Annotated in this window: 101 protein-coding genes, 2 tRNA genes and 1 pseudogene (2 of these 104 running past the window's edge); 68 read left to right on the top strand and 36 right to left on the bottom strand. The window is 71.4% G+C overall.

Annotated elements, in window-relative coordinates; all coding sequences use genetic code 11:
• From aroB to B0B15_RS09335, 36 genes are all read left to right on the top strand, one after another.
• Positions 1 to 168 carry the end of a 3-dehydroquinate synthase gene (gene aroB / locus B0B15_RS09510; RefSeq protein ID WP_076675526.1) on the top strand. It extends 909 nt beyond the left edge of the window, so only the last 168 of its 1,077 coding nucleotides appear in the window; the start codon falls outside the window, past its left edge; it ends in the stop codon at positions 166 to 168.
• Positions 165 to 701 (top strand): GNAT family N-acetyltransferase, encoded by a 537-nt coding sequence (locus B0B15_RS09505; RefSeq protein ID WP_076675525.1) that lies wholly within the window; start codon positions 165 to 167, stop codon positions 699 to 701. Before aroB ends, B0B15_RS09505 begins: the two co-directional genes overlap by 4 nt.
• A gap of 100 nt (positions 702 to 801) precedes the next feature.
• Positions 802 to 1,260, top strand: a complete 459-nt coding sequence (locus tag B0B15_RS09500; protein WP_076675523.1) for a type II 3-dehydroquinate dehydratase — start codon at positions 802 to 804, stop codon at positions 1,258 to 1,260.
• A gap of 72 nt (positions 1,261 to 1,332) precedes the next feature.
• The gene (efp, locus tag B0B15_RS09495) at positions 1,333 to 1,893 is read left to right on the top strand and encodes an elongation factor P (RefSeq protein ID WP_076675522.1); all 561 of its coding nucleotides are present in this window, start codon (positions 1,333 to 1,335) and stop codon (positions 1,891 to 1,893) included.
• A gap of 18 nt (positions 1,894 to 1,911) precedes the next feature.
• Positions 1,912 to 2,322 carry a transcription antitermination factor NusB gene (nusB, locus tag B0B15_RS09490; protein WP_076675520.1) on the top strand — a complete coding sequence of 137 codons (411 nt, stop codon included), beginning with the start codon at positions 1,912 to 1,914 and terminating at the stop codon, positions 2,320 to 2,322.
• 253 nt (positions 2,323 to 2,575) lie between these two features.
• Positions 2,576 to 5,572, top strand: coding sequence for a DEAD/DEAH box helicase (locus B0B15_RS09485; protein ID WP_076675519.1), 2,997 nt, complete (start codon positions 2,576 to 2,578; stop codon positions 5,570 to 5,572).
• A gap of 179 nt (positions 5,573 to 5,751) precedes the next feature.
• Positions 5,752 to 7,350, top strand: coding sequence for an MBL fold metallo-hydrolase (locus B0B15_RS09480; RefSeq protein ID WP_076675517.1), 1,599 nt, complete (start codon positions 5,752 to 5,754; stop codon positions 7,348 to 7,350).
• Positions 7,351 to 7,640: 290 nt separating this feature from the next.
• Positions 7,641 to 8,171, top strand: a complete 531-nt coding sequence (pyrR, locus tag B0B15_RS09475) for a bifunctional pyr operon transcriptional regulator/uracil phosphoribosyltransferase PyrR (protein ID WP_076675516.1) — start codon at positions 7,641 to 7,643, stop codon at positions 8,169 to 8,171.
• Positions 8,168 to 9,136: an aspartate carbamoyltransferase catalytic subunit gene (locus B0B15_RS09470; protein ID WP_076675514.1), complete on the top strand. Its 969-nt coding sequence runs from the start codon at positions 8,168 to 8,170 to the stop codon at positions 9,134 to 9,136. The genes pyrR and B0B15_RS09470 overlap by 4 nt, the downstream gene beginning before the upstream one ends.
• Positions 9,133 to 10,455, top strand: coding sequence for a dihydroorotase (locus B0B15_RS09465; protein ID WP_076675512.1), 1,323 nt, complete (start codon positions 9,133 to 9,135; stop codon positions 10,453 to 10,455). The genes B0B15_RS09470 and B0B15_RS09465 overlap by 4 nt, the downstream gene beginning before the upstream one ends.
• Entirely contained in the window at positions 10,452 to 10,952 is a 501-nt protein-coding gene (locus B0B15_RS09460; protein WP_076675511.1) for a PH-like domain-containing protein, read from the top strand. Before B0B15_RS09465 ends, B0B15_RS09460 begins: the two co-directional genes overlap by 4 nt.
• Complete coding sequence (gene carA / locus B0B15_RS09455; protein WP_076675509.1) at positions 10,949 to 12,121, top strand: glutamine-hydrolyzing carbamoyl-phosphate synthase small subunit; 1,173 nt, start codon at positions 10,949 to 10,951, stop codon at positions 12,119 to 12,121. The genes B0B15_RS09460 and carA overlap by 4 nt, the downstream gene beginning before the upstream one ends.
• Positions 12,114 to 15,401: a carbamoyl-phosphate synthase large subunit gene (gene carB, locus B0B15_RS09450; RefSeq protein ID WP_076675507.1), complete on the top strand. Its 3,288-nt coding sequence runs from the start codon at positions 12,114 to 12,116 to the stop codon at positions 15,399 to 15,401. The genes carA and carB overlap by 8 nt, the downstream gene beginning before the upstream one ends.
• Positions 15,398 to 16,258, top strand: coding sequence for an orotidine-5'-phosphate decarboxylase (pyrF, locus tag B0B15_RS09445; protein WP_076675506.1), 861 nt, complete (start codon positions 15,398 to 15,400; stop codon positions 16,256 to 16,258). The genes carB and pyrF overlap by 4 nt, the downstream gene beginning before the upstream one ends.
• Positions 16,251 to 17,156 (top strand): guanylate kinase, encoded by a 906-nt coding sequence (gene gmk, locus B0B15_RS09440; RefSeq protein WP_076675504.1) that lies wholly within the window; start codon positions 16,251 to 16,253, stop codon positions 17,154 to 17,156. Before pyrF ends, gmk begins: the two co-directional genes overlap by 8 nt.
• A gap of 229 nt (positions 17,157 to 17,385) precedes the next feature.
• Positions 17,386 to 17,640, top strand: coding sequence for a DNA-directed RNA polymerase subunit omega (rpoZ, locus tag B0B15_RS09435; RefSeq protein WP_055837405.1), 255 nt, complete (start codon positions 17,386 to 17,388; stop codon positions 17,638 to 17,640).
• Positions 17,641 to 17,733: 93 nt separating this feature from the next.
• Entirely contained in the window at positions 17,734 to 18,927 is a 1,194-nt protein-coding gene (gene metK / locus B0B15_RS09430; RefSeq protein WP_076675503.1) for a methionine adenosyltransferase, read from the top strand.
• Positions 18,928 to 19,033: 106 nt separating this feature from the next.
• The gene (locus B0B15_RS09425; RefSeq protein WP_076675501.1) at positions 19,034 to 21,016 is read left to right on the top strand and encodes a primosomal protein N' family DNA-binding protein; all 1,983 of its coding nucleotides are present in this window, start codon (positions 19,034 to 19,036) and stop codon (positions 21,014 to 21,016) included.
• Positions 21,017 to 21,062: 46 nt separating this feature from the next.
• The gene (gene fmt, locus B0B15_RS09420) at positions 21,063 to 21,980 is read left to right on the top strand and encodes a methionyl-tRNA formyltransferase (protein WP_076675499.1); all 918 of its coding nucleotides are present in this window, start codon (positions 21,063 to 21,065) and stop codon (positions 21,978 to 21,980) included.
• Positions 21,977 to 23,347 (top strand): RsmB/NOP family class I SAM-dependent RNA methyltransferase, encoded by a 1,371-nt coding sequence (locus B0B15_RS09415; protein ID WP_076675498.1) that lies wholly within the window; start codon positions 21,977 to 21,979, stop codon positions 23,345 to 23,347. Before fmt ends, B0B15_RS09415 begins: the two co-directional genes overlap by 4 nt.
• A gap of 189 nt (positions 23,348 to 23,536) precedes the next feature.
• Complete coding sequence (gene rpe, locus B0B15_RS09410; RefSeq protein ID WP_076675496.1) at positions 23,537 to 24,208, top strand: ribulose-phosphate 3-epimerase; 672 nt, start codon at positions 23,537 to 23,539, stop codon at positions 24,206 to 24,208.
• 177 nt (positions 24,209 to 24,385) lie between these two features.
• Positions 24,386 to 24,649, top strand: a complete 264-nt coding sequence (locus tag B0B15_RS09405; RefSeq protein ID WP_076675494.1) for a phosphoribosyl-ATP diphosphatase — start codon at positions 24,386 to 24,388, stop codon at positions 24,647 to 24,649.
• 46 nt (positions 24,650 to 24,695) lie between these two features.
• Positions 24,696 to 25,538, top strand: coding sequence for an ATP phosphoribosyltransferase (hisG, locus tag B0B15_RS09400; protein ID WP_076675493.1), 843 nt, complete (start codon positions 24,696 to 24,698; stop codon positions 25,536 to 25,538).
• Positions 25,538 to 26,302: an imidazole glycerol phosphate synthase subunit HisF gene (gene hisF, locus B0B15_RS09395; RefSeq protein WP_076675491.1), complete on the top strand. Its 765-nt coding sequence runs from the start codon at positions 25,538 to 25,540 to the stop codon at positions 26,300 to 26,302. Before hisG ends, hisF begins: the two co-directional genes overlap by 1 nt.
• Positions 26,299 to 26,637, top strand: a complete 339-nt coding sequence (hisI, locus tag B0B15_RS09390; RefSeq protein ID WP_076675490.1) for a phosphoribosyl-AMP cyclohydrolase — start codon at positions 26,299 to 26,301, stop codon at positions 26,635 to 26,637. The genes hisF and hisI overlap by 4 nt, the downstream gene beginning before the upstream one ends.
• Positions 26,637 to 27,224 carry a Trp biosynthesis-associated membrane protein gene (locus tag B0B15_RS09385; protein ID WP_076675488.1) on the top strand — a complete coding sequence of 196 codons (588 nt, stop codon included), beginning with the start codon at positions 26,637 to 26,639 and terminating at the stop codon, positions 27,222 to 27,224. The genes hisI and B0B15_RS09385 overlap by 1 nt, the downstream gene beginning before the upstream one ends.
• 479 nt (positions 27,225 to 27,703) lie before the next feature.
• Positions 27,704 to 27,934, top strand: coding sequence for a DUF6704 family protein (locus B0B15_RS09380; protein WP_076675487.1), 231 nt, complete (start codon positions 27,704 to 27,706; stop codon positions 27,932 to 27,934).
• Positions 27,935 to 27,936: 2 nt separating this feature from the next.
• Positions 27,937 to 28,713 (top strand): indole-3-glycerol phosphate synthase TrpC, encoded by a 777-nt coding sequence (trpC, locus tag B0B15_RS09375; protein ID WP_076675485.1) that lies wholly within the window; start codon positions 27,937 to 27,939, stop codon positions 28,711 to 28,713.
• Positions 28,710 to 30,053 (top strand): tryptophan synthase subunit beta, encoded by a 1,344-nt coding sequence (gene trpB, locus B0B15_RS09370; protein ID WP_076675484.1) that lies wholly within the window; start codon positions 28,710 to 28,712, stop codon positions 30,051 to 30,053. The genes trpC and trpB overlap by 4 nt, the downstream gene beginning before the upstream one ends.
• Positions 30,050 to 30,841, top strand: coding sequence for a tryptophan synthase subunit alpha (gene trpA, locus B0B15_RS09365; RefSeq protein ID WP_076675482.1), 792 nt, complete (start codon positions 30,050 to 30,052; stop codon positions 30,839 to 30,841). Before trpB ends, trpA begins: the two co-directional genes overlap by 4 nt.
• Before the next feature lie 10 nt (positions 30,842 to 30,851).
• Positions 30,852 to 31,856, top strand: a complete 1,005-nt coding sequence (lgt, locus tag B0B15_RS09360) for a prolipoprotein diacylglyceryl transferase (protein WP_076675481.1) — start codon at positions 30,852 to 30,854, stop codon at positions 31,854 to 31,856.
• Between the two features lie 52 nt (positions 31,857 to 31,908).
• The gene (gene gltB / locus B0B15_RS09355; RefSeq protein WP_076675479.1) at positions 31,909 to 36,486 is read left to right on the top strand and encodes a glutamate synthase large subunit; all 4,578 of its coding nucleotides are present in this window, start codon (positions 31,909 to 31,911) and stop codon (positions 36,484 to 36,486) included.
• Positions 36,479 to 37,945: a glutamate synthase subunit beta gene (locus tag B0B15_RS09350; protein WP_076675477.1), complete on the top strand. Its 1,467-nt coding sequence runs from the start codon at positions 36,479 to 36,481 to the stop codon at positions 37,943 to 37,945. The genes gltB and B0B15_RS09350 overlap by 8 nt, the downstream gene beginning before the upstream one ends.
• Before the next feature lie 55 nt (positions 37,946 to 38,000).
• The gene (gene pyk, locus B0B15_RS09345; protein ID WP_076675475.1) at positions 38,001 to 39,446 is read left to right on the top strand and encodes a pyruvate kinase; all 1,446 of its coding nucleotides are present in this window, start codon (positions 38,001 to 38,003) and stop codon (positions 39,444 to 39,446) included.
• A 77-nt stretch (positions 39,447 to 39,523) separates the two neighbouring features.
• Positions 39,524 to 39,604: transfer RNA gene (locus B0B15_RS09340), tRNA-Leu, on the top strand.
• Positions 39,605 to 39,664: 60 nt separating this feature from the next.
• Entirely contained in the window at positions 39,665 to 40,285 is a 621-nt protein-coding gene (locus B0B15_RS09335) for an ANTAR domain-containing response regulator (protein WP_076675473.1), read from the top strand.
• 271 nt (positions 40,286 to 40,556) lie between these two features.
• Here the strand turns inward: B0B15_RS09335 and B0B15_RS09330 are convergent, their stop codons facing one another.
• Complete coding sequence (locus tag B0B15_RS09330) at positions 40,557 to 40,991, bottom strand: hotdog fold thioesterase (protein ID WP_076675471.1); 435 nt, start codon at positions 40,989 to 40,991, stop codon at positions 40,557 to 40,559.
• A gap of 83 nt (positions 40,992 to 41,074) precedes the next feature.
• On the opposite strand from B0B15_RS09330, the gene polA reads away from it, so the two are divergent.
• The 6 genes from polA (at position 41,075) to B0B15_RS09300 (ending at position 49,856) form a co-directional block, all read left to right on the top strand.
• Positions 41,075 to 43,711, top strand: a complete 2,637-nt coding sequence (polA, locus tag B0B15_RS09325) for a DNA polymerase I (protein WP_076675469.1) — start codon at positions 41,075 to 41,077, stop codon at positions 43,709 to 43,711.
• A 192-nt stretch (positions 43,712 to 43,903) separates the two neighbouring features.
• Positions 43,904 to 45,580: a DUF885 domain-containing protein gene (locus B0B15_RS09320; protein ID WP_076675467.1), complete on the top strand. Its 1,677-nt coding sequence runs from the start codon at positions 43,904 to 43,906 to the stop codon at positions 45,578 to 45,580.
• Positions 45,581 to 45,729: 149 nt separating this feature from the next.
• On the top strand, positions 45,730 to 46,782 hold the full coding sequence (locus B0B15_RS09315) for an LLM class flavin-dependent oxidoreductase (protein WP_076675465.1): 1,053 nt from the start codon (positions 45,730 to 45,732) through the stop codon (positions 46,780 to 46,782).
• A complete protein-coding gene (locus tag B0B15_RS09310; protein ID WP_076675463.1) occupies positions 46,779 to 48,113 on the top strand; it encodes an MFS transporter in 1,335 nt (444 codons plus the stop codon). The genes B0B15_RS09315 and B0B15_RS09310 overlap by 4 nt, the downstream gene beginning before the upstream one ends.
• Positions 48,114 to 48,249: 136 nt before the next feature.
• Positions 48,250 to 49,014 (top strand): SGNH/GDSL hydrolase family protein, encoded by a 765-nt coding sequence (locus tag B0B15_RS09305; protein WP_176776612.1) that lies wholly within the window; start codon positions 48,250 to 48,252, stop codon positions 49,012 to 49,014.
• A 38-nt stretch (positions 49,015 to 49,052) separates the two neighbouring features.
• Entirely contained in the window at positions 49,053 to 49,856 is an 804-nt protein-coding gene (locus B0B15_RS09300) for an SDR family NAD(P)-dependent oxidoreductase (protein WP_076675461.1), read from the top strand.
• A 302-nt stretch (positions 49,857 to 50,158) separates the two neighbouring features.
• Here B0B15_RS09300 and B0B15_RS09295 read toward each other — a convergent pair whose 3' ends face one another.
• Positions 50,159 to 50,488 (bottom strand): winged helix-turn-helix transcriptional regulator, encoded by a 330-nt coding sequence (locus B0B15_RS09295; RefSeq protein WP_076675459.1) that lies wholly within the window; start codon positions 50,486 to 50,488, stop codon positions 50,159 to 50,161.
• A 72-nt stretch (positions 50,489 to 50,560) separates the two neighbouring features.
• On the opposite strand from B0B15_RS09295, the gene B0B15_RS09290 reads away from it, so the two are divergent.
• The gene (locus B0B15_RS09290; protein WP_076675457.1) at positions 50,561 to 51,208 is read left to right on the top strand and encodes an FMN-dependent NADH-azoreductase; all 648 of its coding nucleotides are present in this window, start codon (positions 50,561 to 50,563) and stop codon (positions 51,206 to 51,208) included.
• Between the two features lie 250 nt (positions 51,209 to 51,458).
• On the opposite strand, the gene B0B15_RS09285 is transcribed toward B0B15_RS09290, so the two are convergent.
• Positions 51,459 to 52,283 carry a dienelactone hydrolase family protein gene (locus tag B0B15_RS09285; protein WP_256714471.1) on the bottom strand — a complete coding sequence of 275 codons (825 nt, stop codon included), beginning with the start codon at positions 52,281 to 52,283 and terminating at the stop codon, positions 51,459 to 51,461.
• A 228-nt stretch (positions 52,284 to 52,511) separates the two neighbouring features.
• Between B0B15_RS09285 and B0B15_RS09280 the strand changes: the two genes are divergently transcribed.
• Together B0B15_RS09280 and B0B15_RS09275 are read left to right on the top strand one after the other, a co-directional pair.
• A complete protein-coding gene (locus tag B0B15_RS09280; RefSeq protein WP_076675454.1) occupies positions 52,512 to 53,441 on the top strand; it encodes an AEC family transporter in 930 nt (309 codons plus the stop codon).
• Between the two features lie 85 nt (positions 53,442 to 53,526).
• Positions 53,527 to 54,078, top strand: coding sequence for an HdeD family acid-resistance protein (locus B0B15_RS09275; protein ID WP_076675452.1), 552 nt, complete (start codon positions 53,527 to 53,529; stop codon positions 54,076 to 54,078).
• A gap of 56 nt (positions 54,079 to 54,134) precedes the next feature.
• On the opposite strand, the gene B0B15_RS09270 is transcribed toward B0B15_RS09275, so the two are convergent.
• Entirely contained in the window at positions 54,135 to 56,105 is a 1,971-nt protein-coding gene (locus B0B15_RS09270) for a S9 family peptidase (protein ID WP_076675450.1), read from the bottom strand.
• 2 nt (positions 56,106 to 56,107) lie between these two features.
• Entirely contained in the window at positions 56,108 to 56,872 is a 765-nt protein-coding gene (locus B0B15_RS09265; protein ID WP_076675448.1) for an SDR family oxidoreductase, read from the bottom strand.
• Positions 56,873 to 57,035: 163 nt separating this feature from the next.
• Here B0B15_RS09265 and B0B15_RS09260 point away from each other — a divergent pair, with 163 nt between their 5' ends.
• Positions 57,036 to 57,848, top strand: coding sequence for a glycerophosphodiester phosphodiesterase family protein (locus B0B15_RS09260; protein WP_076676430.1), 813 nt, complete (start codon positions 57,036 to 57,038; stop codon positions 57,846 to 57,848).
• Positions 57,849 to 57,941: 93 nt separating this feature from the next.
• The gene (locus B0B15_RS09255; protein WP_076675446.1) at positions 57,942 to 58,313 is read left to right on the top strand and encodes an RNA polymerase-binding protein RbpA; all 372 of its coding nucleotides are present in this window, start codon (positions 57,942 to 57,944) and stop codon (positions 58,311 to 58,313) included.
• Between the two features lie 26 nt (positions 58,314 to 58,339).
• On the opposite strand, the gene lnt is transcribed toward B0B15_RS09255, so the two are convergent.
• The 9 genes from lnt to B0B15_RS09210 form a co-directional block, all read right to left on the bottom strand.
• Positions 58,340 to 59,908 carry an apolipoprotein N-acyltransferase gene (gene lnt / locus B0B15_RS09250; protein ID WP_076675444.1) on the bottom strand — a complete coding sequence of 523 codons (1,569 nt, stop codon included), beginning with the start codon at positions 59,906 to 59,908 and terminating at the stop codon, positions 58,340 to 58,342.
• Entirely contained in the window at positions 59,905 to 62,388 is a 2,484-nt protein-coding gene (locus B0B15_RS09245) for a DEAD/DEAH box helicase (RefSeq protein ID WP_076675442.1), read from the bottom strand. Before B0B15_RS09245 ends, lnt begins: the two co-directional genes overlap by 4 nt.
• Positions 62,385 to 63,146 carry a twin-arginine translocase subunit TatC gene (gene tatC / locus B0B15_RS09240; protein ID WP_076676428.1) on the bottom strand — a complete coding sequence of 254 codons (762 nt, stop codon included), beginning with the start codon at positions 63,144 to 63,146 and terminating at the stop codon, positions 62,385 to 62,387. Before tatC ends, B0B15_RS09245 begins: the two co-directional genes overlap by 4 nt.
• 63 nt (positions 63,147 to 63,209) lie before the next feature.
• Positions 63,210 to 63,470 carry a Sec-independent protein translocase subunit TatA gene (gene tatA, locus B0B15_RS09235; RefSeq protein ID WP_076675440.1) on the bottom strand — a complete coding sequence of 87 codons (261 nt, stop codon included), beginning with the start codon at positions 63,468 to 63,470 and terminating at the stop codon, positions 63,210 to 63,212.
• 82 nt (positions 63,471 to 63,552) lie between these two features.
• Entirely contained in the window at positions 63,553 to 64,527 is a 975-nt protein-coding gene (locus tag B0B15_RS09230) for a helix-turn-helix transcriptional regulator (protein ID WP_076675439.1), read from the bottom strand.
• Positions 64,524 to 65,465, bottom strand: coding sequence for a helix-turn-helix transcriptional regulator (locus tag B0B15_RS09225; RefSeq protein WP_083708999.1), 942 nt, complete (start codon positions 65,463 to 65,465; stop codon positions 64,524 to 64,526). Before B0B15_RS09225 ends, B0B15_RS09230 begins: the two co-directional genes overlap by 4 nt.
• A 153-nt stretch (positions 65,466 to 65,618) precedes the next feature.
• The gene (locus tag B0B15_RS09220) at positions 65,619 to 66,566 is read right to left on the bottom strand and encodes an FKBP-type peptidyl-prolyl cis-trans isomerase (protein ID WP_076675435.1); all 948 of its coding nucleotides are present in this window, start codon (positions 66,564 to 66,566) and stop codon (positions 65,619 to 65,621) included.
• 156 nt (positions 66,567 to 66,722) lie between these two features.
• The gene (locus B0B15_RS09215; protein ID WP_076675433.1) at positions 66,723 to 67,754 is read right to left on the bottom strand and encodes a tRNA (adenine-N1)-methyltransferase; all 1,032 of its coding nucleotides are present in this window, start codon (positions 67,752 to 67,754) and stop codon (positions 66,723 to 66,725) included.
• Positions 67,751 to 68,449, bottom strand: coding sequence for an HAD family hydrolase (locus B0B15_RS09210; RefSeq protein WP_076675431.1), 699 nt, complete (start codon positions 68,447 to 68,449; stop codon positions 67,751 to 67,753). Before B0B15_RS09210 ends, B0B15_RS09215 begins: the two co-directional genes overlap by 4 nt.
• A 192-nt stretch (positions 68,450 to 68,641) precedes the next feature.
• On the opposite strand from B0B15_RS09210, the gene B0B15_RS09205 reads away from it, so the two are divergent.
• Positions 68,642 to 69,508 (top strand): PAC2 family protein, encoded by an 867-nt coding sequence (locus B0B15_RS09205; protein ID WP_076675429.1) that lies wholly within the window; start codon positions 68,642 to 68,644, stop codon positions 69,506 to 69,508.
• 281 nt (positions 69,509 to 69,789) lie between these two features.
• Here B0B15_RS09205 and B0B15_RS09200 read toward each other — a convergent pair whose 3' ends face one another.
• Positions 69,790 to 70,638 carry an undecaprenyl-diphosphate phosphatase gene (locus tag B0B15_RS09200; RefSeq protein ID WP_076675428.1) on the bottom strand — a complete coding sequence of 283 codons (849 nt, stop codon included), beginning with the start codon at positions 70,636 to 70,638 and terminating at the stop codon, positions 69,790 to 69,792.
• A gap of 8 nt (positions 70,639 to 70,646) precedes the next feature.
• Positions 70,647 to 71,948, bottom strand: coding sequence for a M20/M25/M40 family metallo-hydrolase (locus tag B0B15_RS09195; protein WP_076675426.1), 1,302 nt, complete (start codon positions 71,946 to 71,948; stop codon positions 70,647 to 70,649).
• 173 nt (positions 71,949 to 72,121) lie between these two features.
• On the opposite strand from B0B15_RS09195, the gene B0B15_RS09190 reads away from it, so the two are divergent.
• A tRNA-Leu gene (locus B0B15_RS09190) sits at positions 72,122 to 72,207 on the top strand.
• A 239-nt stretch (positions 72,208 to 72,446) separates the two neighbouring features.
• A complete protein-coding gene (locus B0B15_RS09185; protein ID WP_076675425.1) occupies positions 72,447 to 73,493 on the top strand; it encodes an isopenicillin N synthase family dioxygenase in 1,047 nt (348 codons plus the stop codon).
• A gap of 138 nt (positions 73,494 to 73,631) precedes the next feature.
• Here B0B15_RS09185 and B0B15_RS09180 read toward each other — a convergent pair whose 3' ends face one another.
• Together B0B15_RS09180 and B0B15_RS09175 are read right to left on the bottom strand one after the other, a co-directional pair.
• Positions 73,632 to 74,711 carry a VIT1/CCC1 transporter family protein gene (locus tag B0B15_RS09180; protein WP_076675423.1) on the bottom strand — a complete coding sequence of 360 codons (1,080 nt, stop codon included), beginning with the start codon at positions 74,709 to 74,711 and terminating at the stop codon, positions 73,632 to 73,634.
• Positions 74,712 to 74,913: 202 nt separating this feature from the next.
• Complete coding sequence (locus B0B15_RS09175) at positions 74,914 to 76,704, bottom strand: DEAD/DEAH box helicase (protein WP_076676426.1); 1,791 nt, start codon at positions 76,702 to 76,704, stop codon at positions 74,914 to 74,916.
• Between the two features lie 713 nt (positions 76,705 to 77,417).
• Between B0B15_RS09175 and B0B15_RS09165 the strand changes: the two genes are divergently transcribed.
• Both B0B15_RS09165 and B0B15_RS09160 read left to right on the top strand, forming a co-directional pair.
• Positions 77,418 to 78,278, top strand: a complete 861-nt coding sequence (locus tag B0B15_RS09165; RefSeq protein ID WP_076675422.1) for an SGNH/GDSL hydrolase family protein — start codon at positions 77,418 to 77,420, stop codon at positions 78,276 to 78,278.
• A gap of 5 nt (positions 78,279 to 78,283) precedes the next feature.
• On the top strand, positions 78,284 to 78,952 hold the full coding sequence (locus tag B0B15_RS09160; protein WP_091366446.1) for a hypothetical protein: 669 nt from the start codon (positions 78,284 to 78,286) through the stop codon (positions 78,950 to 78,952).
• A gap of 178 nt (positions 78,953 to 79,130) precedes the next feature.
• Here the strand turns inward: B0B15_RS09160 and B0B15_RS09155 are convergent, their stop codons facing one another.
• A complete protein-coding gene (locus tag B0B15_RS09155; protein WP_076675419.1) occupies positions 79,131 to 79,937 on the bottom strand; it encodes a TrmH family RNA methyltransferase in 807 nt (268 codons plus the stop codon).
• 171 nt (positions 79,938 to 80,108) lie between these two features.
• Positions 80,109 to 81,311 carry an amidohydrolase family protein gene (locus B0B15_RS09150; RefSeq protein WP_076675417.1) on the bottom strand — a complete coding sequence of 401 codons (1,203 nt, stop codon included), beginning with the start codon at positions 81,309 to 81,311 and terminating at the stop codon, positions 80,109 to 80,111.
• Positions 81,312 to 81,498: 187 nt separating this feature from the next.
• On the opposite strand from B0B15_RS09150, the gene B0B15_RS09145 reads away from it, so the two are divergent.
• Complete coding sequence (locus B0B15_RS09145; RefSeq protein WP_076675416.1) at positions 81,499 to 82,347, top strand: Sir2 family NAD-dependent protein deacetylase; 849 nt, start codon at positions 81,499 to 81,501, stop codon at positions 82,345 to 82,347.
• Between the two features lie 80 nt (positions 82,348 to 82,427).
• On the top strand, positions 82,428 to 83,015 hold the full coding sequence (locus B0B15_RS09140) for a histidine phosphatase family protein (protein ID WP_076675414.1): 588 nt from the start codon (positions 82,428 to 82,430) through the stop codon (positions 83,013 to 83,015).
• 128 nt (positions 83,016 to 83,143) lie between these two features.
• Here the strand turns inward: B0B15_RS09140 and B0B15_RS09135 are convergent, their stop codons facing one another.
• The 5 genes from B0B15_RS09135 to B0B15_RS09115 are packed head-to-tail and all read right to left on the bottom strand — an operon-like array spanning position 83,144 to position 89,373.
• Positions 83,144 to 83,962 carry an HpcH/HpaI aldolase/citrate lyase family protein gene (locus tag B0B15_RS09135; RefSeq protein WP_076676424.1) on the bottom strand — a complete coding sequence of 273 codons (819 nt, stop codon included), beginning with the start codon at positions 83,960 to 83,962 and terminating at the stop codon, positions 83,144 to 83,146.
• The gene (locus B0B15_RS09130) at positions 83,959 to 84,426 is read right to left on the bottom strand and encodes a MaoC family dehydratase (RefSeq protein ID WP_076675413.1); all 468 of its coding nucleotides are present in this window, start codon (positions 84,424 to 84,426) and stop codon (positions 83,959 to 83,961) included. Before B0B15_RS09130 ends, B0B15_RS09135 begins: the two co-directional genes overlap by 4 nt.
• Positions 84,423 to 85,601: an acyl-CoA dehydrogenase family protein gene (locus B0B15_RS09125; protein ID WP_076675411.1), complete on the bottom strand. Its 1,179-nt coding sequence runs from the start codon at positions 85,599 to 85,601 to the stop codon at positions 84,423 to 84,425. The genes B0B15_RS09130 and B0B15_RS09125 overlap by 4 nt, the downstream gene beginning before the upstream one ends.
• Entirely contained in the window at positions 85,598 to 87,643 is a 2,046-nt protein-coding gene (locus B0B15_RS09120; RefSeq protein WP_076675410.1) for an acetyl/propionyl/methylcrotonyl-CoA carboxylase subunit alpha, read from the bottom strand. Before B0B15_RS09120 ends, B0B15_RS09125 begins: the two co-directional genes overlap by 4 nt.
• Positions 87,640 to 89,373 carry a carboxyl transferase domain-containing protein gene (locus tag B0B15_RS09115; RefSeq protein WP_083708969.1) on the bottom strand — a complete coding sequence of 578 codons (1,734 nt, stop codon included), beginning with the start codon at positions 89,371 to 89,373 and terminating at the stop codon, positions 87,640 to 87,642. Before B0B15_RS09115 ends, B0B15_RS09120 begins: the two co-directional genes overlap by 4 nt.
• A 97-nt stretch (positions 89,374 to 89,470) precedes the next feature.
• On the opposite strand from B0B15_RS09115, the gene B0B15_RS09110 reads away from it, so the two are divergent.
• On the top strand, positions 89,471 to 90,298 hold the full coding sequence (locus tag B0B15_RS09110; protein ID WP_083708968.1) for a TetR/AcrR family transcriptional regulator: 828 nt from the start codon (positions 89,471 to 89,473) through the stop codon (positions 90,296 to 90,298).
• 122 nt (positions 90,299 to 90,420) lie between these two features.
• Here the strand turns inward: B0B15_RS09110 and B0B15_RS09105 are convergent, their stop codons facing one another.
• From B0B15_RS09105 to pdhA, 3 genes are all read right to left on the bottom strand, one after another.
• Positions 90,421 to 91,902, bottom strand: a complete 1,482-nt coding sequence (locus B0B15_RS09105) for a dihydrolipoamide acetyltransferase family protein (RefSeq protein ID WP_076675408.1) — start codon at positions 91,900 to 91,902, stop codon at positions 90,421 to 90,423.
• Positions 91,903 to 91,999: 97 nt separating this feature from the next.
• Positions 92,000 to 93,001: an alpha-ketoacid dehydrogenase subunit beta gene (locus B0B15_RS09100; protein ID WP_076675406.1), complete on the bottom strand. Its 1,002-nt coding sequence runs from the start codon at positions 92,999 to 93,001 to the stop codon at positions 92,000 to 92,002.
• A 76-nt stretch (positions 93,002 to 93,077) separates the two neighbouring features.
• Positions 93,078 to 94,226, bottom strand: coding sequence for a pyruvate dehydrogenase (acetyl-transferring) E1 component subunit alpha (gene pdhA, locus B0B15_RS09095; protein ID WP_083708997.1), 1,149 nt, complete (start codon positions 94,224 to 94,226; stop codon positions 93,078 to 93,080).
• Positions 94,227 to 94,403: 177 nt separating this feature from the next.
• On the opposite strand from pdhA, the gene B0B15_RS09090 reads away from it, so the two are divergent.
• Positions 94,404 to 94,877, top strand: a complete 474-nt coding sequence (locus B0B15_RS09090) for an Lrp/AsnC family transcriptional regulator (RefSeq protein ID WP_076675403.1) — start codon at positions 94,404 to 94,406, stop codon at positions 94,875 to 94,877.
• Positions 94,878 to 94,889: 12 nt separating this feature from the next.
• Here the strand turns inward: B0B15_RS09090 and B0B15_RS09085 are convergent, their stop codons facing one another.
• Positions 94,890 to 95,882, bottom strand: a complete 993-nt coding sequence (locus B0B15_RS09085; RefSeq protein WP_076675402.1) for an EamA family transporter — start codon at positions 95,880 to 95,882, stop codon at positions 94,890 to 94,892.
• Positions 95,883 to 95,953: 71 nt separating this feature from the next.
• Here B0B15_RS09085 and B0B15_RS09080 point away from each other — a divergent pair, with 71 nt between their 5' ends.
• Positions 95,954 to 96,514: a CGNR zinc finger domain-containing protein gene (locus B0B15_RS09080; protein WP_076675400.1), complete on the top strand. Its 561-nt coding sequence runs from the start codon at positions 95,954 to 95,956 to the stop codon at positions 96,512 to 96,514.
• A 36-nt stretch (positions 96,515 to 96,550) separates the two neighbouring features.
• Here B0B15_RS09080 and B0B15_RS09075 read toward each other — a convergent pair whose 3' ends face one another.
• Positions 96,551 to 97,423, bottom strand: coding sequence for an alpha/beta fold hydrolase (locus tag B0B15_RS09075; RefSeq protein WP_076675399.1), 873 nt, complete (start codon positions 97,421 to 97,423; stop codon positions 96,551 to 96,553).
• Positions 97,424 to 97,769: 346 nt separating this feature from the next.
• Here B0B15_RS09075 and B0B15_RS09070 point away from each other — a divergent pair, with 346 nt between their 5' ends.
• The 3 genes and pseudogenes from B0B15_RS09070 to B0B15_RS16010 all read left to right on the top strand — a co-directional run bounded on the left by B0B15_RS09070 (position 97,770) and on the right by B0B15_RS16010 (position 101,723).
• Positions 97,770 to 98,504, top strand: coding sequence for an exonuclease domain-containing protein (locus B0B15_RS09070; RefSeq protein WP_176776611.1), 735 nt, complete (start codon positions 97,770 to 97,772; stop codon positions 98,502 to 98,504).
• A 406-nt stretch (positions 98,505 to 98,910) separates the two neighbouring features.
• Positions 98,911 to 100,605, top strand: a complete 1,695-nt coding sequence (locus B0B15_RS09065; RefSeq protein ID WP_076675397.1) for an HNH endonuclease signature motif containing protein — start codon at positions 98,911 to 98,913, stop codon at positions 100,603 to 100,605.
• Positions 100,518 to 101,723, top strand: a pseudogene (locus tag B0B15_RS16010) (carbon-nitrogen hydrolase family protein). Before B0B15_RS09065 ends, B0B15_RS16010 begins: the two are co-directional and overlap by 88 nt.
• Before the next feature lie 345 nt (positions 101,724 to 102,068).
• Here B0B15_RS16010 and B0B15_RS09050 read toward each other — a convergent pair.
• The 3 genes from B0B15_RS09050 to glgA all read right to left on the bottom strand — a co-directional run bounded on the left by B0B15_RS09050 (position 102,069) and on the right by glgA (position 104,642).
• On the bottom strand, positions 102,069 to 102,320 hold the full coding sequence (locus tag B0B15_RS09050; RefSeq protein ID WP_055837630.1) for a type B 50S ribosomal protein L31: 252 nt from the start codon (positions 102,318 to 102,320) through the stop codon (positions 102,069 to 102,071).
• Between the two features lie 217 nt (positions 102,321 to 102,537).
• Complete coding sequence (locus tag B0B15_RS09045; protein ID WP_076675393.1) at positions 102,538 to 103,320, bottom strand: ABC transporter ATP-binding protein; 783 nt, start codon at positions 103,318 to 103,320, stop codon at positions 102,538 to 102,540.
• Between the two features lie 125 nt (positions 103,321 to 103,445).
• Positions 103,446 to 104,642 (bottom strand): glycogen synthase, encoded by a 1,197-nt coding sequence (gene glgA, locus B0B15_RS09040; protein ID WP_076675391.1) that lies wholly within the window; start codon positions 104,640 to 104,642, stop codon positions 103,446 to 103,448.
• Positions 104,643 to 104,718: 76 nt separating this feature from the next.
• Here glgA and glgC point away from each other — a divergent pair, with 76 nt between their 5' ends.
• On the top strand, positions 104,719 to 105,963 hold the full coding sequence (gene glgC, locus B0B15_RS09035) for a glucose-1-phosphate adenylyltransferase (protein ID WP_076675390.1): 1,245 nt from the start codon (positions 104,719 to 104,721) through the stop codon (positions 105,961 to 105,963).
• Positions 105,964 to 106,098: 135 nt separating this feature from the next.
• Here the strand turns inward: glgC and B0B15_RS09030 are convergent, their stop codons facing one another.
• A complete protein-coding gene (locus B0B15_RS09030; protein ID WP_076675388.1) occupies positions 106,099 to 106,572 on the bottom strand; it encodes an S-ribosylhomocysteine lyase in 474 nt (157 codons plus the stop codon).
• A 186-nt stretch (positions 106,573 to 106,758) separates the two neighbouring features.
• On the opposite strand from B0B15_RS09030, the gene serB reads away from it, so the two are divergent.
• Together serB and B0B15_RS09020 are read left to right on the top strand one after the other, a co-directional pair.
• Complete coding sequence (gene serB / locus B0B15_RS09025) at positions 106,759 to 107,400, top strand: phosphoserine phosphatase SerB (protein ID WP_076675386.1); 642 nt, start codon at positions 106,759 to 106,761, stop codon at positions 107,398 to 107,400.
• A 92-nt stretch (positions 107,401 to 107,492) separates the two neighbouring features.
• Positions 107,493 to 108,170 carry an alpha/beta fold hydrolase gene (locus B0B15_RS09020; RefSeq protein WP_076675384.1) on the top strand — a complete coding sequence of 226 codons (678 nt, stop codon included), beginning with the start codon at positions 107,493 to 107,495 and terminating at the stop codon, positions 108,168 to 108,170.
• Between the two features lie 44 nt (positions 108,171 to 108,214).
• On the opposite strand, the gene fabG is transcribed toward B0B15_RS09020, so the two are convergent.
• Positions 108,215 to 108,925: a 3-oxoacyl-ACP reductase FabG gene (gene fabG / locus B0B15_RS09015; RefSeq protein WP_076675383.1), complete on the bottom strand. Its 711-nt coding sequence runs from the start codon at positions 108,923 to 108,925 to the stop codon at positions 108,215 to 108,217.
• 402 nt (positions 108,926 to 109,327) lie between these two features.
• Here fabG and B0B15_RS09010 point away from each other — a divergent pair, with 402 nt between their 5' ends.
• The 4 genes from B0B15_RS09010 to B0B15_RS08995 all read left to right on the top strand — a co-directional run bounded on the left by B0B15_RS09010 (position 109,328) and on the right by B0B15_RS08995 (position 111,829).
• Positions 109,328 to 110,110 carry a DUF4190 domain-containing protein gene (locus tag B0B15_RS09010; protein WP_083708966.1) on the top strand — a complete coding sequence of 261 codons (783 nt, stop codon included), beginning with the start codon at positions 109,328 to 109,330 and terminating at the stop codon, positions 110,108 to 110,110.
• Positions 110,111 to 110,229: 119 nt separating this feature from the next.
• Positions 110,230 to 110,604 carry a DUF3099 domain-containing protein gene (locus tag B0B15_RS09005; RefSeq protein ID WP_076675381.1) on the top strand — a complete coding sequence of 125 codons (375 nt, stop codon included), beginning with the start codon at positions 110,230 to 110,232 and terminating at the stop codon, positions 110,602 to 110,604.
• Complete coding sequence (locus tag B0B15_RS09000; protein WP_256334269.1) at positions 110,601 to 110,837, top strand: hypothetical protein; 237 nt, start codon at positions 110,601 to 110,603, stop codon at positions 110,835 to 110,837. The genes B0B15_RS09005 and B0B15_RS09000 overlap by 4 nt, the downstream gene beginning before the upstream one ends.
• Before the next feature lie 101 nt (positions 110,838 to 110,938).
• Positions 110,939 to 111,829 (top strand): SURF1 family cytochrome oxidase biogenesis protein, encoded by an 891-nt coding sequence (locus B0B15_RS08995; RefSeq protein WP_076675379.1) that lies wholly within the window; start codon positions 110,939 to 110,941, stop codon positions 111,827 to 111,829.
• 70 nt (positions 111,830 to 111,899) lie between these two features.
• On the opposite strand, the gene B0B15_RS08990 is transcribed toward B0B15_RS08995, so the two are convergent.
• Positions 111,900 to 113,498, bottom strand: a complete 1,599-nt coding sequence (locus B0B15_RS08990) for an ABC-F family ATP-binding cassette domain-containing protein (protein ID WP_076675378.1) — start codon at positions 113,496 to 113,498, stop codon at positions 111,900 to 111,902.
• Between the two features lie 291 nt (positions 113,499 to 113,789).
• On the opposite strand from B0B15_RS08990, the gene B0B15_RS08985 reads away from it, so the two are divergent.
• Positions 113,790 to 114,513, top strand: the 5' portion of a protein-coding gene (locus B0B15_RS08985; protein ID WP_076675376.1) for an iron-siderophore ABC transporter substrate-binding protein. Its footprint extends 308 nt past the window's final position; 724 of the gene's 1,032 nt are visible here — the first part of the coding sequence; its start codon is at positions 113,790 to 113,792; the stop codon falls past the right edge of the window.

Genomic DNA, 114,513 nt, shown 5'->3' with positions numbered 1-114,513 from the left:
TACCGCGCCGGGGCGTTCCAGACCCTCAAGGCGACGATGCAGCGCGACAAGAAGAGCCGCGGCAGCATGCTGCGCTTCATCGTGCTCGACGATCTCGCGCGTCCCACCGTGCTGCAGGCGCCCGACGAGTCGCTGCTGTTCGCGGCATACCAGGAGGTCGGTGCATGACCCTCGCCGTGCGCCGGGTGCGCGCGGGGGAGGGTGAGCGCGTTCGTGAGCTGCGCCTGCGAGCGGTGAGCGATCCGGGGGCATCCATCGCCTTCCTCACCACGTATGAGCAGGAAGTCTCGCGCGACCAGGCGTTCTGGGACGACCGCGCGGCGGGCGGCGCCGACGGGGACTCCGCAGCGATGTTCGTCGCCGAGAGCGATGCCGCGTGGATCGGCACCTGCACGGTGCTCGTGCGTCGCACCGGCGACGTCGACCACACCGGCCGACGGCTGACCTCCGGCCGCGCGGACGTCGTCGGAGTCTACGTCGACCCCCCGCACCGAGGGACCGGCGCCATCGACGCCCTCCTCGACACGGCGGCGCGCTGGACCGCCGCCGTGGGCTTCGAGACGCTTTCGCTCGACGTGCACGTCGACAATGCGCGTGCGCAGGCCGTGTATCGTCGCGCCGGTTTCGTGCCGACGGGGGAGACCTTCACCGGGCCCATCGGCGCCGAGCTCGCGATGAGTCGGTCGCTGCGCACACTCTGACGCGGTCCCGGTCGGCAGGTCCCACCCCACCCCGCCCGGTCGAGCCTGGCGGCCGTGCCTTCCTCGAGCGCGCAGGGGCGGCGCTGATAGCGTGCGGGACATGACCACGCCCCGCCGACTCCTGCTCGTCAACGGCCCGAACCTCAACCTCCTCGGCACCCGCCAGCCCGAGATCTATGGGCGCGACACGCTCGCCGACGTCGAGCGCGTCACGGCCCAGGCGGCGGGCCGGCACGGCATCGAGGTCCGGGCGATCCAGAGCAATCACGAGGGCGTCCTCATCGACGCGATCCACGCCGCCCGTCTCGACTGCGCCGGGATCGTGATCAACGCCGGGGGACTCACGCACACCTCCGTCGCGCTGCGGGACGCCCTGGCATCCGTCGACCTCCCCGTGGCCGAGGTGCACATCTCGAACATCACGGAGCGCGAAACGTTCCGTCACTTCTCGTACATCGAAGACGTCGCGGTCGTGCACGTGATCGGCGAGGGCGTACCCGGGTACGCGCGAGCCGTCGACCTGCTCGTCGAGGTCGTCTCCGGCCGCGCCGACGGCTGACGGCGGGGATCGCGTAGACTCAGACGTCGGGCTCTCGCCCACTTCGACTCACGAAACGGAATATCGGCACTCATGGCATCCACCGCAGACATCAAGAACGGCGTCGTCCTGAACATCGACGGTCAGCTCTGGAGCGTCGTTGAGTTCCAGCACGTCAAGCCCGGAAAGGGCGGCGCGTTCGTCCGCACGAAGCTCAAGAACGTGATGAGCGGCAAGGTCGTCGACCGCACGTTCAACGCCGGCGCCAAGGTGGACCTCGAGAACGTCGACCGTCGCGACTTCACCTACCTCTACAACGACGGCGAGGGCTTCGTCTTCATGGACGTCGCCGACTACGACCAGATCACCGTCGGCGCCGCGACCGTCGGCGACGCGGCGAACTTCCTGCTCGAGAACCAGCAGGTGCAGATCGCGCTGAACAACGGCAACCCGCTCTACATCGAGCTCCCGCCGTCGGTCATCCTCGAGGTCACCTACACCGAGCCGGGCCTGCAGGGCGACCGCTCGTCGGCCGGCACCAAGCCCGCCACCGTCGAGACCGGCTACGAGATGCAGGTTCCGCTGTTCCTCGAGACCGGCACCAAGATCAAGGTCGACACTCGCACGGGCGAGTACCTCGGCCGCATCAGCTGACGTCTCGTTCCCGACAGAATGAGCGCTCGTACCAAGGCGCGTAAGCGCGCCCTCGACATCCTGTTCCAGGCCGACGTCCGCGGTGAGGACCTGCCCGTCATGCTCGCCACCGAAGCCAAGCGTGCGGCCTCCGAGCCCGACCGTCAGGCCTCGTGGCTGTACGCCCGCGACATCGTCGACGGCGTGATCGACAACCGTGACGCGATCGACGAGCAGATCACCACGTTCTCGAAGGACTGGTCGATGCAGCGCATGCCCGCGGTCGACCGCGCCCTGCTGCGCATCGGCACGTGGGAGATCCTCTTCAACGACGACGTGCCCACGGCCGTCGCGATCGACGAGGCCGTCGAACTGGCGAAGGAGTTCTCCACCGACGACTCCGGTTCGTTCGTGCACGGCGTGCTGGCCCGCATCGCCCGCTCGTCCTGAACGCCCCGAACCTGCGCGACGTGCGCCGACGCGGTCCCGACGTGATGTCGGCGGCCGCGTCGCGGCGTTTCCGGGCGGCGCGTCCGTCGGGGGAGCGGGCGGTGAGCTCGACGGTCGGTTCGCGGCCTCGCGGCGCGGGCCTCGGTGCGCGCGACGTGGCGCGCGGGAACGGGCCGCGAGGCGACGCGGAACACCGGCGCGGACGCTCGCTTCGAAAGACCGCGATGTCGGAGTTTCGGGGCAGGGTGGGGGCATGACCTCCTGGCGTGACCTGCTTCCCGGCGCTCCGCCGCGGGCGTACGACGCCCTCGCCCTGGGCATCGAGCTGCGCCAGCGCGAGGCGTACGACCCGGCGCGCTGGGAGGCCCGGGCCGTCGTCGCGGTCACGCCCCGCCTGCTCGCCCGCCGGCAGGATGACCTGCAGCTCGTCGCCCGCCCCCTCGTGCGCGGGGCGCGCGAGACGTGGATCCGGGCGGATGCCACGTGGGACGCGGTCCGTCGTTCCTCCGGCCGCTTCGATCCGGCGCACGTGCGGTGGTTCGCCGAATTGCACGCCCTCGCTCAGGCGATGCGGACCACGGGCCCCTTCGCCGCCCCCGGCGACACGGTCGCGCTCGACGCCGTCGACTCCCCGCTGCTCTGGCCGCACCTGGCCGCGGCGGCCGGGCTCGGCATCCCCCTGGTCGCGGTGCACGCGCAGCAGAGCGTGCGACTGGCCGACGCCGCCGAGGCGCGCGTGGCGGTCGACGCCGTGGACGGGGGAGGGCTGCGGCTGTCGGCCGACGTGCGCATCGACGCGACCCCCGTGCCCGCCCTGCACGCCCGGCCCATCGGCGGTTCGGGCCTGTTCGCCTTCGCGCTCGACCGCGACCCCGTTCCGATCGTGCTCGCGCCCGTGACGCTTCCCGCGCCGCTGCCCGCCCTCCTCGGCACCGACGGCGTCGAGATCCCGCGTGCGGAAGCGGAGGAATTCCTCGCCGACGCCTACCCGCGCCTCGCGCGCCGCGCACCCCTGTCGCTGGGCGCCGGCGTGCCGCCGCCGCCCGCTCCCCGCCCGACGCTCGAGGTGACGGTCGTCCACGCCGACGACGAGGTCTCCTATCGCCTCGAGTGGGTGTACCCCGGGTCCCTGCGCTTCGCGTACGACAGCGAGGGACCGGATGCCGAGCCGGGGTCCGATGCACCGGGTGACGCCTTCCCGGCGACCGCCGCCGAGCGCGATGCGCGCGCCGAGGCGCAGATCGGCGAGCGTTTCGAGACGACGTGGATGGCGGCATCCGATCTGGCCATCGTCGGGCGCGCGCGCCTGAACGGTGCCGATGCCGCCGCGTTCACCACGCGCGTGCTGCCGGCCGTCGACGTGGTCGACGAGGTGCGCGTGCGCACGAGCGGCACCGTGCCGACGTTCCGCGAGCTGCGCGGCGACCCCACGCTGCGCATCACCGCCGTCGAATCGGTCGATCGAGACTGGTTCGACCTCGGCATCGTGGTCACCATCGACGGACGCACGATTCCGTTCGGCATGCTGTTCTCGGCGCTATCGCGCGGCCGCGCCCGCATAAAGCTGTCCGACGGGGCGTGGTTCTCCCTCGCCCACCCGTCACTGCAGCGCCTGCGCGACCTGCTCGAGGAGGCCGCGGCCCTCGATGAGTGGGAGACCGGCCCGCGGCTGCCGCGCACGCACCTCGCGCTGTGGGCGGAGTTCGAAGACCTCGCCGACCAGTCCGAGGCCGCGGTCGAGTGGCGCGCCCTCGCCCGGGCGCTCCGCGAGGTGGGCGAGGTGCCCCCGGTGCCGACGCCGCCGGGCTTCTCCGCCGACCTGCGCCCCTACCAGCGCGAGGGGCTGTCGTGGCTCGCGCTCCTGCACGGGCACAGGCTGGGCGGCATCCTTGCCGACGACATGGGACTCGGCAAGACGCTGCAGCTCCTCGCCCTCGTCGCCCACACCCGTGCAAACCGCGACGAGCGCCCGTGGCTGGTGGTCGCGCCGACGTCGGTGCTGCCCACGTGGCGCGACGAGGCGGCCCGCTTCGCCCCCGGGCTCCGGGTGCGCGTGGTCGAGGCCACGGCCGTGCGCCGCGCGCACAGCATCGCGGGGATCGCCGCCGAGGTCGATGTCGTGGTCGCGTCCTACGGCGTCGTCCGGGCGGATGCCGCCGAGTTCTCCGTTCCGCACTGGTCGGGCGTCGTGCTCGACGAGGCGCAGTTCGTGAAGAACCCCGCGACCCGCATCCACCGGGCGATTGCGGGCCTGTCGACCGACGCCGTCTTCGCCGCGACGGGGACGCCCCTCGAGAACGGCCTGGACGACCTCTGGGCGCTGCTGTCGCTGACCGCGCCCGGGCTGTTCCCGTCCATCCGGCAGTTCCGCGAGGACTACACCCGGGCGATCGAACAGCTGCCGACGGACCAGCCCACGGCTCTTTCCGCCGCCGCGGCGAGCGCGCACCGCGAGAAGACGCTCGAGCGTCTGCGGCGCCGCGTGCGCCCGTTCCTGCTGCGCCGCACCAAGGACGTCGTGGCATCCGATCTCCCTCCCAAGCAGGAGCAGGAGATCGTGGTGCCCCTCTCCCCGGCGCACCAGGAGGTGTACGACCGGGTGTTGCAGCGGGAGCGGCAGAAGGTGCTGGGGCTTCTCGACGACCTCGATCGTCAGCGGTTCATCGTGTTCCGCTCGTTGACGTTGCTGCGCATGCTCGCCCTCGCCCCGGGCCTGGTCGACGATCGCGACGCGCACCTGGGCTCAGCGAAGCTCGACGTGCTGCTGGAGCGTCTGGTCGAAGTGGCCGCCGAGGGGCACCGCGCTCTCGTGTTCAGTCAGTTCACGTCGTTCCTCGACCTCGCGGCGGAGCGCTTGGATGCCGCGGGCCTCGCATACGCGCACCTCGACGGCAGCACCGCGCGGCGTGGCGACGTGGTCGAGGGGTTCCGGGAGGGCGACGCGCCCGTGTTCCTCATCAGCCTCAAGGCCGGCGGGTTCGGGCTGACCCTCGTCGAGGCGGAGTACGTGTTCCTGCTCGACCCGTGGTGGAACCCCGCGGCCGAGAACCAGGCGATCGACCGGGCCCACCGCATCGGGCAGACGAAGAGCGTGTTCGTCTACCGACTCCTCGCGGCCGGCACCGTGGAGGAGAAGGTGCGCGCCCTTCAGCACCGCAAGGCGGCCCTGTTCGATGCGGTCATCGACGACGACGACGCCTTCGCGGGCTCCCTCGACGCCGACGACATCCGCTCGCTGCTCGGGCCGTGAGCCCGGCGACGCTCGGTTCCGCTTCGCTCAGACGTGGGCAGCCCCGCGGCGCCTCGGCCGCACGCTGCCGCCGGCCCATGTGGCAGCGGGCATCCAGACCCCGACACCCTCACCGCTCTCAGGCCTCTTGCCGGAGCCCCGCGTAGACTCGTCGGGTTCGCCAACGACACAGGAGCGGCATGAAGATCACCGGCCTCGGCCACGCGGGAATGTTCATCGAGACGCGCGGCGGCAGCATCATCTGCGACCCCGTCCTCGGTCCGAGCTTCTTCGGCTCGTGGTTCCCGTTCCCCGACAACCGCGCCCTCGACTGGGAGCGTTTCGGCAAGGCCGACTTCCTGTACATCTCGCACCGCCACCGCGACCATTTCGACCCGGCGCTGCTCGAGCGATACGTCCCGAAAGACATCAAGGTGCTCCTGCCCGAGTACCCCACCGACGACCTCGAGCAGGACCTCCTCGCCCTCGGCTACACGAACCTCGTGCGCACCGAGGCGGGCGTGCCCCTGCAGTTCGGCGACCTGAAGCTCATGGTCACGCCACTGCGCGCCCCCTCCGACGGCCCGATCGGCGACTCATCGCTCTCGCTCGACGACGGCACGGGATCCGTCCTGAACCAGAACGACTCGCACCCGCTCGACCTGGAGAAGCTGTTCGACTTCGGCAAGCCCGACGCGTACTTCACCCAGGTGTCGGGGGCGATCTGGTGGCCGATGGTCTACGACCTGCCCCAGGATGCCAAGCAGAACTTCGCCCAGCTCAAGCGCGACGCGCAGAACAAGCGCGCGATGTACTACATCGACAAGGTCGACGCCGAGCACGTCTTCCCGATGGCGGGTCCGCCCATGTTCCTGCGCGAGGAACTGTTCCGCTACAACGGCACGGGCCTCGAGAACGACTCGATCTTCACCGACCAGCGGGAGTTCCTCGCGCACATGAAGGATCAGCGCCCCGAGCAGAAGGGCTATCTGTTCCTCCCGGGCACCGAGGTCGAGGTGCAGGGCTCCGACGTCACCGTCACGCAGACGCTCTACACCGACGCCGAGATCGAGCGCGTCTTCGGCGACAAGTGGAACTACCTCGCTGAACAGCGCGACAGCCGCCAGGACGAGATCCGCGCCGAAGAGGCCACTCGCGCCGAGGTCATCCCGCCTGCCGAGATGCTCGCCGCGCTGAAGGAATGGTGGGAGCCGCTGCTGCGTCGCGCCCGGACCATCCGCAACGGCGTCGGGGGAGCGGTGCGCTTCCGCATCGGCGAGCTCGACATGGTCGTGGACTTCCCCAAGGCGAAGCTGCGCGAGTACGCGGGCGAGGAGTGCATCTACTGGTACACGATCCCCGCCGACCTGGTGTCGACGAACATCCGGGACCACGAGATCGACTGGTCGAACTCGATCTTCTTGTCGATGCAGTTCGAGGTCGGCCGCTCCGGCAAGTTCAACGAGTTCCTCACGACGTTCCTGAAGTGCCTGTCGCGCGACCGCATCGAGTACGTCGAGAACTGGTACGCCGAGCAGTCGGATCAGACCGAGGATGCCGAGATCGACGGGTGGACGGTGCAGCGTCGCTGCCCGCACCTGCGCGCCGACCTGACCAAGACCGGCAAGATCGAGGACGGCGTGCTGACCTGCTCGCTGCACGACTGGAAGTGGGACCTGGAGACGGGTCGCTGCCTGACGACGACGGGGCATCCGATCCGTTCGACTCCGGTCATCACCACCCCGAGCGGGGAGCGTGCGGCGGCCGAGCGGGCGTCCGCGGAGGTCGCCGCGGGCTGATTCGCGCGCGCCGGGGCACAGCCGTCGTCATCCGCCCCGCGGCCGCGCTCCGTCGGCATCCGCCCCAGCCCGATGCCCGTCGATCGATAAACGCTCGGAGCACCGAGAAACGCCAGCCGATGCGTTTCCCGGTGCAGCGAGCGTTTATAGCGTCGAGATCCTGCGTCCTCGCCGCAGCGGCCGGCGGCCCCCTGCGGCGCCCGGGAAACGGCCCGCCGCACCCGCTAGACTGGCTCCCGAACCACAGCAACCTTTAACCCCGTCCCGTGAGGCGGAGAAGGGAGCGGCGGATGAATACGCGCACCGTCATGCACGATGCCGATATCGCCCGCGCTTTGACGCGCATCTCGCACGAGATCCTCGAGTCCAACAAGGGACCGGAGGGACTCGTCCTCCTCGGCATCCCGACCCGCGGCGTCACGCTCGCGAACAGGATCGGCCCCCTCGTCAGCGAGTTCGGCGGCGCCTCCGTCCCGGTCGGCTCTCTCGACGTGACGATGTACCGCGACGATCTGCACCGCAATCCCACGCGGGCCCCGCGCAAGACCGAGATCCCCGCCGGCGGCATCGACGGCAAGACCGTCGTGCTCATCGACGACGTGCTGTTCTCGGGCCGGAGCATCCGCGCCGCGCTCGACGCCCTGCAGGACATCGGACGCCCCGCCGCCGTGCGCCTCGCGACGCTGATCGACCGCGGCCACCGGGAGCTCCCGATCCGCCCCGATTTCGTGGGCAAGAACCTCCCCAGCGCCCGCGACGAGCGCGTGAACGTGCGCCTCGCCGAGATCGACGGCATCGAGGAGGTGACGATCGAGTCATGAGGCACCTCCTCGACACCCAGCATCTCTCGCGCGCCGACGCCCTCGAGATCCTCGACGTCGCCGAAGACATGGCCGACACCCAGCGCCGCGAGGTGAAGAAGCTCCCGACGCTGCGCGGCAAGACCGTGGTCAACCTCTTCTTCGAGGATTCCACGCGCACCCGCATCTCGTTCGAGGCCGCCGCGAAGCGCCTGTCCGCCGACGTCATCAACTTCTCGGCGAAGGGCTCGAGCGTCAGCAAGGGCGAATCACTGCAGGACACCGCGCAGACGCTCCAGGCGATGGGGGCGGATGCCGTCGTCATCCGTCACGGAGCCTCCGGCGCCCCGCGCACCCTCGCAACGTCGGGCTGGATCAGCGCGGGCGTGGTCAACGCCGGCGACGGCACGCACGAGCACCCCACGCAGGCCCTGCTCGACTCCTTCACCATCCGCAAGCGCCTGCACGGCGACGCCAGCCGCGGCCGCGACCTCGACGGCATCCGGGTCACGATCGTCGGCGACGTGCTGCACTCGCGCGTGGCGCGCTCGAACGTGTGGCTGCTGCACACCCTCGGTGCGCACGTCACACTGGTCGCGCCGCCGACGCTCGTACCGCAGGACGTCAGCGGATGGCCGGTCGAGGTGGACTACGACCTCGACCACGCGATCGCGGCCGGTCCCGACGCGCTCATGATGCTCCGCATCCAGCTCGAGCGCATGTCGGCCGCGTATTTCCCGACTGAACGGGAGTATTCCCGGCGCTACGGTCTCGACGCGCGGCGCTTGCAGGCCCTCCCGGGCGGTAGCATCGTTCTACACCCCGGTCCGATGAACCGGGGCCTGGAGATCTCCGCCGAAGCCGCCGATTCCCCGCGCTCGACGGTGCTCGAGCAGGTCACGAACGGTGTCTCCGTGCGGATGGCCGTGCTGTACCTGCTGCTGGCGGGCGAGCGGCCCGACAGCGAGAGAGAGGACCTCCGATGAGCCACGCCACCCCCCAGACCCTTCTGGTGCGCGGCGCGCGCGTCGAAGGTCAGGATGCCACCGACCTCCTCGTGCGCGACGGCGTCATCGCCGAGACCGGCTCCGGTCTGTCGCACGTCGGCGCCACGGTCGTCGACGCCGACGGGCTCATCGCCCTTCCGGGTCTCGTCGATCTGCACGTGCACCTGCGCGAACCCGGCTACGAGGCGTCCGAGACGATCCTCACCGGCTCGCGCGCGGCCGCGGCGGGCGGGTTCACCACCGTCTTCGCGATGCCGAACACCTCTCCCGTCGCCGACACCGCCGGCGTCGTCGAGCAGGAGCTCGCCCTGGGCGAGGCGGCCGGGTACGTGCACGTGCAGCCGATCGGCGCCGTCACCGTCGGGCAGAAGGGCGAGCGCCTCGCCGAGCTCGGCGCGATGGCGGACTCCCGCGCCCGCGTCCGCGTCTTCAGCGACGACGGCTTCTGCGTGTTCGACCCGCTCATCATGCGCCGGGCGCTGGAGTACGTGAAGGCATTCGACGGCGTGATCGCGCAGCACGCGCAGGATCCGCGCCTGACCGAGGGCGCGCAGATGAACGAGGGCGCCGTCTCGGCCGAGCTCGGTCTCACCGGCTGGCCGGCCGTGGCCGAGGAGTCGATCATCGCGCGCGACGTCCTGCTGGCCGAGCACGTCGGCTCCCGCCTGCACGTGTGCCACCTGAGCACCGCGGGTTCGGTCGACATCATCCGCTGGGCCAAGAAGCGCGGCGTGAACGTGACCGCCGAGGTCACCCCGCACCACCTGCTGCTGACCGATGAGCTCGTGCGCGACTACGACGCGCGGTTCAAGGTCAACCCGCCGCTGCGCCGCGAGGAGGACGTGATGGCCGTGCGCGAGGGCCTCGCCGACGGCACGATCGACATCGTCGCGACCGACCACGCCCCGCACCCGACCGAAGCGAAGGCGTGCGAGTGGGCCGCCGCGGCCAACGGCATGGTGGGCCTCGAGAGCGCGCTGCGCGTCGTGCACCACGCCATGGTCGACACCGGCCTGCTCGACTGGACCGACGTCGCCCGCGTGATGTCGAGGACCCCGGCGCGCATCGGCCGCCTCGACGGCCACGGCACCCCGGTCGCGGCCGGGCAGCCGGCGACCTTCACGCTCTACGACCCGCGCCCGCAGCGCACCTTCGGCCTCGACGACCTGCGCGGACGCAGCACCAACTCGCCCTACCTCGGCCGTGAGCTGCCGGGCGAGGTGCGCTGGACCGTGCGCGCCGGCATCCCGACCGTCGTCGACGGCGCCGTGCTCGAGGCGCCCGGGATGCTCTCGTGACGCGCGAGGGCGCCCTGCTCGTCATGGTCGGCGTCGCCGTCGTGCTTCTCGCGGTCCTCGCGTACGCGTGGTGGCGACGAACGCGGCGCGATGCGCGCTACTCCGCCCCGGTGGGGGAGCTGCCCGCGGACGCCGTCGAGACGGCGGTGTTCTCCGGGCTGTACGTCGCCACGACCCGACACGACGAGCCGCTCGAGCGTCTCGCGATCTCGGGTCTCGGTTTCCGCTCCCGCGTCGACGTCACGGTCACCTCGGCCGGCGTCGCCCTCGACCTGCCGGGCCAGCCCCGCATCGCGCTCACCCGCGACCGCCTCGTGGATGCCGCTCAGGCCACCGTCGCGATCGACCGCGTGGTCGAGCGCGACGGCCTCGCGCGCATCAGCTGGCGCATCGACGACGACACGATCGTCGACACCTACCTCCGCCCTCAGGAGGCCTCGGCCAAAGCACTGGCCGACGCCATCCGCCCCCTCACCTCGACAGGAAGCGACGCATGACCTCCCTGATCCCTTCCTCGCTCACCACGCGAGAACCCGCCGTCCTCGTGCTCGAAGACGGCACCCGTTACACCGGCCGCGCGTACGGCGCACGCGGCGAGACCCTCGGCGAGGTCGTCTTCGCCACCGGCATGACCGGCTACCAGGAGACGATCACCGACCCCTCGTACGCCGGCCAGATCGTGCTGCAGACCGCCCCCCACATCGGCAACACCGGCGTGAACGACGAAGACCCCGAGTCTCGGCGCATCTGGGTCGCCGGCTACGTCGTACGCGACCCCTCGCGCACGGTGTCGAACTGGCGCGCGAACCGCTCACTCGACGACGCGCTCGTCGAGGACGGCATCGTGGGCATCTCCGGCATCGACACCCGCGCCGTGACCCGCCGCATCCGCTCCTCGGGCAGCATGCGCGGCGGCGTCTTCTCGGGCGAGGCCGCCGGCCTGGATGCCGACGAGCAGCTGCGCCGCGTGCGCGAAGCACCCGGCATGGCGGGTCGCAACCTCTCCGCCGAGGTCTCGGTGACCGAGGTCGAGGTCACCCGCGCCACGACCGAGCGCATCGGCAACCTCGCCGTGCTCGACCTGGGCGTGAAGAAGTCGACGATCGACAACCTCGCCGCCCGCGGCTTCGACGTGCACGTCTTCCCGCAGTCGGCCACGATCGACGAGATCCGCGCCATCGAGCCGGTCGCGGCGTTCTACTCCAACGGCCCCGGCGACCCCGCGGCATCCGACCAGCACGTCGAGCTGCTGCGCGAAGTGCTGAGCGACGGCCTGCCGTTCTTCGGCATCTGCTTCGGCAACCAGCTGCTCGGCCGCGCCCTCGGCTTCGGCACGTACAAGCTGCCGTTCGGCCACCGCGGCATCAACCAGCCCGTGCTCGACAAGACCACCGGCCGCGTCGAGATCACCTCGCAGAACCACGGCTTCGCCGTCGACGCCCCCCTCGACCAGGTCGTCGACAGCCCGAACGGCTTCGGCCGCGTCGAGGTGAGCCACATCGGCCTGAACGACAACGTCGTGGAGGGCCTGCGCGCCCTCGACATCCCCGCGTTCAGCGTGCAGTACCACCCCGAGGCCGCCTCGGGCCCGCACGACGCCAACTACCTGTTCGACCGCTTCCGCGACATGGTGATCGCGAACCAGGAGACCAAGACCAATGCCTAAGCGCGACGACATCACTTCCGTCCTCGTCATCGGCTCCGGCCCGATCGTCATCGGCCAGGCCTGCGAGTTCGACTACTCCGGCACCCAGGCGTGCCGCGTGCTGCGCGAAGAGGGCGTGCGCGTCATCCTCGTCAACTCCAACCCGGCGACGATCATGACCGACCCCGACTTCGCCGACGCGACCTACATCGAGCCGATCACCCCCGAGGTGATCGAGTCGATCATCGCGAAGGAGAAGCCGGACGCCGTGCTCCCCACGCTCGGCGGACAGACGGCCCTGAACGCGGCGATCCAGCTGCACAAGCGCGGCATCCTGGAGAAGTACGACGTCGAGCTCATCGGCGCCGACTTCGACGCGATCAACCGCGGCGAGGACCGCCAGATCTTCAAGGAGCTCGTCATCGAGGCGGGCGCCGACGTGGCGGCATCCGTCATCTGCCATTCGATGGACGAGCTGCTCGCCGGCGCCGAGAAGCTCGGCTACCCGCTGGTCGTCCGCCCCTCGTTCACGATGGGGGGTCTCGGGTCGGGCTTCGCGTACGACGAGGCCGACCTCCGCCGCATCGGCGGCGCGGGTCTGCACGACTCGCCCACCAACGAGGTGCTGCTCGAGGAGTCGATCCTCGGGTGGAAGGAGTACGAGCTCGAGCTCATGCGCGACACCGCCGACAACACGGTGGTCGTCTGCTCGATCGAGAACGTCGACCCGGTCGGTGTGCACACGGGCGACTCGATCACCGTGGCGCCCGCGCTCACCCTGACCGACCGCGAGTACCAGCGCCTGCGCGACATCGGCATCGACATCATCCGCGCGGTGGGCGTCGACACCGGTGGCTGCAACATCCAGTTCGCCGTGGACCCGGCGACCGGCCGCATCATCGTCATCGAGATGAACCCGCGCGTGTCGCGGTCGAGCGCGCTCGCGTCGAAGGCCACGGGCTTCCCGATCGCCAAGATCGCCGCGAAGCTCGCGATCGGCTACCGCCTCGACGAGATCCCGAACGACATCACCAAGGTCACCCCGGCGAGCTTCGAGCCCACGCTCGACTACGTCGTGGTGAAGGTGCCGCGCTTCAACTTCGAGAAGTTCCCGGCCGCCGACACCACCCTCACCACCACCATGAAGTCGGTGGGCGAGGCCATGGCGATCGGTCGCAACTACACCACCGCTCTGCAGAAGGCGCTGCGGTCCCTGGAGAAGCGCGGCTCGAGCTTCCACTGGGGCGAGGAGTCGCGCTCGGTGGAGGAGCTGCTCGAGATCGCGAAGACCCCGACCGACGGCCGCATCGTCGTGCTGCAGCAGGCGCTGCGCAAGGGGGCGACGCCCGAGCAGGCGTTCGAGGCGACGGCGATCGACCCGTGGTTCATCGACCAGATGGTGCTCATCAACGAGGTCGCCACCTTCATCGGCGAGGCCGCGGAACTGGATGCCGACACCCTCCGCGTCGCGAAGGAGCACGGCTTCAGCGACGCCCAGATCGCCGAGATCCGCGGCCTCGACGAGGCCGCCGTTCGCGAGGCCCGGTACGCGCTCGACGTGCGCCCGGTCTACAAGACCGTCGACACGTGCGCGGGGGAGTTCCCGGCCCTCACGCCGTACCACTACTCCTCGTACGACGCCGAGACCGAGGTCAGCCCCTCCGAGCGCACCAAGGTCGTCATCATCGGCTCGGGCCCTAACCGCATCGGTCAGGGCGTCGAGTTCGATTACTCGTGCGTGCACGCCTCCTTCGCCCTCTCGGATGCCGGCTACGAGACCGTCATGGTCAACTGCAACCCCGAGACCGTGTCGACCGACTACGACACCTCCGACCGCCTGTACTTCGAGCCGCTGACGCTCGAGGACGTGCTCGAGGTGCTGCACGCCGAGAGCCAGTCGGGCACCATCCTCGGCGTGGTCTGCCAGCTCGGCGGCCAGACGCCGCTGGGCCTGGCGAAGGGCATCGAGGCCGCGGGCTACACGATCCTCGGCACGAGCCCCGAGGCGATCGACCTCGCCGAGGAGCGCGAGCTGTTCTCGCGCCTGCTCGATGACGCCGGTCTCATCGCGCCGCGCAACGGCACTGCGATCGATGTCGAGGGCGCGGTCACCGTGGCCGAAGAGATCGGCTACCCCGTGCTCGTGCGTCCGAGCTTCGTGCTCGGCGGCCGCGGCATGGAGATCGTCTACTCGACCGAGGCGCTGCGCGACTACTTCGTGCGCGTGGCCGACCAGGCGATCATCGGCCCGGGCCTGCCGCTGCTCGTCGACCGCTTCCTCGATGACGCGATCGAGCTCGACGTCGACGCGCTCTACGACGGCACCGACCTGTACATCGGCGGCGTGATGGAGCACCTCGAGGAGGCCGGCATCCACTCCGGAGACTCCTCCTGCACCCTGCCCCCGGTGAGCCTCGGCCGCACCGAGGTCGACCGCGTGCGCGAGGCCACCCTCGCGATCGCGAAGGGCGTGGGCGTCCGCGGCCTGCTCAACGTGCAGTTCGCGATCTCGGCAGGCGTCCTCTACGTCATCGAGGCGAACCCGCGCGCCAGTCGCACGGTCCCCTTCGTGTCGAAGGCGCTCGGCATCCCGCTCGCGAAGGCCGCCAGCCGCATCATGGCCGGCAGCACGATCGCGGAGCTGATCACCGAGGGGCTGCTGCCCGCGCAGGACGGCTCCCGGGTGCCGCTCGACGCCCCCGTCGCCGTGAAGGAGGCCGTGCTGCCGTTCAAGCGGTTCCGCACCGCCGACGGCCACACCGTCGACAGCGTCCTCGGACCCGAGATGCGCTCCACCGGCGAGGTCATGGGCCTCGACCGCGACTTCCCGACCGCGTTCGCGAAGTCGCAGGAGGCCGCGTACGGCGGCATGCCGACCTCGGGCACCGTGTTCATCTCGGTCGCCGACGCCGACAAGCGCGCCGTGATCCTGCCGGCCCACCGCCTGCAGGAGCTCGGCTTCTCTCTGCTCGCGACCGAGGGCACCGCCGAGATCCTCGCGCGCAATGGCATCCGGGTGAAGGTCGTCGAGAAGTACTCCGAGACGCAGGGCTCCGGCCAGCAGAACGTGGTCGACCTGATCAACGCCGGCGAGATCGACATGATCGTCAACACGCCCTCCGGCGGCACCGCGCGCGCCGACGGCTACGAGATCCGCGCCGCGGCCGTGGCCGCCGACAAGGCGCTGTTCACCACGATGGCCGTCCTCGGCGCCGCGGTGAGCGCCCTCGGCGCCATGAAGGACGGCTTCGCGGTCCGCAGCCTCCAGGAGCACGCCACCGACCGCGCGGGACGCCTGTGAGCGACACGTTCGGTCAGCGACTCCACGCCGCCCTGGACCTGCACGGCGCCCTGTGCGTCGGCATCGACCCCCACGCCGCACTCCTGTCGGCGTGGGGGCTGGATGCCACGGCCGAGGGCGCGCGGGAGTTCGGCCTGCGCACGGTCGAGGCGGCCCAGGGGCGGGTCGGCGTGGTCAAGCCGCAGGTGGCGTTCTACGAGCGCTACGGCTCGCGCGGCTTCGCCGCCCTGGAGGACGTGATGGCCGCCGCACGCGACGCGGGGCTCCTCGTGATCGCCGACGCCAAGCGCGGCGACATCGGCACGACCATGGAGGGGTACGCCCACGCCTGGCTCGAGCCCGGTTCGCCCCTCGAAGCGGATGCCGTGACCCTGTCGCCGTACATGGGCGCCGACTCTCTGCGCGACACGCTGTCGCTCGCGGTGCGCCACGGCAAGGGGGCGTTCGTCCTCACCGCGACGAGCAACCCGGAGGCGCGTGCGCTCCAGAGCGCGATCGTCGACGACGCCCTCGCCATCGGCGACCACGAGCACGTGGCGGCGCGCGTCGCTCGCGACGTCAACGAGGCCAACGTCGGCGCCCCGGGTGCTCTCGGCCCCGTCGGCGTCGTCGTGGGGGCCACCGTCGACCGCGCGGCCTTCGGTCTCGGCGACATGGCCCTCGCGGGCATGCCGATCCTCGCGCCGGGGTTCGGTGCGCAGGGTGCTGCGCCGTCCGACCTCGCCCGCCTCTTCGGGTACGTGGCCTCGGCCGTCGTCGCGAACGAGAGCCGGAGCATCCTCGCGGTCGGGCCCGAGCGCCTGGCCGCCCGTATCGACGAGCGCGCCGCGCTCTACCGGGAGTCCCTGCATGGCTGAAACCCGTCGTCCGCCCGAGGTCGACCGTGCCGCCGCCTCGCGCCGCGCCGTCGAGGCCCGGCGCGAGCGCGCCGCGCTCAAGCGCGACGTCTCCACGCGCGTGATCTCGCCGCAGGAGCTGCTGCGCCGGGGGCTCGCCGACCCGCTGTCGCCGGCGGGCGCGATGCGCGTCACGGAGTTCCTCACCGCGATTCCGGCGATCGGCGAGAGCAAGCGCGACCGCATCCTGGCATCCCTCGGCATCTCGCCGGTGAAGCGCCTCGGGGGCCTCGGCACCCGCCAGCGCGATGCTCTGCGGGCCTTCCTCGACGCGCGCTGGCCCGAGCCGGGGCCGCGCGACGGGCGCAGCCGCCTCATCGTGCTGGCCGGGCCCACGGCCGTCGGCAAGGGCACGGTCGCCGCGCACATCAAGGAGAACTACCCCGAGATCCACCTGTCGGTGTCGGCGACCACGCGCGCTCCGCGCCCGGGTGAGGTCGAGGGCGAGCACTACTACTTCGTCGACGACGCCGAGTTCGACCGCCTGGTCGCGTCGGGGGAGCTGCTGGAGTGGGCCGTCGTGCACAACAAGCACCGCTACGGCACCCCGCGCGGTCCCATCGAGCGCGTCCTCGCGGACGGCGGCACGGCCCTGCTCGAGATCGACCTGCAAGGTGCACGTCAGGTCCGCGCGGCCGACCCCTCGGCCACGCTCGTGTTCCTCCTGCCACCCAGCTGGGACGAGCTCGTCCAGCGCCTCGTGGGACGCGGGACCGAGGATGCCGAGGAGCGCGCCCGACGCCTGCGCACCGCCCGCGTCGAGCTCGCGGCGCAGAACGAGTTCGACTACCGCGTGGTCAACGACGAGGTGGCGCACGCCGCCGCCCAGGTCGTGGCCCTGGCGTCCGCTCAGCACTGACCCGCGAGTGTCCGGCGCCTCGTGGCGCGCCGCCGACGGGTTCGGGGCGCGATTTTCGGTGTGGGGCGCGTGATCTCGCGCCCCGAACGGAAGAACGCGCCCCGAACCCGGCTGAGCCGAACCACCCGACACCCCTCGGCACAGGCCGCGCGGGCGTCGGCTAGAATAGGAGGATGCTTCGGCGCTCCAGCGCCGCATCCACCCCATCCGCCGAACCAGGAGGTTCCCCATGGCCGGACGTGACAAGGGCATCATCGACCCGCCCATCGACGCTCTGCTCGACAAGGTCGACTCGAAGTACCAGCTCGTCATCTACGCGTCCAAGCGTGCGCGTCAGATCAACGACTACTACTCCGACCTGCACGAGGGCAACCTCTTCGACAACGTCGGCCCGCTCGTCGACTCCACCGTCGAGGACAAGCCGCTGACCATCGCTCTGCACGAGATCCACGAGGACAAGCTGCGCCTTCGCGCCGCCGAGTGATCTGTTCACAGATGTGACGTTGCCCCGGGCGGCCTGGCGCCACCCGGGGCATACTTGTGCCCGTTCCCCGCTCGCAACCACCCCGGAGTCGTCTTGACCGACCTGCGCCTGTTCACGTCCGAGTCCGTCACCGAAGGACACCCCGACAAGATCTGCGACCAGATCTCCGACAGCATCCTCGATGCGATCCTCACCGACGACCCCACCGGGCGCGTGGCCGTCGAGACCCTCGTCACCACGGGCCTCGTCCACGTCGCGGGCGAGGTGTCGACCAGCGCCTACGTCGAGATCCCCGCGATCGTGCGCGACGTGGTCAACCGCATCGGCTACACCTCGAGCGACACCGGCTTCGACGGCGAGTCGTGCGGCGTGAGCGTGTCGATCGGCGCGCAGTCGTCCGACATCGCCGCCGGCGTCAACAAGGCCTTCGAGCAGCGCGAGCGCGGCTCCGTCGACCCGCGCGACCTGCAGGGCGCGGGCGACCAGGGCATCATGTTCGGCTTCGCGACGAACGAGACCCCCCAGCTCATGCCGATGGCCGCGTGGACCGCCCACCGCGTCGCCGAGCGTCTGGCATCCGTCCGCAAAGACGGCTCGCTGCCGTTCCTGCGCCCCGACGGCAAGACACAGGTGACCCTCGGGTACGACGGCTTCACCCCCCGCACCGTCGACTCGGTCGTGCTCTCGACGCAGCATCACCCCGACATCTCGCAGGAAGACCTGCGCGCCGAGGTGCAGGCCGCGGTCATCGATCCGGTGCTGGCCGAGACGGGCCTCGCGCTGCCCGACGTGAAGTACTACATCAACCCCGCGGGCCCCTTCGTCATCGGCGGGCCCAAGGGCGATGCCGGGCTCACCGGACGCAAGATCATCATCGACACCTACGGTGGCGCTTCGCGCCATGGCGGTGGCGCCTTCAGCGGCAAAGACCCGTCCAAGGTCGACCGCTCGGCCGCCTACGCGATGCGCTGGGTCGCCAAGAACGCCGTGGCGGCGGGCCTCGCCGACCGCCTCGAGGTGCAGGTCGCGTACGCGATCGGCAAGGCGAACCCCGTCGGTCTGTACGTGGAGTCCTTCGGCACGGCGCACGTCGCCGACGACGTCATCGTGCGGGCGATCCGCGAAGTGTTCGATCTGCGTCCGGCGGCGATCGTCGAGCAGCTCGACCTCCTTCGCCCGATCTACGCGCAGACCGCGACGTACGGCCACTTCGGCCGCGAGCTGCCCGGCTTCACGTGGGAGCGCACCGACCGCGTCGACGAGCTGCGCGCGGCCGCCGGTCTCTGACGGTGGGTGGGGGAGTGCGCCCCGCCCGCGTCGGGGGTGCCTGCGGGAGGCGCTCGCGCGGCGACGACCTCCCGGCTGAGGGTGTCGGCCGCGAGGACGCGCACTCGTGAGCGAGCGCCGCGTCGCGCGCGTGCAACTCGAATCCCCCGTACCGCAGCTCGACCGCCTGTTCGACTACGCCATCCCGCATCCCCTGGTCGCCGACGTGGCGCCGGGGGTGCGGGTCAAGGTGCCCCTCCGGTCGGCCGGACGCATGATGGAGGCCTTCGTCGTCGAGGTCACGGCCGACGACGGCACCGAACGACCACTGTCGTCCGTCGAGGCGGTGGTGTCGACGACCCCCGTGCTGCCGGCGCGGCTGTACACGCTCGCTCGACGCGTCGCCGATCGCGCGGCGGGTTCGGTCAGCGACATCCTGCGCTTGGCCGTCCCGAAGCGCATGGTGCGCGCCGAGAAGGCCTGGGCCGCGGCCCCCGCTCCCGAGACGCCCGACGTCGTGCCGGCGGCTCGTGACCACGCCGACGCGGTCCTCGGCGCCTACCCCGGCCTCGGCGCCGCCCTCGACGCGGGAGAGCGTCTGGCGGTCGACGCCCCACCGCACCCGCATGCCGAGCTGCCCCGTGGTGCCTGGGCCGACCTCCTCGCCGCCGCGGCCACCCGCACGTTGGCGCGCGGCCGGAGCGCCGTGCTGGTCGTGCCCGATTACCGTGATCAGGCGCAGCTGCTGGCGGCCCTGACCGAGCTCGTGCCGGCGGAGGCGATCGTGCGCGACGACGCCGACCAGTCCGGCCCCGCCCGCTACGGGCAGTACCTGCGCACCCTGGCCCCCGTCCCCTGCATCGTCGTCGGGCGCCGCTCGGCGGTGTACGCGCCCGCGCACGACACGGGACTGGTCGCGCTGTGGGACGACGGCGACTCGCTCCTCGCCGAACCGCTCTCGCCGGGCGTGCACGCGCGCGACGCCGCTCTCGTGCGGCAGGAGCTGGAGCACTCGGCGCTCGTCTTCGCCGGGCACACGCGCACGACCGACGTACAGCGGCTCGTCGACGTCGGCTATGTGCGCGAGGTGCCGCAGGCGCGGCGGCCCAGCCCGCGCGTCGTGCTCAGCGCGACGCGCGAGGGCGAGCAGCGCCAGTCGCGCGTGCCGTCGTCGGCCTTCGCCGCCGCGAGGGAGGCTTTGCAGCACGGTCCGGTGCTCGTGCAGGTCGCGCGCCCGGGCTACGCGCCGTCGCTCGTGTGCGCGGACTGCCGCCGCCCGGCGCGGTGTCAGCACTGCGCGGGTCCCCTCCGGGCCGCCCGCCCGGGGGCCGTGCCCGTGTGCGCCTGGTGCGGCCGCAGCGCCCACGCGTGGTCGTGCGGTCACTGCGCCTCGGCGAAGCTGCGGATGGCCTCCTCGGGCAGCGAGCGCACGGCCGACGAGCTCGGCCGCGCCTTCCCGAACACGCGCGTCATCGTCGCCGACGGTGCGCACCCGGTCGCCGAGGTGGACGCCGCCCCGGCCCTGGTCATCGCCACGCGCGGCGCCGAGCCGCTCGCGCGCGGCGGCTACCGCGCCGTGATTCTGCTCGACGGCGACCGCATGCTGCAGAACGAGGCGCTGCGCATCGGCGAGCACTGTCTTCGCTGGTGGTCGAACGCCGCGGCGCTGGCCGCCCCCGGAGCGCCCGTCCACCTCGTCGGCGTGGCCGGTCCGGTCGCGCGGGCGCTCGCGACCTGGACGCAGCCCGCCTACGCCCGCGCCGAGTTGGCCGACCGTGCACCGCTCCGGATGCCGCCGGCGGTCCGCGTCGCGAGCGTCGACGGACACGCCCGGAGCGTCGACACGCTCCTGACCTCCCTGCGCGAGACGGTGCCGGATCTCGACGCCCTCGCCATCCTCGGTCCGGTCGACACCTCGACCGACCCCGACACCGCGACGGCCCGGGCCCTGGTGCGCTTCGACTACGCCCGCGGGCGCGCGGTCGCGGAGGCGCTGCGCGCCGGGGTCATCGCCGATGCCCTGCGCGCGCGAAAGTCCCGCAAGGATCGCGGCCCCCGCCCGCGCAGTACGCTCAGAGTCCGCCTCGACATCCCCGAGCCCGACCTCTGAGCGCGCCGTCACCCGCCCGCCCGCTTCCGAGAGTCTGAGGAGAACCATGCGCCTCGTCTTCGCCGGCACCCCCGCCGTCGCCGTCCCGTCGCTCCGCGCCCTGGCATCCGGTCCGCACGAGATCGCCGCCGTCGTCACGCGCGGCGACGCCCCGCTCGGGCGCAAGCGCGTGCTCACCCCGTCGCCGGTGGCCCAAACCGCCGAAAAGCTCGGCCTGCCCGTCATCAAGGCCGACCGCCTCGACGCCGATGCCACGGCCCGCATCGCCACGCTCCAGCCGCAGCTCGGCGTGATCGTCGCCTACGGCGGTCTGGTGCGCGAACCCCTGCTCTCGCTGCCCGACCGCGGCTGGATCAACCTGCACTTCTCGCTGCTCCCGCGCTGGCGCGGTGCCGCGCCCGTGCAGCGCGCGCTCATCGCGGGCGATGCCGTAACGGGAGCGAGCGTGTTCCAGCTCGTCGCCGCGCTCGACGCCGGCGACGTCTTCGCCGAGGAGCGCTACGAGATCCCGACGGGGTCGACGTCCGCCGACGTGCTGGACGCCCTCGCCGAGATCGGCGCCCCTCTGCTCGCGCGAATCGTCGACGCGATCGCCGACGGCACCGCCGTCGCCGTCCCGCAGGAGGGCGAGCCCACCCTCGCCCCGAAGCTCACCCTCGAGGACGGCGCCCTCGACCTCACCCGCGACGCGGTTTCGCTCCTGCACCAGATCGCGGGCGCCACCCCCGAACCCGGTGCCCACACGACGTTCGACGGCGCGCGGTTCAAGGTGCTGCGTGCCTCGGCGTCGGAGGCGCCGCCCCTCCCGCCCGGCCGGGTCGCGGCATCCGGCAAGGAGGTCCTCGTCGGCACGGGCACCTCGCCGCTGCGGCTCGAGACCGTGCAGCCGGCGGGCAAGGGCGCGATGAACGCGAGCGACTGGTTCCGGGGCCTGCGCACCGACCAGCCGGTGCTCGGCGCATGAGCGTGCAGGGAGCGCGCGCCGCGGCCTACGAGGTGCTGCGCGCCGTCTCGGGCGACGAGGCCTACGCCAACCTCCTGCTGCCGCACGCCATCGCCCGGCAGGGGCTGGATGCCAAGGACGCGGGCCTCGCGACCGAATTGACCTACGGCACGCTCCGCCGTCGCGGCACGTACGACGCGATCATCGCGATCGCCGCCGACCGCACGGTCGACCGCATCGACCCCGCGGTGCTCGATGCGCTGCGGCTCGGCGTGCACCAGCTGCTGTCCACACGCGTCGCATCGCACGCGGCGGTCAATGAATCGGTCGAGCTCGCCCGACGCCACGGCGGCGGACGCGGGGCGGCCGGGTTCGCCAACGCCGTGCTGCGCCGCGTGTCGCGCGACAACCCGGGGCACTGGATGGAGCGCGTCGCCGCGGGGGCGCGCAGCGACGACGAGCGCATCGGTCTGACGACCTCGCACCCGGTGTGGATCGTGCGGGCGCTGCGGCGCGCCCTCACCGCGGAAGGCCGCGCCGACGAGCTTCCCGGCCTGCTCGAGGCCGACAACGTCGCTCCGCGCGTAGCGATGATCGCTCTTCCAGGACTCGCCGAGGTCCCCGACGACGCGACTCCCGCGCGCTTCGCGCCGACCGCGTTCACCACGCGCGGGGGCGATCCCGAGCACCTCATCCGCGAGACGGACGGCCGCGTGCGCGTGCAGGACGAGGGCTCGCAGCTGGCCGCCCTGGCGCTCAGCCGGGCGCTTCCGGTGCGCGAGGGGGAGCGGTGGCTGGACCTCTGCGCCGGCCCCGGCGGCAAGACCGCGCTGCTGGCCGCGGAGGCCCTCGCCCACGGCGCCCGGCTGGATGCCAACGAGATCGCGCCGGCGCGAGCGGGACTCGTGCGGCAGGCCGTGGCATCCGTCCCCCTCGAGGTCGAGGTGAGCGAGGAGGACGGGCGCGAGCGCGCGGCCCGCGCCGCGGGGGAGTACGACCGCATCCTCGTCGACGCCCCCTGCACCGGGATCGGGGCCCTGCGACGCCGGCCCGAGGCGCGCTGGCGCAAGACGCCGGCCGACGTGCCCGACCTCACCGACCTGCAGCGCGAGCTCGTGCTCGCGGCCTTCGAGGCGCTGAAGCCGGGCGGCGTGCTGGCCTACGTCACGTGCTCCCCGCACCTGGCCGAGACCTCCGGCGTGCTGGCCGAGGTCGCGCGGGCGCTCGGCGACGCGGTGGAGGAGCTCGACGCCCGCGCCGTCGTGCGCGAGGTCGCGGTCGACGACATCGACCTCCCCGCGCAGGCCGACGGCTCGCTCCGCGCGCAGCTGTGGCCGCACCGCCACGGAACGGATGCCATGTCGATCGCCCTGCTCCGAAAGCGCTGACGGGCCAGCTCGTCCGCGCCCGGCCCGCGCGTCGGCCGTAGGCATCCATGAACGCCATCCGTGCGCGTAAACGGCCCCTCAGCGCGTTTCTGCGCACGGATCGCGTTTCTGCAGAAGATCTCCGCCCGAGCGTCGCAGCACGTCGCCACCGCAACCGGCGCGTCCGCTCCGCGCGCACATAATGGTCGGGTGCCTACCGACGCCCCGCGCATCAACCCGAGCATCCTGGCCGCCGACTTCGTGAACATGGAGGCCGAGCTCGCCCGCATCGCGGGAGCCGACTTCGTGCACGTCGACGTCATGGACAACCACTTCGTGCCGAACCTGACGTTCGGGCCGCAGATGGTCGGCCGCATCCAGGAGACGAGCCCCGTGCCGCTGGACGTGCACCTGATGATCGACGATCCGGATCGCTGGGCGCCGGCCTACGCCGAGCTCGGCGCGGCATCCGTCACCTTCCACCTCGAGGCCGCGGCGTCCCCGGTCGCCCTGGCCCGTCAACTCCGCGCGATCGGGGCGCGTGCGGGTGTCGCGGTCAAGCCGGGCACGCCCGTGGAGAACCTCTTCGACTCGCTCAACGAGTTCGATCAGATCCTCGTCATGACCGTCGAGCCGGGCTTCGGCGGACAGTCGTTCATGCCCGAGACGATGCCCAAGCTCCGCGCCCTCGCCGAGGAGGCGAAGCGCCGCGGATCGAGCGTCTGGCTGCAGGTCGACGGCGGCATCGGCGAGTCCACCATCGCCCAGGCCGCCGAGGCCGGGGCCGACACGTTCGTCGCGGGGTCCGCCGTGTTCGGAGCCGACGACCCCGACCGCGCGATCCAATCGCTGCGCGCCTCCGCCGCCCGCCACCGCCACTGACGCACCGCTGCCACGCCCGCGGCGTCCCCACGCCGCCGACCTCTCCGCGATAAACGCCCTTTCCGCCGAGAAACGCCGTCTCGCCGCGTGTCTCGCACGGAACGGCGTATCGAAGCCGGGCACGGTCGGCTGCGCCCGGCGACAACCCCACCCCCTGCGACCCGATACCCTGGAAGCGTGAAGACCTTCGACGACCTGTTCGCGGAACTCAGCGCCAAGGCCGTCGAGCGACCCGAGGGCTCCGGCACCGTGGCTCAGTTGGATGCCGGGGTGCACGCGATCGGCAAGAAGATCGTCGAAGAGGCCGCCGAGGTGTGGATGGCCGCCGAGTACGAGTCCGACGAGGCCGCGGCCGAGGAGATCTCGCAGCTGCTCTACCACCTCCAGACGCTCATGCTCGCGAAGGGCCTGTCGCTCCAGGACGTCTACCGACATCTCTGAGCAGCGCTCTCCCTTCCCGACCCCACGACCCACGAAAGCCCCCGTCATGCTGCGAATCGCCGTGCCGAACAAGGGGTCGCTCGCCGAGACCGCCGCCGAGATGCTCTCGGAGGCCGGATACACCGGACGACGCGACTCGAAAGACCTCTACACCGTCGACCCCGTCAACGAGGTCGAGTTCTTCTACCTCCGCCCCCGTGACATCGCCACCTACGTCGGCTCGGGTGCGCTCGACGTCGGCATCACCGGCCGCGACCTGCTGCTGGACGCCCGCATGCCGGGCGCGCGCGAGGTCGAGTCGCTCGGCTTCGCCGGCTCCACGTTCCGCTTCGCCGGCCGCCCCGGTCGTTTCACCGACGTGCAGGACCTCCAGGGCCTCCGCGTCGCCACCGCCTACCCGGGCCTGGTCGACGCCTTCCTCGACGAGCGCGGCATCGCCGTCGACATCGTGCCCCTCGACGGCGCGGTCGAATCGGCCGTGCAGCTCGGAGTGGCGGATGCCGTAGCCGACGTCGTCTCGACCGGCACCACGCTGCGTCAGGCGGGGCTCGAGATCTTCGGCCCGGTCCTGCTCGAGAGCGATGCCGTCCTCATCGCCGGCCCGCAGGAGGCCGACGGCACGGAGACGCTGCTGCGTCGCCTGCGCGGCGTCCTCGCCGCGCGGAAGTACGTCCTCATCGACTACGACCTCCCCGCAGCCCTCGTGGAGCAGGCCGTCGCCGTGGCCCCGGGCCTGGAGTCGCCCACCATCTCGCCGCTGCGCGATCCCGAGTGGGTCGCCGTGCGGGTGATGAGCCCGCGCCGCGACGTCAACCAGGTCATGGACGCGCTCTACGCGATCGGCGCGCGCGCGATCCTCGTCACCGAGATCCTCGCCGCGAGGCTCTGATGACCCTCGCGCGTCGCGTCATCCCCTGCCTCGACGTCGCCGCGGGCCGCGTCGTGAAGGGCGTCAACTTCCTCGACCTGCGCGACATGGGCGACCCGGTCGAGCTCGCGAAGCTCTACTTCGACCAGGGCGCCGATGAGGTCACCTTCCTCGACGTCACGGCGACCGTCGACGAGCGCTCCACCACCTACGACGTCGTGCGCCGCACGGCCGAGCAGGTCTTCATCCCGCTGACCGTCGGCGGGGGAGTGCGCTCGAGCGACGACGTCGCCCGGCTCCTCGCGGTCGGCGCCGACAAGATCGGCGTCAATTCGGCCGCGATCGCCCGCCCCGCACTCATCGACGAGATCGCCGATCGCTTCGGCGCCCAGGTGATCGTGCTCTCGCTCGACGTCAAGCGGGCGGCATCCACTCCCTCCGGCTTCGTCGTGACCACCCACGGCGGCCGCACCGAGACGACCCTCGACGCGCTCGAATGGGCGCGCGAGGCCGTCGAGCGCGGCGCCGGCGAGCTACTGGTCAACTCGATCGACGCCGACGGTACGAAGCAGGGCTTCGATCTGGAGCTCGTCCGTCTCATGCGCCAGGTTGCGGCGGTGCCGGTCATCGCCTCGGGCGGCGCGGGAGCCCTCGAGCACTTCGCCCCCGCGATCCAGGCCGGCGCCGACGCCGTGCTCGCGGCATCCGTGTTTCACTCGGGTCAGCTGACCGTCGGACAGGTGAAAGACGCCATGGCCGCCGAAGGGCTCGAGGTGCGCCGATGAGCGTCGACCGGGTGAAGTACGACGCCGACGGCCTGGTGGCCGCGGTGATCCAGCAGTTCGACTCGCGCGAGGTGCTCATGGTCGGGTGGATGGATGCCGAGGCCCTGAACCGCACGCTCACAACCGGCCGCGTCACGTTCTGGTCTCGCTCGCGTCAGGAGTACTGGCGCAAGGGCGACACCTCCGGGCACATCCAGATCGTCAAGGGCGCGCGCCTCGACTGCGACGGCGACACCCTGCTGATCGAGGTCGATCAGGTCGGCGCCGCGTGCCACACGGGCGACCACACCTGCTTCGACGCCGACGACCTGCACCCTGTCGTGGGGGAGCGCTGATGCGGCGCGCCCGCTCGATGGCGGTGCTGGCGATGCTGGCGGCCGGGGCGATCGGCGTGATCGCCTCGACCCAGACCTGGATCGACGTCACCCTCGACGACGGCGCGCAGCAGACCCTCGCCGTCGCGGGCGCCGACGCCCTGCCGGTGCTCACCCCGCTCAGTCTCGCCGCTCTCGCCCTCGGAGCCGCGCTGTCGATCGTCGGCCCGGTGCTGCGCTACCTGTTCGGGGTGCTCGGCATCCTGATCGCGGTGCTCGTGGGCATCGCCACGGCGCAATTGCTCTTCGCCACGCCCGTGTCGGCCACCGCCGCCGCCGTGACCGAGGCGACGGGGATCTCGGGGACGGATGCCGTCGCCTCGCTCGTGAGCGATCTCTCGCTCACCCCGTGGCCCGCCGTGACGCTGATCGCCCAGGTCGTCCTCGCCGCCGCCGCCGTCTTCACGCTCGTCACCGCCCGGCGTTGGGCGTCGGGCGCGAGCCGCAAGTACCGCACGGCGACCGAGGCCGGCGCCGACACGGGCCGCCCGCACGACGCGATCGACTCGTGGGACGACCTCTCGCGCGGCGACGACCCGACCGCCTGAGCCCACGCGCAAGTCCCGGTGCCCCGGCGCCGGGCGCTCGACGACCCGGCCCACTACCCGACGCCCCGTCCCACTACCCGACGCCCCGTCCCGCTGCCGGACGCCCCGGCCCGCTGCCCGCTGCTCGCGAGAAACGCCGTTTCTTGCGAAACACGCCGCGTCACCGCGTGTCTCGGCACAAACAGCGTTCCTCGGCGGCATCGCCGCGAGGCCGCCACACCGTCTGGAGGCACGCAGGGCCCGGCATTCCCATCGCCTGTCCCTCGCACGCGAGAAACGCTGATCCTCGCGAAACACGGCGCGAGACCGGGTGTCTCGGCACGAACAGCGTTTCTCGGCGACACCCCGCCGCGGCGACGGGCGGACCACCGCCAGCGCCGACCTCGCGACATCGAGACGACGGCGGGAGAGGCGCACCGCGCTTCGATAGACTGATCGAACGCTTTCCCCCGCGCCCGCGCGCGACTGTTAGGAGTCCCATGAGCAACCCCATCGGCGATCCCGGCCACGGACACTCGCCCGCCGCCTGGACGGCCGTGATCATCATGCTGCTCGCCTTCACGCTCGGCACGCTGTTCTTCTGGCTCGACATGCCGGTGCTGGTGTGGGCCTCGGTGGGTCTGCTCGTCGTCGGCGCGATCGTCGGCTGGGCCATGACCAAGGCCGGTTACGGCGCGAACGGCGCGAAAACCAACCCGAAGGCGCACTGACCGTGCTGGCCGATCTGACGGCCGGAGCGGTGGAGGATGCCGAGCAGCGCGCCCAGACGCGCCCGCTCGCGGACGTCGAACGCGACGCCCTCGCGCAGACCCCGGCCCGGAACGCGTTGGCCATGCTGGCCCCCGCCGACCGGGTGAAGGTCATCGCCGAGGTCAAGCGCGCGAGCCCCTCGCGCGGCGACCTGGCCTCGATCCCCGATCCCGCACGACAGGCGCGCCTGTACGAAGAGGGCGGCGCCTCAGCAATCTCCGTGCTCACGGAGGGCCGCAAGTTCAAGGGCAGCCTCGCCGACCTCGAGGCCGTCCGCGCCGCCGTGAGCGTCCCGGTGCTGCGCAAAGACTTCATCGCCACGCCGTACCAGGTGCTCGAGGCCCGCGCCTCGGGCGCCGATCTGGTGCTGCTCATCGTCGCCGCCCTCGACGACGAGACGCTGACCGAGCTGTACGGTCTCGTCACCGACCTGGGCATGACCGCCCTCGTCGAGACGCACTCGGCCGACGAGCTCGAGCGGGCCGCGCAGCTGGGCGCCAAGCTCATCGGCGTCAACGCCCGCAACCTCTCGACCTTCGAACTCGACCGCGACCTGTTCGGCTCGCTCGCCGATCGCTTCCCGGCCGACGCGATCAAGATCGCCGAGTCCGCCGTCCTTGCGCCCGCCGACGTCGCCCACTACCGCGCCGCGGGTGCGGACGTGGTGCTCGTGGGCGAGGCCCTCGTGACCGGCGACCCCGTCGCCACCCTCCGCGCGTTCCTCCAGGAGACGTCATGACCACCGTTCCCGCCCCGAAGCTGCGCGACCAGAAGGGGCCGTTCTTCGGCGACTTCGGCGGCCGCTACATGCCCGAGTCGCTCATCGCCGCGATCGACGAGCTCACCGCGGTCTACGAGTCGGCCATGACCGATCCGGAATTCCACACCGAGCTGCGCGCCCTGCTGCACGACTACGCAGGTCGACCGTCGGTACTCACCGAGGTTCCGCGCTTCGCCGCGCACGCCGGGGGAGCGCGCGTCTTCCTCAAGCGCGAAGACCTGAACCACACCGGCTCGCACAAGATCAACAACGTGCTCGGCCAGGCGCTGCTCACCAAGCGCCTCGGCAAGACGCGCGTGATCGCCGAGACCGGAGCCGGCCAGCACGGCGTCGCCACCGCGACCGCGGCCGCTCTGTTCGGCCTCGACTGCGTCATCTACATGGGCGAGGTCGACACCGAGCGCCAGGCGCTCAACGTCGCGCGGATGCGCCTCCTCGGCGCCGAGGTCGTGCCGGTCACGACGGGGTCGCGCACTCTCAAGGACGCGATCAACGAGGCCTATCGCGACTGGGTCGCCTCGGTCGAGACCACCAACTACATCTTCGGCACCGCCGCGGGTCCGCACCCGTTCCCCGCGATGGTGCGCGACTTCCAGAAGGTCATCGGCGAAGAGACGCGCGAGGAGTTCCTGCGCCGCCTCGGACGCCTTCCGGATGCCGTCTTCGCCTGCGTCGGCGGCGGCTCGAACGCGATCGGCATGTTCGACGCCTTCCTCGACGACGAGGGCGTGGCCCTGTACGGCGTCGAAGCAGCGGGCGACGGAGTCGACACCCCCAAGCACGCGGCATCCATCGGTCGCGGACGCCCGGGCGTCCTGCACGGCGCACGCACGTACGTGCTGCAGGACGAGGACGGCCAGACCACCGAGTCGCACTCGATCTCGGCCGGCCTCGACTACCCCGGCGTCGGTCCCGAGCACGCCTGGCTCGCCGACATCGGTCGCGCGCAGTACATCCCGGCCACCGACGACGAGGCCATGCAGGCGCTGCGCCTGCTCTCGCGGACGGAGGGCATCATCCCCGCGATCGAGTCCGCGCACGCCCTCGCCGGCGCCCTGCGCATCGGACGCGAGCTCGGCCCCGACGCGATCATCGCGATCAACCTGTCGGGACGAGGGGACAAGGACATGGACACCGCCGCCCGCTACTTCGACCTCTACGACGCCGAGCACGCGCCGGAGAGCGTCGACGGCGCCGCGCAGACGCACGCCGCCGAGGCCGTGGCATCCGCCCCCGGTTCTCCCGTCGACGTCGCCCCGGCGCCCGACGCGGCAAGCGGAGCGGGGGTCGAGCTGTGACCTCGCGCGTTGCCGCGGCGATCGACGCCGCCCACGCGGAAGGGCGCGGCGCGTTCGTCGGGTATCTGCCCGCCGGCTTCCCCGATGTCGCCACGAGCATCGAGGCGGCCGTCGCCCTCGCCGAGGCAGGTGCCGACGTCATCGAGCTCGGGCCGCCCTACAGCGACCCCGTCATGGACGGCCTGGTCATCCAGGAGGCGACGCAGACGGCGCTGGCCAACGGCTTCCGCATGCGCGACCTCTTCACGATCATCCGCGAGGTCACGGCGCGCACCGACGTGCCGATCCTGGTCATGACGTACTGGAACCTCGTCGAGCAGTACGGCGTCAATCGTTACGCCGACGAGCTCGTCGCCGCCGGGGGAGCGGGCCTCATCACGCCCGACATCACTCCCGACGCCGGCGAGGTCTGGATCGCCGCGAGCGAGCGCACGGGCCTCGACCGCGTGTTCCTCGCCGCGCCCACCTCCTCCGACGAGCGCCTCAAGATGATCGTCGACGCTTCCACCGGCTTCGTGTACACGGTGTCGACGATGGGGATCACGGGGGAGCGGGCCTCTCTCGACGCCGCCGCACGGCGCCTCGTCGAGCGCCTGCGCGCGTTCGGTGCGCAGCACGCGTGCGTGGGCATCGGCATCTCCAACGCCGAGCAGGTCGCCGGCGTCGTCGAGTACGCCGACGGCGCGATCGTCGGCACCGCGCTGGTCAAAGCGCTGCGCGACGGCGGTGTCGACGGCCTCTCCTCGCTCGCGAGGGAGCTGTCCGCGGGCGCCGTTCAGCGCGCCTAGACTCGTCTGCATGACGTTCGCCCTCTCGAGCGCCGCCTCCGGCGTGCTCGCCAGCATCCCGAGCCCGACCATCTCGTACGTCGATCTCGGTCCGCTCCGCATCCACTTCTATGCCCTGTGCATCGTCGCGGGCATCATCGTCGCGGTGTTCCTCACGAACGCGCGGCTGACGCGTCGCGGCGCCGAGAAGTGGGTCGTCATCGACATCTGCCTGCTCGCCGTCCCGCTCGCGATCATCGTCGCGCGCATCTACCACGTGGCCACCCACGCGGGCTTCTACTTCGGCCCCGGCTCCAACCCGTGGAACATCACGCAGCCGGGATCGGTGTGGGCCATCTGGGAGGGCGGCATCGCCATCTACGGCGCCCTCATCGGCGGCGCGATCGGCGCCATCTTGGGCTGCAAGTGGACCGGCATCCGGTTCTGGACCTTCGCCGACGCGCTCGCGCCGGGCCTCATCATCGCCCAGGCCATGGGGCGCTTCGGCAACTGGTTCAACCAGGAACTGTTCGGTCAGCCCACCGACCTGCCGTGGGGTCTCGAGATCGCCGCGGGCAACTCCGCGATCCCCGTCGGCCTGCCGGCGGGAACGCTGTTCCACCCGACCTTCGCGTACGAGGTCATCTGGAACCTGCTCGGCGCCGTGGTCATCCTGTACGTCGGCAAGCGCTTCACGCTCCAGTGGGGCAAGCAGTTCGCGATCTACCTCGTCTGGTACAGCGCCGGTCGCATCGTGTGGGAGTCCATCCGCATCGACCCCAGCGACATCATCCTCGGTCTGCGCACGAACGTCTGGGCCGCGATCTTCGGTGTCATCCTCGGCATCGTCATCTTCGTCGTGCAGTCGCGTCGCCACCACGGCCTCGAGCCGTCGCCGTACGTGCCCGGGCGCGAGTCGAAGGCTCCGGGGGCTGTAGACTCAGGCGACCCCTCTGACTTCGTCGACGTGAGCGAGCCGCCCGCGACGAACGACACCGTCGGCACCAGCGCCACAAGCAGCCCCGCCACGAACTAACACTCTGGGCCGACGTCGTCCCATTCGAAGCATCAACGTGAGGACGGTTGATATGGCTTCCAGCCTGCGCTCCGACACCGTCGGAGGCTCATTCCCGGCCCGACAGGGAATGTACGACCCGTCGTTCGAGAAGGACGCCTGTGGCCTCGCCATGGTCGCCACTCTCCGCGGCGAAGCCGGTCACGACATCATCGACCTGGCGCTGACGGCGCTGCGCAATCTCGAGCACCGCGGTGCCATCGGCTCCGACGCCGGCACCGGTGACGGCGCCGGAATCCTGACGCAGATGCCCGACGCGTTCCTCCGCGCCGTCGTCGACTTCGACCTGCCGCCGGTGGGGGAGTACGCCGCCGGCATGGTGTTCCTGCCCCTCGGGCATGATGAGCGCGCCGCGATGAAGGCCGGCATCGAAGGGATCGCCCGCCACGAGAACCTCGAGGTGCTCGGGTGGCGCGAGGTGCCCGTCGAGCCCGAGAACCTCGGCAAGCTCGCCTTCGAGGCACGCCCCGCGTTCGAGCAGCTCTTCGTCTCCCGCCCCGCCGTGGGCGACCAGCCCGCCCTGTCGGGCATCGCCCTGGACCGCCGCGTCTACCGGCTCCGCAAGCGGGCGCGCCACGAGCTCGAGGCCTACTTCGTGTCGTTGTCGAGCCGCACGCTGGGCTACAAGGGCATGGTCACGACGCTGCAGCTCGAGCCGTTCTACCCCGACCTGCAGGACGAGCGGTTCGCCTCCGAGCTGGCCGTCGTGCACTCGCGCTACTCGACGAACACCTTCCCGTCGTGGCCGCTCGCGCAGCCGCTGCGCATGCTCGCGCACAACGGCGAGATCAACACCGTCAAGGGCAACCGCAACTGGATGCGCGCGCGCCAGTCGCAGCTCGAGTCCGAGCTGATCGGCGACGTGCGTCCGCTGCTGCCCATCTGCACCGAGGGCGCCAGCGACTCGGCATCCTTCGACGAGGTCCTGGAGCTGCTGACCCTCACCGGTCGCAGCCTGCCGCACGCGATCATGATGATGGTGCCCGAGGCCTACGAGAAGCAAGCGACGATCGACCCCGATCTGCGCGCCTTCTACGACTACCACTCGATGCAGATGGAGCCCTGGGACGGCCCCGCCGCGCTCATCTTCACCGACGGCACCCTCGTCGGCGCGACGCTCGACCGCAACGGTCTGCGCCCGGGCCGCTGGACGGAGACCACCGACGGCCTCGTCGTCATCGGCTCCGAGACCGGCGTGCTCGACTTCGCCCCCGAGCGCATCAAGCGCCGCGGCCGCCTGCAACCCGGACGCATGTTCCTCGTCGACACGGCCCAGCGCCGCATCGTCGAAGACGAGGAGATCAAGGCCGACCTCGCCGCCCTGCAGCCGTGGGGCGAGTGGGTCGGCAAGGGGCGCGTGAAGCTCAGCGAGCTGCCCGAGCGCGAGCACATCGTGCACCCCATCGCCTCGATCACCCGTCGCCAGCGCACCTTCGGCTACACCGAGGAGGAGGTCCGGATCCTCCTCACCCCCATGGGGCAGGGCGGCGCCGAGCCCCTCGGCGCCATGGGCAGCGACGCACCCGTCGCGGTGCTCAGCGACCGCCCGCGTCTGCTGTTCGACTACTTCTCGCAGCAGTTCGCGCAGGTGACCAACCCGCCGCTCGACTCCATCCGCGAAGAGGTGGTGACCTCGCTGTCGTTGGGTCTCGGCCCCGAGCGCAACCTCCTCGACTGGGGCCCCGACCACACCCGTACGGTGACGCTCGACTTCCCCGTCATCGACAACGACGAGCTCGCGAAGATCCAGCACATCGACACCGCCCTGCCGGGGCGCTCGTCGGTGACGGTCCGCGGTCTTTACCGTGTCGAGGCCGGCCACAAGGGGCTGCAGAAGCGCCTCACGCAGATGTGCACCGAGGTCGACCAGGCCATCGAGGACGGTGCCGAGTTCATCGTGCTGAGCGACCGCGACAGCAACAAGGACCTCGCGCCTATCCCGTCGCTGCTCATGCTGGCGGCGGTGCATCACCACCTCATCCGCAAGGAGACCCGCATGAAGGTGGGTCTCGTGGTCGAGGCGGGCGACGTGCGCGAGGTGCACCACGTCGCCACCCTCATCGGGTATGGCGCGTCGGCGGTCAACCCGTACCTGGCGATGGAGACCGTCGAGTACCTCGTCCGCGCCGGCTTCATCACCGGCGTGACCCCCGAGAAGGCCGTCAAGAACCTGATCTACGCGCTCGGCAAGGGCGTGCTCAAGATCATGTCGAAGATGGGCATCTCCACGGTGTCGTCGTACGCCGGCGCCCAGGTGTTCGAGGCCGTGGGTCTGTCGCGCGACTTCGTCGAGGCGTACTTCACCGGCACGGAGTCCAAGCTCGGCGGCGTGGGGCTCGACGTCATCGCGGCCGAGAACGCCGCGCGCCACGAGTACGCCTACCCTCAGGATGCCGCAGCCCGAGCGCACGAGCGCCTGTGGACGGGTGGCGAATACCAGTGGCGCCGCGACGGCGCTCCGCACCTGTTCAACCCCGACACGGTGTTCCGCTTGCAGCACGCGACCCGCGAGCGGCGGTACGACATCTTCCGCGAGTACACGCAGCTCATCGACGATCAGGCGCACGAGCTCAAGACGCTCCGCGGCCTGTTCGGCCTGCGCACGGGGCTGCGCCCCGCCGTGCCGATCGACGAGGTCGAACCGGTCTCGGCGATCGTCAAGCGCTTCCAGACCGGGGCGATGAGCTACGGCTCGATCTCCAAGGAAGCACACGAGGTCCTCGCCGTCGCGATGAATCAGATCGGCGGCAAGAGCAACACCGGCGAGGGCGGGGAAGACGTCGACCGTCTGCTCGACCCGACGCGTCGTAGCGCCATCAAGCAGGTGGCATCCGGTCGCTTCGGCGTGACGAGCCTGTACCTCACCGAGGCCGACGACATCCAGATCAAGCTCGCCCAGGGGGCCAAGCCCGGCGAGGGCGGTCAGCTGCCGCCGACCAAGGTGTACCCGTGGGTGGCGCGCACGCGCCACGCGACGGCCGGCGTGGGTCTGATCTCGCCGCCGCCGCACCACGACATCTACTCGATCGAAGACCTCAAGCAGCTGATCTTCGACCTGAAGCGCGCGAACCCGAAGGCCCGCATCCACACCAAACTGGTCAGCCAGTCGGGTATCGGTGCCGTCGCCGCGGGCGTCGCGAAGGCGCTGAGCGACGTCATCCTGGTCTCCGGTCAAGACGGCGGCACGGGCGCGAGCCCGATGAACTCGCTCAAGCACGCGGGCACCCCGTGGGAACTGGGCCTCGCCGAGACGCAGCAGACGCTCATGCTCAACGGCATGCGCGACCGCGTCGTGGTGCAGGTCGACGGCCAGATGAAGACCGGCCGCGACGTCATCATCGGGGCCCTCCTGGGCGCCGAGGAGTTCGGCTTCGCCACCGCGCCCCTGGTCGTCTCGGGCTGCATCATGATGCGCGTCTGCCACCTCGACACCTGCCCCGTCGGCGTCGCGACGCAGAACCCCGTGCTGCGCCAGCGCTTCACCGGCAAGGCCGAGTACATCGTGAACTTCATGGAGTTCATCGCGCAGGAGGTGCGCGAATACCTCGCCGCCCTCGGCTACCGCTCGATCGACGAGATCGTCGGCCGGTCCGAGCTGCTCGACGCGAACGAGGCCATCCAGCACTGGAAGGCGCGCGGCCTCAACCTCGCGCCGATCCTGGAGGGACCGCGCTTCGCCGACGACGAACCGCGCCGCCACGCCCGCAACCAGGACCACGAGCTCGAGGACCACTTCGACGTGCAGCTCATCGAGCGCGCGCAGGACGTCATCGCGCACGGCGGACAGCTCACGATCGACCTGCCCATCCGCAACACCGCCCGCGCGGTGGGGACCATGCTCGGCCACCACGTCACCAAGGCGCGGGGCGAGCACGGCCTGCCGGAGAACTCCATCGACGTGCGCCTGACGGGCTCCGCCGGGCAGTCGTTCGGCGCGTTCATGCCCGCGGGCATCACGCTGCGTCTCGAGGGCGACTCGAACGACTACGTCGGCAAGGGCCTCTCGGGCGGCACGATCGTGGTGCGCCCGCCGCGCGGCTCGACCTTCGCGGCGAGCGAGAACGTCATCGCCGGAAACGTCATCGGCTACGGGGCCACGCAGGGGCAGATGTTCCTCAACGGCGTGGTGGGCGAGCGCTTCCTCGTGCGCAACTCCGGCGCCACGGCGGTCGTCGAGGGCGTGGGCGACCACGCGCTGGAGTACATGACCGGCGGGCTGGCCGTCATCCTCGGCGCGACCGGCCGCAACCTCGGCGCCGGCATGTCGGGCGGCCAGGCCTACGTGTACCGGCTCGACCGCGACAAGGTCAACCGCGAGGCCGTGGCATCCGGTGAGCTCGTCCTCGGCGCCCTCGGATCAGGGGATGCCGAGATCCTGCGCGACCTGCTCGCCAAGCACGTCGCGGAGACCGATTCCACGCTGGCCCGTCGTCTGCTCGACGACTTCGAGGCCGAGGTGGACAACTTCGTCCGGGTCCTGCCGCGCGACTACGCCGCCGTGCTGCAGACCCGCCAGGAGGCGGTCACCGAGGGGCTCGACCCCGACGGCGACGTCGTCTGGCAGCGCATTCTGGAGGTGACGGGTGGCTGACCCGAAGGGTTTTCTGAAGACCACGGAGCGCGAGCTCCCGAAGCGTCGACCGGTGCCCGTGCGCATCATGGACTGGAAAGAGGTGTACGAGCCGGGTGATTCGGCCGTTATCAAGCGCCAGGCCGGCCGCTGCATGGACTGCGGCATCCCGTTCTGTCACAAGGGCTGCCCGCTGGGGAACCTGATCCCCGAGTGGAACGACCTCACGTGGCGCGGTGAAGGCCGCGCGGCCATCGAGCGTCTGCACGCGACGAACAACTTCCCGGAGTTCACGGGGCGCCTGTGCCCCGCGCCCTGCGAGAGCTCGTGCGTGCTCGGCATCAACCAGCCTGCCGTGACGATCAAGCAGGTCGAGGTCTCGATCATCGACGAGGCGTTCGGCAACGGCTGGGTCGAGCCCGAGCCGCCGGAGCGCCTGACGGGCAAGACCGTCGCCGTCGTGGGATCGGGTCCCGCGGGCCTCGCGGCCGCGCAGCAACTGACTCGTGCCGGACACACCGTCGCCGTCTTCGAGCGCGACGACCGCATCGGCGGCCTGCTGCGCTACGGCATCCCGGACTTCAAGATGGAGAAGCGCCACCTCGAACTGCGCCTTCGTCAGATGCAGGCCGAGGGCACCCGCTTCCGCGCGGGCGTCGAGATCGGCACGGACATCTCATGGAGCGACCTGCGCGCCCGCTACGACGCCGTCGTGGTGGCCACGGGATCGACCGTGCCGCGGGACCTCGCCATCCCGGGTCGTGACCTCGACGGCGTGCACTACGCCATGGAGTACCTCATCGAGGGCAACAAGGCCGTCGCGGGAGATCAGATCCCGCAGCAGATCACGGCAGAGGGGAAGCACGTCGTGGTTATCGGCGGTGGCGACACCGGCGCCGACTGCATCGGCACCGCCCACCGCCAGGGTGCGCTGAGCGTGACCAACCTCGCGATCGGCAAGCAGCCGCCCTCAGAGCGTCCCGCCGAGCAGCCCTGGCCGATGATGCCGAACCTGTTCGAGATGGCATCCGCCCACGAGGAGGGCGGGGAGCGGACGTTCCTCGCCTCGACCGTGGAGTTCCTCGGCAACGCCGCGGGAGAGGTGCGCGCCCTGCGCGTGGCCGAGACGGAGTACGTCGACGGGCGTCGCGTGCCCAAGAGCGGCACCGAGCGCGAGATCCCCGCCGACCTCGTGCTGATCGCGATGGGCTTCACCGGCCCCGAGCGGGAGCACCTCGAGAGCCAGCTCGGCACGCAGTTCACCGGCCGCGGCAACGTCGAGCGCGACGCGACCTACGCCACCACGACGCCCGGCGTGTTCGTCGCCGGCGACGCGGGACGCGGACAGTCGCTCATCGTGTGGGCCATCGCCGAGGGCCGCGCGGCCGCCGCCGAGGTCGACACCTTCCTCATGGGCGAAACGGTGCTCCCCGCGCCGGTGCGCCCGACCGATGTCGCCATCGGCCTCCTGCCCGCCTAAGCTGGCAAGGGCCGATCGGCCACTTCCCGAAAATCCTCACGGAGCTTGAAAACGGATGAGACGCGCCAAGATCGTCGCAACACTCGGGCCCGCCACGTCGTCGTATGAGATGGTTCGCGCCATCATCGACGCCGGGGTGGACGTCGCCCGCCTCAACCTCAGCCACGGAGACTATTCCGTGCACGACGCCAACTTCGCCAACGTGCGGAAGGCCGCGGAGGACGCCGGTCGCCCGGTCGCCGCACTCGTCGACCTGCAGGGCCCGAAGATCCGCCTCGGCAAGTTCGAGAACGGTCCGCACGACCTCGCTCCCGGCGACATCTTCAAGATCACCATCGAGGACATCCTCGGCACCAAGGAGATCGTCGGCACGACGTTCAAGGGCCTGCCCCACGACGTGCGCCCCGGCGACTTCCTGCTCATCGACGACGGCAAGGTCCGCGTCGAGGTCGTCGAGACCGACGGAACCGTCGTGACCACCAAGGTCATCGTCGGCGGCCCGGTGTCGAACAACAAGGGCATCAACCTGCCCGGTGTGGCCGTGAACGTGCCCGCGCTGAGCGAGAAGGACGAGGCCGACCTGCGCTGGGGCCTCAATGCCGGTGCCGACCTCATCGCCCTCTCCTTCGTCCGGGATGCCAAGGACATCGAGCGCGTGCACGAGATCATGGCCGAGGAGGGGCGCTACGTGCCCGTCATCGCCAAGATCGAGAAGCCGCAGGCGGTCCACAACCTCGAGGAGATCATCGACGCCTTCGACGGCATCATGGTCGCCCGAGGCGACCTCGGCGTCGAGCTTCCGCTGGAGGCCGTGCCGATCGTTCAGAAGCGCGCCGTCGAGCTCGCCCGCCGCATGGCCAAGCCCGTCATCGTCGCGACGCAGATGCTCGAGTCGATGATCACGAACCCCGTCCCCACGCGTGCCGAGACCTCCGACGTCGCCAACGCCGTGCTCGACGGCGCCGACGCGGTCATGCTCTCGGGCGAGACCAGCGTGGGCGCCTACCCCGTGGTGGTCGTCGAGACGATGGCCCGCATCGTGGAGTCGACCGAGGAGCACGGTCTCGAGCGCATCGCGCCGCTGACCAACAAGCCCCGCACGCAGGGTGGCGCCATCACGCTCGCCGCCGTCGAGGTCGCCGACTTCGTCGAGGCCAAGTACCTGTGCGTCTTCACCGAGTCGGGCGACTCCGCTCGTCGCATGTCGCGCCTGCGCTCGACCATCCCCATGATCGCCTTCACGCCCGAGCCCGGCATCCGCCGTCGCCTGGCGCTGACCTGGGGCGTGCGCTCGACGCTGGTGGAGCACGTGTCCCACACCGACAAGATGTTCCTGCAGGTCGACGACTACCTGCTCACCCACGACCTGGCAAAGGTCGGTGACAAGGTGGTCGTCATCTCCGGTTCCCCTCCCGGAATCGCCGGTTCGACGAACGACCTGCGCGTGCACCGCGTGGGCGACGCCGTGCACGGCGCGGCCCCGGGGTACCAGGAAGTCTGACCCTTCACGACGCGCGCCGGTGATCCCGGCGCGCGTCGTGTCGCGTTCCCGCCCGGTACATTGGGAACGCAGCACCTGCCGGTGTGGCGGAATGGCAGACGCGGGGCACTCAAAATGCTCTGTCGAAAGACGTGTGGGTTCGAGTCCCACCACCGGTACGCCCTATCGCATCCACGTTCTCCCCGTGGGTGCGCGAATCCACGTTCTAGGATGGTCTCGTGACTGATCAAGAAGCCGCCCCGGCCACCGCGCCGACCGCACCGCGCCGCGTCGTCGTCGCGGAAGACGAGTCGCTGATCCGCCTCGACATCGTCGAGATCCTGCGCGACAACGGCTTCGACGTCGTCGGTGAGGCGGGCGACGGCGAGACCGCCGTGCAGCTGGCCACCGAACTGCGTCCCGATCTGGTGATCATGGACGTGAAGATGCCGCAGCTCGACGGCATCAGCGCCGCCGAGAAGCTGAGCAAGAACCACATCGCCCCCGTCGTCCTGCTGACCGCGTTCAGTCAGAAGGAGCTCGTCGAGCGCGCCAGCGAGGCCGGCGCCCTGGCCTACGTGGTCAAGCCCTTCACCCCGAACGACCTGCTGCCGGCCATCGAGATCGCCCTCGCCCGGTACGAGCAGATCATCACCCTCGAGGCCGAGGTCGCCGACATGGTCGAGCGCTTCGAAACCCGCAAGCTCGTGGACCGCGCCAAGGGCCTGCTCAACGAGAAGATGGGCCTCAGTGAGCCTGAGGCCTTCCGCTGGATCCAGAAGGCGTCGATGGACCGTCGCCTCACCATGCAGGACGTCGCGAAGGCGATCATCGAGCAGCTGGCGCCCAAGAAGGGCTGACCGTAGCGTTTTCCCGGGAATGGATGCCACGTCTGTGGCATCCATTCGTCGTTTCCAGGAGAGTGGCTCCCGGACCCTTCGACGAGCTCAGGGCTTTCCACGCGCCGAGGGGGCTGAGCCCGTCGAAGCCACCGGGGACCACGGCGGATGACCGGACCCTTCGACAGGCTCAGGGTCCTAGACGCCGAAGATGGCTGAGCCCGTCGAGGTCACCGGCGTCCGCGAACGGCCGGACCTTTCGGCGCGCGCAGGCTCCTCCCGCGCACCCGACTCAGGCGCGCGGGGCGTCCTTGATCATGTTCGTGATGCGGATCGTCGAGCAGCGCCGGCCCTGCTCGTCGGAGACCGCGATCTCATGCACCGTGAGCGAACGGCCGAGGTGGATGGGCGTGCAGACACCGGTGACGATGCCGGAGGTCGCCGAGCGCGTGTGCGTGGCATTGATGTCGATGCCGACCGCGAGCTTGCCGGACCCGGCGTAGAGGTTGGCGGCCATCGACCCGAGCGATTCACCGAGCACGACGTAGGCGCCGCCGTGCAGGAGCCCCACTGGCTGGGTGTTGCCCTCGACGGGCATGGTCGCCACGCTGCGTTCGACGGAGAACTCGACCCACTCGATGCCCATCTTCTCGGCGAGGGCGCCCATGCCGCGCTCGCGCGCCCAGTCGAGGCCGCTGGTGGTGTCGGGAGTCGTGGAGCTGCTCATCGTCGCCTTCGTCGTGCCGAGCGGGAACGGCCGTGATCGGGCCGGACCGGGGGAGTGTCCGTGGTTCTCGTTACGCTGGGAGAGTGACGGATGCCGAAAAGCCTACTCTCCTCGTCGTCGACGGCCACTCGCTGGCCTACCGGGCGTTCTATGCGCTGCCGGTCGACAACTTCTCGACGAAGGACGGCCAGCACACCAACGGCATCTACGGCTTCTTGTCGATGTTCGTGAACCTCGTCAAGGCCGAGAAGCCCACGCACCTCGCCGTCGCCTTCGACACGTCGCGGCAATCGTTCCGCACGCGGGAGTACACCGAGTACAAGGCCAACCGCAGCGAGTCGCCCGCCGAGTTCAAGGGGCAGATCCCGCTCCTGCAGGACTGCCTCGCCGCCATGGGCGTGCCCGTGTTGAAGAAGGAGGACTTCGAGGCCGACGACATCCTGGCCACCCTCGCCACCCAGGGCGAGGAGCAGGGGTTCACGGTCCTCGTCTGCTCGGGCGATCGCGACACCATTCAGCTCGTCACCGACGACGTCACGCTGCTGTACCCGAACGTGCAGGGCGTGTCGCAGCTGAAGCGGTACGACACCGACGCCGTGATCGAGAAGTACGGTCTGCCGCCGGCGCAGTACCCCGAGATCGCCGCTCTGGTCGGCGAGACCAGCGACAACCTGCCCGGCGTGCCGAAGGTGGGCGAGAAGACCGCCGTCAAGTGGCTGACCCAGTGGGGATCGCTCGAGGCCCTGCTCGACAACGCCGACAAGATCACCGGCGTCGTCGGCAACAACCTCCGCGAGCACCTCGACGCGGTCAAGCGCAACCGCGCCCTGAACCGCCTGCTGCGCGACGTCGAACTCCCCGTCGGTCCGAAAGACCTCGCCGTGCAGCCGCTCGACGCCCAGGCGGTCCGCGATATCTTCGCCCGCCTCGAGTTCCGCACGCTCCTGCCGCGCGTCTTCGACGCCTTGGGCGAAGAAGGCGGCATCGTCGAGGAGGCCCGCCCCACGGCGACTGCTCCCGCGCCGCAGCGCCTCGACCCCGCGGCCCTCGCCACCTGGGCCGCCGCCGCGGAGGGCGAGGTGGGGGTCACGCTGAGCCTGTCCGGAACGACGCCCACCGCGATCGGCCTCGCCTCCGCGGGCGCCGCGGTCGAGGCCGAGTGGAGCCCGGCTGTCCGCGACGCGCTCGCGCCGTGGCTGGCATCCGATGCCCCCAAGGTGTTCTCCGACGCCAAACCCCAGATCAAGGCTCTGGCCCGCGAGGGGGTCGCGGTGAGCGGTGTGGCCTTCGACGTGCTGCTGGCCGGGTGGCTCGTGCGCCCGAGCTTCCCCGACAAGACGCTCGCCGACCTCGTGGAGCGCGAGCTCGACGAGAAGCTCCCGGTGGCCGACCCCACCCAGCTCGTCCCCGAGACCGAGGGCGCGACGCCGGGCCAGCTGTCGTGGTTCACGCGTCGCGTGGCCGAGGCGCAGCGCGCGTCGATGCCCGAGAAGGTCGCGTCCGTGCTCGACGACATCGAGCTGCCCACCCTCACGGCGTTGGCCGACATGGAACTGGCGGGGGTGGCCGTGTCGCACGAGAAGCTGTCCGGATTCTCGGCCGAACTCGGTGCGCGCGCCGACGCCCTCGCCCGCGACGCCTACGCGGCGATCGGGCACGAGGTCAACCTCGGTTCGCCGAAGCAGCTGCAGGAGGTGCTCTTCGATGAGCTGCAACTCCCCAAGACGCGCAAGACGAAGAGCGGATACACCACCGACGCCGCCGCCCTCGCCGATCTGCAGGAGAGTGCCCCGCACCCGTTCCTCGATCTGCTGCTGCGCCACCGGGAGGCGACGAAGCTCAAGCAGATCATCGACGCCCTCGACACGGCGACCGGCGCCGACGGGCGCATCCACACGACGTACGTGCAGACGGGCAGCCAGACCGGCCGCCTGTCGAGCACCGACCCCAACCTGCAGAACATCCCGATCCGCACGGAGGAGAGCCGCCGGATCCGCGCCGCGTTCGAGGTGGGCGAGGGATACGAGACGCTGCTGACGGCGGACTATTCGCAGATCGAGATGCGCATCATGGCGCACCTCTCGGGCGACCCCGGGCTCATCGAGGCGTTCAACTCCGGCGAAGACCTTCACCGCTTCGTGGGTGCACGCGTGTTCGGCGTCGACCCGCAGGACGTCACGCCCGCGATGCGCACGAAGGTCAAGGCGATGTCGTACGGCCTCGTCTACGGCCTGTCGGCGTTCGGCCTGTCGAAGCAGCTGCGCATCGAGCAATCCGAGGCCAAGAAGCTCATGCTCGAGTACTTCGCCCGCTTCGGTGCGGTCCGCGACTACCTGCGCGGCTCGGTCGAGCAGGCGCGTCAAGACGGTTTCACCGAGACCATTTTCGGTCGACGCCGACCGTTCCCCGACCTCACCAGCATGAATCGCGTTCTGCGCGAGAACGCCGAGCGCGCGGCGCTGAACGCCCCCATCCAGGGCAGCGCCGCCGACATCATGAAGGTCGCGCTGTTCCGCATCCGCGACGAGTTGGCATCCACGGGTCTGCGCTCCCGGGTGCTGCTGCAGATCCACGACGAACTCGTCGTCGAGGTGGCGGAGGGGGAGTGGGATGCCGTCGAGCGCATCGTCCGCTCGCGCATGGCCGACGCGGCCGACCTGTCGGTGCCTCTCGACGTGCAGATCGGTCGCGGCGGCGACTGGGACGAAGCCGGACACTGAGCGGCGCGCCCACAAGCCGGCCGTCCCTGCACCGAACACGCGGCCGGCCGTCGCTGCGCCGAACCCGCTGGCGGTCGTCGCGCGGGCTCGGCGTGCACCGCCCCCCGCTGGCGCGGCTCGTGCCGGCGGGCCGGAGCCGCGACAGCGCGGGAGCGGGGTGCGCGGGCGCTGTCCCTTCCCTAGGCTCGGAGGATGACTGACGCACACCGCACCCCCACGCCGATCGACACGATCGCCGACGCGTGGGTGGACACCCTGGCCGAGCGCGAGCCGACGTTGGCGACCTACATCGGGCGGTTCGAGCACAACGGCCGCTTCGGCGACTACAGCCCCGAGGGCGCCGAGGCCCTTGTGTCCGATGCCCGCTCGACGCGGGGCGCGCTCGAGGCCGCCGAGCCCGTCGACGCGATCGACACGGTCACGAAGATGGACCTCGGTCGCGAGCTCGACCTGATGATCGAGCAGCACGAGGCGAAGACGCACCTGCGCGACCTCAACGTCATCGCCTCGCCGGCGCAGGACATCCGCTCGACCTTCGACCTCATGCCGACCGCGACGGTCGCGGACTGGTCCACGATCTCCGAGCGCATGAAGGCGCTCCCGAGCGCGATCGACGGCTACGTCGCCACCCTCCGTCGCGGCATCGCGGAGGGTGTCGTACCGGCGCGCCGGCAGGTCTCCGAGGTCGTGACGCAGATCGCGCGGTACACCTCCGACACGGGCTTCTTCGCCGAGTTCGTCGGCGAGGCCGCTCCCGAGGAGGGTCAGCTGCCGGCATCCCTCGCCCGCGATCTCGCCGCCCACTCGAACGCGGCGCGTGTCGCCTACGACGGCCTCGCGGCGTTCCTGTCGAGCGAACTCGCGCCTGTCGCGGGCGACGTCGACGCCGTCGGACGCGAGATGTACGCCCTGCACTCGCGCCGCTTCCTCGGCGCCGAGATCGACCTCGACGAGACCTACGAGTGGGGCGTCGAAGAGCTCGCGCGCATGGTCGCCGAGCAGGAGTCCATCGCGAACGAGATCCTCCCCGGCGCGAGCGTCGAGGAGGCCGTGGCGTTCCTTGAAAAGGACGAGTCCCGCAAGCTCCGCGGCACCGATGCTCTTCGGGAGTGGATGCAGCGCACGAGCGACAAGGCCGTGGAGGAGCTCGGTCGTACGCACTTCGACATCGCCGAGCCGATCCGTCGCCTGGAGTGCATGATCGCGCCCACCAACGAGGGCGGCATCTACTACACCGGCCCCACCGACGACTTCTCGCGACCGGGTCGCATGTGGTGGTCGGTGCCCGAAGGAGTCGACACCTTCGACACGTGGCGCGAGCTCACGACGGTCTACCACGAGGGCGTTCCGGGCCACCACCTGCAGATCGCGCAGGCGGTGTACAACCGGGCCGAGCTCAACTCATGGCGCCGTCTGCTGGCCGGGACGAGCGGTCACGCGGAGGGGTGGGCGCTCTACGCCGAGCGCCTGATGGAGCAGCTCGGCTACCTCGACGACCCCGCCGACCGTCTCGGCATGCTCGACGGCCAGCGCATGCGCGCCGCCCGGGTCGTGCTCGACATCGGCGTGCACCTGCAGAAGCCGCGCCTCGACGGAAACGGCACCTGGGATCACGACTACGCTCTGGCGTTCATGCTGAAGAACGTCAACATGAGCGAGGAGTTCGTGCGCTTCGAGGTCAACCGCTACCTCGGATGGCCGGGACAGGCACCGTCGTACAAGGTCGGCCAGCGCATCTGGGAGCAGGTGCGCGACGAGGAGCAGGAGCGTCGCGGCGCCGACTTCTCGATGAAGCAGTTCCACACGCGGGCCCTCGACATCGGCGGCGTCGGGCTCGACACGCTGCGCGCCGCTCTGGCATCCGGGTGATCGTCCTCGGTGGGCGCTGCCGTCGTGGCGCCCACCGATTCAGCGGGCCGGAAGCGCCTCGTCACCGCGGCCCGTGGACGCCCGGTGCTCGATGCGGGGAATACGCGCCGGTCCCGTAAAGTTCATTCATCCGAATGCAAGGAGACCCCATGGACGTTCGCCCCCTCGAGCTCGGCCTCGACACCTTCGGAGACATCTCGCGCGGCCCCGACGGCGCGCTGCTGTCGGATGCGCAGACCATCCGCAACGTGGTCGATCAGGCGGTGCTCGCCGACCAGGTGGGCGTGTCGTTCTTCGGCGTGGGGGAGCACCACCGCAAGGACTTCGCCGTGACCAGCCCGGAGATCGTCCTGGCCGCAGCGGCCGCCCGCACGCAGGACATCCACCTCGGCACCGCGGTCACGGTGCTCTCCAGCGACGACCCCGTGCGCGTCTACGAGCGGTTCGCGACCCTCGACGCCGTCTCGAACGGTCGCGCCGAGGTGATCCTGGGGCGCGGATCGTTCATCGAGTCGTTCCCCCTGTTCGGCTACGACCTGGCCGACTACGAGGTGCTCTTCGAGGAGAAGCTCGAGCTGTTCTCGCTACTGCTGCAGGAGAAGCCCGTGACCTGGGCGGGCCGCACGCGCGCGGCGCTCCAGGACGCCGACGTGTACCCCAAGACCGAGAACGGACTGAAGGCATGGGTGGGCGTCGGGGGTTCGCCGGAGTCCGTGGTGCGCACCGCGCGCTACGGCTACGGCCTGGTGCTCGCGATCATCGGCGGCTCGGCGGCGCGGTTCCGCCCCTACGCCGACCTGTACCGTCGGTCGCTTGACGAGCTCGGAAAGCCGCAGATGCCCATCTCGGTGCACTCGCCCGGGCACATCGCGGCCACCGACGAGCAGGCGTGGGAAGAGGCGTACGAGGGCGTCGCGGAGCTGAACAACACCATCGGTCGAGAGCGCGGGTGGCCCGAGTACAACCGTCTGCGCTTCCAGCACGACGTCGGCCCCGAGGGGTCGATGTACGTGGGCTCGCCCGAGACGGTCGCCCGGAAAATCGCCGCCACGGTGCGTGCGCTCGGAAACAGCCGCTTCCAGCTCAAGATGGCCAGCGGGTCGATCTCCCACGACCATCTCTTGAGCAGCATCGAGCTCTACGGCACGCGGGTGCTGCCGCTCGTGCACGACATGCTCGCCGACGCTCCCGTCGCCCGGTGACCACGAGCACCGACACCATCCGGGTGTCCGAACGCCTCGACGCCCTGCCGTTCACCCGGCGGCACGCGAAGATCCTGGGCGGATCCGGCCTCGGATGGGCCCTGGATGCCATGGACGTCGGGCTCATCTCGTTCGTCATCGCGGCCCTCAGCGTGCAGTGGCAGCTGGCCCCCGCGCAGGCGTCGTGGATCGCCTCGGCGGGCTTCGCCGGAATGGCGATCGGCGCGAGCCTGGGCGGACTGCTCGCCGACCGCTTCGGTCGCCGCCACGTGTTCGCCCTCACCCTGCTGGTGTACGGCGTGGCGACCGGCGCGAGCGCCTTGGTGGGAGGGCTGGCGGCGTTGCTCGTGCTGCGCTTCGTCGTTGGGTTGGGCCTCGGGGCGGAGCTGCCCGTGGCCTCGACCTACGTCAGCGAGTTCGCGCCGGCGCGTATGCGGGGGCGGCTCATCGTCTTCCTCGAGGCGTTCTGGGCGGTCGGATGGACGGCCGCCGCGGTCATCGGCTACCTCGTGGTCCCGGCATCGGCCGACGGCTGGCGGTGGGCCTTCGCCCTGGGCGCGATCCCGGCGGTGTACGCGCTCGTCGTCCGGTGGGGGCTGCCCGAGTCACCGCGGTGGCTCGCGTCGCGCGGACGCAACGCGGAGGCGATCGTGATCGTGCGCGATCTGGAGGCCGCGGCCGGCCGCGTCGCGCTGGAGGCCTCGACGGAAGGGGGCGCGGCATCCGCTCCCGCCCCTCGGCCGCGCGTGAGCGCGCTGTGGGCACCCACCCTGCGGGCGCGCACGGTGAGCCTGTGGGTGCTGTGGTTCTGTGTGAACTTCTCGTACTATGGGGCGTTCATCTGGATCCCGACGATCCTCGTCTCGCAGGGATACGACCTCGTGCGCTCATTCGGGTTCACGCTCGTGATCACGCTCGCCCAGCTGCCCGGCTACGCCGTCGCGGCGTGGCTCATCGAGGCGTGGGGACGCCGAGCGACGCTCGCGACCTTCCTGGCCGGCTCCGCCGTCGCGGCGGTGCTGTTCGGCACGGCGTCGGGCGAGGTCGCGGTGATCGCTGCGGGCATGGCCCTGTCGTTCTTCAACCTCGGGGCCTGGGGTGCGCTGTACGCCGCCACTCCCGAGACCTACCCGACGGCGCTGCGGGCGACCGGGGCCGGGTGGGCGGCGGGCGTCGGGCGCATCGCATCCATCCTCGCGCCCCTCGCCGTACCGCCGCTGCTCGGCGTCGGGGGAGCGCCCCTGCTGTTCGTGGTGTTCGCGGCCTTCTTCGCCATCGCCGTCGTCGCCGCGCTCTTCCTGCGCGAGCAGCGCGGCCGGGCGCTCGCCTGACCCCTCGCTTCCGCCGTCGAGTGTCCAGGACGCGCCGTATCACGCGACGGCGCAACGGCGTGTCGTGGACACTCGACCCGCGCAGCCGGCGCGCGCGTCGGCCGGGGCGCGGGGATCGCGCGCGTAGGCTCGGGACATGGCATCCGTGCGCTACGTCGCGATCGGCGACTCGTTCACCGAAGGGGTCGGCGACGAACTGCCGGACGGCACCGTGCGGGGGTGGGCTGATCTCGCCGCCCAGGGGTGGGCGGATGCCGCGGGCGAGCCGATCGAATATGCGAACCTCGCGATCCGCGGCAAGCTCATCGAGCCGATCGTCGCGCAGCAGCTCGAGCCCGCGCTGGCGCTGAAACCGACCCACCTGTCCTTCAACGGCGGCGGCAACGACATGCTGCGCCCGCGGACCGGCATCGACCGCATCGTCGACCTCTTCGACCACGTCGTGCGCCGCTGCGACGAGGAGGGCGTGCAGCTCATCGTGCTCTCCGGCGCGAATCCGTCGGCGGGCCTCCCGCTCGGCACACTCATCGAGGCGCGGGGGGACCGCCTCTCTCATGCCGTCGAGAGGCGCCTCGAGGCCCGGCCCGACGTGATCACGGCCTACAACTGGTTCGATCGAGAATTGGCGGGCGGGGAGTTCTGGTCGGTCGACCGACTGCACATGAACGCGCGCGGTCATCATCGCGTCGCGGCTCGTGTGATCGAGTCCGTCGGATTCACGGCGCCGGGGGAGTGGTGGCACCTGCGCGAGATCCCCGAGACGCAGCGGCTGAAGGGCACCGCCTATTACCGCGAGCACGTCGCTCCCTGGGTACGTCGGCGCCTGACCCGCACGTCGTCGGGCGACGGACGCCAGCCGAAGTTCGGCGGGGGATGGGTGACCCTCGAACCCGTCGGCTGACCGCCGCACCGGGAAGCGTCGAGGAGCATGATGGTTTCATGACCCTCGCACTCGTCACCGGCACCTCCAGCGGCATCGGCCTGCACACGGCCATCGGACTCGCGAAGATGGGGGTGTCGGTCGTCGCCACCGTGCGGGACACCTCGCGCGCCGATGCGCTGCGCTCCGCGGCATCCGCGGCGGGGGTCGAGCTCGACATCCGCGCCCTCGAGGTGACGGATGCCGCCGCGGCCGAGGCCCTGATCGAGGCCGTCGGGCCCGTCGACATCCTCGTCAACAACGCCGGGCGCGGCGCCGTCGGCACGCTCGAGCAGATGTCGGATGACGACCTGCAGGCGCAGCTCGACACCAACTACCTCTCCGTCGCCCGTCTCACCCGCCTCGTGCTCCCCGGTATGCGCGAACGCGGCCACGGGCGCATCGTCACCGTCACCAGCGTCGGGGGAGCGGTCGGCCAGCCGTTCGCCGACGCGTACTGCGGGGCGAAGTTCGCCGTGGAGGGACTGATGCAGTCTCTCGCGCCGGTCGTCGCGCCCTTCGGCGTCGAGGTCGCGGTCGTCGAACCCGCGGCGGTGGCGTCGTCGTTCACCGACTCGGTGCACCGCGCTCCGGCCGGCCCGTACGCCGAGCTGCAGCAGGCCTACCTGAACCGCACGGCCGCGTCGTTCGCCGCGGCGCAGTCGGCGGAGGATGCCGCGAAGACCGTCGTGGAGGCGGCGACGACGTCGGAGCCGAAGTTCCGGTGGCAGACGTCCGAGGCCGCGGTGCGCTTCGCCGGCCTGTCGCTGGGCGATCTCGACGGGTCGCGGGTGATCGGCGAGACGTCGGAGTGGATCCGCTGACCGTGCCGGCGCCCGGGACACGTTCGCGCCGCGCGCCGCGGTGATCCCCGCACACAACCGCGCAGTCGGTCGAAACGAGCGGCTCCGCCCGACGGCGTGAGCGGGCGTTCACCCCGGGAGGACGGTGGGACCGACCCCAGCTGACATAATGTGCATTATCGGCCTGTGCATCACCGTTCGAGATCACGAGTGATCACAGCGTCGACGAAGACGCACGGCGCCCACCGCCGCACCAGAGACTGAGCCCCCACGACGACAGAGCCTCCCCATTGCCAACGCCGCGAACCGCGGCACCGAACCCGTCAGCGCCGCGTCAGGTTGCCTTCCGCCCACTCGCCGAGCTGCCCCAGGATCGGAACCAGACGGCATCCGGCATCGGTCAACGCGTAGGTCACGGCGACCGGCGGCCCGGCGTCGACGCGGCGATCGACCAGGCCGGTGTCGGCGAGTTCGGTGAGGCGATCCGACAGCACGGCGTCGCTGATGCCGCCCACCGCTCGGCGCAGCCCCGAGAACGACAACTCTCCCTGGCCGAGCACGTCGACGATCATGCCGTTCCACCGCTTGCCGAGAACGGAGAACGCGTGCGAGACAGCGGCGTCGCACTGTCGCGCGTCGTGTTCTTCGGTCATGACTCCATCCTACTTGTGCTAGCTTTCCCAAAGTCACTTTGTTTTTCATAGCCACTCTGATCGGAGAAGCGCATGACCCTGTTCCGTCTCGATGCCAGCATCCTGCCCGCCACCTCTGCCAGCCGCGAACTCGGCGACCTCGTCGAGGCCGAATGGCTCGCTGCGCACCCGTCGTCGACGGTCGTCCGCCGCGACGTGGCCGCCGAGCCGATGCCCGCCACCGCCTGGCGCGACGCGGTGACCTCGGGCTTCACCCCGGCCGATCAGCACACCGACGGCCAGCGCGAGGCCATCGCGCTGCGCACGCGCCTCGCCGATGAGCTGATCGACGCCGATGCCCTGCTCCTCACCGTTCCGCTGTACAACTACGGCGTCTCGCAGCATGTGAAGACGTGGTTCGACCTCGCCTACACCGACCCGCGCATCGATCCGCAGGGCACCGCGCTCCGCGGTAAGCCGGCCACCCTCGTCACCGTCCTCGGCGGCAACTACGAGCCCGGAAGCCCCCGAGAGGGCTGGGACCACTCGACCGGCTGGCTCCGCCGCGTCTTCGAAGACGTGTGGGGTCTCGACCTCACCGTCGTGCACCGCCCCTTCACCCTCGTCGGTGTGAACCCCGCACTCGACGCTTTCGCCGCCGCGGCGGCAGGACTGAAGGCGGATGCCGAGCGGGCAGCCGTGACCGCGGGACGCACCCTCGCCGCGTCCCGCGCCGCCTGACGCCCGCACGACCCCGCTCGCCCGTCACGGGTTGCCGCTGCGCACCCATGACGGGCGAACGCCCGACTCCGCACGCATGAGCGCTCCCCGCGCTCATGAACACGTGCAGAGCGCGGTCAGCGTGAGGTCTCCTCCGCCAGTCGCGTCATTGGTGTCCGCTCGTTGCGGCCCGGCGCCCGCGAAGATCGCGTTCACACGTGAGGGTCGGGTCGACGCTCGAGCGTGATCCCCCTCACCGTCCGAACAGCGTTCACGCCCGGGTCGCGAACACCTCCGCCAGGAACGTCTTCATCGCCGTCCAACTGCGCCGCTCGGCGGTCGCCTGGAACTGCGCGCCGTGCTCGGGGGCATCGGCATCCGGAAGCGTGAAGGCGTGCATCGCGTTCGCGTACGCGATCACCTGCCAGTCCACCGACGGCGCCGTGCGGAGGTCGTTCTCGAAGGCGAGCACGTCCTCATCGGGCGCGACCGGGTCAGCAGCTCCGTGCAGCACGAGGAGCTTCGCGGTGATCTTCTCCGCTTCGCCCTCGGACCCGGTCAGCAGCCCCCCGTGGAAGCTCACGACCGCGTCGACGTCGGCTCCCGTGCGGGCGAGCTCGAGCACCGACGATCCACCGAAGCAGTAGCCGATCGCGGCCGTGCGGGTGGCATCCACCGACGCATCGGTGCGGAGTTGGTCGAACGCCTCGACGAGACGCTTCCGCCAGAGCGCGCGATCCTGGTAGAAGCGCCCGGCGACCGCCGCGGCCCCCTGCGGAGTCGGTCGCACGTCGGCGCCGAACACGTCGGCGGCGAACGCCGAATAGCCGAGGCGGGCGAGCATGTCGCAGCGCATGCGCACGTAGTCGGTGACACCGAGCCAGTCGTGCACCACGAGCACGCCCGGGTGCCGTCCCGCCCCCGCGGGCCGCGCCCGGTATCCGCGGTACGCGACGCCGTCGGCCTCATAGTCGACGTCGTCGCAGGCGATCCCGGATGCCGGAAGCGGTTCTCGCTCGAGGAGGTCCGAGAGGTTCGGGGCGTAGCTGTCCATGATCGCTCCAGGCGGGTGAGGGGTCCCGGGGAGGGGACCCATGAGGCCGACCGTAATGCGGCTCCCCCGCCTGCCGCCGGGTCTTGCGCCGTGACCCGGGACGCGTCGGGCAAAGGACCGGCTCCTCCCGGCGGCGGCCGATCCCCCGGTCGTGGACTCCCGTTCACGCAACCGTCGTCGCGTGCGACCGCGTCCTGACGAGCGTCGCCTTCCCACTACGCTCGAAGCGATGCCTTCCTCTTCCGCCCGACCCCGTCCGGGGTCTCGCGCGTGAGCGGCATCCTCACCGGTTTCGCCGTCGTCGGCCTGGCCGTGGTCGTGGGCTACGTCATCGCGCGCATCGACCTGCTGGGGCCCCACGCGCGACACGTGCTCAGTCGCCTGACGTTCTTCGTGCTGTCGCCGTTCCTGCTGTTCACGGTGCTCGCCACCGCCGACGTGGCGACGCTGTTCTCGGCCCTGCTGCCCGTGTCGATGATCACCGCCGCCGTCATCATCGCGATCTCGGTGCTCATCTCGGCGCTCTTCCTGCGGCGACCGGTGGGTGAGACCGTGATCGGCGCGCTGTCCGCCGGTCAGGTGAACAGCAACAACATCGGCATCCCGATCTCGCTCTACATGCTCGGCAACGCCGCCTACTCGGCCCCGGTCATCCTGTTCCAACTGCTCGTGCTCATGCCGATCGCCCTGGGGATCCTGGATGCCGCGACCTCGGGCTCGCGGGGCATCGGGCGCATCCTCACGCAGACGGCGAAGAACCCGATGCTCATCGGGTCGGCGCTCGGCGTGCTCGTCGCGCTGCTGGGGATCGAGCTGCCGCCGATCGTCTTCGACCCCCTCCACCTGATCGCGGGCGCCTGCGTTCCGGTACTCCTCATGTCGTACGGCATGTCGTTGTACGGCCAGCGCGTACTCACCGAGCCCGGACGCCGCCTCGACGTCGTGATCGCCTCGGCGCTCAAACTCGTCGCGATGCCGGCGGTCGCGTTGCTGGTGGCCTCGCTGTTCGGCCTGCCCGACGAACAGATCTTCATCGTCGTGGTGCTCGCCGCTCTGCCCACCGCGCAGAACGTCTTCAACTTCGCGCAGCGCTACGGCGTGGGTGAGATCCTCTCGCGCGACGTGGTGTTCATCTCGACGATCGGGTGCCTGCCCGTGCTGTTCGCGGTCGCGCTCCTGCTCGACCACTCCCCCGCGTGACCGCCCGAGACGAGGCGTTCGCGGGAGTTTCACCCTCGGGTCTAGGGTGAGCACTGTTCCCAGCGTTCACTCAGAAAGGCTCGCCATGTCGCCCTCGTCCACGACCAGCCCCGCCGTCGGAGCCGTCCGCACCGCCCTCGGGGTGAGCGGTGCGCTCTCGCTCGTGATCGGTCTACTGATCCTCATCTGGCCCGGCCGCACCGCCGAAGTCGCGGTCGCCATCATCTCGGTCTACGTCATCATCGCGGGCCTCGTGAACATCGGCATCGGCCTGTTCTGGCGCTCCGGCTGGACGCGCATCGGCTACATCGCGCTCGGCGTGCTGTTCATCGTCGCCGGCATCTTCTCGTTCGCGAACCTGTCGGCCACCACGGCCTGGTTCGGCGTCTTCATCGGCACGCTCGTCGGCATCCTGTGGATCATCGAGGGCGTCGTCTCGCTCACCACCGTCGGCCACGGATCGAAGGCGCGCGCGTGGACCATCTTCTTCGCGATCGTCAGCATCCTCGCCGGCATCGTGCTGCTGTTCTCGCCGCTGCTGGGGGCGGTGACGCTGTTCCTGCTCATCGGCATCTCGCTCGTCATCCTCGGCGTGTTCCAGATCGTCCGCGCGATCCAGTTCGGGAAGGCCGTCTGACACCGACGAGGAGGAAGGGTCCGAATGCCGGGTCGTGGCATCCGGAGCCTTTCACGTCACCGCACGGGCAGGTATCGGCCCCACCACTCGAGCACCGCATCGAAACGCTGGACGCGGTGCTGCGGGCGCCCGGCGCGGGTGAGCTCGTGGTCTTCGCCGGGGAAGACGAGCATCTCAGCGTCCACGCCTCCGCGCTTCAGCGCCGCGTAGTACCGGGTCGCCTGCTCGAGCGGGCAGCGGAAATCGAGCTCGGAGTGCAGCACGAGAGTCGGCGTGCGCACCTGATCGACCATCGCCATCGGGCTCTGCGCGGCGACGAGCGCCGGGTCGGTTCCCACGTACTCCTGCCCGAAGAACGAGCCGATGTCGCTCGAGCCGGGGAAGGATGCCGGATCGAGGAAGCCGCGCTCCACGACGGCCCCGGCGAAGCGGTGGTCGTGCGCGATGATCCACGCCGTCAGGTACCCGCCGTACGAGCCGCCCATGACGCCGGCGCGCTCCCCGTCGAGCCGCGGGTCGGCGGCCACGACGGCGTCGAAGAAGTCCATGACGTCGAAGAAGTCGAGCGTGCCCATGCGGTGACGGATCGAGCGTCCGTGGGCCCGGCCGTACCCGGCGCTCCCCCGCGGATTGCAGTACAGGACGGCGTAGCCGGCATCCACGAGCACCTGGGTCTCGTCGAAGAGGTGCACGCCGTAGGCGGCGTAGGGGCCGCCGTGGATCTGCAGGATCACCGGGAACGGCCCCTCGCCCTCGGGCACCGCGACCCAGCCGTGCACGGGGGAGCCGTCGCGACCGATCACTTCGCGCTCGACGGGGACCACGACGCCGCGCTCCCTCGCCGCGGCGCCGAACGCCGTCAGCGCCCGCATCTCCCGCCCCTGCACCGACACCAATTCGCCGAACGACTCGGGAGAGGCGACGGATGCCACTACCCGCCCCGCCGCGACCGCGTGGCCGTTCACCTCGAGGTCGCCACCGAGCACCTCGGTCACCTGTCCCGCCCGGCTCACGCGCACCAGACGAACGCGCCCGCGCGTGCGGTCCTGCACGAGCACGTCGTCGCCGTCGAACGAGAGGTGGCTCCCCACCTCGCCGAGGTCGATCGTCTCGGGGTCGGTCAGCGCGCGCGGGGCGTCGCCGTCGAGGGCGAACAATGCGACGCCCGGCGCGACGAAGTCGGTGCCCGCGTCGCCGACGTCGTTCGCGAGGAGGAAGACGGCGCCGTCGGGCGCAACATCGACCGCCGACACCGACAGGTTCGCGGCGCGATTGAGCACCTCGCGCTGCGCTCCCCCGTCGACGGCGATCGCCACGACGCGGTCGCGCAGGTCGCGGCGGGTGGATTCGATCACGTCGGGCACGCTGAGCAGTTCGCCGCCGTCGCGCGTCCAGACCACGCCGGACCAGCTCGTGTCGCCGTGGGTGAGCTGCGTCGCGGAGTGGGCCACGACGCGCGTCTCGCGCTCCTCGAGGGCCGGGGCGGGTTCGTAGAACGGCTCCGCGTCGACGTCGGGGACGTCGACGACGAAGAGCTGAGCGGGACGATCGAGGTAGCCGAGGCCGTTCGCGTGCCACCGGATGCCGGTGATGCGGCGCGGCGGTTCGGCGGCGGCATCCCGCCCCTCGACGGTGCCGTAGCGCCCGGGCTCCGGCACGCGCGCCGAGAACGCGAGGCGTCGGCCGTCGGGCGAGAAGGCGAGGTCGCTCACTCCCCCGGGCTGGTCGGTGACCTGGACCGGCTCGCCGCCGGAGGCGCCCACGACGAAGACCTGCGCACGCCCCTTCGCGTCGCCGCGGAGGAAGGCGACGACGGCGTCATCGGGCGAGATCCGCGGCGAACGGTCGTGCACCCCTCGGGTGAGCCGGCGCGGTGATCCCGCGGCGACGTCGACCCGCCAGAGCTGTCCCACCGCGCGGTCCGCGGCCAGGTCGGGGCGCGACGTCGCGAAGACGGCGAAGGCGCCGTCGGAGGAGATCGCGGGCCGACCGACCCCGATCAGGGTCTCGATGTCGGTCGGCCGCATGCTCACTCGCCTCCGAACGAACCCGTGTCCCCGACGAGGCGGGTGTTGTCGGCGGGCACCGGGTCGACGGCCGCGCGCGCGACCTCGGCGGCGAACTCGGCGACGTTGTAGAGCTTGCCGGCGTCGTCGCGGCGGGCGGCGATCGCGCCCGGGTTCGCGCGCTCGAGCAGCGTCGCGGTGATCGTGCCCTCGATCATGTCGCCCGAGACGACCGTGAAACCGATCCCGCGCTCCTCGAGGGCGGGGATCTTCTCACGCAGCGCGTCTTCTCCCGCGCGCTTGGAGAGGGCGACCGGCTCGTACTCGGGCATGGTCGGGGTCGTGCGGATGAAGTGCGCCTGGTGGCTGGTGACGAAGACCACGCGCGCGTCGTCCTTCAGCAGCGGCAGCGCGGTCTCGAGCACGTTCACCTGCGCGTCGCGGTTGAGCAGCAGCGCGTAGTCCTCGGCCATGCCCGACTCCATGCCGCCCGAGGCGTTGAGCACGAGGATGTCGAGGCCGCCGAAGGTGCGCTCGACCTCGCCGAACATCGCCGCGACCGACTCGGGATCGGTGAGGTCGGCGCCCACCACGAGGGCCTCGACGCCCAGCTCGCGCAGCTGCGCGGCGAGCTTCTCGGCCCGGGGCGCCTTGTTGCGGAAGTTGATGACGACATTGGCGCCGGCCTCGGCGAAGTAGCGGACGGTGTCGGCACCGATGCCGCGCGACGAACCGGTGACGAGGGCGGTCTTGCCGCTCAGCGAGCCGGACGGGAGGGTCTGGGACACGGGAGTACTCCTGGTGGTGGGCGGATCGGATGCCGCCGGCCGACGGGCGCCACGGCAGGACTCCAGACTATCGACCCCCGGTCCTTGCGCCGCTTGGTGCCGCTGTCGAGTCCCCCGCGCGCACCGGCGGTGCGTGCTACGTTCGCGGCGAAAGGCGATGATCATGAACGCATCCCCCGCCGCGCGGCATCCGTACCTCTCCCCCGACGGCCCGCGCGTTCTCGCGCACCGCGGCCTCGTCACGGCGGAGGCGGCTTCTCACGGCGTCGTCGAGAACTCCTTCGCCGCGGTCGCCGAGGCGCACGCCGCCGGCGCGGAGTACGTCGAGTCGGACTGCCACGTGACCGCCGACGGCACGGTCGTGCTCTTCCACGACGACGACCTGCAGCGCGTCGCCGACGACCCCCGCAGGATCGCCGATGTGCGCCTGCACGAGCTCGAGGAGCTCATGGCCGAACGCGGGGGTCTCATCACCCTCGCGCAAGCCCTCGAGGCCTTCCCCGACCTGCGGTTCAACCTGGACGTCAAGGCCGCGGCCGCCGCCGCGGGGGTCGGCCGGCTGATCGCGCCGCAGGCCGAGCGCGTGCTCGTGACGAGCTTCTCCGACGACCGTCGCCTCGAGGCGCTCGCGGCCGCGCACAGCGCCGGGGCGACTCAACGACCCGCGACCTCCCCGGGATCGGCGACGGTGGGACGCCTGATCGCCGCCCGCGCCCTGCGGCGGGCGGGCCGCGTCCGCGCCCTCCTCGACGGGCTCGACGCCCTGCAGGTGCCCGAGAGACAGGGGCCGGTGCGCATCGTCACGCGCGGCCTCGTGCGGGATGCACACGCCCTCGGTGTCGAGGTGCACGTGTGGACCGTGAACGCCGACGACGACATGGAAAGACTGCTCGATCTCGGTGTCGACGGCCTCGTGACCGACCGCGCCGATGCGGCCCTCGCGATGGTGAACGAACGGCGAACTCCGTCTGTCTGAGCATCCTCTGTGAAAGGCTCCGTGAGGCCCGCCGTTCGAATAAAGCGCACAGGTGCGAGCGTTATACATGGTGACCGACGAGAGGACCACAAAATGGCAGACCGCAGTCTCCGCGGCATCCGACTCGGCGCCCAGAGCCTCCAGAGCGAAGACGGCGTCGTGTTCCACGACCGTGCACAACACACCTACAACTGCAGCACCTGCGGACGCGACACCGTCCTGACCTTCGCTGCCGACGCCGAGGTTCCGGAGTCCTGGGAGTGCCGCACGTGCGGCGCCGAAGCCCTGCTCCGCATCGGCGACGGCACTGCGACCGTCGACCACTCGGGCGACAAGGCCGCCCGCACCCACTGGGACATGCTGCTCGAGCGTCGCACGCTCCCCGAGCTGGAAGAATTGCTCGAAGAGCGCCTCGCCTTCGTCCGCGCCCGTCGTGGCGCGGGCAACGAGAAGCTGAGCGCCTGACGCCCTGAACAGGACGTCCTGAGGATTCAGACGCCGGCCCCCTCGGGGGTCGGCGTCCTCTTCGTGCGGCGGGCGCGCACCGCGACCAGCAACCCGACCGCGAGCAGCCCGGCGAGGCTCCCCCATCCGAGGACGATCTTCACGGCGGGCCCGAGCACGACGGCGGGCGTGAGACCCGTCCGCAGGGGCACGTCGGTGAGCATGTGGCCGGCTGTGTCGATGGGCAGGGCGTCGAGCGTCGACCCGTCGGGCGCGATGACCTGGCTCGTGCCGACGGTCGAGAGGTTGACGACCGCGCGCCCCGTCTCGATCGCGCGCATCTGCGCGAAAGCGAGCTGCTGCAGATTCTCGTCGGTCCCCCGGAAGTCGGCGTTGTTCGTCTGGAACATATACACCTGCGCTCCCGCCTCGGCGCCGTCCCACACCACGTCGTCGTAGATGACGTCGAAGCAGATGGCCAGCCCCACGCCCACGCCGTTCAGGTCGATGAGCGGCGTCGCCGTGCCGGGCGTGTATTCGCGGCCGATCAGGCCGATCAGATCGGGGGCGAAGGGTTCCCAGAACGCCCGGTCGGGCACGTACTCTCCGAACGGCACCGGATGCCGTTTGTCGTACGTCGTCGCGGACTGGCCCTCGGACGTCCACAGCAGGGCGGAATTGAACAGCTCCGGCCCGCGCTCGGTCACCGCGGAGATCAACAGCGGCGCATCGACGCGCCGCGAGAGCTCCTCGAGCACCGCGGAGGTCGCGCTGTTCGCGGTCGGATCCGAGTCCACGCCGCCCTCGGGCCACAGCAGCACGTCCATCTGCTGTCCGAAGAGCGGGGCGGATGCCGCCAGCTGCGCGTTCAGCACGGCGTTGCGCGCACGCTGGTCGAAGTAGCCGGCCGGGCCGTTGCCCTGCACCGCGCCGACGCGGAGCGACCCGGCCGCCGTCGTCGGGAACTGCGGCAGCACCAGCAGTGCCACCAGGAGCACAGCGGCGGGAGCGGCCACCAGACCCCGCCGCAGGCGCCGACGGCGGACGAGCTCGATCACCATCGCGCACAGCAGCACGATGAGGAACGACAGCCCCGACATCCCCGCCCACGACGCGACCTCGGCGAAGGGTCCGTTCACCTGCGAGACGCCGATGCGTCCCCACGGGAAGCCGCTGTAGGGCCACGAGCCGACGATCTGCTCGCGGAGCACCCAGAGCCCCGCGACCAGCGCCGGGAGCACGAGCGTGCGACCCACCGCCCCCGGCGCGATGCGCGGCATCCATCGGTAGGCCAGCGCGAGGGGCACCGCGAACACCGCCGTCAGCAACGCCTCGAGCATGAACAGCGCGGCCCAGGGGATCGGCCCGAGGTACCGCGCCGTGAAGAGCAGGTTGACCGAGAAGAAGGCGATGCCGAAGAGCAAGCCCACCAGCACGGCCGACCAGAAGCGGCGGCCGATGAGCGTGAGCAGCGCGAGGGCGACGGCCGGGAAGGCCATCGGCCACCAGGCGAGCGCCGGGTAGGCGGTGACCAGCAGGAGTCCCGCCACGACCGAGAGCGGCGCGGCGAAGGCCAGGCGCAGCAGGGGTCGCGCCGGTGGGGTCGTCGCGCTCATGCCGACGTGTACGCCACGATGCCCCGGCGCACGGAATCCAATGCCGATCGGGCGGTCTTGGCGAGCGGCGGTTCGGCGACGAGCGAAATCTGGTCGAGCAGGTCGATCGTCTGCTTCGCCCAGCGCACGAAGTCGCCCGCAGCCATATCGGCCAGGGTCAGCACGCTGTCCAGCGGCAGGCCTCGCGCCCAGGCGTGCATCGCCGGCGCCAGTCCCGACGCGGGACTCTCCGAGCCCGGCAGGCGGTGGTCGCGCTCGAGGTCGTCGAGCTCCTGCCACAGCGTCTGCGTGGCGTCCAGGGCTCCGCGGAAGGCGCCGCGGGGCAGGCCACGCTCCCCCGGGCCGGCTTCGTCGCGCCGCGGCTCGTATACGAGGCAGCACGCCAAGGCCGCGAGCGAAGGGGCGTCGAGGCCCTCCCACAGGCGCTGGCGCAGCGACTCGGCCACGAGAAGATCGCGTTCGCCGTAGATGCGACGCATCGTGCGGCCCGCGCGCGTGAGCACGGTCGCCCCGTCATCCTCGATCGCCACGTACTCCAGCGCGGCCAGCACCTCGACGACGCGGTCGAAGACGCGCGCGACGGTGCCGGTGCGCTGATCGATCTGCTGGCGCGTCTTGTCGGTGGAGCGCTTGAGCTTCCAGTACCGCTCCGCCCAGCGCGCGTGCGCCTCGCGGTCGGGGCACGAGTGGCAGGGATGCCGCTGCATCCGCTTGCGCAGCGACTGGATCTGCTGCTGCCGCTCGTCGCGCAGACGGCGGGGGGCGGTGGCGTCGCGACGGTTGATCTTCTCGAGGTCGCTGAGCTCGCGGCGGATCGTGGAGTACTCGCGGAAATCGCCGCGGTCGCACGTCATCGCCGTCTCGTAGCCGCCGAGCGACTCCTCGGCATCCTTCACCTGACGAGCCAGACCCACCACCGAGCGATCGGCCTGGAACTGCGCGAACGAGGACTCGAGGATCTCGCGCGCACGGGCGCGACCGAACTGGTCGATGAGGTTCACGGCCATGTTGTAGGTCGGGCGGAAGCTCGAATTGAGCGGGTACGTGCGGCGTGAGGCCAGGGCCGCGACCGACTGCGGGTCGAGGGCCTCGGTGAACTGCACGACCGCGTGGCCCTCGACGTCGATGCCGCGGCGGCCGGCGCGGCCGGTCAGCTGCGTGTACTCCCCCGAGGTGATGGCGACGCGCGCCTCGCCGTTGAACTTCTCGAGCTTCTCCAGAACCACGGTGCGGGCGGGCATGTTGATACCCAGCGCGAGCGTCTCGGTGGCGAAGACGACCTTGACGAGCTTGCGGCGGAACAGCTCCTCGACGACCTCTTTGAACGCCGGCAGCAGTCCCGCGTGGTGGGCCGCCATGCCGCGCTCGAGGTTGTCGCGCCACTCCCAGAAGTGCAGCACGGCGAGGTCTTCGTCCTTCAGGGTGAAGGTGAGCTCGTCGACGATCTGGCGGATCTCGACGCGTTCCTCGGCCGAGGTCAGGCGCACGTTGGCCCGACGCAGCTGCTGCACCGCCGCATCGCATCCGGCGCGACTGAAGATGAAGAAGATCGCGGGCAGCAGGTGATTGCGCTGCAGCAGCTCGACGACCTCCGGCCGGTCGATGCGCTCGATGCGCGGACCCTGCTGGGCGCGGACGGGCTTGTGCCCGCCCCGGCGCTGATGCGCGTGGCGCGGTCCTCCGGCGTGCCGCGCCGATCGGTACTCCTGCGCGCGTCGGTTGTTCTCGTACCCGCCGGCGTTGCCGCCGCGGATGCGCAGAAGCTCCTGGTTGACCTGCGCCGTGGCCACCCCCGCACGATCGTCGAACAGCGGCAGAAGGTCTCCGCGCACGAGCACGTGCTGTTCGAGGGGCACCGGCCGGGTCTCCGACACGATCACCTCGGTGTCACCGCGGACGGTGTCGAGCCAGTCGCCGAACTCCTCGGCGTTCGACACGGTCGCCGACAGCGACACGAGCTTGACCGACGGCGGGAGGTGGATGATGACCTCTTCCCACACTGCGCCGCGGAAGCGATCGGCGAGGTAGTGCACCTCGTCCATCACGACGAACCGCAGGCCCCGCAGCGCCGGCGAGTCGGCGTACAGCATGTTGCGCAGCACCTCGGTGGTCATCACGACGATGCGCGCCGAAGCGTTGATGTTGGTGTCGCCGGTGAGCAGACCGACCTCGTCGTCGCCGTAGACCTCTTGCAGCTCGTGGAACTTCTGATTCGACAGCGCCTTGATGGGCGTGGTGTAGAACGCCTTGTCGCCGGGTTCGAGCATCGCGAGGTGGATCGCGAACTCGCCGACGATGGTCTTGCCGGCTCCCGTGGGGGCGGCCACCAGCACGCTCCGCCCGTCCTCCAGGGCGTGGCATCCGGCGATCTGGAAGTCGTCGAGCTCAAAACGCTGCATCTCGGCGAAGTCGGCCGTGTGCGGGTGCGACGAACGGGCGCTCGCGCGGGCGAAACGCTCCGCGGGACTGGGCGAACTCACGCGATGGGCCCCGACGGCATCCCGGTCGCCGCTGCGGAACGCGCCCGTCGACGGTCGAACAGCAGCGAAACGCCCGCGGCCGCGAAGAAGAGCACGACCAGGATGCCGGCGAGCATCAGCATGCTCACGACATCGGCCGCGGGGGTGGCCAGAGCGGCGAACACGGTCGCGATGAGGATCGCGACGCGCCACCCCTTGAGGATCGCCATGCCGCTCATGACGCCGGCGACGTTCAGAGCCACGAGGAAGACCGGCAGCACGAACGAGACGCCCACGACGATGAGCAGCTTGAACACGAAGTCGTAGTAGTCGACCGCGTTGTAGAAGTTGACGCCGCCCTCGGGGGTGAAGCCCCACATGAGCTCGATCACGTGCGGCACGATCAGCAGGCCCACCCAGCAGCCCACGAAGAACAGCGGCACGGCGGATGCCACGAACCCGACGGTGTAGCGGATCTCCTTGCGCGTGAGACCGGGCATGATGAACGCCCACAGCTGCCACAGCCAGATGGGCGCCGACAGGAAGATGCCGATCGAGAACGCGATGCGCATTCGCAAGTCGAACGCCGAGGTCACCGAGGTGAAGTTGAGCGCCGAGAAGTCGTCACCGCGCCGCTCGGCGATCACGCGGATGGGTTCTGTGATCAGGTGAATGATCGGGTCGGTGATGATGAAGGCCACCACCATGCCGACCACGAGCGCCGCGGCCGCGATCATGAGGCGTTTGCGCAACTCGACGAGATGCGCCCCGATGGACATGCGCTTGTCGCGCCGCGGCCCCTCGGGCAGGTCGATCCGCGGCGGCCCTGCCGTGGCCACCGGTCAGACGGTGGGGTCGGTCGACCTGCGGGCGTCGGGCGCTGCGGTCGTCGAAGTGCCGGTGGCCGGGTCGGTGGCGCGCGGCACGTCGGAGGACTGCGCGGCGACCTCATCGTCGCGCTTCATCTCCTTCATCTCGCTCTTGAACACGCGAGCGGACTGGCCCATGCTCTTCGCGAGCGCGGGGAGCTTGGCGGCACCGAACAGCAGCAGGATGACAGCCAGAACGACTAGCAGGTGCCATCCGGTCAATCCCTGGAACATGAGGACTCCTCGTCTCGTTCGGGCGGAACCTCAGTCTAACCCGCACACCTGACCGTGGGCCCGGCGCGCCGGGTGCCGGCGGTCAGCCTTCGTCGGTGTACTGCGCCAGACCCGCGGCCGCCCATGCGGCGGCCGCTCGGCGGGCGCCGAGGGGCTCGAGCAGTTCGACCTCTCCCCCGCGACGGGCGGCGAGCCGCTTCAGGCTCTGCTCATCGGCGAGGCGGAGGGATGCCACGGCCGTGTCCTCGTCGGCATCCTCGATCTCGGCGCGGTCCAGGTAGTCGGCGAGGAGCGGCGCGACCGCTTTCGGGAAGCGGAAACGCGCGACGACCTCGTCGTCTCCGGGGGCGAACAGCTCCGGCACGGGATCGGCCCCGTGGACGGCCGCGAGGTCGGTGAGGGACGGATCGCTCACGCGGTCGAGATGAAAGGTGCGCACGGCCTGCCGCAGATGGTCCCAGCCCTGCAGATACCACTGACCGTTCGCGATGTGCACCTTGATCGGGTCCACGGTGCGCGTGGTCGGCGCGGCCCCCGGCGCTCGGTAGGTGAAGGTCACGGCCACGCGTGCACGCAGCGCGCGATCGACCACGTCGCGCACGCCGTCGACGGGGCCGGACGCCACGATCACCGGCGGCGGGGCGGTGGCCGCCCCTCGGGCGAGCTTGGCGAGCAACGCGGTGACGAGGTCGCTGTCGCCGAAGCCCGGCAGGCTCCGCGCGAGCTGGAGCCCGGCGAGGAGAGCCGCCGCTTCGCGCGCCGTCAGTCGCGGCGATCGCTCGAGGCCCACGGTGTTCGTGATCGCGATGACGTCGTCGCGGTCGAGCAGGTCCCAGTCGATGTCGAACAGGTCGTGCGGCAACTGCCAGTAGCCGCTCTCGCCGGGCAGGCCGATCACGGTGAGTCGCTCGACCATCGCGCGCATCTCGTCGACGGTCACGTCGAAGTCTGCCGCGGCCTCGGCCACGGACACCTCGCCCTTGCCGAGCAAATAGGGCACGAGTTGCAGCAGCAGGGCCGCCCGGTCGAGGGCGGCGACGGGACGCTCGGGATTCACGCGGCACCCCCGTGCAGCACGACGGTCGCCTCGAGCCGGCGGATGACCTCGGCCCGCAGATCGGCGGGCTCGACCACGCGCACCTCGGGACCGTACGAGGCCAGTTCGTCGGCGAAGACGTGCAGGTCGACGTAGGGCACGACGATCCCCTGCGGAATGTCCTGCGGCGCTTCCTGGGCGCGACGAGCGAGACGCAGCGACGCCTCGGTCCCGGGGTGCACCTCGAGCAGGGCGCGCTGGCGGTCGGCGACGGCGCGGAGTCCCGCCACCGCGCGCTCGCCCGCACCCACGAGCAACTCGGGGGCGAATCTCTCGCGGCGCACGGTCACGTCACCGATGATCCGCGACAGCAGGAACGTGCGGTCGGCGTCCATGTTGAGGTCGAACCCGTAGACGTGCCAGCGCGCCTCGTACTCCACGAGGGCGAGGGGGCGGATGCGCCGCTCGCGCGGCTGGGCCTCACCCGGGCGCAGATAGGTGAAGGTCACGACGCGGTTCTGCTCGATCGCCCGCTGCAGGGTCGGGAACGACGCATCCCGAACGCGGATGCGCGGGGCGTACCCGATGATCGGCTCATCGACGACGATGCCGAGGGCGCGGATCTTGCGCAGACCGCTGCGCGCGTCGACCGAGAGCGACTCGCTCCCCCACACGCCACCGGCGATGTTCAGCAGCGCGACCTCGGCGGGGCTGAACGAGATGTCCTCGGGGAGGGCGTATTCCGCCGTGGGCACCCGGTAGCGCGCCTCGCGCAGGTCGTCGGGGTCGGTGCGATTGCCGATCGTCTCGATCGGGACCCCCAGGCCGCGCAGATTCTCCTTGTCGCGCTCGAACATCTTCTCGAGCGCGTCCTTCGAGGCTCCGGCCTCGAGCTGCTCGCGGTAGCCGGCCACCGTGGAGAGGATCGTGTCCTTCGTCAGCCCCTGCTCGGTCGCCATGAGCGCGACGACGAGGTTCACCAGACGCTCCTCGGGAGCGTTTCGAGAAGCGGCGGCCACCCGCCCATCCTAGGCCGGGGCCGGCCCCGAACCGCCGAGACCGGCCCCCGTGCGCCGGTGAGCCGGTCCGGAAACGGCGCGGAGGGAGCGGGTTCAGCCGACCGTGCCGAGGATGTCGACGACGTAGACGAGTGCGGTGTCCGCCGGGGCATCGAGCGCCTGCTGGTCCTGCTGGGTCTGATCCGCGGGAACGACGACGAGCACCTGCGAGCCGACCGGCTGGCCCTCGAGGGCCGACGCGAGCGCCGGGGGCAGTGCCGACACCGTGGCCTGGCCGGGGGCGCCGTTCTTCCACGTGGAGGCGAAGGTCGTCTTCGCCCCCCAGGCGACGCCCTGGACGTGGATGACGACCGAGGAGTCGGCGGTCACCACGTCGCCGTCGCCCTTCTTGATGACCTGCGAACGCACCTCGGTGGGGGCGTCGCCGGCGGGGATGACGATACCGGGCTGACCGTCGGGCGCGCGGACGACCGAGGGCATGCCCGAGTCCGCGTTGTACTGGTCGGCGCCGTCGGCGGCGGGCAGGAACACCTTGCGCACGTCGAAGACGAAGATCGCGCCGTCGCCCTCGGTGACTCCGAGAGCCTGCGCGCCCTGGGCGCCGAGGTCGGAACCGGGAATGGCCACGGCCACGCGGGATCCCTCGGCGACGCAGTCCAGCAGCGGGGCGATCGAGGGCACGGCCTGGGTGAGGCGCGGGAGCGGCGTCGCGGTGGCGAGGTCGGAGTCGTATTTCGTGGCCACGAGCTGCTCGCCCGTGGCCGCGTCGAGCACGGTGACGTCGACGAGCGCCAGTTGCTTGTCGCTCGTGATGCGCTGCCCGTCGCCCGCGATGAGGGTGTCGGTGCCGGCCTCCTGCGGAACGAAGGGCGAGCGCACCGTGACGGTGGGCGCCGAGCCCAGGTCGCCGGTCGCCTCCACGACAGACGCGATGGCGTCGTCGGTGGGGGTCGGGCACGACGAAGCGGCGGATGCCGAGCACCCGACGAGGCCGAATCCGGCCAGAGCGGTCACGGCCACGAGAGCGGGGAGTCTACGCACCGGAACAGTTTAGGTGCTCTCGCGACTCTCACCCGCCGCCCCACCCGCGGGGTCAGTCGGACGGTGAAGAGCTCGGCCCGGTGGCGGTCGGGGCTCTCACGCGCCTGACGCCGACGCCATCGCCCTCGAGGGGGAGTCGTCCCCCGGATGGGCGCGCTACTCGGCCGCCGCGCTCCCCTCGTCCGCCGGGCGTGCGGTCGCACCCGCGACCGACTGCCGCACGCCCTCGGCGGACTTCTGCGCCTCGCGCACGCGTTTGCGCAGGTTCTTGTCGGTGATCTCGCGATCGCCCACCGCGCCCGGCGTCCACAGCTCCACGTCCTCGTCGCCGTAGCTCGACTTCGACGCGCGGCGCTTGACCTCGGGCGGGATCGCACCCGGTGCCAGGCGGCGGGCCGTGATGAGGAAGCCGGTGTGGGCGACCATGCGGTGGTCGGGGCGAACGGCGAGACCTTCGACGTGCCAGCCGCGGACCATCGTCTCGCTGGCATCCGGTTCGGTGAACAGGCCGGTCGCTCGGATGTACTCGGCCACGCGGCTGAGCTGGGTGGCGGTGGCGATGTAGCAGAGCACCACGCCGCCGGGGGTGAGCGCGTCGGCGACGGCGTCGATGCACTCCCACGGCGCGAGCATGTCGAGCACCACGCGGTCGACGGATGCCGGAGCCACAGCGTCCGGGAGGCTCTCGACGAGGTCGCCGACCACGACCTCCCAGGTCGCGGGGTGCTCGCCGTGGAAGGTCTCGACGTTGGCGCGGGCCACGTCGGCGAACTCCTCGCGGCGCTCGAACGACAGCAGTCGACCGGCGGGACCGATCGCGCGCAGCAGCCACAGCGACAGGGCACCGGAGCCGACGCCGGCCTCCACGACGGTGGCGCCGGGGAAGACGTCGGCCTGGGCGAGGATCTGCGCGGCGTCCTTGGGGTAGACGATCGCGGCTCCGCGCGGCATCGACATGACGAAGTCCCGCAGCAGCGGGCGGACGGCGAGGTACTCGTGTCCGGAGCTGTTCGTGACGACGCTGCCGTCGGGCTGCCCGACGAGGAGCGCGTGCTTCAGCACGCCGTTGTGGGTGTGCAGCTCGCCCGCCTCGCGCAGGGTGATCGTGTGCATGCGACCCTTGGGGCCCGTCAGCTGCACGCGATCGCCGATGCGGAAGGGTCCGCTCAGATGGGGGGTCTCGCTCATGGGTTCACTCGCGTTTCAGGGAGGCGGGTCGGGGCGTGCGCACCGTGGAGGGCGCGGAGATCGGCGGCGGTTCGACCCTCGAGGCTCGGCCAGAGGGTGTGCGCTCCGACGCCGTCGAGCGGCACCATCAGCGGCACGCCCAGCGAGACCGCCCCGCTGGCGATCGCGGAGCGCAGGCCGTTCGGGCTGTCCTCGATCGCGACGGTGTCGCGGATGTCGACGCCGAGTGCCTCCGCGGCCTGCAGGTACGGGTCGGGATGCGGCTTGGGGCGCTCGACGTCGTCGCCGGCGACCACGACGTCGAAGGCGGGGAGGTCGATGAGATCGGCGATCGAGAGCGCCATGCGCCGCATCGACATCGTCACGAGACCGGTCTTGATCCCGTGCGCCTTGAGGTCGGCGAGCAGCTCGCGGGCCCCCGGGCGGAAGGGCACGCCCGTGCTCGCGAGCTGGCGCAGCACCTCGTCGGTCAGGTGCGCGATGATCTCGTCGACGCCCCAGGGCACGCCGGCGTTCTGCAGCAGGCGCGCGGAGTCCTCGAGGGCGAGACCCACCATCCCGAGGGCCTGTTCGTGCGACCAGGTGCCCCCGAACCGCTCGACGAGCGGCACCTCGGCGGCCATCCAGTAGGGCTCGGTGTCGACCAGGGTGCCGTCCATGTCCCAGAGGACCGCAGCGAGGGCGGAAGAAGTCATCGTTCCATCTTATGGAGGGGCGGGCTCCTCCCCCGCGCCTGCCCGGGGACGGGGCGTCTCCTCCGCGCCCACGAGGAGAGCCGAGTGCGACGGCCCCCGCTCCTCCGCGCCCGCGAAGGGAGCCGGGTCCGACCGCCCCCGCACCGGTGCGCCTATCCTGGAACGAAGCCCCGACGGGGCAGAGGAGGTTGCGTGGACGCACTGGGTCGCCGGATCATCGTCGCCGCTTTCGACGGCTGGAACGACGCCGGAGAAGCCGCGTCCGCCGCGGCGGCGCTCCTGCGCGCCGACGCGGAGTACGAGGTCGTGCACACGGTCGATCCCGAGCTGTACTTCGACTACCAGTACACGCGCCCCCAGATCGGTCTGGATGCCGAGGGTCGCCGCACCCTCACGTGGCCCGAGGCGAAGCTTCTGCGCCCGACAGAGCGCTCCGGCGACGCGGAGATCTGGCTCCTCGTGGGCGTGGAACCCGCGCGCGCCTGGCAGGCCTTCGCGGCGGAGTTCATCGACGTCGCCCTGCGCGAGGACGTCACCGGCTTCGTCGCGCTGGGCTCGATGATGTCCGACGTGCCGCACACGCGCCCGATCTCGGTGTTCGCCGGCAGCGACAACGACGGCGTGCGCCAGTCGCTCGGGCTCGAGCGGAGCCTGTACGAGGGGCCCGTCGGCATCCTGAGCGCCATCGGCCACGCGGCGGAGCAGGTCGGCATCCCGACCGCGAGCCTGTGGGCGAGCGTCCCGCACTACGTCGCGGGTCACACCCCGTCCCCCAAGGCCACCCTCGCCCTGCTCGAGAAGCTCGAGGCGATCACCGGCATCTCCGTTCCGCACGGGGATCTCGAGACCGAGTCGCGCCAGTGGGAGGCGTCGATCGACGCCGCCGCAGCCGACGACGAGGAGATGAGCGACTACATCCGCCAGCTCGAGCAGACCCGCGACACCTGGGACTCGCCCGAGGCGTCGGGGGATGCCATCGCCCAGGAGTTCGAGCGCTACCTGCGCCGCGGGGGCGACGGCCCCACCAAGCCCGGTCGCGACGACCCGCCGCGTCGTTAGGCGGTACCGCGTCCGGTCCGTTCGACCGACTCCGTCAGGACGGGGTGCGCGTGCGCGCGGACCGAGGCTGCTGAGCCTGTCGAAGCCACCGGAACCCCCTCACACGACGACACCCCTGGTCCCTTCGACAGGCTCCGAGACCTCTTCTCCGTCAGGACGGAGTGCGCGTGCGCGCGGACCGAGGTGGCTGAGCCTGTCGAAGCCACCGGGACCCTTCGCCCGCACCCCGACACGACGACGGCGCCTCCCCGAACGGGACGGCGCCGTCGCGGCATCCGGGATCAGCTGGTGATGACCGTCGACACCGCGGGGATGACGCCGGTCAGCAGGAGCACGATGATCAACAGGCCGAGCGCGATGCGGTAGATCACGAACGGCAGGAAGCTGCCGCGCTTGAGGTACTGCATGAGGAAGGCGATCACGAGGTAGCCGACCACGAACGCGATCACGGTCGCGATGGCCGTCTCGCCGAGGGTGTAGGGGCCGGTGCCCTCGTCGAAGCTCTTGTACAGCTCGAACAGGCCGCTCGCGAAGACCGCGGGCACGGCCAGCAGGAACGAGTACTCGGCGGCGGCGGTGCGCTTGTAGCCGAGCGCGCGGCCGAGGGTGGTCGTCGCGCCGGAGCGCGAAACGCCGGGCACGAGGGCGAGAGCCTGCGCGAAACCGTAGGCGATCCCGTGCGGGTAGGTGAGGTCGTCCAGGTCGCGCCGGCGCTTGCCGTAGTGGTCGGCGAGCCCCAGCAGGATGCCGAAGACGATCAGCACGATCGCGGTGATCCACAGGCTCCGGAAGTTGTCGCGGATGAGACTCTGCAGCAGCACGCCGAGCAGCGCGATGGGGATCGTACCGAGGATGACGAGCCAGCCCATGCGGGCGTCGGGGTCGTTGCGCGGCACCTTGCCGCCGAGCGAGAGGAACCAGCGCGAGATGACGCGCCCGATCTTCTTGCGGAAGTAGATCAGGACGGCGAGCTCCGTGCCGATCTGCGTGATCGCGGTGAACGTCGCGCCCGGGTCGGTCTGCGACGGGAGGAACTCGCCCACGATGCGCAGGTGCGCGCTCGAGGAGATGGGGAGGAACTCGGTGAGGCCCTGGACGAGCCCGAGGATGATGACCTCGAAGATATGCATGCGGTCCTTCAGTACGTCCGGAGGAGGTCGGCGAGAACACGTCGACCGAACTCGAGCGCGTCGACGGGGACGCGCTCGTCGACACCGTGGAACATCCCGGTGAAGTCGAGACCGGCGGGCAGTCGCAGCGGTGCGAAGCCGTAGCCGGAGATTCCGAGGGCCGACAGCGCCTTGTTGTCGGTGCCGCCGCCCATCAGGTACGGCACGACGGGCACGCCGGGGTCGTGTCGGCTCAACTGCGCGACCATGGCATCGACGAGGTCGCCCGAGAAGGGCACTTCGAGACCGATGTCCTGGTGCACGATCTCGATGTCGACGCCGTCGCCGACGATGCGGCGGATGTCGGCAAGGGCCGCCTGCTCCGTGCCGGGCAGCACGCGCACGTCGATGAGCGCCTCCGCGCGGTCGGGGATGACGTTGTGCTTGTAGCCGGCGGTCAGCCCCGTGGGGTTCGTCGTCGTCCGCAGGGTCGAACGGATGAAGCTGGATGCCGCGCCCGTGCGCATCGCGAGGGTGTCGGGATCGCCCGCTTCGTCACCCGTGATGTCGGCCAAGCCCGCCAGGAGCGCCGTCGTGGTGTCGGTCAGGCGGATGGGCCACTCCGTGCGGCCGAGCGCCGCCACGGCCTCCGCGAGCCGCGTCACGGCGTTGTCGGCGTGCAGGCCGCTGCCGTGTCCGGCGCGCCCGCGCGCGACGAGCTTGATCCAGATCAGGGCCTTCTCGCCCACCTGCAGCAGGTAGGCGCGGCGGTCGCCGACGGCGATCGAGTAGCCGCCCACCTCGCTGATCGCCTCGGTGGCGCCGGCGAACCACTCGGGGCGGTCCTTCACGACGCGCGCGGAGCCCTCGACGCCGCCGTTCTCCTCGTCGGCGAAGAACGTCACGATCACGTCGCGCTCGGGCTGCTCCCCCGCGCGCAGCAGGTCGGCGACGGAGGTGAGGATCATGGCATCCATGTCCTTCATGTCGACCGCTCCGCGGCCCCACAGGATGCCGTCGCGGATCTCGCCCGCGAAAGGGTCGACGCTCCAGTCTTCGGCGACGGCGGGCACGACGTCGAGGTGCCCGTGCAGGATCAGCGCCGGCTTGTCGCGGTCGCGGCCGGGGACGCGGGCGCAGACGTTCGTGCGACGCTCGACGGGTTCGTAGTACGCCGTCTCGAGCCCGAGGTCTTCGAGGTAGGCCCCGACGTATTCGGCCGCCTCGCGCTCGCCGTTCGCGCGGCCACCGCCGTAGTTCGAGGTGTCGAAGCGAATGAGGTCGGATGCGATGCGGGCGACCTCGGGGACGTCGGTTTCGAGCTCGGGCATGCGCACTACGGTACCGGCGGCCGGGGCGCTCCCCCGACGCATGTCGCCGCGCGACGGTCGCCGACCACGGGGGCCCCGGGTTCGGACGCGCCCGGGCGTCACCGTCGGTTCGAGGCGGGGCGCCGGGCGTGGTAATGTCGTTCCTCGTTGCGAAAGTGACAAAACACCCAGATGCGCGGGTGGCGGAATAGGTAGACGCGCTAGCTTGAGGTGCTAGTGCCCTTTAACGGGCGTGGGGGTTCAAGTCCCCCCTCGCGCACAGAACGAAGAAGGCCCCGGATTCGTCCGGGGCCTTCTTCGTCGTCTGCGGGAGGGGGAGGGCTGTGAACCCGTGCGGGGTTGGGGCCACGCCGCCGCAGGCTCTGCGCGCCGCGCAGCGGCGGGACTGCGCCGCGCCGCGCCGGCCTCGCCCCGTCGCGCGAACCGTGACGCCATAGAAACACCGGTGTGACATGGCGCGCTTAGCGTCGAGGCGTCCCCCGGCAGATCGGATCACGCATGGCTCGCTTCCACGTCCCCACCATCGACATCTCGGCGTGGGTGGGTCCCGGCTCTCCCGACGCCCGCGCGGCGGTCGTGGCGGCGATCGACCACGCGTGTCGCACGGTGGGCTTCATGCAGATCGTGGGGCACGGCATCCCGAACGGGGTCATCGACGATCTCGGGCGCGGACTGGACGAGTTCTTCGCGTTGCCGCTGGAAGCGAAGAAGAAGTACGTGCGCCCGGGTGGCGAGAACCGCGGGTACAGCCCGCCCAAGAGCGAGTCGCTCAGCTACAGCCTGGGAGTGGACCCGGTCACCCGCATGAACGACTTCTTCGAGGCGTTCAACGTCGGAACGTCGTGGCGCGAGTACCCGGGCAGCACGGCGACTGCCGACGACTATGCCGAGAACACCTGGCCCGACGACACCGCCGTCTTCGAACCCGCCGTCACGACCTACTACGACGAGGCGCGCCGGGTGGCGCAGACCCTCACCCGCATCTTCGCCGTGGCCCTGCGGGTGCCGGAAAACTTCTTCGGCGACGTCACCGATCATTCGATCGACGTGCTGCGCATGAACAACTACGCCCTGCCGCCGGGCTCGATCGAACTGGGCGCCGAGCTGACGGGCATGGGCGAGCACACCGACTTCGGCCTCGTGACGGTGCTGTGGGCGGACCGGGTCGCGGGACTGCAGGTGCTCGGGCTCGACGGGTCGTGGAACGACGTCTCCCCCGCCGAGGGCGCGCTGCTGGTGAACCTGGGGGACGTGGCCGCCCGCCTGACCAACGACAAGTGGCTGTCGACGCTGCACCGGGTGAAGCCCCCGGTGATCGACGGCACCATCGAGCGACGCCGGTCGGCGGCGTTCTTCCACGACGGCAATGCGGATGCCGTAATCGCCCCGCTTCCGGGATTCGTCACGGACGACGCCCCCGCGCTGTACGAGCCGGTCACCGTGCGGGAGCACATCATGGCCAAGCTCGCCGGCTCCCGCGCCGGGCGCAAGAACGTCGGCGCGGTGCGCGAGGCCGCGCGGGTCGCGGCGGCCGGGCGGGGCTGAACCCCGGCGCCGGGAAACGCCCGCTGCACCCAGAACCGCTCGCGGAGAGCGTGCCTCGGTGCAGCGAGCGTTCATCACCGGATGCCGCGGCGCCGGGCGTGCGCGGCGACCTCCAGGTCGCACGCCGGACGGCGCGGATCAGGCCGCTGACACCCCGAACAGCAGACCCAGCACGTACGTCACCGCGGCGGCGCCGAAACCGATCGCGAGCTGGCGCAGACCGCGCTTGAGCGGCGAAGCGCCCGAGAGCAAACCGACCATCGCGCCGGTGGCCATCAGGGCGATGCCGACGAGGCCCAGGGCGAGAGCGACGGCGCCGAAGCCGCTCATGCCGAGGATCCACGGCAGCACCGGGATGATGGCCCCCGAGGCGAAGAACAGGAAGCTCGACAGCGCCGCGCCCCAGGCGCTGCCGACGACGTCGTGCGACGACTCCCCCGGGGCCGCGGCGACGGGCGCGCTGCCGGCCTGGGCGGCGGTGACGACCTCGCGGGCCTTGTCGAGGGCGGCGTCGGAGTCCATGCCGCGCGTGCGGTACACGAGGGCGAGCTCGTTGGCATCCAGGTCGAGGTGAGGCAGGGCGGAGTCGGCGAAGTCGCTCTCCTCCGTGGCCTCGAGCAGCTCGCGCTGCGAGCGGACGGAGACGAATTCGCCCGCGCCCATCGAGAGGGCGCCCGCGAGCAGGCCCGCGATGCCGCTGAACAGCACGAAACTGGGTGCCACGCCCGTCGCCCCGACGCCCATCACGAGCGCGAGGTTGGAGACGAGGCCATCGTTGGCGCCGAACACGGCGGCGCGGAAAGTCCCGGAGAGGCGTCGGCGGCCACGCGCGGCGAGGCCGCGGACGACCTCGTGGTGCACGCGCTCGTCGGCGGCCATCGCGGCCGTGGCGTAGGGCTCGTCGGCGTACGGCGATCGCGCCTCGGCGTTCTGCGCGAGGGCGAGCACGAAGATCGAGCCGAAGCGGCGGGCCATCCACGCCAGCAGGCGCGTGCCGATCCCGGGCGCCGGCAGGCGCGTCGGCGTCTCGCCCAGGAGGTCGATCCAGTGCTGCTCGTGCCGCCCCTCGGCCTCGGCGAGCTCGAGCAGGATGTCGCGCTCCTCGCCGGTGCGACGGGACGCCAGCTCGCGGTAGACGCGGGCTTCCGCGCGTTCGTCGACGAGATAGCGCGCCCAGCGACGGCGGTCGCGGGCGGTGGGTGTGGCGGAGGTCGTCACGGGGGCTCCTTCGGGTCGTCCCCACCGTAATGAGCGGCATCCGCTCCCCCGGGCGCGTCGGTCGATACTGACAGCATTTCGGCCCTCCGAAGCCCGGAAAGACGCGGATGCCGCAGGCCCGGTGCCAGCATTTCGGAGCCTCGAAACCGCGGAGCGCGGGGGCGCGGCGCAGGCGGTGCCGGACCGGTCCCGGCGCGCCGGGTCAGGAATGCACGCGGCGGCGCAGCACGTCGATGCGCGCCTGCAGCTGCGCGACGGTCGCGTGCGAGACGGCGGGACCGCCGCACAACCGGCGGAGTTCGGCGTGCACGAGACCGTGCGGCTCGCCGGTCTGGCGGGCGTAGAGCCCCACCATCGTGTTCAGCAGCTGGCGCTGCTCCTTGAGCGTGCGGTGCAGGGGGCCGGGGAGCCCGCCCTCGTCGACCGACGGCGGCTCGACGCCGCTCTCCTTCTCGCTCGCCTCGCGGGTGGAGCGATGGCGCGACTGCCGCGTGGCACGCGACATGAGCACCTCGTGCACCTGCTCGGGTTCGAGGAGCCCCGGGATGCCGAGGAACTCCTCCTCCTCGATGGTTCCCGGAACCGCGAGCTGGCCGAACTCCTGCCCGTCGAAGAGCACGCGGTCGAAATGCGCGAGCGAGCCCAGCGCCTGATATTCGAACTCCTGCTCGAGCGCGTCGGACGCCTTGTCCTCGCGCTCGGCGGCATCCATCATGTCTTCTTCGGCGTTCCACTGGTCTTCCGCGTCGCTGTCGCGGTCGAGGGCGTGGTCGCGCTGCGCCTCCATCTCGCCGGCGAGGGCGAGCAGCTGCGGGACGTTGGGAAGGAAGACGCTCGCGGTCTCACCGCGTCGGCGGGCCCGGACGAAGCGGCCGATGGCCTGCGCGAAGAACAGCGGCGTCGAGGCGCTCGTGGCGTAGACGCCGACCGCGAGTCGCGGCACGTCGACGCCCTCCGACACCATGCGCACGGCGACCATCCAGCGGCTCGTGCCCTTCGAGAACGTCTCGATGCGGCCCGAGGCCTCGGCCTCGTCGGAGAGCACGACGGTGACCTTCTCGCCGCTGATGTCTTCGAGGATGGCGGCGTAGGCGCGCGCAGCGGTCTGGTCGGTCGCGATGACCAGGCCGCCGGCATCCGGGACCGTCTCGCGCACCTCGGTGAGCCGACGGTCGGCGGAGCGCAGGACCGCGGGGATCCAGTCGCCGTTGGGGTCGAGGGCGGTGCGCCAGGCCTGAGAGGTGATGTCCTTGGTGTTGTCCTGGCCGAGCTGGGCCTCCATCTCCTCGCCCGCCTTGGTGCGCCAGCGCATCTGCCCGGCGTAGACGAGGAAGAAGACCGGACGCACGACGCCGTCGTCGAGGGCGCGGCGGTAGCCGTAGGCGTAGTCGGTGCGGGACAGACGGATGCCCTTGGAGTTGGGGTGGTACTCGACGAACGGGATCGGGGCGGTGTCGCTGCGGAACGGCGTTCCCGACAGCAGCAGACGCCGGGTCGCACGGTTGTACGCCTCGCGCAGGGCGTCGCCCCAGCTGAGCGCGTCGCCGCCGTGATGCACCTCGTCGAGGATGACCAGCGTCCGGGCATCCATCGTCAGGCGCTGGTGCACCTCGGCCTTCACCGCGACCTGCGCGTAGGTGACCGCGACGCCGTGGTACTGCCGGGAGGGCGTGGCGTGGCGGTTCGAGAAGAAGGGATCGAGACGGATGCCGACCCGCGCGGCCGCCTCGGCCCACTGGGTCTTGAGGTGCTCGGTGGGGGCCACGACGACGATGCGGTCGACCACGCGGCGGCGCATGAGCTCGGACGCGAGGCGGAGGGCGAACGTCGTCTTACCGGCGCCGGGGGTGGCCGCGGCGAGGAAGTCGCGGGGCCCCTTTCCCACGCCGTCGGGCCCGTCGGAGCCGAAGTACTGATCCAGCGCCTCGGCCTGCCATGCGCGAAGGCGCTGCGCGGTTCCCCACGGGGCGCGCTGCGGGAACGAGGGTGACAGGTGCTCGGCGGCGAAGGAGCCGAAGTGCGGTTCCGCACCGTCGACCGGCCCGTCGAACGCCGGGTCGGGCGTCGCACCCGGAGCGGGTGCGTCGGCGACCGGGGCGGTGGCGTGGGAGGGATCGACCGGGGTGGATGCCGAGGGGGCGGACGCCACGCGCGCGGCGTCGCGGGGCGCGTCGGGGGTCGCGGCGCCGGTGTACGCCGCGGGCCCGGGGCTCGCGGCCGGACCGGGACTCGCGACAGGGCCAGGACTCGCGACCGGACCAGGACTCGCGACAGGTCCAGGACTCGCGACAGGGCCAGGACTCGCGATGCGTGGGGGTGGGGTCGTGGCATCCGCGTGAGAGAGGTTCGGGGTGCGGGCTTCTTCTTCCAGCATCGAACCTCCTTCCCTCGCGAGCGCGAACATCCACGATAGGCGACCTCGAGCTGCGACATGCCCGGGCTCGGGACGGATCCCCCGCGTCACCGGCGATAAACGCGATCCGTGCCGAGAAACGCGGGGACGCAGCGTTTCTGCGCAGGAATCGCGTTTTTGCGGGCACCGCGGCGGGGTAGCTCGCGAGCTGCCATAGCCGAGACAACGGCACCCCGCTAGCGCCCGGCACCGCGCCTCACCCGCCCGGACGTCTCCTCGGACGGGCAGCACGCCCTCGGCATCCCTCCTTGCCGTGTCGGAGGCCGGGGGTACCGTGGGCTACGGAGGTTTCGATGACTCTCGATCCGCGCTCGCCCCGCACCCCGTCTTCGCCCGACAACCCCGGACCGCACCCCTGGCGCCGATTCGTCGCCCTGGGCGATTCGTTCACCGAGGGCATCGGCGACCCCCTGCCCGACGGCGGCCACCGCGGGTGGGCCGACCGCGTCGCAGAGGTGCTCGGCGCCCAGGTCGATGACTTCGCGTACGCCAACCTCGCCGTGCGCGGCAAGCTCATCGGCCAGATCGTGGCCGACCAGATCGAGCCCGCGCTGGCACTGAAGCCCGACCTGATCACCATCTCGGCGGGCGGCAACGATGTCATCCGCCCCGGCAGCGACCCCGACGCGGTCTCCCGGCAGTTCGAAGACGCCGTCGCTCGCCTGCGCGGCGGCGGGGCGACGGTCGTGGTCTTCACCGCGATCGACACCGAGTTCACGCCGGTGTTCCGCGGCATCCGGGGCAAGGTCGCGATCTACAACGAGAACATCCGCTCGATCGCCGATCGCTACGACTGCGTCGTCGCCGACCAGTGGGGGCTGAAAGAGGTGCAGGACATGCGTTTCTTCGACGACGACCGGCTGCATTACAACTCCCTCGGGCACCACGAGGTCGCCCGCATGGTGCTGCGCGCGCTCAACGTGCCCAACGACCTCGAGCCCCTGCAGGCCGAGACCCAGGCGATCACGACGTGGCGCGCTGCGCGCGAGAAAGACCTCGTCTGGGCGCGTGAGTACCTCGTCCCCTGGGTGCTGCGGCGGTTGCGGCATCAATCGTCGGGCGACCACATCCTGCCGAAGCGTCCCGATCCGCTCCCGGTGGTCACCCTGGCCCCGGGTCGGGATGCCGCGGGCTCACGCGAGACGCAGGTTTGATCACGATGCCTGCCCTTCCCGACGCGGTGACGGCACTGCTTGACGCCGCCGACGCCGACGCGCTCCTGCGCGACGCGGATGCGCTCGCCGAGGGCCTGGCCGAGGCGGGCTGGGCACCGGAGGTCGAGAGCGGACGCTTCAGCGCCGACGGGTGGGACGTGCTGTCGTCGGCCTGGGCGCCGAGCCTGTCGGTGTTCTTCGACGGCGACGCGCGAGAGGTACGGGCTGCGGCCCTCGCCGTGGCGGGGGCCCTGGGCACGGGCGACGCGTGGGAAAAGGTCGACTCCGACGGTCCCGATTGGTCGATGTGGTCGGTCGACGACAAGCGCTGGCACGCCGTCGACGAGATCGACGGGCTGCAGTGGAGGGGCCACGGCGTTGTCGTCTCGCTCTTCACCGCGCCCGAGACCCCGGCCGGCGGCAGCACGCTGCCCGCGCACCTGCAGCTCGCGCTCGAGAGGGACGACACGCCCGCGGAAGGACTCGTCCGCGACGACGCTCGCGACCGCCGCATCCTCGAGGACGGCTCCGTCGTGGAGCGCTGGTACCTCGTCGGCGCGCCCGATCTGCCGGACGAACTGCTCACGTCGCTCGAGGACGATCCCGACCCGCGCGTGCGCGCCGCCGCTCTTTCGGAACGCACGATGCGACGCGGAGGCATCGGGTCGGTGTGAGCGGCGCGGATCGCCGTGTCGCGGGGTCACCGGCCCGGTTTGCGTGGTGCGGATCGCCGTGTCGCGGGGGTGGCACCGGAACGCGTCACCGCTCACCGGGCCGCCGATCATGGCCGCATCGCGCACTCGCGACCTGACGCAGCCCGCGCTCGCTCCGCGCTCCCGGACATCCCGCGCGTCAGCGCCGCCCCCGCCCGAGTTCCCACAGCGCCACCGCGCTCGCCGCGGCGACGTTGAGCGAATCCACTCCCCCGGCCATCGGGATCGTCACGACGCTGTCGGCCGCGGCGAGCGCACCGCGGCTGAGGCCGTCGCCCTCGGCGCCGAGCAGCAGGGCGACACGGTCGTGTCCCGCGGCCGAGAAGGCGTCGAGCGTCACCGCGTCGTCCGACAGGGCAAGGGCAGCCAGGTGGAAGCCGGCGTCGTGCAAAAGGGGGGTGGCATCCGTCCATTCGGGCAGACGCGTCCACGGCACCTGGAACACGGTGCCCATGCTCACCCGGACGCTGCGGCGGTACAGGGGGTCGGCGCAGCGCGGGGTCACGAGCACGGCGTCGGCTCCGAGAGCCGCGGCCGACCGGAACGCCGCGCCGATGTTCGTGTGGTCGACGATGTCCTCGAGCACGACGACGAGCCGCGCGTCGCGGACGACCTCGGCGACGGATGCCAGCGCCGGGCGGTGCATGGAGGCCAAGAGCCCGCGGTGCACGGTATACCCCGTGACCTGCTCGGCGATCTCCGCCGGCACGACGTAGACCTCGGCATCCTCCCCCACCAGGGCGAGGGCGTCGGCGAGGAATTTCTCCTGCACGAGGACGGAGCGCGGGCGGTGTCCGGCGCGGAGGGCCCGGTCGAGCACCTTCGACGATTCCGCGATGTAGAGGCCGCCCGCGGGCTCGGTCACGCGGCGCAGCGACACGTCGGTGAGGTCGCGGTAGTCGGCGAGGCGCGGGTCGTCGGCGGAGTCGAGCGGGATGACGGGCATCGTCCCATCGTGCCAGTCCCCCGCGCACGCTCTTCCTCCGCAGCATTCTCCGCGGGTGTCCCTGACACGCCGCGCCGGCAGCCCGTCGCCGGCGTGTCCTGGACACTCGACGATCGGGAGCCGATGCCCGGCCCGCGCCTTCCGGGTTCGAGAGTCCGAGACACCCGGTGCTTACGCCACGTGCAGCGCCCGCCCGCCGGCGATGACCAGGGCCCGCTCGGGCTGGCGCACGAGGGCGTCCATCGGGTTCTCGGCATCCATCAGCACGATGTCGGCGCGGGCGCCCTCGACGAGGTCGTGCACCGTGCGGCCGACGGCCCAGGCGGCGGCGCTCGTGGCGAGGCGCACGACGCGCAGCAGATCCTCGTCGCGCACGAGTCCCCCGGCGCGGGCGTACTGCCATGCGATGCCGAGGGTGTCGCCCGTGCCGTAGGGGCTCCAGAGATCGCGGATGCCGTCGGTGCCGAGTCCGAGGGCGACCCCGGCCGCGTCGAGATCGGCGAGGGGCAGCTGGGGCCTGCCGAGCGGGGCGACGGTGGTGAGGGTGATGCCGGCGTCGGCCAGGGACGCGAGGAGCTCGCGGCGGCGGGCGGGGTCGAGCTGCGCGACGGCGAAGCCGTGGGCGATGTTCACCCGCCCGTGCAGTCCGAGCCGCGCGGTGCGCTCGACGAGCAGCTCGATCTGGAACGCCCCGAGCTCGGCGGGGTCGTGCAGGTGGATGTCGATGCCGACCCCGGTCTCGGCCGCGAGCGCGGTGACGGCGTCGATCTGGCCGACGGGGTCGCGGTCGATGGATGCCGGGTCGAGTCCGCCGAGCCAGCGCACGCTGTCACGTCCGGCGGCCTCTCGCAGCAGGGCGAGCACCCCGGGGCGGCGCAGGACGCCGTCCTGCGGGAACGCCACGATCTGCACGTCGAGGGCGCCCGCGTACGCCGCCGCGGCCTCTTCGACCGCCTCGATCCCGCGCAGCCCGATGCCGGGGTCGATGTCGACGTGCGTGCGGATGGCGGTGGTGCCGCGCAGCACGAGCTGTCGCAGCACGTGGGCGGCTCGGGCGGCCGAGGGGATGCCGAGGGCGTCGCGCTCGTCGCGCTCGCGGCGGATGCGGCCCTCGACCGACCCCTCTCCCCCGTACGACTGCCACGGCAGCCCCCACCACGACTTGTCGACGTGGGCGTGCGCGTTGACGATGCCGGGGAGGGCGAGCAGCCCCCGTCCGTCGAATTCGCGGATGCCGATCGGCTCGTCTCCCGCGGGGCGGATGCCGGCGATGAGCCCGTCGGCGATGTCGATGTCGACCGGGTCGCCGCCCCAGGGCCGCACGCGGCGGAGGCTGGTGACGTCGAGCATGGCGGGTGGGGCGATGGGGGGCATGGGCTCAGTATCGGCGGGGCGGGCGGGTGATTCCGGGTGCCGCGCGGGTCGAAGCGATCCGTGGACGCGGTCGGTGGTCGTCGTGCCGCCGCGAGCGGGAGTCGATGGCTGGTGGCCGATCTCACCGCCCCTCGGGCGGGCCGGGGCGTCGGCGCCCCGCCATAGACTCGATACGACGGAGGTGCGTATGACCGACACGGTGCAGGATGCCGGGTTCTCGGCATCCGTCGATCGCGCCGTCGAGGTTCTCGCCGGCCGTCGGGTGGCCGTGCTGACCGGTGCCGGGGTCTCCACCGACTCGGGCATCCCCGACTACCGCGGCAAGGGCGCGCCCACGCGCACCCCGATGACCGCCCAGCAGTTCTTGGCGAGCGCCGAGGCGCGGCGCCGCTACTGGGTCGGCAGCCACCTCGGGTGGAAGGTCTTCGCCGCCGCCGAGCCCAACGGGGGCCATCGCGCCCTCGCCGCGCTCGAGGCGGCCGGAGTGGCCAACGGCGTCGTCACGCAGAACGTCGACGGCCTGCACGTGCGGGCGGGCAGCGGGCGGGTCGTGGAACTGCACGGGACCATGCGCCGGGTGGGATGCCTGCACTGCGGGCAGGTGTTCGACCGCCGCGACCTCGCGGAGCGCGTCGAGGCCGACAACCCGTGGATCACCCTGCCCGAGAACGTCGAACTGGGTCCCGACGGCGACGTGACCCCCGCCTCGGCCGACGGCTTCGTCGTGCCGGTGTGCTCGGTGTGCGGCGGCACGCTCAAGCCCGACGTGGTGTTCTTCGGCGAATACATCCCGGTCGAGCGGTTCCGCGAGGCCGAGCAGCTGGTGCACACCAGTAACGCGCTCGTGGTGGCCGGGTCGTCGCTCGTGGTGAACTCCGGCATCCGTCTCGTCGAAAGGGCGCGCCGCAAGCGTCTGCCGGTGGTCATCGTCAACCGCGGAGAGACGCGGGCCGATCAGCGCGCGAGCGTCAAGATCGACGGCAGCACGACCGAGGTGCTGCAAGCGTTCGCCGAGCGCCTGCCGGGCCTGCTCTGAAGCCGGCCCGCGCGTTCGAGGACGTGCCAGGCGTCGGGCTCACGGACGCCCCGCCGCGCGCCGCCGGTTAGGCTCGAACGGTGACCATCCTGACTCTTGTGCGACACGGTGAGACGGCCTGGAACTTCGGCGGACGCATTCAGGGCTCCACCGACATCCCGCTGAACGACACCGGACGCGTGCAGGCCCAGGGCATCGCCGAGACCCTCGCGGCGGAGTACGCCGGCCGCGAGGTGGTGATCGTCTCGAGCGATCTGTCGCGTGCCGCCGAGACGGCCGACATCATCGCGGCCGCCCTCGGGACGACGGTCTCGCGCCGCCTGCCCGGTCTGCAGGAGCGCTCCTACGGCGACGCCGAGGGGATGGACGCCCCGACCTTCTCCGACACCTACGGCCCGTGGCACGCCGCCGACGTGCCCGGCGCCGAAGCCTGGCCCGTCGTGCGGGAGCGCGCGCTCGCCGCGATCGCCGAGGTGGTGGCCTCCACCCCCGCCGATGTCGACGTGATCGCTGTGGCCCACGGTGCGTTGATCCGCGAGGTCATCCTGTTCGCCACCGACGGGGAGTTCCCCCGCGAGGGCGAGCGGCTGCCGAACTGCTCGGCGACGACGTTCCGCCTCGACGGCGACGCGTGGGAGATGCTCGCGTACGCGGGCGTCGCGAGCTAGGCGGGACAGCGGTCGCGGTACTGCAGCGCGAGATCCCTGAGCTCGGCGAAGGGGCCGGCGCTCCCACGACCCCCGGCGGCTTCGACAGGCTCAGCGACCCCGCGCGTGACCCGCTGGCGTCGACAGGCTCAGCCACCTCGCGCCGCTCGCGCGACCAGCGCGCGCGCGTGCCGCAGGATCGGCTCGTCGATCATGCGCCCCTCGTACCGGAAGACGCCGCGCTCCCCCACGGCGGCGTCGAGCACGCCCCGGGCCCACGCGACCTGCTCCGCACTCGGGGCGTAGGCTGCGCGGATCGTCGCGACCTGACCCGGGTGGATGCACGCGGTCGCCGCGAACCCGGATGCCGCGGCATCCTGCGCCTCGACGGACAGCCCCTCCACGTCGGCGATGTCGACGTGCACGGCGTCGACAGCTCTCTTGCCGGAGGCCCCGGCCGCCAGCAGCACGCGGGCACGCGCGAGGCGGGCGACGTCGCGGTAGCCGCCGTCGTCGCGCCGGCTGGAGATGCCGCCGAGGCTGGCGACGAGGTCCTCCGCGCCCCACATGAGCGCGACGACCTGGGGCAGCGCGGCGAGCTGCTCGGCGTGCACGACGCCGCGCGCGGTCTCGCACAGGGCGATCACGTCGTACCGCTCGAGGGCGGCGAGGGATGCCGGGTCCTCGGCCTTGGCGACCATGACGGTGCGTACGCGGGTCTGCGCGAGGGCGGCGAGGTCGCGCGCGAACTCCGGCGTCTGCGGACCGTTGACCCGCACGACGACGCGGTCGGGATCGGGATCGGCGGCGATCATCGCCGCGCGCGCCGAGGACTTGGCATCCGGAGCGACCGCGTCCTCGAGGTCGAGGATCGCGGCATCCGCCCGTTCCAGGGCCTTCGACAGCCGCTCGGGGCGATCTCCCGGGACGAACAGCAGCGCCGGTCCCAGGGTGAACGCGCGCGTCACGCCGCCGCCTCCTGCGCCCACACCAGCACCGTGCGCGTCGCGGTGGCGACCACCTCGTCGTTCTGCGAGCGTCCCGTGTGCGCCATGACGACGACACCCTGACCGGGGCGGGATGCCGAGGGCCGCACCGAGACGATCTCCGTCTCGGCCGTGAGGGTGTCACCGACGAACAGCGGCGCCGGGAAGCTCACGTCGGTGAGGCCGAGCTGCGCGACGAGCGTCCCCTGCGTGAGTTGGCCGACCGACAGCCCCACCAGGGTCGACAGGGTCCACATCGAGTTCACCAGCGGCCGGCCGAACGGCTGGGACGCCGCGTACGCGGCATCCAGGTGCAGCGCCTGCGGGTTCATAGTGAGGGTGGTGAACAGCACGTTGTCGGCGTCGGTCACGGTGCGCCCGGGACGGTGCGCGTACTTCTCGCCGACGACGAACTCCTCCAGAAACAGGCCGCGCTGCTCGATCATGCGGCAACGGTACCGGTGAGTCCCAGCGCGCGCGAGATCACCATGAGCTGCACCTCGGTCGTGCCCTCGCCGATCTCGAGGATCTTCGAGTCGCGGTAGTGCCGCGCGACCGGGTACTCGTTGATGAACCCGTTGCCTCCGAACACCTGCGTCGCATCGCGGGCGTTGGCCATCGCGGCGTCGCTGGCGGTCATCTTGGCGACCGCGGCATCCACCGAGAACGGCTTGCCGGCGTCGCACAGGCGCGCCGCGTGCACCCACGCCAGGCGCGCGGTGTGCACGCGCGCGTGCATGCGCGCGAGGAGGAACTGCATGCTCTGGCGCGTCGACAGGCGCTCGCCGAAGACCGTGCGACTGCGGGCGTAATCGACGGCGGCTTCGAGGCAGCCCTCCGCGGCGCCGGTGGCGAGGGCGGCGATGGCGACACGGCCCTCGTCGAGCGTGCGCAGGAAGTTCTTGAACCCGTGGCCGCGTTCGCCGAGCAGGTTCGCGGCGGGCACCCGCACCCCGTCGAAGGTGAGCGGGTGGGTGTCGGAGGCGTTCCAGCCGACCTTGTCGTAGGCGGGCCCGACGGTGAAGCCCGGCGTGCCGTTGGGGACGATGATCGTCGAGATCTCGGGGCGGCCCGCGTCGGTGCGCCCGGTCACCGCCGTGACGGTGACGAACCGGGTGATGTCGGTGCCGGAGTTGGTGATGAACTGCTTCGACCCGTCGATCACCCACTCATCGCCCTCCCGGCGCGCCGTGGTGCGCGTGGCGCCGGCGTCGCTGCCGGCTTCGGCCTCGGTCAGACCGAAACCGGCGAGCGCGCGACCGGCGACGAGGTCGGGCAGGTGCTCCGCCTTCTGCTCCGCGGTGCCGTAGCGGTGGATCGGCATGGCGCCGAGGCCGACTCCGGCCTCGAGGGTGATCGCCATCGACTGGTCGACGCGCGCGACGCCCTCGATCGCGACGCAGAGGCTCGCGTAGTCGCCGCCCTGTCCGCCGATCTCCTCGGGGAAGGGCAGTCCGAACAGGCCGAGCTCGCCCATCTGCTCGACGATGTCGAGGGGAAGCGCGTGCGCACGGTCGGCCTCGTAGGAGCGGGGCGCGATCACCTCGTCGGCGAACTCGCGCACCATCGCGCTCAGTTCGCGCTCGTCGTCGGTGAAGGCCTGCTGGCTGTCGATGCTCACGGGTGGGTCTCCTTGGGGGAAGGGGTGGGGACGGATGCCGGGATGCCGGCGGAAGGGTCGGAACCGGCGGGAGTGGCTGAGCCTGCCGAAGCCGCCGGCGCCACCGACGCCGGTGGGGTACCGGTCCTTTCGACGGGCTCAGTGATCTGAGGCTCGGGGCGCTCGGCGGCGGGGGTCACCGTGGCGACGACAGCGTCGCGGGCGACCTGGGCGCCCGCGGACGTGCGCAGCCGCACCGTCCCGGCATGGGGCGCGACAACCGTGTGCTCCATCTTCATCGCCTCGATGGTGACGAGCCGGGCGCCCGCCTCGACGGTGTCGCCGTCGTGCGCGTGCACGGCGACGACGGTGCCGGGCAGCGGGGCGACGAGGTCGGGATCGACGGCTCCCCGCGCGCGGCCCACGGCGACACGGCGGCGCTCCGCGTCGGCCCGACGGGAGACGAGACGCAGACGATGCGCCCCGCCGTCGGCGTGCACCCAGTACTCGACGGGGCCGCCCGTCACGACAGCTTCGACCTCGCCCGGCGTGACAGTGTGCACGCACCCGGCGTCGTCCTCCAGAGACACCGTCTGGTGAGCCGCCGCTCCCCCGGCGCGCCACGCCCCGACGCGGCCCCAGACCGATGCGTCCACCGGGGCGCCGGCATCCACCACCGCCGCGGCCACCGCGGCGAGCGCGTCCGGCGAGGGTTCCGGAGCCTCGGGTGTCCCCCGCCGGTCGAGCAATCCCGTGTCGAGGTCGCCGCCGCGCACGGCCGGCTCGGCGAGCAGCGCGCGCAGGTCGGCGATGTTGGTGTCGACGCCGAGCACGATCGTCTCGGCGAGCGCCGCGTCGAGACGGGCAAGGGCGGTGTCGCGGTCGGGCCCGTGCGCGATGACCTTGGCGATCATGGGGTCGTACAGGGGGCTGATCACACTCCCGGTCTCGACGGCGCTGTCGACGCGAGCGGGTCCGGGATGCCAGGCCGTCACGGTCCCGGTGGCGGGGAGGTAGCCGCGCGCCGGGGTCTCGACGTACACGCGCGCCTCGATCGCATGACCGTCGAGGCGGATCTCGCCGGTCTCGAGCGGCAGGCCGGCCGCGACCCGCAGCTGCTGCTCGACGAGGTCGACACCGGTGACGAGCTCTGTCACGGGGTGCTCGACCTGGAGGCGCGTGTTCATCTCGATGAAGAACGGCTCGTCGATCCGGTCGCCGGCGACGAGGAATTCCACCGTGCCCGCGCCGAGGTAGCCGACGCTGCGGGCGGCGGCGACGGCGGCCTCTGCGAGGAGGGCCCGCGTCGCGGCATCCACCACGGGTGAGGGCGCCTCCTCGATGACCTTCTGATGCCGCCGCTGCAGGGTGCACTCGCGCTCGCCGAGGGAGATGGTCGTGCCGTGCGCGTCGGCGAGCACCTGCACCTCGATGTGCCGCGGGCGCTCGAGCAGGCGCTCGAGCAGCAGGGTGTCGTCGCCGAACGCGGCCCGCGCGACGCGGCGGGCGGTGGCGAGTGCGTCCGGCAGGTCGGCGGGACCGGTGGCGACCGTCATCCCCTTCCCGCCGCCGCCGGCGGAGGGCTTCACCAGCAGGGGGTACCCGGCGCGGTCGGCGGATGCCGCGATCTCGGTGTCGGAGAGTCCCGCGGCCGAGAAGCCCGGCACCGTGGGCACGCCGTGCCCGGCGACGTGCGCCTTCGCGCGGATCTTGTCGCCCATGACCTCCAGCGCCTCGACGCCCGGGCCGACGAAGACGACTCCGGCGACGGCGCACGCGCGGGCGAAGGCGGCGTTCTCGCTCAGGAAGCCGTACCCGGGGTGCACGGCATCCGCTCCGCTCGACACGGCGGCGGCGATCACCGCGTCGACGTCGAGATACGACGGAACCCGCACGGCATGGTCGGCCTCGCGGGCGTGGGGGGAACCGGCATCCGCGTCGGTGTACACCGCCACGGAACGGATGCCGAGGCGGCGGAGCGTGCGGAACACGCGGCGGGCGATCTCGCCGCGGTTGGCGACGAGGACGGTGCGGAACAGGGGGGCGGGGGTGTTCACAGTCACATCCGGAAGAGGCCGAAGCCCCGGTCGGCCAGCGGGACGCGGCTGACGACGTCGAGGGCGAGCCCCAGCATCGTGCGCGTGTCGACGGGATCGATCACGCCGTCGTCCCACAGGCGGGCGGTGGCGTAGTACGGGTCGCCCTGCTCCTCGTAGCGGGCGCGGATGGGCTCTTCGAACGCGCGCTGCTCGGCATCCGTCCACTCCTCGCCCCGGGCGGCGCGCTGATCGCGCTGGACGGTGGAGAGGACGGATGCCGCTTGCGCACCGCCCATCACCGAGATGCGGCTCGCGGGCCAGGTCCACAGGAACCGCGGATCATAGGCGCGACCGCACATGGCGTAGTTGCCGGCGCCGTACGACCCACCGACGAGGACGGTGAGCTTGGGCACGCGCGTGGTGGCGACGGCGGTGACCATCTTGGCGCCGTCCTTCGCGATGCCGCCGGCCTCGGCATCCCGCCCCACCATGAAGCCGGTGATGTTCTGCAGGAACAGCAGGGGGATGCCGCGCTGGTCGGCGAGCTCGATGAAGTGCGCCGCCTTCAGGGCCGACTCGCTGAAGAGCACGCCGTCGTTCGCGATGATCGCGACCGGGTGCCCGTGCAGGCGCGCGAAGGTCGTGATGACGCTCTCGCCGTAGAGCGCCTTGAACTCGTGCAGGGAGGCGGCGTCGACGAGGGTGTCGATGATCGCGCGCATGTCGACGGGCTGCGCGACGTCGGCCGGGACGAGGCCGTAGAGGTCTTGCGGATCGCGCGCGGGCTCCGCGGGCTCCTCGACCTGCCACACCGGCGCCGGCGTCGGAGGGAGGGTCGCGACGATGTCGCGCACGATCTCGAGGGCGTGCTCGTCGTCGTCGGCGAGGTGGTCGACCACTCCCGAGCGACGCGCGTGCAGGTCGCCGCCGCCGAGCTGCTCAGCGGTGACGTCCTCGCCGATGGCGGCCTTCACCAAGGGCGGCCCGCCGAGGAACACCGTGCCCTGGCCCCGCACGATCACGCTCTCGTCGCTCATCGCCGGGACGTACGCGCCTCCCGCCGTGCAGGAGCCCATCACCGCGGCGATCTGCGGGACGCCGCGCGCCGACAACTGCGCCTGGTTGCGGAAGATGCGACCGAAGTGGTCGCGGTCGGGGAACACCTCGTCCTGCATCGGCAGGAACGCTCCCCCGGAGTCGACGAGGTAGACGCACGGCAGGCGGTTGTCGAGCGCGATTTCCTGCGCGCGCAGGTGCTTCTTCACCGTCAGCGGGAAATAGGCGCCTCCCTTCACCGTCGCGTCGTTGGCGACGACCATCACGTGCCGCCCGTGCACGAGACCGATGCCGGCGACGACCCCCGCGGCCGGAGCGCCGCCGTCGTACAGACCGTGGGCGGCGAGCGGGGCGACCTCGAGGAAGGGGCTACCCTCGTCGAGCAGGCGATCGATGCGGTCGCGGGCGAGGAGCTTGCCCCGCGCCGTGTGCCGCTCGCGGGCGGCGTCGGAGCCCCCGCGCGCGGTGCGGGCGAGGGTGGCGCGGAGGGCGGCTGCGAGGTCGCGCTGGGTCGGTGCGGTCGCGCGTCGGGCGAGGTCGTCGGGGCCGGGGGCTGGGGCCGCGGGCTCGGCGCCCGCGGGGCGTGCAGCGGGCGCGGCGCCCGCGGGCTGTTCGGCGGTGGGGGCTGCGTGTGCAGGCGCTGCGGTTGCAGGCGCTGTGTCCGCGATCCCTGCGGACGAATCCGGTGCTGTGCTCATGGCGGCTTTCCGTTCCGGTGGCCGCATCGTCGACAGCCCCGTCGATTTCAGTTAATGTTGGCTAACTGAGACCCCAGGCTAACCCGAGCGGATGCCGATGACAAGACCTCCCGACCCCTCTCGCGCCGCGAGCGGAGACGATGCTCCCGCGCCGCCCCGTGAGCGCACGGAACCCGCCCCCTCGACCACCGCCCCGGCATCGACCCCCGCCTCGGGGCCGGGCCTCGCACCGGCCGCCACTCCCCCGACCACCGCCCGCGACCGCGCGAAGGCCGAGCGCCGTGCCGCACTCCTCGCCGCCGCCGCCCGCCTGTTCGCCGAGCGGGGTTTCGACGGCGTCACCCTCGGCGACATCGGCGAGGCCGCCGGGGTCAGCGGACCCGCCGTCTACCGGCACGTCGCGAGCAAGCAGGCACTCCTCGGCGCGATCCTCGTCGACGTCAGCGAACGCCTGCTCACGGGCGGGCGGGCGGTCGCCGCCGCGCACCTCCCGCCGGAGAGTGCGACCCCCAGCCCGAGCACACCGGCGGGAACACCCATCGAGCCCACCCCCACCCGCTGTGTCGCCGAGGACGCCCGCGGCCCTGCCCGCACGGCATCCGGATCCCTCGCCGCCCTCGTCGACTTCCACGTCGCGTTCGCGCTCGCCGAGGCCGACGTCATCCGCGTGCAGGACCGCGACCTCGACCGCCTCGCCCCCGACGACCGCCGCACGGTGCGCCTCCTGCAGAACGCCTACGTCGCGGTCTGGACCGACGCGATGGCGGCGGAGAGTCCGGATGCCGAGACCCCCGCCGAACGGCGCGTGCGCGCTCTCGCGTGCTTCGGCCTCATCAACTCGACACCCCACAGCGTGCGCGGCGTTCCGACGTCGCGCGTGCGCCCGACGCTGACGCGCATGGCGCTGGCCGCCTTGACGGCCTGACCGCCCGCGTCGCGCCGGTCCCGCCCCTCGCGCCCATCCGTCGAGTGTCCGAGACACGCCGCCGTCACCCCCGCACCGACGGCATGTCCTGGACACTCGACGGGTCGTTCCGCCCGGGTCCCTCAGCGCAGCAGCATCGCCCGACCGGGCTCGCGCAGCACGCCCGCGACGTCGGTCAGGAACCGCGCCGCCTCGGCCCCGTCAACCACGCGGTGGTCGAACGACAGGCTGAGGGTCAGCACGTCGCGCAGCGCGATCTCGCCCCGGTGCTCCCACGGCGTGCGCCGTACGGCGCCGACGGCGAGGATCCCGGCCTCTCCCGGGTTGAGGATGGGGGTTCCGGCATCCACCCCGAACACCCCGACGTTCGTGATCGAGAACGTCCCACCCGTCATGTCGGCCGGCGCGGTGCGTCCGGCGCGGGCGGTACCGGCGAGCTCCGCGATCGCATCAGCGAGGTCGACGAGTGCAAGGCGCTCGGCATCCCGCACGACCGGCACGACGAGACCGCGGTCGGTCGCGGCCGCGATGCCGAGGTTCACGTAGTGGTGCTCGATGATCTCGCCGGCGGCCTCGTCCCACCGCGCGTTCAGCGCCGGCGTGCGCCCGAGGGCCAGGCACACGGCCTTCGCGACCACGGCCAGCACGCCGATCCGGTGCCCGTCGAGAGCGCGGTCGGTCTTCAGGGATGCCAGCAGCTCGGTCGTCGCGGTGACGTCGAGCGTGAGGAAGGTCGTCGCGTGCGGAGCGGTGAACGCGCTCTGCACCATCGCGGCCGCCGTGTGCTTGCGCACGCCGCGGATGGGCGTACGGGTGACCCGCTCGCCGGGAGCCGGGCGGGCGACGGAGGCGGACGCAGCCGGGGGGACCCTCGACGCGGGGGTGGAGGGGGCGACGGATGCCGCGGGCTCCCGCGCCGCGTATTCCTCGACGTGCGCGCGCGTCACGGCCTCGCCCGGGTGGGCGGCCGCGACGAGCACGAGGTCGACCCCGAGGTCTTTCGCGAGCTTGCGCACCGGCGGCGTCGAGCGCGGACGCTCGAGCGGCAGATCGATCGGTCCCGTGCGCACGACGTCGTGCGGCGCGGCCTCGCGGACGGCCGTGTCGGCGTCGAGCGTGGCGGTCGAGCCGCCGCCGCGGGCGCGACGCGTCGGCCGGCTGCCGGTGGAGGGCGCGGCGCCGTAGCCGACGAGGTTGGGCGTCGCCCGCTCGGCCTCGTCGGCGGTGGCTCCGGCCGCGACGGCTCCGGGCGCCCCGGCCCCGACCCCGGCGGCGCCAGAGCCCGTCACCCCGGCCCCGGCGGCTCCGACCCCCGTCACTCCGGCCCCGGCCGCGCGCTCGGGCGCCGGATCCTTCGCCTCCGCCCCGCCCACGGCGAACGACACCAGCGGCGAGCCGACCGCGACAACGTCGCCGGCGGCCGCGTGCAGCCCCTGCACGGTTCCGGCGTAGGGCGAGGGGATCTCGACGACCGCCTTGGCCGTCTCGACCTCGGCGATGGTCTGGTTGAGCCTCACGACGTCGCCCTCGGCGACGAGCCACGCGACGATCTCGGCCTCCGGGAGACCCTCGCCGAGATCCGGCAGCAGGAACTCCTCGATCATCGAGCGCCCCCTTCACCGAGGACGAAACGGATCCGCGGCGAGCGCGCGACACGCGTCAGCCGACGAACGAGGTGAATCGACGGCGTGTGCTCCTCGATCATCGCAGCACCCCTTCCCCGCGCTCGAGCACCCGGTCGACGGCGTACAGGATGCGATCGAGGTCGGGCACGTGATGCTTCTCGAGCTTCGACGGCGGGTATGGGATGTCGTGCCCGGTCACGCGCTGGGGCGGCGCTTCGAGGTATTCGAAGCACTGCTCGGTGATGCTCGCGACGAGCTCCGCCCCGACCCCCGCCTGCCGCGCGGCCTCGTGCGTCACCACGACCCGCCCGGTCTTGCGGACGGATGCCGCGACGGTGTTCATGTCGATGGGTGAGAGCGAGCGCAGGTCGACGACCTCGAGCGAGAGCCCCTCGTCCTCCGCGGCGAGCGCGGCATCGAGGGCCGTGCGCACCTGGGCGCCGTAGGTGACGATCGTGGCGTCGGTGCCCTCGCGGGCGACGCGGGCCAGGTGCAGGGGCGGGGCGTCGGCGAGGTCCGCGTCCAGATCCACCTCGCCCTTGGAGTGGTACAGGCGCTTGGGCTCGAAGAAGATGACGGGGTCATCGGATGCCACGGCCTGCTGCAGCATGACGTACGCGTCCTGCGGGGTGCTGGGCGCGACCACGCGCAGCCCCGCGGTGTGCACGAAGTAGGCCTCGGGCGATTCCGAGTGGTGCTCGGCCGCGCCGACTCCCCCGGCCCACGGGATGCGGATGACCAGCGGCATCCGGATGCGGCCGCTGCTGCGGTAGTGCAGCTTGGCGACCTGGCAGACGATCTGGTCGAAGGCCGGGTAGACGAAGCCGTCGAACTGGATCTCGACGACCGGTCGGTAGCCGCGCAGGGCGAGGCCGACGGCGGTGCCGACGATGCCCGCCTCCGCGAGGGGCGTGTCGACCACGCGCTGCGCGCCGAAACGCCGCTGCAGACCGTCGGTGACGCGGAACACGCCGCCCAGCGCACCGATGTCCTCGCCCATCAGGAGGACCTTCTCGTCCGCCTCGAGCGCCTTCGACAGGCCCGCGTTGATCGCGGAACCCAGGGTGAGTGCGGTCATCGCGAGATCTCCTTCCCGTCCGCCTCGAGCACCTTCGACAGGCCCGCGTTGAGCGCCGAGCCGAGAGTCATGCTCGTCATCGCGCGCCCTCCTGCTCGAACCCCGCGAGGTAGTCGACGTACGCGGCCTTCTGCCTCTCCAGACCCGCGTGGGGCTCGGCATAGACGTGGTCGAACATCGTCTCGGGCGCGCGGGTGGTCGCGCCGATGCACGCGGCGCGCACCTCGGCGGCAAGGGCGTCGGCGGCGCGCGCCACCTCGTCGAGGGCGGAGTCGTCGAGCACGCCCTCGGCGCGCAGGTATGCCTCGAGCCGGGCGATCGGGTCGCGCTGCGACCACGCCTCGACCTCGTCGGCGTCGCGGTACCGCGTGGGGTCGTCGCTCGTGGTGTGCGGACCCATGCGGTAGGTCACGGCCTCGATGAACGAGGGCCCCTCCCCGCGGCGGGCGCGGTCGAGCGCCCACCGCATCGCGGCGACGCACGCGAGGGCGTCGTTGCCGTCGACGCGCATGCTCGGGATGCCGAATCCCGGCGCCCGGCCCGCGATCGGGTACTTCGCCTGCACGGTGACCGGTTCGCTGATCGCCCACTGGTTGTTGGAGCAGACGAACACCACCGGGGCGCGGAACGACGAGGCGAACACCATCGCCTCGTTGACATCGCCCTGACTGGTGGCGCCGTCGCCGTAATACGCCACGGCGACGTCGGTCGAGCCGTCGCGCTGGGCGCCCATGGCCCACCCGGTCGCGTGCAGCGACTGCGCGCCGATGATGATCTGCGGCGGGGCCGCGTTGATCGTGGTGTGGTCGTAGGCGGAGTGCTCCTCGCCGCGCCAGGCGAGCACGTAGTCGGCGGGCTTCGCGCCGCGGCCGAGCAGCACGCCGTGCTCGCGGTAGCTGGGGAAGACGAAGTCGCCGGGAGCGAGGGCGTGGGCGGTGCCCACCTGCACGGCCTCCTGACCGCGGCACGGCGCCCACAGGGCGAGCTGACCCTGGCGCTGCAGAGCGACGCCCTCGGCGTCGAGGCGACGGGTGAGGACCATGTCGCGGTGGAGGGCGCGCAGCTCGTGCGGCGAGAGGTCGGCGATCCACGGGTCGAGCTCGGCATCCGGGGTGCGCGAGCCGTCGGGCTCGAGCAGGCGCGAGACGTCGTCCACGTCGCCGCGGGTGCCGGTGGATCCGCGGTCGGCGGCTCCGTGATCCGGCGTGGTCTGGGTGTACGTCATCGTCATCCCTCCAGGTGCGGCCCGCGGCTCCTCGTGAGAGCCGGGGCGGTCCGGGCGTCGGCAACGGCGCCGACGTGGCCGACCGTACGCGCGGAATGCACCCCGCTCAAGACCTCGCCGTCATATTGAGCAAGGTGCCCATTGCGCGGGGTGGGGGCACTGCTAATGTTTCGCAGCATGAGCAAGCTCGACGCGGTCGACCTCGACCTCCTCCGCGCCCTGTCCGCCGATCCGCGCGCCACCGTCGTCGCGCTCGCCGAAAAGCTCGGCCTCTCGCGCAACACCGTCCAGGCGCGCATGAGCCGCCTCGAACGCGGAGGCGTGTTCCTGTCGTTCGAGCGCACGCTCTCGGCCGAGGCGCTCGGATTCCCCATCGAGGCGTTCCTGCAGGTCACGGTGCGCCAGGCCGAGCTCCCCGCGATCCGCGACGAGCTGGCGAAAGTGCCCGAGGTGCTGCAGGCGCACGGGCTGAGCGGCCAGGTCGACCTGCTCGTACGGGTGGCGTGCCGCGACACGCAGCACCTCTTCGACACCGACGCGCGCATCCTCGCGATCGAGGGCGTCGAACGCACCGAGACCTCGCTCGTGATGGGCGAGGTCATCGGCTACCGCGTCGGTCCGCTGATGCAGCTGGCGCGCGAGGAGAACTAGCGGATCGGAAACCTACGGCGCCGGCACCACCGGGATGCTCGCCGTCTCCGCCTTCGGCTCAGCCGGGCTTCCGGCATCCAGTCGGACCAGCACCACCCCGACGAGGATCAGCGCGCCGCCCACGAACTGGATCGGCGCGGGCGTCTCCCCCAGCAGCAGCCACGCGAAACCGAGCGCGAAGAGCACCTCGCTGAGCCCGACGAACGAGGCCAGACGCGAGCCGATGAGCGGCACGGCGATGACTCCGAGGGCGTACCCGAGGGTGGTGGCGACCGCGCCCACCCACAGCAGGGGCAGGATGCCGGGAACCTGCAGCCCCGCCAGGGACACCGTGATCGACGGGTCGGCGAACGGCAGCACGCCCACGCCCACGAGCACGCCCATGAGCAGGGTGCCGGTGAGCAGGCCGCCGGCGGCCAGGGCGAGGGGCGGGAGGTCGTCACCCGCGCGACCGGCGATGACGAAGTAGGCCGCGGCGCAGACCGCCGCGCAGAGGGCGAAGAGCGTGCCGAGCAGGTCGAACCGCGCTCCGCTGATATCGACGACGAGCACGAGACCGGCCATCGCGACGACCGAGCCGATGAGCACGGCCGTCGACGGCGCCCGGCGCGTGCGCACCCACACCGCGATCACGATGAGCACGGGCGCGATGTACTGGATCAGCAGCGCCACCGCCACCGGCATCCGCTGCATCGCGGCGAAGTAGAACAGCTGGCATCCCGCGACGGCGGTCAGGCCGAAGGCCACGATGATGAGGCCGTGGCGCCGGAGGAATCCGCGCTGGCGCCGGATCGCCGTGACGAGCGCGGGCGAGAGCAGGACAGCGGCGACCCCCATGCGCACGAGCAGCACGGCCCCGAGCGACCACCCGCCGTCGAGGAGGGGCTTCACGAACGGACCGCTGGACGAGAACGCCAGTGCCGAGGCGACGGCGATGAGGAGCCCGGTGACGGCGCCGGAGCCGTGGCGGGTGGGGCGGGGAAGGGTGACGGACGACGTGGTCATGCGGGCCTGCTGTCAGGGGTCAAGAGCGTTTACACTCGTGACAGTACGACCTGGGAATGTCAGGAGTCAACATGGTCTTCATCCGTGACACCGAACTGGTGCTGCGCGCGACCGTCGAACTGGTCAACACCCTGCCCCACACCGAGGTGAGCGGGGTCGACAGCCTCACGACGATGGCCGAACTCGACGACTTCGCCGAGCGGCACACGTACACCGGTTCGCGCGCCCGTGACGAGCGCGAGCTGGCCGCCGTGCGCGGCATCCGGTCGCGCATTCAGGCGCTGTGGAACGTCGATCGCGACGCGGCGGTGCCGCTGGTCAACGCGATGCTCCGCGACGGACGGGCCCTCCCCCAGCTCGTGCGACACGACGAGTTCGACTGGCACATCCACGCCTCCGAGGCGTCGGACCACCTCGCCCAGCGCATGCTCGTGGAGACGGCGATGGCGTTCGTCGACGTCATCCGCGCCGACGAGTACGCCCGCGTCCGCGTCTGCGACGCCGACGACTGCGACGGCGTGTACGTCGACTTCTCCAAGAACGGCTCGAAGCGCTACTGCGACTCCGGCAACTGCGGCAACCGCATGAACGTCAACGCGTACCGGAAGCGCAAGGCGGAGACGACGGTCTGACCCTCGCGCGCGTCGACGCGGACGGGTCGTCCCCCCTCAGCCCACGAAGTCCCGGATCGCGGATGCCGCAGCCTGCGGCGTCTCGTAATGGATGAGGTGCCCGACCTCGGGGATCTCCACCAGTTCGGCATCCGGGAACAGCGTGGCCAAGTGCCGCTCGGCCTCGATCGGGGTGATGTCGTCCTTCTCGGCGGCGATGAGCAGGGTCGGCTGCGCGATGCGCGGCGCGAACTCGCGGACGTCGTGCGAGACGCTCGTCACGAACGCCTCATGCAGCACGTCGCGGTCGGCGAAGCGCGAGAAGTACTCGTCGTGCTGCTCGTGCACGAAGCGCCGCAGCTCGGGGTCTCGCGTCTTCGCCATGGCGTTGCTCATGACGCGCACGATCAGTCCGTTGCGCAGCAGCCCCTCGCCTATCGCGCGCGGGAGCTTGGCCCCGGCGAGGTAGTAGAACACCGCGAGGCGCGTGAGGATCCCGCGCGGCCCCTCGAGCGCGGGCGCGCCGATCGGGTTCACGAGGATGAGCTTGGGTGTCGCGAGCCCGCCCGCCACCGCGGCCGACGACACGATCGACCCGAACGAGTGCCCGAGCACGACCGCGCCCGGCGCGACCGCCTCGACGAACGCCCGCAGCCATTGCGCGTACGTGTCGAGATCGTGCGCGCGTCCGGCGAGCGGCGCCGTCTCGCCGAAGCCGGGCAGATCGGGCGAGATGACCCGGATGCCGGGAAGGTGCGCCACCACGGGGTCGAGCCCGTGATGCTCGCCGCGGAACCCGTGCACCGCGACGATCGTCGTCGACGCGGCCTCGTCGCCGTAGACCCAGTAGGCCGTCGTACCACCGAGGACGGCGACCTCGCGGCGCTCCACGGCGATCTCGGCGAGGCGCTCGGCATACGGGTTCGGCATGGGTCGAGTCTACGAGGGGGTCCCGACATCGCCCGGCCGGCCAGACGTCCGACGAGCCCGGCCCGCGGGACGTGTCCCCTCCGCACACCTCGACGCCGACCCGCGGAACGCACGCTCTCCGGACGCCCCGACCCGGCATCCGGATCCATGCCCACCCTTCGACGTTCGCGTTCGCCAGGCGCGGCATCCGTCCGGTCCCGCGCCACGACCCCCGGTGTCCAGCTCGCCGGATCGCTTCGCCCGGCACCTCATCGCGAACCCCACCACCGGCATCCGTCCTCCTCCCCGCGCCCCTCGTCTGCGCGCCTGGCGGGCCATGTCGGACGCCCGTTCTACCGTGGGGCGCATGACCACGTGGCAGGCCGAGCCGCTCCCCCTGTTCCAGACGCCCGAGTGGGCGCGCCTCATCGGCGTGTTCGATCTCGAGACCACCGGCGTCGACGTCGAGCGCGATCGGATCGTCACCGCTCACGTGGGCGTGCTCGATGTCGACGGCAACGTAATCGACGCCCGGGACTGGCTGGCCGACCCCGGCGTCGAGATCCCGGCCGGCGCGGCGGCGATCCACGGCATCTCGACGGAACGGGCCCGCGCCGACGGAGCCCCCGCCCCGCGTGTGGTGGCCGAGGTCGTCGAGGCCCTCGCGGCGCTGTTCGCCGCCGGCATCCCCGTCGTGGCCTACAACGCGCCCTTCGATTTCTCGATGCTCAAGAACGAGGCCGTCCGCCACGGCGTCGTCCCGATCCACGCGCCATCGCCGGTCATCGACCCGCTCGTGGTCGACAAGACCTACGACCGGTACCGTCGCGGCAAGCGCACGCTGTCGGTCGTCGCCGAGCACTACGCCGTTCCGCTGGAGTCCGCTCATGAAGCCTGCGCCGACGCGGTGGCGGCCGGTCGCCTGGCCCTGGCCCTCGCCGAGAAGTTCGGCCCGTGGATGCCGCAGACCCTCGACGAACTGCACACCCGTCAGATCGCATGGGCCCGCGCGCAGGCCGCGAGCCTGACGGAGTACTTCGTGCAGATCGGGCGGCTGGATGCCACGGCTCCCCCGGTCGACGGGACCTGGCCGATCCGCTGAGTGCCGAGTCCGCGGCATCCGGCGCCGGCACCCCAGCGGCGCATCCCGAAACGTACAGCGCCGCATCCGCCCTCTGCACCCCAGCGGCGCACCCCGAAACGTACAGCGCCGCATCCGGCCCCGCACCCCAGCGGCGCACCCCGAAACGCACGCGCCGCACCCGCCCCTTGCACCCCCATGGTGGGCACCGTCCCGTTCGGCGCGCCGCCGGCACGTGCCGCCCCTCCGGTGGCGTCGCGCATCCGACGGCGGCCTCGCCAGAGCTCGACGCGAGGGCGGTCCGATCCGGGGGTCTTCCCACTGTTCGCCCACGCGCCGGGTAAGCGCCGTCTCTGACACGGTCAGCCTCGACGGGCGTCCTGCCGGCCGCCGCTGCGATGTCGGAGGTCGGCGATACCGTTCTGCCATGACCCGAAGTGCACGCGTGAAGCACCGGCCGATGCCGGTGGTCCGGGAGTGCGACGGGGTGCCCTGGCCGAGCGACCACGAACGCGAGCGCGGAGCCGAATGGGCGGCGCACCACGAGAGTGGCGATGTCGAATGGTGGACGGGTGACCTGGCCGCATCTTTCGACTCCGTGTCCTCCGGTCCTGGAGAAGGCATGTCCGAGCGGGCGTCGAGCGCTTCCGATGCGGTCGATGGCGGCGGAGCCTGGCGGTGGGACGACGTCATGGGGCCGCACGACGGCGACGTGGCAGTGGTCTCCGACATCGACGCGAGGCTGGGACATCTGGAAAACGTCATCGGCGATCGCCAGCGAGCGACCGCCGACGAATACCGCCTCATCCTGGCGATCCTCGACGACGCCGCTTACGACCCGACGCCCTGGGTCGGGCCCGATCCAACGTCCGATCGCGCCTGGAATGATCCCCGGGGGCGCACACCCGGCGCGGTGCGGCGCGACCGCGTCGATCTCGCCGAACGAGCCGCCGTCGCAGAGATCGCGGTGCGCCTGCGTTTATCGGAGCAGACCGTCCGCACACGAGCTGCGCACGCGCGAACGCTCATCGGCGGCTGTCCGCGGTTGTGGGCCGCCTTCAGCGCAGGACGCCTCTCCGAGAAGCACGCCGTCGACGCGGCCAGACTGGCTTCGACCCTCCCGGCGGGCGACTCCGATGCCTTCCAGCGCTTCGACGACGCCGCGTGTCCGCAGGCGCTGGCCCTGCCCCCGGCGAAGTTCGCGGTCGCTGCCCGAGCGATTCGAGAGCGCGTCCACGCGGAGTCGATCGATGCCCGCCACCGCCGGGCCGCAGACGATCGCGGCGTATGGATGAGAGCCGAACTCGACGGCATGGCCTCGCTGCACGCGCTCCTCCCGGCCGATCGTGCTCGCGCCGTGATGTCTCGTCTCGATCGGGCCGCCCGGCACCTGCGGACCGCGCCCGACGAGGAGCGCTCGCTCGCGCAGCTGCGCGCTGACGCGCTCGCCGACCTGGTGACGATGGTCGAAAGCCCGACGGCGACGATCCCGTCTCCGATTCCGGGGACGACCGGCTCCGCTCCGCGTGCGGCCGACCTCCAGGTTCACGCCGCCGAAACGTCCGTCGGCCCTGCGCACGCCCCCGGCGCGCTCCCCGCCGGTCCGGGCGGCTCCGCCAAGCCTGACGCCCCGCGCACCTTCCGCGCCGCGCCCCCGGCGACCGTCGTCGTCACGATCCCGGCGCTCACGCTGCTCGGCCACGGCACCGCCCCCGCGACGCTGGAGGGCTACGGACCGATCGACCTCGCCACGGCTCGACGCCTGGCGGGGAGAGCCACGTCGTGGATCCGGCTGCTCACCCACCCCGTGACCGGCGCACCGCTCGTGCTCGACCGCACGACGTACCGGGTTCCCGCCGCGCTCCGGCGGTGGCTCGGCGTCACGTCGCCCACCTGCGTCTTCCCCGGGTGCGGCCGCGCCGCCCGCGAGTGCGACATCGACCACCTCACGGCCTGGGCCGACGGCGGAACCACCGACGACGACAACCTCGATCCGAAGTGCCGACATCACCATCGTCTGCGCCACGAAAGCCGGTGGGACATCGACCATCCGCCCGGCGAAGACACCTCGTGGACGTCGCCCCTCGGCGGAAGGTACGGCACGGATCCGCCGCCGTTCTAGAACGACGCCGGGCGAATCATCGAGCAGTACGCGGTGGCGCGCTCCGTCGGTCCTCGCATCTCGCGCATGTCGTCCCCTTCCACCATCGGCGCGCCCCGCCGGGAGACCCGTCGGCCCGGTGCCCCTCTCCGGGGCGAGCGCACCCGCAGCAGCGGGACGGATCGATAGCCACCTGCACCAGCACCAGCACCAGCACCAGCACCAGCACCAGCACCAGCACCACGTGCACCAGCTCTAGTACCTGCACCAGCACCAGCACCTGCACCTGCACCTGCACCTGCCAGACTGACGCCGTGACCGTCCGCATCGCCACCGTCCAGGCCGAAGCCACCCCCGGCGCCATCGCGCAGAACGTCGCGCGCGCCGCACTGTTCGTCACCGAAAGCGCCGCGGCCGACGCGGACCTGGTCCTCTTCCCCGAGGCCTTCCTCACCGGCTACGACGAGACCACTTTCACCGGCGCACTGCCGAGCCTCGCCGACCTCGCCTGGCTCGCCCCTCTGCAAGACGCGGTCGAGCAGACCGGTCTCATCGCCGTCGTGAACACCGCGCTCGATCAGGGCGACCGGCGAACCCTGACCGACCTCGTCCTCGCCCCGGACGCCATCCCTCGCCCCGCGTAGTCCAAGCAGCACCTCCACGCTCCGGAGCGTGCCGTGTTCGCCCCGGGCGCGGGAGGGTTCTCCTTCCGGGTAGGCGCCGTCGAGTTCGCACTCTCGGTCTGTTACGACGCGAACTTCCCCGAGCATGCCGCCGCCGCAGCGGCAGCCGGGGCCACCGTCTACCTGAACAGCGGCGCCTACTTCCCGGGCGGGAAACGTCGCCGAGACCTCCACCTCGCTGCGCGTGCGCTCGACAACGGGATGTACGTCGTCTACAGCGGACTCGTCGGCGCTCCGAGCGACTTCATCGGCGGCTCGGCCGTCTTCGACCCGCTCGGGCGCCGCATCGCGCGCGTCGACGGACGAGAGGGTGTGGCCATCGCCGACATCGACCCGGCTCTCGTGGCAGACGTCCGCCGCGATCAGCGGATGTGGGCGGACCGCCGAGACGGCCCGGGCGCCTTCGAGCGGTCCGGCGAGCTCGGGCCGGGAGCCGTACGCACGACACGGGCCTGAGGAAGCCGCCACGCCGTACGCACGACACGGGCCTGAGGAAGCCGCCACGCCCAACCGCGCCTCGCTCTGCGACCTGGCTCCCGACGCCGACCGCCGGCCGCCGGTTGGAACCACCCCTCAGCCTCGGCCGACCCCGAGCGTTCCATCCGAAACCGGTCACCGCCCAACCCGGGGCCGAACGGCATCCCTCGAGCGAACACCATCCCTCGGCCGATCAGCTCGCCTGAGGCTGCACGACCCCATCCGCCCTCGAGACCACACGACGCCCTGCGACACCGCTTCCGCACAACGCGAAAGCCCCCCGTCCCGAGGGACGAGGGGCTTTCGAAGCGGAACCGCTGCGGATCAACGACCGCCGAAGTTCTTGAAGCGCTGGTTGAACTTCTCGACGCGACCGGCCGAGTCCATGATGCGCTGCTTGCCCGTGTAGAAGGGGTGCGAGGCCGACGAGATCTCCACGTCGATGACGGGGTACTCCACACCGTCGAGCTCGATCGTCTTGTCGCTCGAGACGGTCGAACGGGTGAGGAAGGTGTCGCCCGAACCGAGGTCGCGGAACACGACGGCCTTGTACGTGGGGTGGATGTCAGTCTGCATGGGAGGTCCTTTGAGAAGTGGTGCCCTGGATTCTGCCAGGACGTCAAAGTCTGCGGCGCCGGTGGCACCAACGGGAAAGTCTACCAGGCCGGAGCCGGAGCCGGAGCCGGAGCCGAAGCCGGAGCCGGAGCGCAAGCCACAGCCGAAGCCACACGACGTCGGCGCATCAGCGCGAACGCCTCGTGCTCGACACGACAGGTAAATGCCCCGCCCAGGCTCACACCGCGCGAGCGGCGTACCGGCCCGCCTCGTGCGTGAGGGTGATGTCGAGCCCGAAGGTCGCGGACAGGTTCTCGGCCGTGAGGGCCTCGTCGAGGGGCCCGGATGCCACGACCTCGCCGTCCCGCAGCAGCAGCACGTGCGTGAACCCGACGGGGATCTCCTCGACGTGATGGGTGACCATCACCATCGCGGGCGTCGTCGGCGCCTGCGCGTAGCCCGACAACAGGCTCAGCAGCTCCTCGCGCGCTCCCAAGTCGAGGCTCGCGGTGGGCTCGTCGAGCAGCAGCAGCTCGGGATCGGTCATGACGGCGCGCGCGATCTGCACGCGCTTCTGCTCGCCGTCGCTGAGCGTTCCGAAGGTGCGGTCGGCGAGGTGGTCGAGCTTCCACTCCGCGAGCACGCGCAGCGCGCGCCGCTCGTCGATGTCGTCGTAGTCCTCGCGCCAGCGCCCGACGACCGAGAACGCCGCGGTCAGGACGACGTCGAGCACGCTCTCCTCCGGCGGCACGCGACGCGCCATCGCCGACGAGGCGAACCCGATCCGCGGACGCAGCTCGAACACGTCGGTGCGCCCGAGCCGCTCGCCGAGGATCGTCACCGCACCCGACGTGGGGTGCAGCAGCGTGTCGGCGAGCTGCAGCACGGTGGTCTTGCCGGCGCCGTTCGGGCCGAGCACCACCCAGCGCTCGTCATCCGACACCGTCCAGTCGAGGTGGGACACGATGTCGCGCGCGTTCCGGCGGACGACGACGTCGGAGAACTCGAGCACCTGAGGCATGCGTCCAGCCTAACGGGCGCGACGACACGACCCGGATGCCACACGGCCGACCCCCACGGCTTCCGTCGCGTCCCCGCGACCTCGGCGCGCAGCACACACGGCCACCACGCGGCCGACCGGGAGAGCTACCGCGACACCCCGGCCACCTCGGCGTACAGCGCCGCGGTCTCCTGCGCGATCGCGCCCCAGCTGAACGCCTCGACGGCGCGCTGACGCCCCGCCTCGCCGTACGTGCGGGCGGTCTCGGCATCCGTCACGACCTCCGTGAGCACCCGGGCGAGGTCGTCGACGTAGCGATCGGGGTCGACGGGCGTGCCGGTGCCGTCCTGCACCTGCTCGATCGGCACGAGGCGCCCGGTCACGCCGTCGACGACGACCTCGGGGATGCCGCCGGTCGCGGTGCCGACCACGGCGGCTCCGCACGCCATCGCCTCGAGGTTGACGATGCCGAGGGGCTCGTACACCGAGGGGCAGACGAACGTCGTCGCCGCGGTGAGGATCGCGCACAGCTCGTCGCGCGGCAGGAGGCGCTCGATCCACACGACACCGTCGCGCGTGGCTTGCAGCCCGCGGACGAGCTCCTGCACCTCGGCCATGATCTGCGGCGTGTCGGGCGCGCCCGCGCACAGGATCAGCTGCACGTCCGGCGGCAGCTGCTCCGCCGCGCGCAGCAGGTACGGCAACCCCTTCTGCCGGGTGATGCGCCCGACGAAAACCACCGACGGACGCGACGGGTCGATGCCGACCGACTCGAGGAAGGCGTCGTCCGAGACCGGATGCCACGCCTCGGTGTCGATGCCGTTGTAGATGACCCGCACCTTGTCGGGGTCGAGCGAGGGGTAGCTGCGCAGGATGTCGTCGCGCATTCCCGAGCTGACCGCGACCACGGCCGCGGCGCCCTCGTACGCGGTCTTCTCGATGTAGCTCGACACGGCGTACCCGCCGCCGAGCTGCTCGGCCTTCCAGGGCCGCAGCGGCTCGAGGCTGTGGGCGGTCACGACGTGCGGGATGCCGTGCAGAAGGGATGCCAGGTGCCCGGCGAAGTTCGCATACCAGGTGTGCGAGTGCACCACGTCGGCGCCGGCGACGTCGGTGACGATCTCGAGGTCGGCGCCGAGGGTCTGGATCGCACCGTTGGCCGAGGCGAGCTCGGCGGGGACGCCGTACGACGTGGTGTCGGCCTCGTCGCGCTCCGCGCCGAACGCGCGCACCTGCACCTCGATGCCCTCGGCGCGCAGCGCCTTGACGAGCTCGGTGGCGTGGACTCCGGCTCCGCCGTAGATCTCCGGCGGGTACTCCTTGGTCACGATGTCGACGCGCATGAGACGAACCGTAGTACAGCGCGAGCCTCGCCGACGACGTGTTCCCGCAACCTGTTCCGCCCCCTAGGGTGGTGCCATGCCTGCAGCGCCGAAGGTCTTCGGAATCATCCTCGCCGGCGGCGAGGGAAAGCGACTCATGCCCCTGACGGCGGATCGCGCCAAACCCGCCGTCCCCTTCGGCGGCCAGTACCGCCTCATCGACTTCGCCATCTCGAACCTCATCAATTCGGGGCTTCGTCAGCTCGTCGTGCTCACGCAGTACAAGTCGCACAGCCTCGACCGCCACATCTCGCAGACGTGGCGCATGTCGCCCATGCTCGGCGCGTACGTGGCATCCGTCCCGGCTCAGCAGCGCCTCGGCAAGCGCTGGTTCTCCGGCTCCGCCGACGCGATCCTGCAGTCGATGAACCTCATCCGCGACGAGAAGCCCGACATCGTCGTCGTCATCGGCGCCGACCACGTGTATCGCATGGACTTCAACCAGATGCTCGACGCCCACATCGCGTCCGACGCGCGCGCCACCGTCGCCGGCATCCGTCAGCCGATCTCGCTGGCGAACCAGTTCGGCGTCATCGACACCGACCCGAGCGACCCCACGAAGATCCGCGCATTCCTCGAGAAGCCGCAGAACCCCACCGGCCTCGCCGACGCGCCGCACGAAGTGCTCGCGTCGATGGGCAACTACATCTTCGACGCCGATGCCCTGGTGGACGCCGTCACCCACGACGGCGAGCTGCCCACCTCGGCGCACGACATGGGCGGCGACATCGTGCCGTACTTCGTCGATCGCGGAGAGGCCGCCGTCTACGATTTCAACCGCAACGACGTGCCCGGGTCCACCCCGCGCGACCAGTCGTACTGGCGCGACGTGGGCACGATCGAGTCGTTCTACGACGCGCACATGGACCTGATCTCGACCCTGCCCATCTTCAACCTCTACAACACCGACTGGCCGATCTACTCGCAGACCTTCAACGCGCCGCCGGCGAAGTTCGTTCGCGACTCGGTCGGCCGCATCGGCAACGCGATCGACTCGATCGTCTCGCTCGGGTCGGTGCTGTCGGGGACCCACCTCGAACGCAGCGTCGTCGGCCCTTGGGCACTGGCCGGAGGTGGGTCGACGATCACCGACTCGGTGCTCTTCGACAGCGTGCAGGTCGGCGCGGGCGCCCGCATCCACCGCGCCATCCTCGACAAGAACGTCGTGCTGGAACCGGGTGCCACCGTCGGCGTCGACCGCGAGCGCGACCTCGCGCGCGGCTTCACCGTGACCGAGACCGGCATCACCGTCGTCGGCAAGGACGTGCACGTCCACGCCTGACCCACGGGTCCGGAATCCCGGATGCCGAAGGGGCGGTGACCATCGCGGTCACCGCCCCTTCTGACATCCGGGCTCACGCGCGTCTCCGGCGCCCGCCTTCCGCGCGGGGGTGGGAATGACCCCGGCGACTGATCCTCAGACGCCGACGCGCGCGAACGCGTCGCGGGAGATGCCCTTCTCGAGCACGACCTTCGACCACTCGCGCGCGCTGTGCAGGCTGTGGTCGCGGTAGTTGCCGCAGCTGAAGGCGTCGGTGCCGGGAACGTCGTCCCAGGTGACGTCTTCGGCGATCGCGCGCAGGGAGTCGGTGATGGCGCCCACCAGCGCCTCGACGTCGGGCTCACCCCACATGATGACGTGGAAGCCCGTTCGGCATCCGAAGGGCGAGATGTCGATGAGGCCGTCGATGCGGTCGCGCACCAGGCTCGCTAGCAGGTGCTCGATGGTGTGGAGACCGCCGGTCGGGATCTCCTGCTCGTTGGGCTGCACGAGACGCAGGTCGAAGTTGCTGATGACGTCGCCGCGAGGGCCCGACTCCGTGCCGATCAGGCGGACGTAGGGCGCCAGCACGGCGGTGTGATCCAGGGTGAAGCTTTCGACGTCGGCCATGGGAGGTCCCTTCTCAGGAGGCGGCGGAAGCTTCCAGCCTACGGCCGCGGTCCGCGGCCGGCCCGATCGTGACGCCGTGCGACATCAACCGAACGTGTCTAAGCCGAGGGGCCGGATGCAGGACTCCCAGGCCGGATGCCGGACCGCCGCCCGCGCGGCGGAACCCCACGCGCTAGGGTCGAGCGCGTGACTTCGACCGCTCGCTTCCTCGTCGTCCTCGACGCCGATTCGACCCTCATCCGCAACGAGGTCATCGAGCTCCTCGCCGACGAGGCGGGCCGCGGGGCCGAAGTCGCCGCCGCCACCGAGGCGGCCATGCGTGGAGAGGTGGACTTCGCCACGAGCCTCCGCTCGCGCGTCCAGGCGCTCGCGGGGGTGTCGACCGACGCCTTCGCGCGCGCGATCGCGCGCATCGAGCCGACCCCCGGCGTGCGCGAGCTCGTCGCCGCCGTGCACGAGCGGGGCGGCCTCGTCGGGGTGGTCTCGGGCGGCTTCCACGAGGTGCTCGACACCGTCGCCCCCGCCCTCGGCGTCGACGTCTGGCGCGCGAATCGTCTGGCCACGGCCGACGGCGCCCTCACCGGCGAGGTCGACGGCGACATCGTGGATGCCACGGCCAAGGCGGAGACGCTGCGCCGCTGGGCCCACGAGCACGGCGTGCCCCTGCGGCGGACCTTCGCGATCGGCGACGGGGCGAACGATCTGGAGATGATGAAGGTCGCCGGTCTCGGTCTCGCTTTCAACGCCAAGCCCGCCGTGCGCGAGCGCGCCGACCTCGTCGTGGGCGACGTCGACCTGGCCCAGGTCGTCGCGCTCCTCCCCCGCTGACCGGTCGCACCGGCCGGTAGCCGAGGCGGCCTCAGCGCCCGCGCGACGCGCCGACCTTGGCCGATGTCGGAGGGGCGTCCTACGCTTCCGACATGAACGTCATCCTCGTACCGGGCCTCTGGCTTGACGCGTCGTCGTGGGACGACGTCGTCCCCGCCCTCGAAGCGGCGGGACACCTCCCCCATCCCCTGACGCTGCCCGGCCCGGCCGTCGGCGACCTCGTGGTCGACGACTGGGTCGACGCCGTCGTCCGAGAGATCGACCTCCTGCCCGCCGGCGTCGTGCTGGTGGGACACTCCGGCGGCGGCAACGTGGTGTGGGGCGCGGCCGACCGCCGCCCCGATCGCGTCGCGCGCGTCGTGCTCGTCGACAGCGCCGTGCCGCCGCCGGGCGCGATGATCTCCGAATTCCCGGTCGACGACGGCGTGGTGCGCTTCCCCGGCTGGGACTTCTTCGACGCCGACGACGTCGACGACCTCGACGACGAGACCCGCGCCCGCACGGCGCCGGGGATGGTCGATGTGCCGGGCCGCGTTCCGAGCTCCCCGTTGACCCTCGGCGACGATCGCCGCTTCGACGTACCCCTGACGATCCTGTCGGGCCGGTACGACGATGCGGGGCTGCGCGACGCCCTGCGCGAGTGGGGCACTTTCGCCGACGAGTTCGCGCGCGTCCGCGATGCGGAGGTCGTGCGCCTCGGGTCAGGGCATTGGCCGCAGTTCTCTCAGCCGCGCGCGTTCGCCGAGCGATTGGTCGCCGCGATCAGATGAGGAGGCGCGGCCTCAGATCCGTGCGGAGAAGCGGGAGAGGTCGCTCAGTGCCCCATGCCGAGGCCGCCATCGACGGGGATGACCGCGCCCGAGATGTAGGCCGCGTCATCGCCGGCGAGCCATGTGACGACCCCTGCGACCTCGTCGGGCGAGGCGAAGCGGCCCGCGGGGATGTTCTTCTTGTACTCCGCCTGCGTATCGGCGGGCAGCTCCGCGGTCATGTCGGTCTCGATGAAGCCGGGGGCGACGACGTTGGCCGTGATGCCGCGGCCACCCAGTTCACGGGTGAGCGAGCGCGCGAAGCCGACGAGCGCGCTCTTCGACGCGGCGTAGTTGATCTGACCGGCCGAGCCGTACAGACCCACGACGCTGGAGATCAGGATGACGCGACCCCAGCGCGCCTTCAGCATGCCTTTCGACGCGCGCTTGACCACGCGGAAGGCCCCACCGAGGTTCGTGTTGACGACACTGTCGAAGTCGTCCTCGCTCATGCGCAGGAGCAGGGTGTCCTTGGTGACACCGGCGTTGGCTACGACGACGGCGATCGGACCGAGCTCCGCCTCGACCTGCGAGAAGGCGGCGTCGACGGCAGCGGCATCCGTGACGTCCGCGCGGACCGTCAGCGACCCCTCGGGCCCCTCGCCCGAGCGGGCGGTGACGGCGACCTTCCACCCCTCCGCCACGAAGCGCTCGGCGATGGAACGACCGATGCCCCGGTTCCCTCCGGTGACGACGACGACGCGGTCCTGAGACATGACGGAACTCCTGGGCTTTGCGGGGAACGAACCGCCTCAGCCTACCGACCACGCCCCCGCGCGATCGTCGCCCCGCCGGTGGAGCCGGGCGTGGGGCGGCATCGTGCGACGGTCGTGCCGGGAGTGAGCCGGCACCGTGCCGCCGGTCATGTCCGGCGAAAGGCGGCGCCGTCCCTCCGGCCGCGTCGGGCATGACGCGGCATCGTGCTCGGCCGCGTCGGGCATGACGCGGCATCGTGCCGCCGGGCGTGAGGCGGTGCCGTGGCCGCTCCTCGACATCCGGTCGGACGGCCGGCACGATGGCGCCCTACCGGAACAGGGCGCCGTCGTCGGGCGCGTGAGGGGGTTTGACAGGGGCCGAGCGCCGCTGAAACGCTGGACGGGACGACGAAAGGGAACACCGTGAGCGACGACCGCACCCCCGCCCCGAACCAGCCCGAGCAGGCGACGGGAGCCGACGCGCCTCGTTCCGAGACGTCCGGATCCCCGTACGCGCCCCGCGACGACGCAGCCACCCGCGACGCGGCGGCAGACACGGATGCAGCGGCGGAGTCGTCGCCCGACGGCGCGCCCGCTTCGACGCACGACTCTCCTGCGTACGGCGGCCCGGACGCGCCCACCCCGGCCCACGACGACGCGGCCCACGACGATCCCGCCCCCGCTGCGGCAGCGGCCGCGGGCGGGGCGCCCTCCGGCATCCCCTCCTCCCCCGCCCCCGCCTACGGCGAACCGGCGACCCCGCCCTACGACACCACCGGCGGCTCGAGCTCGACCTACGGCGCGCCCGCCTACGGCACCCCGGCCTACGGCGCGCCGGCGCCCGAAGCCGCGGCGTACGGTGCACCGGCCTACGGCGCTCCGGCCTACGGCGGTTCGGCGTACGGCACGGCCTCCTACGGCTATGCCGGCGCCGCGGCGCGCACCAACCCCCTGGCGATCGTCGCGCTCGTGGCATCCCTCGTGGGCATCTTCGTCATCCCCGTGATCGGGCAGATCGTGGGCATCGTCACCGGCCACATCTCGCTCAAGCAGATCAAGGCGACCGGCGAACGCGGCCGCGGAATGGGACTCGCTGGCCTGCTCATCGGCTACATCAGCCTGGGACTCGGCGCGCTGCTCATCATCGGCTTCATCATCCTCGTCGCGGTCGGCGCCGGCGCGTCCGGCTCGCGCTACGGCGTCTGACGCCCCGCGCGCGTTCGGCGGGGCGCGTCTGCGGCGCCCCGGCCCCTTGTCATGACGTCGAGAAGACCGTCCCCCGACCGCGCCGACCCCCGCCCGGACGGGCGTACCCTGAGACCACTGTGAAGACCAACCGCGCCGCCCAATCCGCGACGTCGCTCCCCAAGGCTCCCCGGGAGGACGCCGACAGCCGTTTCGCCAAGTACATGGTGATGATGGGGATCCGCATCGCGTGCTTCATCGCGATGGCGGTCGTCACGCCCTACGGCTGGTACACGTTCGTTTTCGCCGCGGGCGCGATCTTCCTCCCCTACCTCGCGGTCATCGTCGCCAACGTCGGTCAGGACGCCGCCGACACCACCGCGATCAGCCCGGAGCGCGCGATCGAGGCGCCCCGCCCCGCACCCGCAGCCGCCGCGGCCGGACCCGACGCCCCCGTCGTGATCCGCATCGCCGAGACCCCGCGTCTCGACGCACCGCGCGACGACCGCTCGTGAGCGGCGCGCTCGAGGGCGAGGCGTTCGTGGACGACGCGCCCGCCGAATGCTCCCGGGCCGGATGCCGCGACATCGCGGTCTGGGCCATCCGCTGGCGCAACCCGCGCATCCACGCCGCCGATCGGCGCAAGACCTGGATCGCGTGCGACGAGCACGTCGCCTACTTGCGGGAATTCCTCACGGCGCGCGACTTCCCCGTCGAGGTCGGGGCCCTCGCCGCCGGATCGGCGTGAGCGTCCGTGCGACGTACCCTGGAAGACGTGGATGCCAGAGCTGAGATGAGCGCACGCGGCGTCGCATCGTCCGCGGGGGTCGTCTCGTGAGCGCCCGAGAGATGCCCGCCGCAGGCCGCTGGGCGATGTACGTCGGCATCGCGATCGTCTTCGCCATCGCCTGCGCGTTCCTGTCGAACTGGCAGTTCTCGCGAAACGCCGAACGCAGCGAGCAGCTGCAGCTCGTCGCCGACAATTACGACGCGCCGGTCGTCGCCCTCGGCGACCTCCTCGCACCCGGTGCGGACCTCACCCCGTCCGATGAGTGGCGTCCCGTGCGCCTCGAGGGGCAGTACCTCTTCGACGAGCAGCTCCTGGTGCGCAATCGCGCGCACGGGGGCTCCGCCGCCTACGAGCAGCTCGTGCCCTTCCGCCTGAACGACGGACGCGTCTTCCTCGTCGATCGCGGGTGGCTCCCCCCGGGCAACCGCCAGGCCGAGCCCGACGACATCCCCGCTCCCCCCTCCGGCGACGTCGTCGTCGAGGTGCGCCTGCGCCCCGGCGAAGCCGCCCCGACCTCCGGTCGCACGGCCGAGGCGGGCCAGGTCCCCACGATCAACCTCGGGCTGGTCGCCGAGCAGACGGGCCCGCTCGAGCAGGGCGCGTACGGACTCCTCATGTCCGAAACGCCCGCCCCGGCGACGGCCCCCCTGCCCATCGATCCCCCCAGCAACGACCCGGGGCCGTACCTGTCCTACGCGATCCAGTGGATCCTCTTCGCGGTCATGGGCTTCGGCTTCATCACCTACGTCATCATCAACGAGCGCAAGCTCCGCCGGGAGGATGCCGAGGGCGACGACGACGCGCAGGACGAAGACGAGCTCCCGGTCGCCGCGCCCGAGAAAGCCGCGGGCGAGCGGCGCCGCGTCGACCCCGTCGCGCTGCACCGTTCGCGTAAGCGACCGAAGGACCGCGACGCCGACGACGAGGACGCCCTGCTCGACGCGCGCTGAACCGGCGACGGACGCCCGGGGGATGCCGGGTGTCCGGGAGCGGATGCCGGGATCCCGGCATCCGGCTCCCTCACGCGAGCGTGATCAGATCCGCGTAGTCGCGACCCCAGATGTCCTCGACGCCGTCGGGCAGGATGAGCACGCGCTCGGGGTTGAGCGCCTCGACGGCGCCCTCGTCGTGCGAGACGAGCACGACCGCGCCCTCGTAGTGCGCGAGCGCGCCGAGGATCTCCTCGCGCGAGGCGGGGTCGAGGTTGTTCGTCGGTTCGTCGAGCAGCAGCATGTTCGCTGACGAGACCACGAGCGTGGCGAGCGACAGACGCGTCTTCTCGCCGCCCGAGAGCACTCCCGCGGGCTTGAGCACGTCGTCGCCGACGAAGAGGAACGAGCCGAGCACCTTCCGCGCCTCGGTCGCGGTGATGTGCGGCGCCGACGACATCATGTTCTCGAGCACCGAGCGGTTCACGTCGAGGTTCTCGTGCTCCTGGGCGTAGTAGCCGATCTTCAGGCCGTGCCCGGGCTCGAGCTGCCCGGTGTCGGGCTGGTCGACGCCGGCGAGGATGCGCAGCAGCGTCGTCTTACCGGCACCGTTGAGACCGAGGATCACCACGCGCGAACCACGGTCGATCGCGAGGTCGACGTCGGTGAAGATCTCGAGCGATCCGTACGACTTCGACAGACCGGATGCCATGAGCGGGGTCTTGCCGCACGGCGCGGGCTTCGGGAAGCGGAGCTTCGCGACGCGCTCGTCCTGACGCACGTCGTCGAGGCCGGAGAGCATCTTCTCGGCGCGGGCGACCATCTGGTGCGCGGCGGCCGCCTTCGAGGCCTTCGCACCGAAGCGCGCGGCCTGCAGTTGCAGCGCCGTGGCCTTCTTCTCGACGTTGGCGCGCTCCTTCTTGCGGCGCTCCTCGTCGGCCACCCGCTGACGCAGGTAGTTCTTCCAGTTCATGTTGTAGACGTCGATGACCTGGCGGTTGGCGTCCAGGTAGAACACCCGGTTCACCGTCTCACCGACGAGCTCCACATCGTGCGAGATCACGATGAGTCCGCCCTTATAGCCCTTCAGGAACTCGCGCAGCCACACGACGCTGTCGGCGTCGAGGTGGTTGGTCGGCTCGTCGAGGATCATCGTCTGCGCGTCGGAGAAGAGGATGCGCGCGAGCTCGATACGACGCCGCTGACCACCCGACAGGGTCTTCAGCGGCTGGTCGAGGATGCGGTCGGGGAGCGAGAGGTTGTGGGCGATGGATGCCGCCTCGGCCTCGGCCGCGTACCCGCCCGCCGCTTCGAACTGCTCCGTCAGGCGCGCGTACTTCTTCATCGCCTTCGCGGCGACGGCGGCGTCGTCGTCGCCCATCGCCATCGACGCCTCGTGCATGCCGAGGGCGAGCGAGCCCAGACCGCGGGCGTCGAGGATGCGCGTGCGCGCGAGCATCTCGGGGTCGCCCGAGCGCGGGTCCTGCGGCAGGTAGCCCAACTCTCCTGAGCGGTCGACGCCGCCGTTCGAGGGCAGGAGGTCGCCGGCGAGCACCTTGGTCAGCGTCGTCTTGCCGGCGCCGTTGCGCCCGACGAGGCCGATCTTGTCGCCGTCGGAGACGCGGAACCCCACGTCGGAGATGAGCACGCGGGCACCCACGCGGATCTCGAGGTCGTGCACGGCGAGCACAGCGAACGTCCGTTCTTCGGGGATCGGGGAACAGGCCGAGAAAGGCCAGCCACCCAGTATAAGACGAGCCCCTGCGAGCCCGCCGACAGCCCCGTCGCATCCGGTGCCGGCGCGCTCCTATCGACCTCGAAGAAGCCCCGGACGCCACCCTCGCGGCGCGACGAACACCCCGGCGGGCGAGTGTCTCGGCATCGAGACGATCGCCCGCTGCCGCGGCATCCGGGTTTGCGTTCTCACCCGGCGACTGACCTAAACTAAGCCTATCCTTACCTAACACGCAGGAGGCTCTTCGTGTCCCGATTCCGCGCTCTGGCGGCCCTCGCCGCCGGTTCCGCCCTCGTCCTGACCGGCTGTGCCGGCACCTCAGCCGCCCCCGGCGAGCAGGAAGCCGCGTCGAGCGACGCCGGCTTCCCCGTCACGATCGAGAACGTCTTCGGCGAGACGACGATCGACGCCAAGCCCGAGCGCATCGTCACCGTCGACTGGGGCAACCAGGACGTCGCGCTGGCCCTCGGGGTCGTTCCGGTGGCGATGCCCAAGGTCACCTATGGCGACGAGGACGGCGACGGACTCCTCCCCTGGACCAAGGACAAGCTGGCCGAGCTCGGCGCCGAGACGCCCGTGCTGATGGACGAGTCGAACGGTTACGACTATGAGGCCATCGCCGACGCCCAGCCCGATGTCATCCTGGCCGCCTACTCGGGCATGACGCAGGAGCAGTACGACACGCTGAGCAAGATCGCGCCGGTGGTGACCTACCAGGATGTCGCCTGGGGCACGACCTGGCAGCAGATGACCGTCCTCGACGGCACCGCGCTCGGCCTGAAGGACGAAGCCGACGCGCTCGTCGCCGAGAAGGAGGAGCACATCAGCACCGAGGCGGCGAAGTACCCCGCCCTCGCGGACAAGAAGTCGCTGCTGACGTACTTCGACCCCACCAACCTGTCGACGCTCGGCTTCTACAGCACGCTGGACCCGCGCATGGGGTACCTGCAGGAGCTCGGCCTGGCTCCGT

The sequence above is a fragment of the Microbacterium sp. RU1D genome, from assembly GCF_900156435.1.
Lineage (GTDB): Bacteria > Actinomycetota > Actinomycetes > Actinomycetales > Microbacteriaceae > Microbacterium.
This window is presented reverse-complemented; position numbering and strand designations above follow the sequence as displayed.

What these genes read in the sequence shown, in the direction of transcription:
- B0B15_RS09195 (WP_076675426.1), bottom strand. Translation starts at nt 71,948, where the DNA reads ATGCCCGAGCTCGAAACCGACGTCCCCGAGGTCGCCCGCATCGCATCC.
- B0B15_RS08995 (WP_076675379.1), top strand. Translation starts at nt 110,939, where the DNA reads ATGCCCGCCGCAGGCCGCTGGGCGATGTACGTCGGCATCGCGATCGTC.
- B0B15_RS09300 (WP_076675461.1), top strand. Translation starts at nt 49,053, where the DNA reads ATGACCCTCGCACTCGTCACCGGCACCTCCAGCGGCATCGGCCTGCAC.
- B0B15_RS09255 (WP_076675446.1), top strand. Translation starts at nt 57,942, where the DNA reads ATGGCAGACCGCAGTCTCCGCGGCATCCGACTCGGCGCCCAGAGCCTC.
- lgt (WP_076675481.1), top strand. Translation starts at nt 30,852, where the DNA reads ATGACGTTCGCCCTCTCGAGCGCCGCCTCCGGCGTGCTCGCCAGCATC.
- hisF (WP_076675491.1), top strand. Translation starts at nt 25,538, where the DNA reads ATGACCCTCGCGCGTCGCGTCATCCCCTGCCTCGACGTCGCCGCGGGC.
- B0B15_RS09320 (WP_076675467.1), top strand. Translation starts at nt 43,904, where the DNA reads ATGACTGACGCACACCGCACCCCCACGCCGATCGACACGATCGCCGAC.
- B0B15_RS09150 (WP_076675417.1), bottom strand. Translation starts at nt 81,311, where the DNA reads ATGCCCCCCATCGCCCCACCCGCCATGCTCGACGTCACCAGCCTCCGC.
- B0B15_RS09045 (WP_076675393.1), bottom strand. Translation starts at nt 103,320, where the DNA reads ATGCCTCAGGTGCTCGAGTTCTCCGACGTCGTCGTCCGCCGGAACGCG.
- B0B15_RS09210 (WP_076675431.1), bottom strand. Translation starts at nt 68,449, where the DNA reads ATGACTTCTTCCGCCCTCGCTGCGGTCCTCTGGGACATGGACGGCACC.
- B0B15_RS09385 (WP_076675488.1), top strand. Translation starts at nt 26,637, where the DNA reads ATGCGGCGCGCCCGCTCGATGGCGGTGCTGGCGATGCTGGCGGCCGGG.
- B0B15_RS09215 (WP_076675433.1), bottom strand. Translation starts at nt 67,754, where the DNA reads ATGAGCGAGACCCCCCATCTGAGCGGACCCTTCCGCATCGGCGATCGC.
- B0B15_RS09115 (WP_083708969.1), bottom strand. Translation starts at nt 89,373, where the DNA reads ATGAGCACAGCACCGGATTCGTCCGCAGGGATCGCGGACACAGCGCCT.
- glgA (WP_076675391.1), bottom strand. Translation starts at nt 104,642, where the DNA reads ATGCGCGTCGACATCGTGACCAAGGAGTACCCGCCGGAGATCTACGGC.
- B0B15_RS09070 (WP_176776611.1), top strand. Translation starts at nt 97,770, where the DNA reads ATGACCACGTGGCAGGCCGAGCCGCTCCCCCTGTTCCAGACGCCCGAG.
- hisG (WP_076675493.1), top strand. Translation starts at nt 24,696, where the DNA reads ATGCTGCGAATCGCCGTGCCGAACAAGGGGTCGCTCGCCGAGACCGCC.
- B0B15_RS09260 (WP_076676430.1), top strand. Translation starts at nt 57,036, where the DNA reads ATGAACGCATCCCCCGCCGCGCGGCATCCGTACCTCTCCCCCGACGGC.
- B0B15_RS09500 (WP_076675523.1), top strand. Translation starts at nt 802, where the DNA reads ATGACCACGCCCCGCCGACTCCTGCTCGTCAACGGCCCGAACCTCAAC.
- trpB (WP_076675484.1), top strand. Translation starts at nt 28,710, where the DNA reads ATGACCACCGTTCCCGCCCCGAAGCTGCGCGACCAGAAGGGGCCGTTC.
- B0B15_RS09480 (WP_076675517.1), top strand. Translation starts at nt 5,752, where the DNA reads ATGAAGATCACCGGCCTCGGCCACGCGGGAATGTTCATCGAGACGCGC.
- pyrR (WP_076675516.1), top strand. Translation starts at nt 7,641, where the DNA reads ATGAATACGCGCACCGTCATGCACGATGCCGATATCGCCCGCGCTTTG.
- B0B15_RS09145 (WP_076675416.1), top strand. Translation starts at nt 81,499, where the DNA reads ATGACCGACACGGTGCAGGATGCCGGGTTCTCGGCATCCGTCGATCGC.
- B0B15_RS09185 (WP_076675425.1), top strand. Translation starts at nt 72,447, where the DNA reads ATGGCTCGCTTCCACGTCCCCACCATCGACATCTCGGCGTGGGTGGGT.
- B0B15_RS09285 (WP_256714471.1), bottom strand. Translation starts at nt 52,283, where the DNA reads ATGGGTCCCCTCCCCGGGACCCCTCACCCGCCTGGAGCGATCATGGAC.
- lnt (WP_076675444.1), bottom strand. Translation starts at nt 59,908, where the DNA reads ATGAGCGCGACGACCCCACCGGCGCGACCCCTGCTGCGCCTGGCCTTC.
- carA (WP_076675509.1), top strand. Translation starts at nt 10,949, where the DNA reads ATGACCTCCCTGATCCCTTCCTCGCTCACCACGCGAGAACCCGCCGTC.
- B0B15_RS09470 (WP_076675514.1), top strand. Translation starts at nt 8,168, where the DNA reads ATGAGGCACCTCCTCGACACCCAGCATCTCTCGCGCGCCGACGCCCTC.
- B0B15_RS09315 (WP_076675465.1), top strand. Translation starts at nt 45,730, where the DNA reads ATGGACGTTCGCCCCCTCGAGCTCGGCCTCGACACCTTCGGAGACATC.
- hisI (WP_076675490.1), top strand. Translation starts at nt 26,299, where the DNA reads ATGAGCGTCGACCGGGTGAAGTACGACGCCGACGGCCTGGTGGCCGCG.
- B0B15_RS09485 (WP_076675519.1), top strand. Translation starts at nt 2,576, where the DNA reads ATGACCTCCTGGCGTGACCTGCTTCCCGGCGCTCCGCCGCGGGCGTAC.
- rpoZ (WP_055837405.1), top strand. Translation starts at nt 17,386, where the DNA reads ATGGCCGGACGTGACAAGGGCATCATCGACCCGCCCATCGACGCTCTG.
- B0B15_RS09105 (WP_076675408.1), bottom strand. Translation starts at nt 91,902, where the DNA reads ATGATCGAGGAGTTCCTGCTGCCGGATCTCGGCGAGGGTCTCCCGGAG.
- B0B15_RS09330 (WP_076675471.1), bottom strand. Translation starts at nt 40,991, where the DNA reads ATGAGCAGCTCCACGACTCCCGACACCACCAGCGGCCTCGACTGGGCG.
- efp (WP_076675522.1), top strand. Translation starts at nt 1,333, where the DNA reads ATGGCATCCACCGCAGACATCAAGAACGGCGTCGTCCTGAACATCGAC.
- B0B15_RS09050 (WP_055837630.1), bottom strand. Translation starts at nt 102,320, where the DNA reads ATGCAGACTGACATCCACCCCACGTACAAGGCCGTCGTGTTCCGCGAC.
- B0B15_RS09415 (WP_076675498.1), top strand. Translation starts at nt 21,977, where the DNA reads ATGAGCGTGCAGGGAGCGCGCGCCGCGGCCTACGAGGTGCTGCGCGCC.
- B0B15_RS09295 (WP_076675459.1), bottom strand. Translation starts at nt 50,488, where the DNA reads ATGACCGAAGAACACGACGCGCGACAGTGCGACGCCGCTGTCTCGCAC.
- B0B15_RS09465 (WP_076675512.1), top strand. Translation starts at nt 9,133, where the DNA reads ATGAGCCACGCCACCCCCCAGACCCTTCTGGTGCGCGGCGCGCGCGTC.
- B0B15_RS09020 (WP_076675384.1), top strand. Translation starts at nt 107,493, where the DNA reads ATGAACGTCATCCTCGTACCGGGCCTCTGGCTTGACGCGTCGTCGTGG.
- glgC (WP_076675390.1), top strand. Translation starts at nt 104,719, where the DNA reads ATGCCTGCAGCGCCGAAGGTCTTCGGAATCATCCTCGCCGGCGGCGAG.
- B0B15_RS09225 (WP_083708999.1), bottom strand. Translation starts at nt 65,465, where the DNA reads ATGGCGACCGAGCAGGGGCTGACGAAGGACACGATCCTCTCCACGGTG.
- B0B15_RS09085 (WP_076675402.1), bottom strand. Translation starts at nt 95,882, where the DNA reads ATGACCACGTCGTCCGTCACCCTTCCCCGCCCCACCCGCCACGGCTCC.
- B0B15_RS09110 (WP_083708968.1), top strand. Translation starts at nt 89,471, where the DNA reads ATGACAAGACCTCCCGACCCCTCTCGCGCCGCGAGCGGAGACGATGCT.
- B0B15_RS09160 (WP_091366446.1), top strand. Translation starts at nt 78,284, where the DNA reads ATGCCTGCCCTTCCCGACGCGGTGACGGCACTGCTTGACGCCGCCGAC.
- tatC (WP_076676428.1), bottom strand. Translation starts at nt 63,146, where the DNA reads ATGTCCATCGGGGCGCATCTCGTCGAGTTGCGCAAACGCCTCATGATC.
- carB (WP_076675507.1), top strand. Translation starts at nt 12,114, where the DNA reads ATGCCTAAGCGCGACGACATCACTTCCGTCCTCGTCATCGGCTCCGGC.
- B0B15_RS09030 (WP_076675388.1), bottom strand. Translation starts at nt 106,572, where the DNA reads ATGGCCGACGTCGAAAGCTTCACCCTGGATCACACCGCCGTGCTGGCG.
- B0B15_RS09200 (WP_076675428.1), bottom strand. Translation starts at nt 70,638, where the DNA reads ATGCATATCTTCGAGGTCATCATCCTCGGGCTCGTCCAGGGCCTCACC.
- B0B15_RS09275 (WP_076675452.1), top strand. Translation starts at nt 53,527, where the DNA reads ATGTCGCCCTCGTCCACGACCAGCCCCGCCGTCGGAGCCGTCCGCACC.
- gmk (WP_076675504.1), top strand. Translation starts at nt 16,251, where the DNA reads ATGGCTGAAACCCGTCGTCCGCCCGAGGTCGACCGTGCCGCCGCCTCG.
- B0B15_RS09130 (WP_076675413.1), bottom strand. Translation starts at nt 84,426, where the DNA reads ATGATCGAGCAGCGCGGCCTGTTTCTGGAGGAGTTCGTCGTCGGCGAG.
- B0B15_RS09290 (WP_076675457.1), top strand. Translation starts at nt 50,561, where the DNA reads ATGACCCTGTTCCGTCTCGATGCCAGCATCCTGCCCGCCACCTCTGCC.
- B0B15_RS09090 (WP_076675403.1), top strand. Translation starts at nt 94,404, where the DNA reads ATGAGCAAGCTCGACGCGGTCGACCTCGACCTCCTCCGCGCCCTGTCC.
- gltB (WP_076675479.1), top strand. Translation starts at nt 31,909, where the DNA reads ATGGCTTCCAGCCTGCGCTCCGACACCGTCGGAGGCTCATTCCCGGCC.
- pyk (WP_076675475.1), top strand. Translation starts at nt 38,001, where the DNA reads ATGAGACGCGCCAAGATCGTCGCAACACTCGGGCCCGCCACGTCGTCG.
- tatA (WP_076675440.1), bottom strand. Translation starts at nt 63,470, where the DNA reads ATGTTCCAGGGATTGACCGGATGGCACCTGCTAGTCGTTCTGGCTGTC.
- fmt (WP_076675499.1), top strand. Translation starts at nt 21,063, where the DNA reads ATGCGCCTCGTCTTCGCCGGCACCCCCGCCGTCGCCGTCCCGTCGCTC.
- B0B15_RS09065 (WP_076675397.1), top strand. Translation starts at nt 98,911, where the DNA reads ATGACCCGAAGTGCACGCGTGAAGCACCGGCCGATGCCGGTGGTCCGG.
- B0B15_RS09155 (WP_076675419.1), bottom strand. Translation starts at nt 79,937, where the DNA reads ATGCCCGTCATCCCGCTCGACTCCGCCGACGACCCGCGCCTCGCCGAC.
- pdhA (WP_083708997.1), bottom strand. Translation starts at nt 94,226, where the DNA reads ATGACGTACACCCAGACCACGCCGGATCACGGAGCCGCCGACCGCGGA.
- fabG (WP_076675383.1), bottom strand. Translation starts at nt 108,925, where the DNA reads ATGTCTCAGGACCGCGTCGTCGTCGTCACCGGAGGGAACCGGGGCATC.
- B0B15_RS09505 (WP_076675525.1), top strand. Translation starts at nt 165, where the DNA reads ATGACCCTCGCCGTGCGCCGGGTGCGCGCGGGGGAGGGTGAGCGCGTT.
- B0B15_RS09075 (WP_076675399.1), bottom strand. Translation starts at nt 97,423, where the DNA reads ATGCCGAACCCGTATGCCGAGCGCCTCGCCGAGATCGCCGTGGAGCGC.
- B0B15_RS09270 (WP_076675450.1), bottom strand. Translation starts at nt 56,105, where the DNA reads ATGCGGCCGACCGACATCGAGACCCTGATCGGGGTCGGTCGGCCCGCG.
- B0B15_RS09380 (WP_076675487.1), top strand. Translation starts at nt 27,704, where the DNA reads ATGAGCAACCCCATCGGCGATCCCGGCCACGGACACTCGCCCGCCGCC.
- B0B15_RS09305 (WP_176776612.1), top strand. Translation starts at nt 48,250, where the DNA reads ATGGCATCCGTGCGCTACGTCGCGATCGGCGACTCGTTCACCGAAGGG.
- B0B15_RS09165 (WP_076675422.1), top strand. Translation starts at nt 77,418, where the DNA reads ATGACTCTCGATCCGCGCTCGCCCCGCACCCCGTCTTCGCCCGACAAC.
- B0B15_RS09080 (WP_076675400.1), top strand. Translation starts at nt 95,954, where the DNA reads ATGGTCTTCATCCGTGACACCGAACTGGTGCTGCGCGCGACCGTCGAA.
- B0B15_RS09100 (WP_076675406.1), bottom strand. Translation starts at nt 93,001, where the DNA reads ATGACCGCACTCACCCTGGGTTCCGCGATCAACGCGGGCCTGTCGAAG.
- nusB (WP_076675520.1), top strand. Translation starts at nt 1,912, where the DNA reads ATGAGCGCTCGTACCAAGGCGCGTAAGCGCGCCCTCGACATCCTGTTC.